The 115,343-nt window shown below is 52.5% G+C and carries 95 protein-coding genes, 2 tRNA genes, 3 pseudogenes and 2 CRISPR repeat arrays (2 of these 102 running past the window's edge); of the genes and pseudogenes, 27 read left to right on the forward strand and 73 right to left on the reverse strand.

Going from position 1 to position 115,343, the window contains the following annotated elements; translation table 11 throughout:
* Both SBG_RS13010 and SBG_RS13015 read right to left on the reverse strand, forming a co-directional pair.
* On the reverse strand, positions 1-63 hold the 5' portion of the coding sequence (locus SBG_RS13010; protein WP_000061108.1) for a DUF4440 domain-containing protein. The gene continues 318 nt to the left of window position 1, outside the view; 63 of the gene's 381 nt are visible here — the first part of the coding sequence; the start codon lies at positions 61-63; the stop codon falls past the left edge of the window.
* Entirely contained in the window at positions 60-1,268 is a 1,209-nt protein-coding gene (locus tag SBG_RS13015; protein ID WP_000222420.1) for an MFS transporter, read from the reverse strand. The genes SBG_RS13010 and SBG_RS13015 overlap by 4 nt, the downstream gene beginning before the upstream one ends.
* Positions 1,269-1,355: 87 nt before the next feature.
* On the opposite strand from SBG_RS13015, the gene SBG_RS13020 reads away from it, so the two are divergent.
* Positions 1,356-2,279: a LysR family transcriptional regulator gene (locus SBG_RS13020; RefSeq protein ID WP_000216336.1), complete on the forward strand. Its 924-nt coding sequence runs from the start codon at positions 1,356-1,358 to the stop codon at positions 2,277-2,279.
* A gap of 38 nt (positions 2,280-2,317) precedes the next feature.
* On the opposite strand, the gene SBG_RS13025 is transcribed toward SBG_RS13020, so the two are convergent.
* The 6 genes from SBG_RS13025 to ltnD are packed head-to-tail and all read right to left on the reverse strand — an operon-like array spanning position 2,318 to position 8,396.
* Positions 2,318-3,814 carry a GntP family permease gene (locus SBG_RS13025; RefSeq protein WP_000147252.1) on the reverse strand — a complete coding sequence of 499 codons (1,497 nt, stop codon included), beginning with the start codon at positions 3,812-3,814 and terminating at the stop codon, positions 2,318-2,320.
* The gene (gene denD, locus SBG_RS13030; RefSeq protein WP_001165718.1) at positions 3,811-4,761 is read right to left on the reverse strand and encodes a D-erythronate dehydrogenase; all 951 of its coding nucleotides are present in this window, start codon (positions 4,759-4,761) and stop codon (positions 3,811-3,813) included. Before denD ends, SBG_RS13025 begins: the two co-directional genes overlap by 4 nt.
* Positions 4,762-4,800: 39 nt before the next feature.
* The gene (locus SBG_RS13035; protein ID WP_001136895.1) at positions 4,801-5,577 is read right to left on the reverse strand and encodes an HPr family phosphocarrier protein; all 777 of its coding nucleotides are present in this window, start codon (positions 5,575-5,577) and stop codon (positions 4,801-4,803) included.
* 4 nt (positions 5,578-5,581) lie between these two features.
* A complete protein-coding gene (gene otnC / locus SBG_RS13040) occupies positions 5,582-6,220 on the reverse strand; it encodes a 3-oxo-tetronate 4-phosphate decarboxylase (RefSeq protein WP_001276359.1) in 639 nt (212 codons plus the stop codon).
* The gene (otnK, locus tag SBG_RS13045; RefSeq protein WP_000912501.1) at positions 6,217-7,479 is read right to left on the reverse strand and encodes a 3-oxo-tetronate kinase; all 1,263 of its coding nucleotides are present in this window, start codon (positions 7,477-7,479) and stop codon (positions 6,217-6,219) included. The genes otnC and otnK overlap by 4 nt, the downstream gene beginning before the upstream one ends.
* Positions 7,473-8,396, reverse strand: a complete 924-nt coding sequence (gene ltnD / locus SBG_RS13050; RefSeq protein ID WP_024135101.1) for an L-threonate dehydrogenase — start codon at positions 8,394-8,396, stop codon at positions 7,473-7,475. Before ltnD ends, otnK begins: the two co-directional genes overlap by 7 nt.
* A 192-nt stretch (positions 8,397-8,588) precedes the next feature.
* On the opposite strand from ltnD, the gene ygbI reads away from it, so the two are divergent.
* The gene (gene ygbI / locus SBG_RS13055) at positions 8,589-9,353 is read left to right on the forward strand and encodes a DNA-binding transcriptional repressor YgbI (protein ID WP_000613190.1); all 765 of its coding nucleotides are present in this window, start codon (positions 8,589-8,591) and stop codon (positions 9,351-9,353) included.
* A gap of 18 nt (positions 9,354-9,371) precedes the next feature.
* Here the strand turns inward: ygbI and SBG_RS13060 are convergent, their stop codons facing one another.
* On the reverse strand, positions 9,372-9,776 hold the full coding sequence (locus tag SBG_RS13060) for a MarR family winged helix-turn-helix transcriptional regulator (protein WP_000423340.1): 405 nt from the start codon (positions 9,774-9,776) through the stop codon (positions 9,372-9,374).
* A gap of 169 nt (positions 9,777-9,945) precedes the next feature.
* Here SBG_RS13060 and SBG_RS13065 point away from each other — a divergent pair.
* The 3 genes and pseudogenes from SBG_RS13065 to SBG_RS13075 all read left to right on the forward strand — a co-directional run bounded on the left by SBG_RS13065 (position 9,946) and on the right by SBG_RS13075 (position 12,212).
* Positions 9,946-10,538, forward strand: a pseudogene (locus tag SBG_RS13065) (non-oxidative hydroxyarylic acid decarboxylases subunit B).
* Entirely contained in the window at positions 10,538-11,965 is a 1,428-nt protein-coding gene (locus tag SBG_RS13070; protein WP_000863231.1) for a non-oxidative hydroxyarylic acid decarboxylases subunit C, read from the forward strand. The pseudogene SBG_RS13065 and the gene SBG_RS13070 overlap by 1 nt, the downstream one beginning before the upstream one ends.
* 10 nt (positions 11,966-11,975) lie before the next feature.
* Complete coding sequence (locus tag SBG_RS13075; RefSeq protein WP_000562972.1) at positions 11,976-12,212, forward strand: non-oxidative hydroxyarylic acid decarboxylases subunit D; 237 nt, start codon at positions 11,976-11,978, stop codon at positions 12,210-12,212.
* A 45-nt stretch (positions 12,213-12,257) separates the two neighbouring features.
* On the opposite strand, the gene rpoS is transcribed toward SBG_RS13075, so the two are convergent.
* From rpoS to cysD, 12 genes are all read right to left on the reverse strand, one after another.
* The gene (gene rpoS, locus SBG_RS13080; RefSeq protein WP_000081498.1) at positions 12,258-13,250 is read right to left on the reverse strand and encodes an RNA polymerase sigma factor RpoS; all 993 of its coding nucleotides are present in this window, start codon (positions 13,248-13,250) and stop codon (positions 12,258-12,260) included.
* Positions 13,251-13,312: 62 nt separating this feature from the next.
* Positions 13,313-14,446 carry a murein hydrolase activator NlpD gene (gene nlpD / locus SBG_RS13085; RefSeq protein WP_001272618.1) on the reverse strand — a complete coding sequence of 378 codons (1,134 nt, stop codon included), beginning with the start codon at positions 14,444-14,446 and terminating at the stop codon, positions 13,313-13,315.
* Between the two features lie 176 nt (positions 14,447-14,622).
* Positions 14,623-15,249: a protein-L-isoaspartate(D-aspartate) O-methyltransferase gene (locus SBG_RS13090; RefSeq protein WP_000253541.1), complete on the reverse strand. Its 627-nt coding sequence runs from the start codon at positions 15,247-15,249 to the stop codon at positions 14,623-14,625.
* The gene (gene surE, locus SBG_RS13095; RefSeq protein ID WP_001221542.1) at positions 15,243-16,004 is read right to left on the reverse strand and encodes a 5'/3'-nucleotidase SurE; all 762 of its coding nucleotides are present in this window, start codon (positions 16,002-16,004) and stop codon (positions 15,243-15,245) included. Before surE ends, SBG_RS13090 begins: the two co-directional genes overlap by 7 nt.
* The gene (gene truD, locus SBG_RS13100) at positions 15,985-17,034 is read right to left on the reverse strand and encodes a tRNA pseudouridine(13) synthase TruD (RefSeq protein ID WP_000134254.1); all 1,050 of its coding nucleotides are present in this window, start codon (positions 17,032-17,034) and stop codon (positions 15,985-15,987) included. The genes surE and truD overlap by 20 nt, the downstream gene beginning before the upstream one ends.
* Positions 17,031-17,510, reverse strand: a complete 480-nt coding sequence (gene ispF / locus SBG_RS13105) for a 2-C-methyl-D-erythritol 2,4-cyclodiphosphate synthase (protein ID WP_001219254.1) — start codon at positions 17,508-17,510, stop codon at positions 17,031-17,033. Before ispF ends, truD begins: the two co-directional genes overlap by 4 nt.
* Entirely contained in the window at positions 17,510-18,220 is a 711-nt protein-coding gene (ispD, locus tag SBG_RS13110) for a 2-C-methyl-D-erythritol 4-phosphate cytidylyltransferase (RefSeq protein WP_000741654.1), read from the reverse strand. Before ispD ends, ispF begins: the two co-directional genes overlap by 1 nt.
* An 18-nt stretch (positions 18,221-18,238) precedes the next feature.
* Positions 18,239-18,550: a cell division protein FtsB gene (gene ftsB / locus SBG_RS13115; protein WP_000517485.1), complete on the reverse strand. Its 312-nt coding sequence runs from the start codon at positions 18,548-18,550 to the stop codon at positions 18,239-18,241.
* A gap of 190 nt (positions 18,551-18,740) precedes the next feature.
* Positions 18,741-19,064 carry a DUF3561 family protein gene (locus tag SBG_RS13120; RefSeq protein WP_020845101.1) on the reverse strand — a complete coding sequence of 108 codons (324 nt, stop codon included), beginning with the start codon at positions 19,062-19,064 and terminating at the stop codon, positions 18,741-18,743.
* Between the two features lie 50 nt (positions 19,065-19,114).
* Positions 19,115-19,720, reverse strand: coding sequence for an adenylyl-sulfate kinase (gene cysC / locus SBG_RS13125; RefSeq protein WP_000046974.1), 606 nt, complete (start codon positions 19,718-19,720; stop codon positions 19,115-19,117).
* Entirely contained in the window at positions 19,707-21,146 is a 1,440-nt protein-coding gene (gene cysN, locus SBG_RS13130) for a sulfate adenylyltransferase subunit CysN (protein WP_001098366.1), read from the reverse strand. Before cysN ends, cysC begins: the two co-directional genes overlap by 14 nt.
* Before the next feature lie 9 nt (positions 21,147-21,155).
* A complete protein-coding gene (cysD, locus tag SBG_RS13135) occupies positions 21,156-22,064 on the reverse strand; it encodes a sulfate adenylyltransferase subunit CysD (RefSeq protein ID WP_000372380.1) in 909 nt (302 codons plus the stop codon).
* Between the two features lie 252 nt (positions 22,065-22,316).
* Between cysD and SBG_RS13140 the strand changes: the two genes are divergently transcribed.
* Entirely contained in the window at positions 22,317-23,369 is a 1,053-nt protein-coding gene (locus SBG_RS13140) for an aminopeptidase (protein ID WP_000490491.1), read from the forward strand.
* Between the two features lie 202 nt (positions 23,370-23,571).
* Positions 23,572-24,759: a CRISPR direct-repeat array (repeat unit 29 nt; unit sequence CGGTTTATCCCCGCTGGCGCGGGGAACAC).
* 96 nt (positions 24,760-24,855) lie between these two features.
* Here SBG_RS13140 and cas2e read toward each other — a convergent pair.
* The 8 genes from cas2e to SBG_RS13180 are packed head-to-tail and all read right to left on the reverse strand — an operon-like array spanning position 24,856 to position 33,321.
* Positions 24,856-25,149 carry a type I-E CRISPR-associated endoribonuclease Cas2e gene (gene cas2e, locus SBG_RS13145; protein ID WP_000062296.1) on the reverse strand — a complete coding sequence of 98 codons (294 nt, stop codon included), beginning with the start codon at positions 25,147-25,149 and terminating at the stop codon, positions 24,856-24,858.
* Positions 25,149-26,069, reverse strand: coding sequence for a type I-E CRISPR-associated endonuclease Cas1e (cas1e, locus tag SBG_RS13150; protein WP_000144829.1), 921 nt, complete (start codon positions 26,067-26,069; stop codon positions 25,149-25,151). Before cas1e ends, cas2e begins: the two co-directional genes overlap by 1 nt.
* On the reverse strand, positions 26,066-26,716 hold the full coding sequence (gene cas6e, locus SBG_RS13155; RefSeq protein ID WP_000281488.1) for a type I-E CRISPR-associated protein Cas6/Cse3/CasE: 651 nt from the start codon (positions 26,714-26,716) through the stop codon (positions 26,066-26,068). The genes cas1e and cas6e overlap by 4 nt, the downstream gene beginning before the upstream one ends.
* Positions 26,698-27,444 (reverse strand): type I-E CRISPR-associated protein Cas5/CasD, encoded by a 747-nt coding sequence (gene cas5e, locus SBG_RS13160; RefSeq protein ID WP_000085113.1) that lies wholly within the window; start codon positions 27,442-27,444, stop codon positions 26,698-26,700. The genes cas6e and cas5e overlap by 19 nt, the downstream gene beginning before the upstream one ends.
* A gap of 10 nt (positions 27,445-27,454) precedes the next feature.
* Positions 27,455-28,510: a type I-E CRISPR-associated protein Cas7/Cse4/CasC gene (gene cas7e / locus SBG_RS13165; protein WP_000206422.1), complete on the reverse strand. Its 1,056-nt coding sequence runs from the start codon at positions 28,508-28,510 to the stop codon at positions 27,455-27,457.
* Between the two features lie 13 nt (positions 28,511-28,523).
* A complete protein-coding gene (gene casB, locus SBG_RS13170) occupies positions 28,524-29,078 on the reverse strand; it encodes a type I-E CRISPR-associated protein Cse2/CasB (protein ID WP_001028359.1) in 555 nt (184 codons plus the stop codon).
* Positions 29,075-30,631: a type I-E CRISPR-associated protein Cse1/CasA gene (gene casA, locus SBG_RS13175; RefSeq protein WP_000834842.1), complete on the reverse strand. Its 1,557-nt coding sequence runs from the start codon at positions 30,629-30,631 to the stop codon at positions 29,075-29,077. Before casA ends, casB begins: the two co-directional genes overlap by 4 nt.
* An 11-nt stretch (positions 30,632-30,642) precedes the next feature.
* The gene (locus SBG_RS13180) at positions 30,643-33,321 is read right to left on the reverse strand and encodes a CRISPR-associated helicase/endonuclease Cas3 (RefSeq protein WP_015702988.1); all 2,679 of its coding nucleotides are present in this window, start codon (positions 33,319-33,321) and stop codon (positions 30,643-30,645) included.
* A gap of 421 nt (positions 33,322-33,742) precedes the next feature.
* Here SBG_RS13180 and sopD point away from each other — a divergent pair, with 421 nt between their 5' ends.
* Positions 33,743-34,696 (forward strand): SPI-1 type III secretion system effector SopD, encoded by a 954-nt coding sequence (gene sopD / locus SBG_RS13185; protein WP_001145525.1) that lies wholly within the window; start codon positions 33,743-33,745, stop codon positions 34,694-34,696.
* Positions 34,697-34,786: 90 nt separating this feature from the next.
* On the opposite strand, the gene cysH is transcribed toward sopD, so the two are convergent.
* The 3 genes from cysH to cysJ form a co-directional block, all read right to left on the reverse strand.
* On the reverse strand, positions 34,787-35,521 hold the full coding sequence (gene cysH, locus SBG_RS13190; RefSeq protein WP_001096609.1) for a phosphoadenosine phosphosulfate reductase: 735 nt from the start codon (positions 35,519-35,521) through the stop codon (positions 34,787-34,789).
* Between the two features lie 83 nt (positions 35,522-35,604).
* Positions 35,605-37,317, reverse strand: coding sequence for an assimilatory sulfite reductase (NADPH) hemoprotein subunit (gene cysI, locus SBG_RS13195; protein WP_001290677.1), 1,713 nt, complete (start codon positions 37,315-37,317; stop codon positions 35,605-35,607).
* Positions 37,317-39,116, reverse strand: coding sequence for an NADPH-dependent assimilatory sulfite reductase flavoprotein subunit (gene cysJ / locus SBG_RS13200; protein ID WP_000211332.1), 1,800 nt, complete (start codon positions 39,114-39,116; stop codon positions 37,317-37,319). The genes cysI and cysJ overlap by 1 nt, the downstream gene beginning before the upstream one ends.
* A gap of 306 nt (positions 39,117-39,422) precedes the next feature.
* On the opposite strand from cysJ, the gene queD reads away from it, so the two are divergent.
* On the forward strand, positions 39,423-39,785 hold the full coding sequence (gene queD, locus SBG_RS13205; protein ID WP_001143356.1) for a 6-carboxytetrahydropterin synthase QueD: 363 nt from the start codon (positions 39,423-39,425) through the stop codon (positions 39,783-39,785).
* An 80-nt stretch (positions 39,786-39,865) separates the two neighbouring features.
* On the opposite strand, the pseudogene SBG_RS13210 reads toward queD, so the two are convergent.
* From SBG_RS13210 to rlmD, 7 genes and pseudogenes are all read right to left on the reverse strand, one after another.
* Positions 39,866-40,649: pseudogene (locus SBG_RS13210) on the reverse strand (MBL fold metallo-hydrolase).
* Positions 40,650-40,740: 91 nt separating this feature from the next.
* Positions 40,741-41,806: a CRISPR direct-repeat array (repeat unit 29 nt; unit sequence CGGTTTATCCCCGCTGGCGCGGGGAACAC).
* Positions 41,807-42,096: 290 nt separating this feature from the next.
* On the reverse strand, positions 42,097-42,768 hold the full coding sequence (queE, locus tag SBG_RS13215; protein ID WP_001199954.1) for a 7-carboxy-7-deazaguanine synthase QueE: 672 nt from the start codon (positions 42,766-42,768) through the stop codon (positions 42,097-42,099).
* A gap of 504 nt (positions 42,769-43,272) precedes the next feature.
* Entirely contained in the window at positions 43,273-44,571 is a 1,299-nt protein-coding gene (gene eno, locus SBG_RS13225) for a phosphopyruvate hydratase (RefSeq protein WP_000036734.1), read from the reverse strand.
* 82 nt (positions 44,572-44,653) lie between these two features.
* A complete protein-coding gene (gene pyrG, locus SBG_RS13230) occupies positions 44,654-46,291 on the reverse strand; it encodes a glutamine hydrolyzing CTP synthase (protein ID WP_000210866.1) in 1,638 nt (545 codons plus the stop codon).
* 227 nt (positions 46,292-46,518) lie between these two features.
* Positions 46,519-47,310: a nucleoside triphosphate pyrophosphohydrolase gene (gene mazG, locus SBG_RS13235; RefSeq protein ID WP_024135103.1), complete on the reverse strand. Its 792-nt coding sequence runs from the start codon at positions 47,308-47,310 to the stop codon at positions 46,519-46,521.
* A 117-nt stretch (positions 47,311-47,427) separates the two neighbouring features.
* Entirely contained in the window at positions 47,428-49,662 is a 2,235-nt protein-coding gene (gene relA, locus SBG_RS13240; RefSeq protein ID WP_000226832.1) for a GTP diphosphokinase, read from the reverse strand.
* Between the two features lie 51 nt (positions 49,663-49,713).
* Positions 49,714-51,009 carry a 23S rRNA (uracil(1939)-C(5))-methyltransferase RlmD gene (rlmD, locus tag SBG_RS13245; protein ID WP_000046873.1) on the reverse strand — a complete coding sequence of 432 codons (1,296 nt, stop codon included), beginning with the start codon at positions 51,007-51,009 and terminating at the stop codon, positions 49,714-49,716.
* A gap of 57 nt (positions 51,010-51,066) precedes the next feature.
* On the opposite strand from rlmD, the pseudogene barA reads away from it, so the two are divergent.
* Positions 51,067-53,824 (forward strand): annotated as a pseudogene (barA, locus tag SBG_RS13250) (two-component sensor histidine kinase BarA).
* Positions 53,825-53,953: 129 nt separating this feature from the next.
* On the opposite strand, the gene SBG_RS13255 reads toward barA, so the two are convergent.
* The 8 genes from SBG_RS13255 to syd form a co-directional block, all read right to left on the reverse strand.
* Positions 53,954-55,096 (reverse strand): glycerate kinase, encoded by a 1,143-nt coding sequence (locus SBG_RS13255; protein WP_000706495.1) that lies wholly within the window; start codon positions 55,094-55,096, stop codon positions 53,954-53,956.
* Between the two features lie 78 nt (positions 55,097-55,174).
* Entirely contained in the window at positions 55,175-56,515 is a 1,341-nt protein-coding gene (gudD, locus tag SBG_RS13260; protein WP_001275831.1) for a glucarate dehydratase, read from the reverse strand.
* A gap of 20 nt (positions 56,516-56,535) precedes the next feature.
* Positions 56,536-57,876, reverse strand: a complete 1,341-nt coding sequence (locus tag SBG_RS13265) for an enolase C-terminal domain-like protein (RefSeq protein WP_024135104.1) — start codon at positions 57,874-57,876, stop codon at positions 56,536-56,538.
* 2 nt (positions 57,877-57,878) lie between these two features.
* Entirely contained in the window at positions 57,879-59,231 is a 1,353-nt protein-coding gene (gene gudP / locus SBG_RS13270; protein WP_000097020.1) for a galactarate/glucarate/glycerate transporter GudP, read from the reverse strand.
* A 482-nt stretch (positions 59,232-59,713) separates the two neighbouring features.
* The gene (locus SBG_RS13275) at positions 59,714-60,163 is read right to left on the reverse strand and encodes a flavodoxin (protein WP_000807734.1); all 450 of its coding nucleotides are present in this window, start codon (positions 60,161-60,163) and stop codon (positions 59,714-59,716) included.
* Positions 60,164-60,181: 18 nt separating this feature from the next.
* Positions 60,182-60,964 carry a tRNA pseudouridine(65) synthase TruC gene (gene truC, locus SBG_RS13280; RefSeq protein WP_000890020.1) on the reverse strand — a complete coding sequence of 261 codons (783 nt, stop codon included), beginning with the start codon at positions 60,962-60,964 and terminating at the stop codon, positions 60,182-60,184.
* Positions 60,964-61,293: a YqcC family protein gene (locus SBG_RS13285; protein ID WP_015702993.1), complete on the reverse strand. Its 330-nt coding sequence runs from the start codon at positions 61,291-61,293 to the stop codon at positions 60,964-60,966. The genes truC and SBG_RS13285 overlap by 1 nt, the downstream gene beginning before the upstream one ends.
* A 613-nt stretch (positions 61,294-61,906) precedes the next feature.
* Positions 61,907-62,452, reverse strand: a complete 546-nt coding sequence (syd, locus tag SBG_RS13295; RefSeq protein WP_000344034.1) for a SecY-interacting protein — start codon at positions 62,450-62,452, stop codon at positions 61,907-61,909.
* 68 nt (positions 62,453-62,520) lie between these two features.
* On the opposite strand from syd, the gene queF reads away from it, so the two are divergent.
* From queF to xni, 5 genes are all read left to right on the forward strand, one after another.
* Complete coding sequence (queF, locus tag SBG_RS13300; protein WP_000100476.1) at positions 62,521-63,369, forward strand: NADPH-dependent 7-cyano-7-deazaguanine reductase QueF; 849 nt, start codon at positions 62,521-62,523, stop codon at positions 63,367-63,369.
* Between the two features lie 113 nt (positions 63,370-63,482).
* The gene (gene ppnN, locus SBG_RS13305; protein ID WP_000628010.1) at positions 63,483-64,847 is read left to right on the forward strand and encodes a nucleotide 5'-monophosphate nucleosidase PpnN; all 1,365 of its coding nucleotides are present in this window, start codon (positions 63,483-63,485) and stop codon (positions 64,845-64,847) included.
* Between the two features lie 564 nt (positions 64,848-65,411).
* Positions 65,412-66,701 carry an HAAAP family serine/threonine permease SdaC gene (sdaC, locus tag SBG_RS13310; RefSeq protein WP_000450464.1) on the forward strand — a complete coding sequence of 430 codons (1,290 nt, stop codon included), beginning with the start codon at positions 65,412-65,414 and terminating at the stop codon, positions 66,699-66,701.
* A 58-nt stretch (positions 66,702-66,759) separates the two neighbouring features.
* On the forward strand, positions 66,760-68,127 hold the full coding sequence (sdaB, locus tag SBG_RS13315; RefSeq protein ID WP_000626390.1) for an L-serine ammonia-lyase II: 1,368 nt from the start codon (positions 66,760-66,762) through the stop codon (positions 68,125-68,127).
* A 171-nt stretch (positions 68,128-68,298) separates the two neighbouring features.
* Positions 68,299-69,054: a flap endonuclease Xni gene (gene xni / locus SBG_RS13320; RefSeq protein ID WP_000718852.1), complete on the forward strand. Its 756-nt coding sequence runs from the start codon at positions 68,299-68,301 to the stop codon at positions 69,052-69,054.
* A gap of 109 nt (positions 69,055-69,163) precedes the next feature.
* On the opposite strand, the gene rlmM is transcribed toward xni, so the two are convergent.
* The 4 genes from rlmM to SBG_RS13340 all read right to left on the reverse strand — a co-directional run bounded on the left by rlmM (position 69,164) and on the right by SBG_RS13340 (position 72,163).
* Positions 69,164-70,264 (reverse strand): 23S rRNA (cytidine(2498)-2'-O)-methyltransferase RlmM, encoded by a 1,101-nt coding sequence (rlmM, locus tag SBG_RS13325; RefSeq protein ID WP_001045540.1) that lies wholly within the window; start codon positions 70,262-70,264, stop codon positions 69,164-69,166.
* The gene (locus SBG_RS13330) at positions 70,257-70,652 is read right to left on the reverse strand and encodes a DUF423 domain-containing protein (protein ID WP_000203911.1); all 396 of its coding nucleotides are present in this window, start codon (positions 70,650-70,652) and stop codon (positions 70,257-70,259) included. The genes rlmM and SBG_RS13330 overlap by 8 nt, the downstream gene beginning before the upstream one ends.
* An 18-nt stretch (positions 70,653-70,670) precedes the next feature.
* Positions 70,671-71,588, reverse strand: a complete 918-nt coding sequence (gene gcvA, locus SBG_RS13335) for a glycine cleavage system transcriptional regulator GcvA (RefSeq protein WP_000044409.1) — start codon at positions 71,586-71,588, stop codon at positions 70,671-70,673.
* Between the two features lie 347 nt (positions 71,589-71,935).
* Entirely contained in the window at positions 71,936-72,163 is a 228-nt protein-coding gene (locus SBG_RS13340) for a YgdI/YgdR family lipoprotein (RefSeq protein WP_000750392.1), read from the reverse strand.
* A 192-nt stretch (positions 72,164-72,355) separates the two neighbouring features.
* Between SBG_RS13340 and csdA the strand changes: the two genes are divergently transcribed.
* From csdA to rarD, 3 genes are all read left to right on the forward strand, one after another.
* Positions 72,356-73,561 (forward strand): cysteine desulfurase CsdA, encoded by a 1,206-nt coding sequence (csdA, locus tag SBG_RS13345; RefSeq protein WP_000991070.1) that lies wholly within the window; start codon positions 72,356-72,358, stop codon positions 73,559-73,561.
* Positions 73,561-74,004 (forward strand): cysteine desulfurase sulfur acceptor subunit CsdE, encoded by a 444-nt coding sequence (gene csdE / locus SBG_RS13350; protein WP_000184349.1) that lies wholly within the window; start codon positions 73,561-73,563, stop codon positions 74,002-74,004. The genes csdA and csdE overlap by 1 nt, the downstream gene beginning before the upstream one ends.
* 367 nt (positions 74,005-74,371) lie before the next feature.
* The gene (rarD, locus tag SBG_RS13355; protein WP_162007804.1) at positions 74,372-75,259 is read left to right on the forward strand and encodes an EamA family transporter RarD; all 888 of its coding nucleotides are present in this window, start codon (positions 74,372-74,374) and stop codon (positions 75,257-75,259) included.
* A gap of 50 nt (positions 75,260-75,309) precedes the next feature.
* Here the strand turns inward: rarD and tcdA are convergent, their stop codons facing one another.
* Positions 75,310-76,116: a tRNA cyclic N6-threonylcarbamoyladenosine(37) synthase TcdA gene (gene tcdA / locus SBG_RS13360; protein WP_000117753.1), complete on the reverse strand. Its 807-nt coding sequence runs from the start codon at positions 76,114-76,116 to the stop codon at positions 75,310-75,312.
* Positions 76,117-76,226: 110 nt separating this feature from the next.
* Complete coding sequence (mltA, locus tag SBG_RS13365; RefSeq protein WP_000678624.1) at positions 76,227-77,324, reverse strand: murein transglycosylase A; 1,098 nt, start codon at positions 77,322-77,324, stop codon at positions 76,227-76,229.
* Between the two features lie 207 nt (positions 77,325-77,531).
* On the opposite strand from mltA, the gene SBG_RS13370 reads away from it, so the two are divergent.
* Positions 77,532-77,608, forward strand: a tRNA-Met gene (locus SBG_RS13370).
* Between the two features lie 29 nt (positions 77,609-77,637).
* Positions 77,638-77,714 (forward strand) — tRNA-Met (locus SBG_RS13375).
* Positions 77,715-77,825: 111 nt separating this feature from the next.
* Here SBG_RS13375 and amiC read toward each other — a convergent pair.
* Positions 77,826-79,079, reverse strand: coding sequence for an N-acetylmuramoyl-L-alanine amidase AmiC (gene amiC, locus SBG_RS13380; RefSeq protein ID WP_000011918.1), 1,254 nt, complete (start codon positions 79,077-79,079; stop codon positions 77,826-77,828).
* Between the two features lie 232 nt (positions 79,080-79,311).
* Here amiC and argA point away from each other — a divergent pair, with 232 nt between their 5' ends.
* The gene (gene argA / locus SBG_RS13385) at positions 79,312-80,643 is read left to right on the forward strand and encodes an amino-acid N-acetyltransferase (protein WP_000975199.1); all 1,332 of its coding nucleotides are present in this window, start codon (positions 79,312-79,314) and stop codon (positions 80,641-80,643) included.
* A gap of 102 nt (positions 80,644-80,745) precedes the next feature.
* On the opposite strand, the gene recD is transcribed toward argA, so the two are convergent.
* The 12 genes from recD to rppH form a co-directional block, all read right to left on the reverse strand.
* Positions 80,746-82,581 carry an exodeoxyribonuclease V subunit alpha gene (recD, locus tag SBG_RS13390; protein ID WP_000155156.1) on the reverse strand — a complete coding sequence of 612 codons (1,836 nt, stop codon included), beginning with the start codon at positions 82,579-82,581 and terminating at the stop codon, positions 80,746-80,748.
* Positions 82,578-86,123: an exodeoxyribonuclease V subunit beta gene (gene recB, locus SBG_RS13395; RefSeq protein ID WP_001000519.1), complete on the reverse strand. Its 3,546-nt coding sequence runs from the start codon at positions 86,121-86,123 to the stop codon at positions 82,578-82,580. Before recB ends, recD begins: the two co-directional genes overlap by 4 nt.
* Positions 86,116-89,004, reverse strand: a complete 2,889-nt coding sequence (gene ptrA, locus SBG_RS13400) for a pitrilysin (RefSeq protein WP_001138112.1) — start codon at positions 89,002-89,004, stop codon at positions 86,116-86,118. Before ptrA ends, recB begins: the two co-directional genes overlap by 8 nt.
* Before the next feature lie 172 nt (positions 89,005-89,176).
* Positions 89,177-92,548: an exodeoxyribonuclease V subunit gamma gene (recC, locus tag SBG_RS13405; protein WP_000946840.1), complete on the reverse strand. Its 3,372-nt coding sequence runs from the start codon at positions 92,546-92,548 to the stop codon at positions 89,177-89,179.
* Positions 92,549-92,563: 15 nt separating this feature from the next.
* On the reverse strand, positions 92,564-92,884 hold the full coding sequence (locus tag SBG_RS13410) for a prepilin-type N-terminal cleavage/methylation domain-containing protein (protein WP_000089545.1): 321 nt from the start codon (positions 92,882-92,884) through the stop codon (positions 92,564-92,566).
* The gene (locus SBG_RS13415) at positions 92,869-93,276 is read right to left on the reverse strand and encodes a DUF2509 family protein (RefSeq protein ID WP_001078541.1); all 408 of its coding nucleotides are present in this window, start codon (positions 93,274-93,276) and stop codon (positions 92,869-92,871) included. The genes SBG_RS13410 and SBG_RS13415 overlap by 16 nt, the downstream gene beginning before the upstream one ends.
* Positions 93,273-93,836, reverse strand: a complete 564-nt coding sequence (locus SBG_RS13420; RefSeq protein ID WP_000028965.1) for a prepilin peptidase-dependent protein — start codon at positions 93,834-93,836, stop codon at positions 93,273-93,275. The genes SBG_RS13415 and SBG_RS13420 overlap by 4 nt, the downstream gene beginning before the upstream one ends.
* Entirely contained in the window at positions 93,827-94,297 is a 471-nt protein-coding gene (locus SBG_RS13425) for a prepilin peptidase-dependent protein (protein ID WP_000743930.1), read from the reverse strand. Before SBG_RS13425 ends, SBG_RS13420 begins: the two co-directional genes overlap by 10 nt.
* Positions 94,298-94,481: 184 nt before the next feature.
* Positions 94,482-95,276, reverse strand: a complete 795-nt coding sequence (thyA, locus tag SBG_RS13430; protein ID WP_000816252.1) for a thymidylate synthase — start codon at positions 95,274-95,276, stop codon at positions 94,482-94,484.
* A 6-nt stretch (positions 95,277-95,282) separates the two neighbouring features.
* The gene (gene lgt / locus SBG_RS13435) at positions 95,283-96,158 is read right to left on the reverse strand and encodes a prolipoprotein diacylglyceryl transferase (RefSeq protein ID WP_000204642.1); all 876 of its coding nucleotides are present in this window, start codon (positions 96,156-96,158) and stop codon (positions 95,283-95,285) included.
* 192 nt (positions 96,159-96,350) lie between these two features.
* A complete protein-coding gene (ptsP, locus tag SBG_RS13440) occupies positions 96,351-98,597 on the reverse strand; it encodes a phosphoenolpyruvate--protein phosphotransferase (RefSeq protein WP_000957874.1) in 2,247 nt (748 codons plus the stop codon).
* A 12-nt stretch (positions 98,598-98,609) separates the two neighbouring features.
* The gene (gene rppH / locus SBG_RS13445) at positions 98,610-99,140 is read right to left on the reverse strand and encodes an RNA pyrophosphohydrolase (RefSeq protein WP_000564482.1); all 531 of its coding nucleotides are present in this window, start codon (positions 99,138-99,140) and stop codon (positions 98,610-98,612) included.
* A 682-nt stretch (positions 99,141-99,822) separates the two neighbouring features.
* Between rppH and mutH the strand changes: the two genes are divergently transcribed.
* From mutH to SBG_RS13470, 4 genes are all read left to right on the forward strand, one after another.
* The gene (mutH, locus tag SBG_RS13455; protein ID WP_001275299.1) at positions 99,823-100,518 is read left to right on the forward strand and encodes a DNA mismatch repair endonuclease MutH; all 696 of its coding nucleotides are present in this window, start codon (positions 99,823-99,825) and stop codon (positions 100,516-100,518) included.
* Positions 100,519-100,699: 181 nt separating this feature from the next.
* The gene (locus SBG_RS13460; protein WP_000895635.1) at positions 100,700-101,413 is read left to right on the forward strand and encodes a TerC family protein; all 714 of its coding nucleotides are present in this window, start codon (positions 100,700-100,702) and stop codon (positions 101,411-101,413) included.
* A 169-nt stretch (positions 101,414-101,582) separates the two neighbouring features.
* On the forward strand, positions 101,583-101,801 hold the full coding sequence (locus tag SBG_RS13465) for a YgdI/YgdR family lipoprotein (RefSeq protein WP_000758658.1): 219 nt from the start codon (positions 101,583-101,585) through the stop codon (positions 101,799-101,801).
* A 188-nt stretch (positions 101,802-101,989) separates the two neighbouring features.
* Complete coding sequence (locus SBG_RS13470; RefSeq protein WP_000558965.1) at positions 101,990-103,030, forward strand: NADP(H)-dependent aldo-keto reductase; 1,041 nt, start codon at positions 101,990-101,992, stop codon at positions 103,028-103,030.
* Positions 103,031-103,122: 92 nt separating this feature from the next.
* Here the strand turns inward: SBG_RS13470 and lplT are convergent, their stop codons facing one another.
* Together lplT and aas are read right to left on the reverse strand one after the other, a co-directional pair.
* Positions 103,123-104,319 (reverse strand): lysophospholipid transporter LplT, encoded by a 1,197-nt coding sequence (gene lplT, locus SBG_RS13475; protein WP_000004198.1) that lies wholly within the window; start codon positions 104,317-104,319, stop codon positions 103,123-103,125.
* Positions 104,312-106,471 carry a bifunctional acyl-ACP--phospholipid O-acyltransferase/long-chain-fatty-acid--ACP ligase gene (gene aas / locus SBG_RS13480; RefSeq protein ID WP_000896084.1) on the reverse strand — a complete coding sequence of 720 codons (2,160 nt, stop codon included), beginning with the start codon at positions 106,469-106,471 and terminating at the stop codon, positions 104,312-104,314. The genes lplT and aas overlap by 8 nt, the downstream gene beginning before the upstream one ends.
* 593 nt (positions 106,472-107,064) lie before the next feature.
* Between aas and galR the strand changes: the two genes are divergently transcribed.
* Both galR and SBG_RS13490 read left to right on the forward strand, forming a co-directional pair.
* Positions 107,065-108,093: an HTH-type transcriptional regulator GalR gene (galR, locus tag SBG_RS13485; protein WP_000201024.1), complete on the forward strand. Its 1,029-nt coding sequence runs from the start codon at positions 107,065-107,067 to the stop codon at positions 108,091-108,093.
* Positions 108,094-108,106: 13 nt separating this feature from the next.
* Positions 108,107-109,126: a LacI family DNA-binding transcriptional regulator gene (locus tag SBG_RS13490; RefSeq protein WP_000224527.1), complete on the forward strand. Its 1,020-nt coding sequence runs from the start codon at positions 108,107-108,109 to the stop codon at positions 109,124-109,126.
* A gap of 9 nt (positions 109,127-109,135) precedes the next feature.
* Here the strand turns inward: SBG_RS13490 and lysA are convergent, their stop codons facing one another.
* Entirely contained in the window at positions 109,136-110,398 is a 1,263-nt protein-coding gene (gene lysA / locus SBG_RS13495) for a diaminopimelate decarboxylase (RefSeq protein WP_001136176.1), read from the reverse strand.
* 119 nt (positions 110,399-110,517) lie between these two features.
* On the opposite strand from lysA, the gene SBG_RS13500 reads away from it, so the two are divergent.
* The gene (locus SBG_RS13500) at positions 110,518-111,453 is read left to right on the forward strand and encodes a LysR family transcriptional regulator (protein ID WP_000741805.1); all 936 of its coding nucleotides are present in this window, start codon (positions 110,518-110,520) and stop codon (positions 111,451-111,453) included.
* Here SBG_RS13500 and SBG_RS13505 read toward each other — a convergent pair.
* The 4 genes from SBG_RS13505 to kduI form a co-directional block, all read right to left on the reverse strand.
* Positions 111,425-112,132 (reverse strand): aspartate/glutamate racemase, encoded by a 708-nt coding sequence (locus SBG_RS13505; RefSeq protein WP_000848622.1) that lies wholly within the window; start codon positions 112,130-112,132, stop codon positions 111,425-111,427. The genes SBG_RS13500 and SBG_RS13505 overlap by 29 nt on opposite strands.
* A 110-nt stretch (positions 112,133-112,242) precedes the next feature.
* Positions 112,243-113,661, reverse strand: coding sequence for an arabinose-proton symporter AraE (gene araE, locus SBG_RS13510; protein WP_000254092.1), 1,419 nt, complete (start codon positions 113,659-113,661; stop codon positions 112,243-112,245).
* Between the two features lie 458 nt (positions 113,662-114,119).
* Positions 114,120-114,881, reverse strand: a complete 762-nt coding sequence (gene kduD, locus SBG_RS13515) for a 2-dehydro-3-deoxy-D-gluconate 5-dehydrogenase KduD (RefSeq protein WP_000602481.1) — start codon at positions 114,879-114,881, stop codon at positions 114,120-114,122.
* 56 nt (positions 114,882-114,937) lie between these two features.
* Positions 114,938-115,343 carry the 3' portion of a 5-dehydro-4-deoxy-D-glucuronate isomerase gene (gene kduI, locus SBG_RS13520; protein ID WP_000383261.1) on the reverse strand. The gene runs 431 nt beyond the window's last position, so the window shows 406 of its 837 coding nt (coding positions 432-837); its start codon lies beyond the right edge, outside the window — the gene reads right to left on this strand; its stop codon occupies positions 114,938-114,940.

The raw sequence follows: 115,343 nt of genomic DNA on the forward strand, positions 1-115,343 counted from the left end.
CTTGCTGAGCCAGTTCGCAATCGCCACATGGGTGCCAATAATTTCTTCTTTATAAAGACTCATGATCCTTCCTTTTTCAGATGCAAAAGCACATTTCTGTTGTTAAGACAGACCGCGTAAATCAGCGGCAACAAGGTGACACCAGCAGCGGCAACAAAGGTCCAGCGGTAAGCAGCCTCAGGCGACAAAGTGCGCTGAAGCCCATTTAACAGCAGTGTTAGCAGCGTCGCGCCAATAAAAAAACTGCACTGGCGATTAAGATTCCACAGCGCGCTGGCGTCCGGCATGTCCTGGCGAGCAATCGTCAGGAAGGCGCAACTCTGCGCAGTACTGCTGCATAAACTACCGCCCGCCCCCATCAGCGCGAATATCACTATCAATATAAGGTGGGATGCCGCAGGCGTAACGTTGGTTAAAAGCAGGATCCCGATAGCCTGAAGAAAACAGCCGACGATAATCAGCGGACGCGGCCCCAGATAATTGAAGTAACGCCCGGTAAACGTAATGGCGATAAATGACGCGATCGACCAGGGAAGCATCAGTGCCCCCGCTGCCGCGGGAGACAGTTGCGCAATACTCTGCAGATAAAACATCCCGACCACGCTAATACCAATGAACATCCCCGGTACACACAAATAAACGATCATGGCAAAACGCAGCAGGGTATCCGCCAGCAGCGGCAGATGAAGCAATCTTGTCGAGGCCATCGTCGTCGAATCGGCTTTAAGCCAAAGATAAGCAAGTAATAATGTGATCACGGCAACGGGCAACGTGGCGAAGAATACCCAACGCCAGCCGCACGTCTCTACCAGCAATCCGCCCACCGCAGGCGAACACGCCGGCGCCAGTAGCGCCACCATCATGACGGCCGATGACACCTTAGCGCGCTCATAAGGTTTAAACTGCTGCCAGGTTAACGCCTGCCCGACCGGGATCAATAATCCACCGCCTGCGCCCTGCACAATACGCCAGAAGACAAGCTCGTATAAGGAATCGGCAAAGCCTGCGGCAGCGGCGGCGATACTAAACAGGATGAGCGAAAGCATTATCAACCGGCGTGCGCCGAGATACCGTGAAAGCAACGCGCTAAATGGCACGATCAGCGTTAATCCCGCGATATAGCCATTACTCACCCATGCCAGCGCCGATATGGACGTATGTAGCTCAACGGACATCCCGGGAAAGGCCACGCTGGCGATAAACAGATTAATCAGATCAAGAAAAAAGCCGAGCAGGTAAACCACCGCCACCTTACTGCGATACGTCATTATTCATCCTCCGGTAGAGGCGCTAATGTAGCTGGCCGGAGAAAGTCAGATAAGTCCGCACTTCGACGATATACTGTCAAAATTATTTTGACAGTAAAGGGGCTTACCATGCTCAACCTGCAGCGTATATCGCTGTTTGTCGCCGTCGTGGAAAGTGGCAGCTTCACCGCCGCCGCCGCCGCATCAGGCCAAACCAAGGCGGTAGTAAGCGTTAATATTCGCCAGCTTGAAAATGAGCTTGGCGTAACGTTACTGCTACGCTCCACCCGACGATTGACGCTCACCGACGCTGGCGCTCTCTTTTATCAAAAGGGCGTGCAATTACTCAATGCGGCGAAAAATTTGCAGGATGAAGTGCGCGCCAGCCATCGCGGACTGGACGGCGAGCTACGCATTACTACTACGCCCGAGTTTGGCGAGCAGGTTGTGGTCCCGCTATTGGCGCAGTTTAGTCAGCGCCACCCCGAGCTACGTATTCGGCACCGGTCCTCATCGCATCATGCCGATTTAATTGCTGAACGCTTTGATGTGGCGATTCGGCTTGGCTCGCTGGCGGATTCCCGCTACCGCGCCACACTGATATCCCGTTTTACCATCTTGCCGGTCGCCTCGCCGCAGTGGATTGCCCACCACCCTATTTCGTCACCGGACGCGTTAGCCCGGGCGGAATGGATTATTCATGAGCGCTTACCCACGCCGCTACGCTGGCCATTAACGGATAATCATGGACAACCTTCACGCCTGGAGATAGGCAAAGCGGGCAGAATTTCGGCCGACAGCGCACGCGCTTTGATGGCTTTCGCACTCGCGGGTAGCGGCGTGGCGTTACTCCCCATCTGGTTAGTAAAAACAGCACTGGAGAAAGGAACGTTAGTCCACGTGTTACCCGACTACCATTTTCCCCGGCAAGGCATCTATGCCGTTTACCCGGACGCCCGCCATGTGTCGACAAAAGTACGCGTATTTATCGATTTTTTGCGTGCGCGGTGGGACGGTGGAGAAGATGGCTGATAATCGTTCTCGCCAGCCCGGGGGCTGGCGAGACTGTTTTAATCCTTCACCACCCGTTTCTCTTTAATCCCCTGCGCCTGCCAGCGAACCCACACCATAATGACCGCCAGCACAACAATCGGTAATAACGGGTCGAGCCAACTTCCACCAGAGCCGAACAGCAGGTTAAGCAGCGCGACGCCGGTACCGCCAATCGCCCAGGCGATAGTGGTAGGGACAGACCAGACCACCATCTGCTGTTTGACATCGGAAACGCCCATCATCCGGTTGACTACCCAGAACAGACTGTCGTTGAAATAGCCAAAGAATAGCGATCCCATGGTCGCAGCCTGCGCGGCGAGTAACATATTAATGCCGGGGATTTGTGCCAGGATCGGCGCGGAAATCGATGCGGCGGTGATCATCGCGACTGTGCCCGATCCCTGTACTAAGCGCACCAGCGTAGCGACGATAAACGGGATCAGGATCGGTGAGATCGGCAGGTTAGCGACCTGTTCAGCCAGATGCTGGCCAGCGCCGCTGTCGCGTAAAATAGCCCCCAGCGCACCGCCGGCTCCGGTAACCAACAGGATAATACCTGCGCTTTGCAACCCCTCTTCCAGACGTTCTGCGGTGGTATGCTTATCCATACGCGGCACCAGGGTGTAAACCGCTAACAGGACGCTGATGGCCAGTGCGATCACCGGACTACCGATGAAATTGATCCCTTGTACCACCGGATGCGTTGCCAGAGAGTCCCAGCCTTCGACCGTTGCGAGAGTGGAACAGATCGCTTTCAGGAAGATCAGTACGATCGGCACGACGATAGGCAGTAGCGACAGCGTCAGGCTCGGCAGATCCTTTTGCTCTTTTTCTTTGTTGTATTGCTCCAGCGCCGCGTTTACTTCGTCCGCATTAAGCGTGCGCGGCACAAAGTTGGGATAACGCTTATCCAGCCACTGGGCATAAAACACAATTCCAACAACGCAAGGCACCGCCAGCGCCATGCCGGTTAGCAGCATAGCGCCAATATCGACGTTAAAGATACCAGCCACGCCAAGCGGACCGGGCGTCGGCGGTACCGTATGATGAGTGACCACCAGTCCGCCGGCCAGCGCCACCCCCAGCGTCAGTAGCGAACGCTTACCGCTTTTCGCCAGCGCTTTAGCGACCGGATACAGAATCACAAACGCGGAATCGACGAAAATTGGGATACTGACGATGTAACCGGTGATCGCCAGCGCCCACTCTTCGCGACGTTTTCCCAGCCATTTGATAAAGCTCCAGGCGATCCGCTCCGCCGCGCCGGAGACTTCCAACAGGCGGCCCATCATGACGCCGAGCCCAATCACCAGCCCGATGCTGCCAAGCGTAGTGCCGAATCCGCTGGTGATTACCGAAAGGGTTTTATCAATGCCCATTCCGCCCATCAAACCGGCGATACAGGCCGCCGCCAGCATGGCGATCAGCGCGTGGACGCGGGTGCGTAACACCAGCCATACGAGGACAAATACGGCAACGATCAGGCCGATAATCGGGGTCGGTAAACCTGTCATGAGCTCGTCTCCATATCGTCTTGCCGAAAGCGTTCGATAATGTCATCAAAGGTATTATCAACGGTGAAACCCAGCGCCAGCGCACGTTGGTTATCGATACGTCCAGGCCAGGAGGCAACAATTCTCTCCACGCCTTCATCACGCTGATACGTTACCCGATCGCGCGCGGTCTGGCCGCCCGCCTTACGCAGCGCATCCAGCATCTCCCCCACGGTGACGCTGATCCCCGGCAGGTTAATGCCTTGCGCCTCGCCCGGTGTGGGTAAGGTTGCGGCAAGCAGCAGATTACGGATAACCGTCGCCGGGCTGGAAATCCACAAACGCAGATTCTCCGACACCGGGCATATCGTCGTCTCACCCTGTAAGGGTTCACGTATGATAGCGCTCACGAACGAGGAGGCGGCGCGATTGGGTTTGCCGGGGCGTACGCAGATGGTTGGCAGGCGCAGCGCCAGCCCGTCGACGTAGCCTTTGCGGGTATAGTCATTAACCAACAGTTCACAGGCAGCTTTTTGCGCGCCGTAGGACGAGCGCGGGGTAAGCGCGGTAGCGTCGGTAACGCAATCCGGCAGCGCACCGCCATAAACGGCCAGCGAGCTGGAGAAGACGAAACGAACGTTCTGCGTCTGCCGACGACAGGCCTCAAGCAGGTTGCGGGTCAGATCCAGATTAACCTGCCAGCCAAGATCGAAATCCTCTTCCGCGTGGCTGCTGACAATGGCGGCGAGGTGGTAAACAACGGAGGTTTTATCGGTAATCAGCGACTCAATGACGCCAGGCTGCGTTAAATCCGCTTCCAGGCAGCGCAGACGAGGCGAGTCTGATAACCGTGCAGGCATTTTCAAATCCACAAGAAGCAGTTCGTTAAACGCCAGCGATGAATTTAAAATGGCGTTCGCGAGTTTCTGGCCTAAAAAGCCGCCCCCGCCGGTAATAATAATCTGCATCCGGATGTCCTCTTTATTGTTGTGTAGGGTGTACCAGGATTAGCGCCAGGCGTTGAACCAGCCAAGCCCGTCCCGGGTGGTATTCCGTGGGTGATACTCACAGCCGATCCAGCCGCGATAACCGATGTCATCAAACAGGCGGAACAGCCACGGGTAGTTAATTTCGCCATCATCCGGTTCATGTCTATCGGGGAGAGAGGCGATTTGTACATGGGCATAGCGACCCGCGTACTCGCGGATCAGGTGCGTCAAATTGCCGTCCACTTTTTGTGCGTGGAAAGTATCAAGCTGAATAAAAATATTAGGCCGGTTAACCTCGCGGGCGATGTCCAGCGCCTGATACTGGCTGGAGAAGAGGTAGCCTGGTTTTATGCCGGGGCTGAGCGCTTCGATCAAAATACGTTTATCGTGCGCGGCAAAACGGTCGGCGGCGTAACGCAGGTTATTGATAAACGTGGCGCGAAAGTGGGCGGCGTCAGCACCGTCTGGCACCACGCCCGCCATGATGTGCACCTGCTCGCACTCCAGCGCAATCGCGTATTCCAGGGCCTGGTCGATATCGGCGCGCGCCTCCTGCTCGCGTCCTGGTAACGCAGCGCGCCCCCATTCGCCCGCCGCAATATCGCCCGCGGTGGTGTTAAACAGCGCCAGAGTCAAATGATGGTGCGACAGCCGGGCTTTAATTTCGCTGGCGGCAACGTCGTAGGGAAACAGAAATTCGACAGCCTGAAATCCGGCGTCAGCAGCGGCGGCAAAACGCTCGATAAACGGCACTTCGGTAAACATCATCGACAAATTGGCGGCAAAACGTGGCATCGGGTTATCTCCTTAACTGCGCAATTTCTTCGGCGGTTAAATAACGAATCGGGCGTTCGCCGAGGATAAAAATCAGCTTTGCCGTCTCTTCCAGCTCCTCGGTATTATTGGCGGCCTCCTGAAGATTCTCTCCGCATACCACCGGACCGTGGTTAGCCAGTAAAAATGCCTGATGATCGGCGGCTAAGGCGGCCAAATCTCGGGCGATACGTTCATCGCCCGGGCGATAGTAAGGAACCAACGGTATATTCCCCATACGCATCACCACGTAAGGTGTGAACGGGCGGATAACGTTGTGGGGATCCAGTCCTTCCAGACAGGAAAGCGCCGTTGACCAGCAGCTATGCAAATGCACTACGGCTTTGCAGCGTGGATTGTTGTGATACAGCGCAAGGTGAAAACGTACCTCTTTCGACGGTTTATCTCCGCTCAGCCATTCGCCCTGCTGGTTAACCTTTGACAGGCGCTGCGGATCGAGATTGCCGAGGCATGAGCCGGTGGGGGTCGCCAGAATGTTGCCATCCGGCAGTAACAGCGAGAGATTGCCTGCCGAGCCGGTGGCGTAGCCGCGCTGGAAAAACGAGGCGGCAATCGTCACCATCTCTTCACGCAGGGCCTGCTCTTCATGGATCGATGCGCTCATTGCGGGAACTCCTGTTGTGCGCGAGAGAAAAAGGCCTCATCGCCAAAATTGCCTGATTTGAGCGCCAGAGATATCGGCGCGTGGAGCGCATTCACCCACGGTACGCCGGGGGAAATCGATGGGCCAATATGAAAACCGCTAATCCCAAGACGTTGCGTCACCACGCCTGAGGTTTCACCTCCCGCCACGATAAATCGGCTGATGCCGCCCTCGGCTAATCGAGCGGTTAACAATGAAAAGAGCGCTTCTACTGCGTGGCTGGCTTCGGCTGCGCCATATTGCTGCTGGATAGCGGCCAGCGCCTGAGCTGGCGCGGTGGCGCTGACGAGCGGCGCAAGCTCGCTATCCTGATGGAATACCCACTGCACCAGCTCCCCGGCGTAGGCCTCGCGAGCGTCGGGTGACAGGCAGCGCGCCACGTCCACGTCATGTGTTGGCGCAAGCTGGCGATAATGTGCGACCTGGCGATTGGTCATTTGTGAGCACGAGCCCGAAAGGACGACGGTGCGTCCGGGCAGCGGGTAGGCTGCGGCGCAGGGGCGATGCGTGGCGCCGTCTGCCCACTGACGCGCCAGGCCGATCGCCAGACCGGAACCGCCGGTGACCAGCGGGGCATCACGCAAAACCTCGCCCTGGATTTCCAGATGTCGCTCATTGAGCGCGTCAAGTACCGCGTAACGATAGCCTTCCTGCTGCAGGCGAGAGAGCGCTGCACGGGTTGCTTCCACGCCGTCATCGAGCACCTGCGCCGGGATCACTCCACAGCGTCCCTGCGATTGTGCTTCCATCAGACGCGGTAGGTGACTGTCCATCATCGGGTTTATCGGGTGATGGCGCATACCCGACTCTGCCAGCAGTTGGTTCATTACAAACAGGTAGCCCTGATACACGGTGCGTCCGTTTACCGGCAACGCAGGAGAGATGACGGTAAACGAGGTATCCAGCGCCACCATTAACGCATCGGTGACCGGGCCGATATTGCCTTCGGCGGTGCTGTCAAAGGTGGAGCAATATTTAAAATAGAGTTGCTGGCAGCCCTGTTGTCGCAGCCACGCCAGCGCCGCCAGCGACTGTTTTATCGCCTCCTGCGGCGGGCAGGCGCGGGTTTTCAGGCTGATGACCACCGCATCGCAGCCTTCCGGTCGCTCGCCGGTTGGCACGTCATTCATCTGTACCGTGGGCATACCATTTTCGACCAGAAAGCTGGCGATATCAGTCGCGCCGGTAAAGTCATCGGCAATCACGCCAATTTTTAACATGATGGCTCCTCAGGCGTGACGCCGGGTAAAGTAATCCCCGAGAAAATTTTGATCACCGCGCTATCGTCCTCTTTGCCATAGCCGGCATTGCTGGCACTGGTAAACATCGTTAAGGCCGTAGAGGCCAGCGGCAAAGGAAAGCGCAGCGCTTTCGCGGTATCGGTTACCAGCGCTAAATCTTTGACGAAAATATCAACAGCGGAACGCGGGGTATAGTCGCCATCAACAACGTGCTGCATACGGTTCTCAAACATCCAGGAGTTGCCAGCGGCATGGGTGACGACGTCATACATTACGTCAAGCGGGATCCCGGCACGCGACGCCAGCGCCATCGCTTCGGCGGCGGCGGCAATATGCACGCCAGCCAGCAGTTGATGAATGATTTTGACCGTTGAGCCTGCGCCAGGCGTATCGCTGATGCGGTATACTTTGTCAGCAACAGCGTCCAGTACTGGCTGCAGGCGGGCAAATGCCGCTTCGCTTCCGGAGGCCATCACCGTCATCTCCCCCTGCGCCGCTTTCCCGGCACCGCCGGAAACCGGTGCATCCAGCATAAGGAGATCCAACGCTGCCAGCGCGGCGGCGATCTCCACGGCATCAGCGCTGGAAATCGTTGATGAGATCATTACCGCACTGCCGGGCTTCATTAACGACGCGATGCCCGTCTCGCCAAACAGCACTTGTTTGACCTGGGCGGCGTTGACCACCAGAATCACTACAGCGTCGAGGTTAGCGGCAAACTCCCTGGCGTTGGCTACCGCACCGCGCGCGCCGTCAGCGACCAGGCTGGCGCAGGCGTCTGAGTTAAGGTCGGCGCCCCAGGTGGCAAGCCCGGCTCGCAGACAAGAACGCGCAGCGCCCATGCCCATTGAGCCCAGCCCCACAATGCCGACATGAAAGTCCTGTCCCATTGTTATGCTCTCCATGTTAATTTTAGTGATATTATGTTTTGTATTGTGAATATAGGCGTTAATGTAAACAAATGCGGTGAGTTAATTCACAAAAAATAACAAAAGATGTTATTTTTTGTGAAGTGAATAGCAACAGAACACCATGCCTTAACACAGAAATCGCGTAAAATCGCGACAGGATAGATAAAGGAGCAGACGTTGATACCCACAGAGCGTCGACAAATTATTCTTGATATGGTGGCGGAGAAAGGCGTTGTCAGTATTGCCGAGCTGACAGACCGTATGCACGTATCGCACATGACCATTCGCCGTGATTTGCAGAAGCTGGAACAGCAAGGGGCCGTGGTGCAGGTTTCCGGCGGGGTGCAGTCTGCTACGCGCGTGGCGCATGAGCCTTCACACCAGCTCAAAACGGAACTGGCAACCCCACAAAAAGCGGCAATCGGTAAACTGGCGGCCAGTCTGGTTCAGCCAGAAAGCTGTATCTATCTTGATGCAGGCACCACCACACTGGCGATTGCGCAACATCTCGTCACAATGGATAAGCTGACGGTAGTGACCAATGATTTTGTCATCGCAGACTATCTGATGAATAACAGTGCTTGCACAATTATTCACACCGGCGGAGCGGTATGCCGGGAAAACCGCTCGTGTGTGGGGGAAGCGGCGGCAACGTTGTTACGCAGCTTAATGATTGATCAGGCTTTCATTTCCGCCTCGTCATGGAATGTGCGCGGTATATCGACGCCGGCAGAAGACAAAGTGACGGTGAAACGTGCCGTTGCCAGCGCCAGTCGACAAAAAATTCTGGTGTGCGACGCGACCAAATACGGCCAGGTCGCGACGTGGCTGGCGTTACCGTTGGCGGAATTCAACCAAATCGTCACCGATGACGGCTTGCCGGAAAGCGCAATTCGGGCGCTGGCCAAAGTGGATATCTCACTGCTGATGGCCAAAAAATAGCGAAGCGGCGCAAGCCGCTTACGTTATCATCTTGCGTACCAGTTGCGTAAACTGTTCGCGTTCTTCATCGCTCAATCGCCCCAAAAACTCATCGTCAACGCGATCCCCCAGTGGTATCGCGGCGGCGAGCAACGTTTGGCCCTGAACGGTGAGATAGACAAAACGCCGACGTTTATCCAGCGGATCGTTTTCTCGCTTTACCAGTCCACGATTTTCCATCCGGCTTAACATCTCCGCCAGCGTCGCTTTAGTGCTGACCGCCGCTTCGGTCAGATCGACCTGTTCAATACCTGGATGTTCAGCAATAACGCGCATCACCGCATATTGAGGTTTGGTGAGTTCCGGTAGTTCATGCTGCCAGCGTGCGGTATGTTGCTGAAAAAGTTGGCGTAACAGATGAAACGCGGTGTTTCGTAACTCCATGAGCACTCCGGATAAATTAACTTTTTCTATCATAACGACTTATGCACGGTTTTTTAATGACGAATGCTTTAGCTAAACGTGCGCAGGCGTCGGGAGGATCTTGCCGGAAAGGCCGTGTGGGCGTATTTTGATCAAAATGTTCGTATACGAACAATATTTGAGGTAAGAAATGAGATTGATTGTGGGGATGACCGGCGCGACTGGCGCGCCGCTTGGCGTCGAGCTACTCCAGGCATTGCGGGCGATACCTGATGTTGAAACGCATCTGGTGATGTCAAAGTGGGCGAAAACCACTATTGAACTGGAGACGCCCTACACGCCCGCTGAGGTAGCCGCCCTGGCGGATTATTGTCATAGCCCGGCCAATCAGGCGGCGACCATTTCCTCCGGCTCATTTCGTACCGACGGCATGATTATTATCCCCTGCAGTATGAAAACACTGGCGGGGGTTCGCGCCGGCTATGCCGAGGGGCTGGTGGGACGCGCTGCCGATGTCGTGTTGAAAGAGGGTCGCAAGCTGGTGCTGGTGCCGCGGGAAATGCCGCTCAGCACGATTCATCTGGAAAACATGCTTGCGCTTTCTCGTATGGGGGTGGCGATAGTGCCGCCCATGCCCGCGTTCTACAACCTGCCGCAAACCGTTGACGATATTATCCAGCATATCGTGGCGCGCGTTCTCGACCAGTTTGGTCTGGAGCATACGCGCGCGCGCCGCTGGCAAGGATGCGACAGGCAGCAAATTTTTCACAGGAGAATGGATAATGGCATTTGATGATTTGCGCAGCTTTTTACAGGCGCTGGACGACCAGGGGCAATTGCTGAAAATCAGCGAAGAAGTGAATGCGGAGCCGGATCTCGCCGCCGCTGCCAACGCAACGGGACGAATCGGCGACGGTGCGCCTGCGTTATGGTTTGACAATATTCGCGGCTTTACCGATGCCCGCGTGGCGATGAACACCATCGGTTCCTGGCAGAACCATGCCATCTCGTTAGGGCTACCGCCTAACACGCCGGTCAAAAAGCAAATCGATGAATTTATTCGCCGCTGGGACAATTTTCCGGTAGCGCCGGAACGCCGGGCGAATCCGGGCTGGGCGGAAAATACTGTCGACGGCGACGCGATCAATCTGTTTGATATCCTGCCGCTATTTCGCCTAAATGATGGCGATGGCGGATTCTATCTGGACAAAGCCTGCGTGGTGTCCCGCGATCCACTTGATCCCGATAACTTTGGCAAACAGAATGTCGGCATCTACCGCATGGAAGTCAAAGGCAAGCGTAAACTCGGTCTGCAACCAGTACCAATGCACGATATCGCGCTACACCTGCATAAAGCTGAAGAGCGAGGCGAAGATCTGCCGATTGCGATCACGCTCGGTAACGATCCGATCATTACCCTGATGGGGGCAACGCCGCTGAAATACGATCAGTCGGAGTACGAAATGGCGGGAGCGCTGCGTGAAAGCCCGTACCCGATCGCCACCGCGCCGCTGACCGGTTTTGATGTACCGTGGGGCTCGGAAGTAATCCTTGAAGGGGTGATCGAAAGCCGCAAACGCGAGATTGAAGGTCCGTTTGGCGAGTTCACCGGCCACTATTCCGGTGGGCGCAACATGACTGTGGTGCGTATCGATAAAGTTTCTTACCGCACGAAGCCGATTTTTGAATCGCTCTATCTGGGAATGCCGTGGACGGAAATCGACTACCTGATGGGCCCGGCGACCTGCGTACCGCTGTATCAGCAGCTGAAAGCGGAATTTCCGGAAGTGCAGGCGGTGAATGCCATGTACACCCACGGTCTGCTGGCCATTATTTCCACCAAAAAACGCTACGGCGGCTTTGCTCGCGCGGTGGGGCTACGGGCGATGACCACGCCGCACGGCCTGGGCTACGTGAAGATGGTGATTATGGTTGATGAAGACGTAGACCCGTTTAACCTGCCGCAGGTGATGTGGGCGCTGTCGTCGAAGGTTAACCCGGCAGGCGATTTAGTTCAGTTACCGAATATGTCGGTGCTCGAGTTGGATCCTGGCTCAAGCCCGGCAGGGATCACCGATAAGCTAATTATTGATGCTACGACGCCGGTTGCGCCGGATAACCGTGGGCACTACAGCCAGCCGGTTGTAGATTTACCGGAAACCAAAGCCTGGGCTGAAAAACTGACCGCCATGTTGGCCAACCGTAAGTAAGGAGTAACTGATGATTTGTCCACGTTGTGCCGATGAGCATATTGAAGTGATGGCGACTTCGCCGGTGAAAGGGATATGGACGGTACATCAATGTCAGCATTGTCTGTATACCTGGCGCGATACCGAACCGCTACGCCGCATCAGCCGCGAACACTATCCGCAAGCGTTTCGTATGACGCAAAAAGATATTGATAACGCGCCGATGGTACCTGGTATCCCGCCGCTGCTGGCGGAAGATAAACGCTAAGAAAAAGGCCAGTCGACAGACTGGCCTTTTTTTGACGAAAGGTACTTATTCGCGGAACAGCGCTTCGATATTCAGCCCCTGCGTCTGCAGTATTTCGCGCAGACGGCGCAGGCCTTCAACCTGAATCTGACGAACACGTTCGCGTGTAAGACCGATTTCACGGCCCACATCTTCCAGTGTCGCAGCTTCATAACCCAGCAGACCGAAACGGCGCGCCAGCACCTCACGCTGTTTGGCGTTCAGTTCGAACAGCCATTTGACGATGCTCTGTTTCATATCGTCATCTTGCGTGGTGTCTTCCGGACCGTTCTCTTTTTCATCGGCCAGGATGTCCAGCAACGCTTTTTCGGAATCACCGCCCAGCGGGGTGTCTACCGAAGTAATACGCTCATTAAGACGAAGCATACGGCTGACGTCATCAACGGGTTTATCCAGTTGCTCTGCAATTTCTTCCGCGCTCGGTTCGTGGTCCAGTTTATGCGACAACTCACGCGCGGTGCGCAGGTATACGTTCAGCTCTTTAACAATGTGAATCGGCAGGCGAATCGTACGGGTTTGGTTCATAATCGCCCGTTCGATTGTCTGGCGAATCCACCAGGTTGCGTATGTTGAGAAGCGGAACCCGCGCTCCGGGTCAAACTTCTCGACTGCACGGATAAGTCCCAGATTACCCTCTTCAATCAGGTCCAGCAACGCCAGTCCACGATTGCCATAACGGCGGGCAATTTTTACCACCAGACGCAGGTTACTCTCAATCATGCGACGGCGAGAAGCGACATCTCCACGCAGTGCGCGACGCGCAAAATAGACTTCTTCTTCGGCTGTTAACAGTGGTGAATACCCAATCTCACCAAGGTAAAGCTGAGTCGCGTCCAACACACGCTGTGTGGCCCCTTGCGATAACAGCTCTTCTTCAGCCAGGTCGTTATCACTGGGTTCCTCTTCACTCAAGGCTTTTTCATCAAAAGCCTCTACTCCGTTCTCATCAAATTCCGCGTCTTCATTTAAATCATGAACTTTCAGCGTATTCTGACTCATAAGGTGGCTCCTACCCGTGATCCCTTGACGGAACTAGCAAGTCAAAGCCTGGTTCCGCCGCTTTATCGCTGCGGTAAATAACGCAGCGGGTTTACGGATTTCCCCTTGTAACGAATTTCAAAATGCAAGCGTGTAGAGCTGGTGCCGGTGCTACCCATAGTAGCGATTTTTTGCCCCGCCTTAACTTCCTGTTGTTCCCGGACCAGCATCGTATCATTATGGGCGTAGGCGCTCAGGTAATCATCGTTATGTTTGATGATAATAAGATTACCGTAACCACGCAGTGCGTTACCGGCATACACCACGCGCCCATCTGCGGTCGCGACGATAGCCTGTCCCTTACTGCCTGCGATGTCGATCCCTTTATTGCCCCCTTCGGAAGCGCCAAAGTTTTCGATCACTTTGCCATCCGTCGGCCAGCGCCATGTAGAAATTGGCGCACTGGTTGACGTACTGCTGGCATTTGGTTCGGTCGTGCTTACCGTAGATGCCGTTACAGGCGCTGTGACAACTGTCCCAGCAGGCTTGTTGTTCGGCAACATTTTGTTAGCACTTTGTTCACCTGAGCTCTCAGAATACGTAATTGTTGGTTGAGACGCAACTGCAACGGTGGAATTTTGTGCAGGTTTGGTCACAACGCCTTGCTGAGCGGCATCCGCCTGGGTGATCGCATTTCCACCGGTAATTGGCGTACCGGATGCGTTGCCAACTTGCAGAGTTTGCCCCACATTCAGGCTATACGGGGCCGGAATGCTGTTTCGCTGGGCCAGATCGCGGAAATCGTTCCCGGTGATCCAGGCGATATAAAAAAGCGTATCGCCCTTTTTCACGGTGTACGTACTGCCCCCGGTATAGCTCCCTTTCGGAATATTCCCATACTGGCGATTGTACACAATTCGCCCGTTTTCCATGTGAACGGGCTGTTCCGCGACAGGCTGGGGTTGCGCAGGTTGCGTAACAGGGCGCTGAACAGGTTGAATTTGCGGCGCTTGTTGCGGTGTCTGCTGCGTCGTCGTTCCCATTTTTGGCGGCGGTGTGATCAACATTCCGGAATTCGTATTTGATGATGAACCACCGTCAACGGATGAAACCGGCGCCGGAGGGTTTGACGAACTGGAACAACCTGCCAGCCATAGTGAAACCAGTGATAGTGCCGCAATGCGACTAACGGTGAATTTAGGGCTTCCCGCGCTCATTTATCCCCCAGGAAAGAATTTGGTTAATAACCAGTGACGTAAAAACCGTGCAACGCATTAATTGAACACTGGAAAATGTGTTCACGATACGCTTAACCCACCGGGAATAACCAGGAAAACTCCGGGTATTCACTATCGGCGACATCAGGCGTAAGTGTGGATGTTTGCAGGGCAAACTAGGCCAGCTCCCCCTTGATTAGCGGGACGAAGCGAACGGCCTCCACGGTATCAATAATAAATTCGCCGCCCCGGCGACGCACGCGTTTCAAAAACTGCTGCTCATCGCCCACGGGCAGAACAAGAATGCCGCCTTCATCTAACTGCGCCATGAGCGCGGCAGGAATCTCCGGCGGCGCGGCCGTCACGATAATGGCATCAAACGGCGCACGCGCCTGCCAGCCTTGCCAGCCATCGCCGTGACGGGTAGAAACATTATGTAAATCGAGTTGTTTCAGGCGGCGACGCGCCTGCCATTGCAGCCCTTTAATCCGTTCAACTGAACAAACATGATGCACCAGATGCGCCAGAATCGCCGTCTGGTAGCCGGAACCAGTGCCAATTTCCAGCACCCGGGATTGCGGCGTCAGTTCAAGCAGTTCCGTCATTCGCGCTACCATATAGGGCTGCGAAATCGTCTGCCCCTGACCTATCGGCAAAGCGATATTTTCCCAGGCTTTATGTTCAAACGCTTCATCAATAAATTTCTCGCGCGGCACCGCGGCAAGCGCGTCCAGCACCAGCTCATCTCTGATGCCCTGCGCACGTAATTGTTCAAGAAGAGCCTGTACACGTCCACTTACCATTGCGTGCCAACTCCCACGCTGTCTAACCAGTCTGCAACCACATCATGCGCACTGTGCGCGGTTAAATCTACATGCAACGGCGTAACGGAGACATAGCCTTCATCCACCGCCGCGAAATCGGTATCCGGTCCGGCGTCGTATTTATCGCCCGGCGGACCAATCCAGTACAGAGTATTACCGCGCGGATCTTCCTGCGGGATCACTTTATCCGCCGGATGCCGGCTACCGCAACGGGTCACGCGAATGCCTTTAATCTGCGCCAGCGGCAGATCCGGGACATTCACGTTGAGAATGCGCCCGGTACGCAACGGCTCCCGGCTTAATCCTCGCAAAAGCGCACAAGTCACGACCGCCGCCGTATCATAATGCTGATAGCCATTAAGGGAGACCGCTAACGCCGGAAAGCCCAGATGACGGCCTTCCATCGCCGCGGCCACCGTGCCGGAATAGATCACATCATCGCCCAGATTGGGACCCGCGTTAATACCGGAAACGACAATATCCGGACGCGGACGCATTAAGGCATTAACGCCCAGATAGACACAATCGGTCGGCGTCCCCATCTGTACCGCGATATCGCCATTATCAAAGGTAAAAGTACGAAGCGAAGATTCCAGTGTCAGGGAATTAGACGCGCCGCTGCGGTTACGATCCGGGGCTACGACCTGTACATCAGCAAACTCACGCAGCGCTTTCGCCAGCGTTTGTATACCGGGCGCGTGAACCCCGTCATCGTTACTCAGCAATATGCGCATAATCACCCACTGTGTTGATCAATTCCCTTACTACGCTGGTGGCAAAGCTGCCTGCGGGCAACCAGAAACGTAACTCAACGGTAACGTCATCCCACCAGTTCCAGCTCAATTGTTGCGGATAAAGCAGCATCGCTCTGCGCGACGCCTCAACTTTTTCGCGCAACAGCAGCGATTGCAGCACAGTTTCCTGAGCAATAGCGTCCTGCTCAAACGCCAGCGCCTCCCGCTGTGTTCCCCACTCTCCACTGCCAGGTAGCGACGCCGTAATCATCAGCGCTTTTTCGTCTACCCGGCGCTGCAATTCAGGCAGCTCTTCAGATGTCGCGACAAACCAACTTCCACGCCCGGCTAATTGTAGCGCATCGCCGTCAACAACTTGATTAAAGTCTGGTTTTGTCAGCCGCTGGTGAACAATTTGATTAAACAACGCGCTACGCGCCGCCGACAACCAAAAACTGCGTTTATTGCGATCGCGCACCGGCGCGTCACTTTGCGCCCAGCGCAGCGCACCCTGCAGGTTGTTACCGCCAATGCCGAAACGCTGCGCACCAAAATAATTCGGCACGCCGCCGTCGCGAATTGCCTGCAATCGTGTTTCGACATCGCGGCGATCGCTTATTTCGCGCAACACCAGCGTAAAGGCGTTGCCTTTCAGTGCGCCTAAACGCAGCTTACGCTTGTGACGCGCGTATTCCAGCACTTTGCAACCTTCCAGTTGAAACGCGCTAAAATCGGGCATCTCTTTACCCGGCACGCGCGCGCACAGCCACTGCTCGGTAACCGCGTGTTTATCTTTTTGCCCGGCGAAACTGATTTCGCGAGCATGTATTTTCAGAAACTTTGCCAGCGCGTCTGCGACAAAACGGGTATTGCAGCCGTTTTTCAAAATACGCACCAGAATATGCTCGCCTTCACCATCCGGCGTGAAGCCCAGATCTTCAACCACCACAAAATCTTCCGGATTGGCTTTTAGCAATCCGCTACCTTGTGGTTTTCCGTGCAGCCAGGTGAGATTATCAAACTCTGTCATTTCGCTGCCTTCATCAGCAGCGCGACCGCTTCACAGGCAATTCCTTCGCCGCGCCCGGTAAAGCCGAGTTTTTCCGTCGTCGTCGCCTTCACGTTAACATCATCCATATGGCAGCCGAGATCTTCTGCGATAAATACACGCATTTGTGGGATATGCGGCAGCATTTTCGGCGCCTGCGCAATAATGGTGACATCCACATTACCGAGGGTATATCCCTTTGCCTGAATACGGCGCCAGGCTTCGCGCAGCAGTTCGCGACTATCGGCTCCCTTAAAGGCCGGATCGGTATCCGGAAAGAGTTTACCGATATCGCCGAGCGCCGCGGCACCCAGCAGCGCATCGGTCAACGCATGTAGCGCCACGTCGCCGTCTGAATGCGCCAGTAACCCTTTTTCATACGGGATGCGTACCCCGCCAATAATAACGGGACCTTCTCCGCCAAAAGCGTGTACGTCAAAACCGTGTCCAATTCGCATTATGCTTTCTCCTGGTGGATGGTTCGGGTCAGATAAAATTCCGCCAGAGCCAGATCTTCCGGACGGGTGACCTTGATGTTATCCGCGCGGCCTTCAATCAATGCGGGGTGAAAACCGCAATATTCCAGCGCTGATGCCTCATCGGTAATGGTCGCGCCTTCATTCAGCGCTCGGGTCAGACAGTCGTGCAAAAGCTCGCGAGGGAAAAACTGCGGCGTGAGCGCATGCCATAAGTCGCCGCGCTCTACGGTATGGGCAATGACGCTTTTCCCTGGTTCTCCGCGTTTCATGGTGTCGCGTACCGGGCTTGCGAGAATGCCGCCGACCCGGTTGTTTGCGCTGATAGCCAGCAGCCGCGACAAATCATCCTGATGTAAACAGGGTCTTGCGGCGTCATGCACCAACACCCACTGCGCCTCTGCGACGGCCTGTAAACCGGCCAGAACGGAATCAGCACGCTCATTGCCGCCATCCACTACCGTGATTTGCGGATGATTCGCCAGTGGAAGTTGAGCAAACCGAGTATCGCCGGGACTGATGGCGATCACAACGCGTGTCACCCGGGGATGCGCCAACAGCGCATGAACCGAGTGCTCCAGAATGGTTTTATTACCGATTGAGAGATACTGTTTAGGACATTCTGTTTGCATTCGGCGGCCAAAGCCGGCAGCCGGCACCACGGCGCAAACGTCCAATAAAGTGGCTGCCATGTCAAATCCCTGGGTGGTTTATCGATTATTTTGCCCCGCCGTTTGTGCGCGTTTAGAGGCGTCGGGCACCAGACGATAGAAGGTTTCGCCGGGTTTGGTCATACTAAGTTCGTTACGCGCGCGCTCTTCAATCGCCTCCTGCCCGCCATTGAGATCGTCAATTTCGGCAAAAAGTTGATCGTTACGCGCTTTAAGTTTGGCGTTTGTCGCCTGCTGCGCGACCACATCATCGTTGACGCGGCTATAGTCATGTATGCCGTTCTTACCGAACCACAGCGAATACTGTAGCCAGACCAGTAAAGTCAGCAACAGCAGCGTTAGTTTACCCATCCTGCCCCCTGAAAAGCGGCATCATCATCCCATAACGTCCTCTGTGACGCCACATTGAGGCCGGGATTGCCGCGACAACGGCGGCAAATGTACCACATTTGCCCGGTGTAACGTATACCCGAGTAAGGAGAACATAATCTCATTGTTGGTTACGGTTTGAATTATGCGCGGAGACGCGGCGATAACCGCCCTACCCTAATAGCCATATAAATAACACGCCGAACAACGCGCCTACTGCCACCAGAGTAAACATCATACTAAAAAGTAATTTGCCTTTTACCAGTAGATGTAACGCAATACCGATAATCACCGATACCGGCATTAAGGCAAGGAAAAAGGGCCAGGTATAGAGGAAGAAAAATAGCGTGTTAGGGCCATAAAGCAGAAAGGGGATCCCCAACGCCAGTAGCCATGACACAAAGCCGACCACCGCCCCCGGTAATGAACTGGTAGCGTCGTCGTCGACGATGAAAGCGTCTGACCTTGTGAAAGTAATGTTATGGCTATTACGCATATCAAATCCTGTAACCTGGACCATACCGGGCATACAAGCCCGGTGATGTCTTAGGATCTGATAATATCGCGCTGTCTCAGCAGATCTAATAATTGGGAAACCAAATTTGTTACTAATTGTTCACCATTCAGGTGGATCTGTGGCGATTCAGGCGCTTCGTAAATGGCATCGATGCCGGTAAAGTGACGCAATTCGCCTGCTCTCGCTTTCTTATACAGCCCTTTAGGATCGCGCTGTTCACAGATCGCCAGCGGCGTATCGACATAAATTTCGATAAAACGATCGTTGCCGACGCGTTCCTGCACCAGCTGCCGCTCGGCGCGGTGGGGAGAAATAAACGCCGTCAGTACAATCAGCCCGGCATCCGCCATCAGACTGGCCACTTCTCCCACCCGCCGGACATTCTCTTTACGATCGGCATCGCTAAAGCCTAAATCACGACACAAGCCGTGGCGCACATTGTCGCCATCCAACAGGTAGGTACTGACGCCACGTTGATGTAACGCTTCTTCCAGCGCGCCGGCAACGGTCGATTTTCCCGAACCGGATAGCCCGGTAAACCACAGCACCACGCCACGGTGGCCGTGAAGCTTTTCACGGGCAGCCACAGTAACCGGATGGGAGTGCCAGACGACGTTCTCATCATGCTGCGCCATGCTTATCTCCCGACAAATCGCGGGCATCCCAGTGCGGGAAATAGCGGCGTACCAGCGCATTCAGCTCCAGCTCAAACGCGCTATACTTCTCTGGCGGCGTAACGTTGCCCTCGACGGCTTCCCGCACCATGCCTGCGCCCACGGTGACGTTAGAGAGTCGGTCGATAAAAATGAGCCCCCCCGTCACCGGGTTCTGCTGATAAACGTCCAGCGCGAGCGGTTCATCGAATGTCATCTCTACCAGACCAATCCCATTCAACGGCAGGCTCTCAACATCCCGTTGGGTTAGATGATTGATATCGATTTGATAGCGGATATTATCGATACGCGCGCGGGTCTTCTTGCCGGCGAGTTTAACGTCGTAACTTTGGCCTGGCGTCAACGGCTGTTCCGCCATCCACACCACGTCAATCGCCGCGCGCTGCACAGGAGTTAGTGTCTCGGTTGCCGCCAACAGCAGATCGCCACGGCTGATATCAATTTCGTTGTTAAGTACCAGGGTGATGGCTTCGCCCGCATACGCGTCGTCTTTATCGCCGTCAAAGGTGACGATACGCGCCACGCTAGACACCACGCCGGACGGCAGCACTTTGATGCGTTGCCCTACCCTGACGCAGCCGGACGCCAGCGTACCGGCATACCCCCGAAAGTCGAGGTTCGGACGATTGACATATTGCACCGGAAAACGCATCGGCTGGCGGTCTGCCACACGCTGTATGTCCACCGTTTCCAGGACTTCCAGTAGCGTCGGACCGCTGTACCAGCGCATAGCCGCACTTTGTACGGCGATATTATCCCCTTCCAGCGCAGAAAGCGGTACAAAGCGAATGTCCAGATTGCCCGGCAGCTGTTCTGCAAAGGTAAGATAGTCTTCGCGAATCCGCGCAAAGGCCTCTTCGCGGTAGTCTACGAGATCCATTTTGTTGATTGCCACCACCAGGTGTTTAATTCCCAGTAGCGTGGAGATAAAACTGTGGCGACGCGTCTGATCCAGCACGCCCTTACGCGCGTCTATCAGCAGGATCGCCAGATCGCAGGTGGACGCCCCCGTCGCCATATTACGGGTATATTGTTCATGCCCTGGCGTGTCGGCAATAATAAATTTTCGTTTTTCAGTGGAGAAATAGCGGTACGCCACATCAATAGTAATGCCCTGCTCACGCTCAGCCTGCAGACCGTCGACCAGCAACGCCAGATCGAGTTTTTCGCCTTGTGTGCCATGGCGTTTACTATCATTATGCAGCGAAGAGAGCTGATCTTCGTAAATTTGCCGGGTATCATGCAATAAACGGCCTATCAACGTACTTTTACCATCATCAACGCTGCCGCAGGTTAAAAAGCGCAGCAGGCTTTTATGCTGCTGAGCAATCATCCAGGCTTCGACGCCGCCTTCATCGGCGATTTGTTGTGCAAGTGTAGTGTTCATGGCGGCTCCTTAGAAATATCCCTGACGTTTTTTGAGCTCCATAGAGCCCGCCTGATCGCGGTCAATCACCCGACCCTGGCGCTCGCTGGTCGTTGACACCAGCATCTCTTCAATAATCTCCGGCAGCGTTTGCGCGTGGGATTCTACCGCGCCGGTGAGCGGCCAGCAGCCGAGCGTACGAAAGCGCACCATTCTTTTTTGGATAACCTCGCCAGGCTGAAGATCGATACGGTCGTCATCCACCATTATTAACATGCCGTCACGTTCCAGAACCGGACGTTCAGCAGCCAGATACAGCGGCACGATGTCAATGTTTTCCAGCCAGATGTATTGCCAGATATCCTGTTCCGTCCAGTTAGAGAGAGGAAAGACGCGTATGCTTTCGCCTTTGTTAATCAGACCGTTATAGTTGCGCCACAGTTCAGGACGCTGGTTTTTCGGGTCCCAGCGATGGAAGCGATCACGAAAGGAGTAGATGCGCTCTTTCGCGCGGGATTTTTCCTCATCGCGCCGGGCGCCGCCAAACGCGGCGTCAAAACCGTATTTATTCAGCGCCTGCTTTAACCCTTCGGTTTTCATAATGTCGGTATGTTTAGCACTACCATGAACGAACGGGTTGATGCCCATCGCGACCCCTTCCGGATTTTTATGTACCAGTAGCTCGCAGCCATAAGCCTTCGCGGTACGGTCGCGAAAAGCGTACATCTCACGAAATTTCCAGCCGGTATCAACGTGCAGTAACGGGAAAGGCAACGACCCCGGATAAAACGCCTTGCGTGCCAGATGCAGCATAACGCTGGAATCCTTACCTATAGAGTACAGCATGACCGGATTGGCGAATTCCGCCGCTACTTCACGGATAATGTGGATGCTTTCCGCCTCCAGTTGCCGCAGGTGAGTAAGTCGTTTTTGATCCATAACCGTTCCTTTGCAATACCGCTTTTTCGCTAAACATTTCGATTAAACGACTATAGGGAGCGCAGGGGAGCGAATGAAATGACGAATTGGAATGAGTAGTTCCTCAAAGGAATAACGAGGCCAAAAAAGCCAATATCAAAAAGTGCTTAACCTATCTACTTTTCGGGTATTTAGGAGCAAATGAAATTGTGTTAGTACAATCGCGGTTTCATACTAACCGGGTAAAATTTTGTGCTGTATTAAGGACTCATTATGTTTTCCGCAACGCGCCGCTTTACCGCTATTCTGGCGCTCGGCGTAAGCGCTGTTCTCCCGGCTCTGGCGGCATCCCCCAAACCCGGTGAAATGGCGAACATTCAGGCACGACATATCGCCACCTTTTTTCCCGGAAGAATGACCGGTTCACCCGCCGAGATGCTATCTGCCGACTATTTACGCCAACAATTTTCCCAAATGGGCTATCAAAGCGATATTCGAACATTTAATAGCCGATTTATTTATACCACGAAGGATAATCGTAAAAACTGGCACAACGTGACGGGCAGTACGGTTATCGCCGCGCATGAAGGGAACGTGCCGCAACAGATCATTATTATGGCGCATCTGGACACCTACGCTCCGCAGAGCGACGCTGATGTCGATGCCAATCTGGGCGGTTTAACGTTACAAGGAATAGATGACGATGCCGTGGGATTAGGCGTTATGCTGGAACTGGCGGCGCGTCTGAAAGATATACCGACGCATTATGGAATTCGTTTTATCGCGACCAGCGGAGAAGAAGAGGGAAAACTGGGCGCGGAAAACGTACTCCAAAGAATGAGTGCCACCGAGAAGAAAAATACGCTACTGGTGATTAATCTCGATAATCTGGTTGTTGGCGACAAGCTCTATTTTAATAGCGGGAAAAACACACCGGAAGCGGTGCGTACGCTGACCCGGGATCGGGCATTAGCCATCGCGCGTCAACATGGTATCGCCGCCAGCACGAATCCGGGACTCAATCCGGCGTATCCTAAAGGAACTGGCTGCTGTAATGATGCGGAAGTTTTCGATGACGCCGGGATTTCTGTGCTTTCCGTTGAAGCGACGAACTGGAGTCTGGGTAAAAAAGATGGATACCAGCAAAGAGCGAAAAATGCCTCTTTTCCGGATGGCAATAGCTGGCACAATGTACGGCTGGATAATCAACAGCATATCGATAAAGCCTTACCTGGGCGAATTGAGCGCCGTAGCCGCGACGTGGTGCGGATAATGCTGCCACTGGTAAAAGAGTTGGCAAAGGCGGCGCCCATCCAACCCAAATAGTCATACTGGCGCGGGACGTATCTGCGCCCCGCAGTATATAAAGAGATATTTCAGCAATACGGACGGCAGCCATGATTATGGTCCATCGTGTTGTCTTATTGACAGATAGTCAATTTCACCACTCCACGTGTCAGAACATCCAGTAAAAGCCCCGCTGGCGCGGGGAACACGCTGGTATTGGTACTATGGTGGGAGGTCATTGCGGTTTATCCCCGCTGGCGCGGGGAACACTCTGATAATTCAGGGAAATTCGTCATTCTGACCGGTTTATCCCCTCTGGCGCGGGGAACACCTACCCTAAATCTTTGCCAATCTCTCCATACGCGGTTTATCCCCGCTGGCGCGGGGAACACTGATATCCATTGACACCCCTCCGTATTGAATTCGGTTTATCCCCGCTGGCGCGGGGAACACTGGATAATCGTCCAGGCCTCAGACGGGTAGTGCGGTTTATCCCCGCTGGCGCGGGGAACACGGCGCGAATTGATTTAAACGGCAACTGGATTCCGGTTTATCCCCGCTGGCGCGGGGAACACTTGGCTGGAATGGGGGCCGATGGCAACCTGTACGGTTTATCCCCGCTGCCGCGGGGAACACCTAGAATGCACCCCGTATTTTACACAGCGTAACGGTTTATCCCCGCTGGCGCGGGGAACACAACCCCTTGTGTCGGCAAAACCCGGTTATGTCCGGTTTATCCCCGCTGGCGCGGGGAACACTCCTTGCTACCAACAATTGTAGCTGCAACTCCCGGTTTATCCCCGCTGGCGCGGGGAACACCGTATTACCGTGAATCGCTATTTTGTTTGCCGCGGTTTATCCCCGCTGGCGCGGGGAACACGTTCATTTGCGCCATCCCACCATTGAGAAACGCGGTTTATCCCCGCTGGCGCGGGGAACACATTAATTCCGTTAGTATATCGCTGAATATATCCGGTTTATCCCCGCTGGCGCGGGGAACACTTAACAAGTTGTTAGCGTAAGATGACTATATGCGGTTTATCCCCGCTGGCGCGGGGAACACTCTATGCCAGCTAATGACGGAAACAGGAATTACGGTTTATCCCCGCTGGCGCGGGGAACACTAATTTCTCCCGCACTTAATAAATCTATTATTCGGTTTATCCCCGCTGGCGCGGGGAACACTTTTTGATTTTTATAACGTTGGAGTCGCCCAACGGTTTATCCCCGCTGGCGCGGGGAACACCTAAAACTGTGGGTCTAGCACCTCCATCCCCCCGGTTTATCCCCGCTGGCGCGGGGAACACTGTACCACATTTGCCCGGTGTAACGTATACCCGGGTTTATCCCCGCTGGCGCGGGGAACACCCGTGTTCCTGGCTCGCGGTGGTCTGATGTCTCGGTTTATCCCCGCTGGCGCGGGGAACACTCTAAATCTATGTAATTGTTCTAAAAACGTTTTTTGGCTTAATAACAACCTACCAACGCTAAAGCAACAATTCCTTATTATTAAAGAGCCTTCAACTTATTGATTTTGAATAGGAAGAAAGGAAACCAGCCTGAGCCCATCTACATCTACCGGAATACGGCGGTTTTCCCCCCAGGTCTGAAATTCAAAACCAGACTCCGTATTTGTTGCCCAGGCCATTACTACGTTTCCCTCTCCACCCAATTGTGTTATCTGTTGCCAGATCATCTCCCGAATGCGTTTTGAGGTATCGCCAACATAAACGCCCGCACGAATCTCCAGTAACCATATGGCAAGCCGCCCTCGCAGACGCGGCGGTACGTTTTCAGTTGCCACCACCATCATGCTCATTAACTATGCCCCCGATGCCCACTGTCACCCAGAGATTCCGGCTCCGGTATCGCGGGCGGCAGCATATCCGGCGCGGGTTGAGGCGGTTCAATTTCTCCGGCGGCCAGCACGTTCTCGATCAGCGGGATGAGCCTCCCGGTTAGCTTTGTACTTCGGAAAATATCCCGACAGGCCAATCGCACTTCTTTGTCTGGCTCCGCCGGATGACGAGCAGCAATCTCAAATGCCTTTGGCACGACAGATTCAAATTTAATGATGTCGGCAATGTCATAAACAAAAGACAGCGGTTTCCCACTATGAATAAAACCAATTGCAGGCGCATAACCCGCCGCCAGCACCGCTGCCTCGGAAATACCGTAGAGACACGATGTTGCTGCACTGATACACCGATTTACTACATCACCTTTTTCCCAGTCTTTAGGATCATAGTTACGACCATTCCACTTAACGCCATACTGCTTTGCCAGCAAAGCATAAGTTGCCCGCACACGGCTACCTTCAATACCACGTAATTGCTCAATGGAACGACGGGCTGGCGGTGGTTCACGAAAACGCAGTTCATACATTTTGCGCACCACCTTCAGGCGTAAATCATCATCCAGCGCCAGTTTTGCCTGATAGAGCAATTTATCCGCTCTCGCTCCGCCTGGCTGCCCGGAAGAATAAACCCGTACGCCAGCTTCGCCTACCCATACCAACAGTGTGCCGACTGTTGATGCCAGATGTACTGCAGCATGTGAAACTCGCGTTCCCGGTTCAAGCATAATGCAGGCGACCGACCCCACTGGAATATGCGTACGAATCCCGGTTTTATCGATCAATACAAATGCCCCGTCCAGTACGTCAATCTGCCCGTACTGGAGGAAAATCATTGAGGTACGATCTTTTAACGGGATCGGGTTGAGCGGTACAAACGTCACGCGTCGTCTCCGGGTTTGATCATCATCATTCCGCAACCAAACGCCCGGCTTTTACCGTATCCCTGAGCCAGACGTTGCAGAAACAGCACTGGGTCGGTAATTACCAGCACGCCGGTATAGTCCACGCTGCTAAACTGAATCATCTGCCGGGATTTTTCGCGGCGTAACTGCTGCTGCCGATAAGCCTCAACGCTCGCCTGGCGCAGGGAGAATCCATTCTGTTCGCCCTGACGCGCCAACCACGCCAGCGCTGCCTGCTGCTGATAAGGCCAGATATCCTGGCTATCGCCCTGCATTTTACGCTGACGTTTCGCCTCCATCAGCAAATCGTGACGCTTACCGTTTTTGCAAACCGTCGGATTGGCGCGCAAGTTAAACCGCAGCGTCTGCCCCGCGCTCAGCGTTGGCACAAACGGGCGAGTCTGCACGTCAAAAATCGCGCTGGCGGCAGGCTGTTCCTGCGAGAGGACAAAAAAGCGAAACGCGCCCTGTAACTCTTCGCGGCGATAAAGAAACTGCCGTTCCTTGCCGCCGGGAAATAGCTCCCATAACCACTGGTGCATCACGTACTCGCCGCGCTCCACCAGATGCAAGAGCTGTGCAGGCGAAAGCTCGCTGGTGTGCAGCGTTATTCTTGAGAGATACACGCGTCCTCCTTGCGGAGCCACGGCCCCTGATTCACGCTACGTTCACCGAACAGCCATTGCTGGCGGCTCAACGGCATATCGCGACGACGTAAAATTTTGTTCGCCGTTAAGCCATCGTGTTCACCTTCCCACCAGCATTCATTCTGTAATCTGGGGAGAGTCAGTTTCAGCGCATTGAATTGATCCTGATACCGACGATATGCTTCACGCAGGACATCCGCCGCGCGTCCTTCCAGCAGTTGCGGCGCAAGCGGCAACGCCAGAGGGTGACTTTTGCGCCCCAGATACAGCGGGAATACAGGATGTTGTAACGACGTCTGAAGTTGCGCCAACGTGTAAGGCGCGTCCGGCGTCGCGCTGACAGCGATCATCCACCAGGCGTCGGTGTAGTAGTCGCGTCGGGAAATCAGCGCGCTCAGTAACTCAGGATCCTGTAACTCTTCGCGACGGCTGAAGTAACGTGCCTTACGTACCTCTTTCGGCATCTGCACCGTGTGATAATCCCGCGCCCAGCGCGGGTTGCCGCTGGCGCACAGCAAAAATTGGTAATGACGATTGAAAGCGTTTAGCCGTTCCTCTTCATCACGCCGAATGCCGAGCGCTGCCGCAAGGAGGCCCAACAAAGCTGAGCGCGAGGGCAACTCATGACTATGACGCACTTCGCCGGGAGCATCCACGCCCCAGGAAGCCATTGGCCCATGAAGCTGAAAAACCAGATATTGGCTCATAAGCCGCCCCTTACGCGCAGATGAAATCAAGCACGTCTTTCATGCTTCCCTGCTGATTCATAACATCGAAACTGGCTATATCAGTCTGCTGGTCATAAACCTGGTTCATATTTTTATGCAGCGATGTAATGCGCTGTACGGCAACATTCAACTGATCGGTGCCGTTAATGGGTTCATAAAATGCGGCTGCCAGGGAGCGCGGTTGCTCAGTCCCCTTCTCCGCCAGCGCCCAGGAAGCATAGGCACGGCTGGCAAAGCTGTTCTGTTTGCCAGTCGGAGAGACCTTCAGCGCTGCTTCGGTAAAGGCGCGTAGCGTTTTATTCGCCAGTTCCTCATTACCGTTAAGGTTTTTCACCAGCAGATCTTTGTCGATGCAGATATAGGTGTAAAACAGCGCGGAACCAAAGCCGGTTTCGCCCAGGTGCCCAGCACCAGCATCTTCGGATGCAGCACGCAGATCGTCAACAGCGGTAAAAAAATCATCTTCAACAATAGTTTCGCTGACGCCGAACGCGTGCGCGACCTGGCAGGCGGCTTCAACATTGAAGTCTGGTTTATTGGCCAGCATACGACCAAACATCGCAATATCGACGGCCATACGATCGTGGCGCAATAAGGCCAACTCTTCTTCTTTCGGCGCGCGTTTTTCTTCTGCCAGGCGATGTGCCAGCGCCTTTACCGCCTCGAACTCAGCCGGACTGATATGCACCAGTTGCTCGGTTTCAGCATTCGTTAACGGATCTTTTGCTTTCTTATCGGCCTTTACTTTACCGAAACAGCTGGCGATTTTTTCCACATACTCAACCGCTTTTTTGGCATCAATACCGCTTTCCATCAGGATTTGCGCCGCCTCGCGCGCAATGCGCCCGCTGCGAATACCGATATTCCCGGCTAACGCCTGCTCAAACAGTTCCGAGGTGCGCCAGGCACGTTTCAGGCTCTGTGACGAAATACGCAAACGCGTTGCACCGCCAAGCACTACCGTTTTTGGCGCACCGGTGTCGTCACGGTTAAGATTGGCAGCAGGATAGGCGGTTAATAAATGGAGTTGAATAAACGTTGTCATTTGAGAGTCCCTGTTAAACTTTTTCGTTATCGGCGTCGCCGGCCTGGTAGTATTCCAGCGCCCAGCGGATACGGATAAATTCGGTTGGCCGCTGCTGGCGGCGATGGTGGTTCAGCAAATCATCATGTTCCTGACACCAACGGAAAATATCCTCCGCCAGCGAAATCAGGTTGACCGCGCCATTTAACAATTTCACGGCGCGTCGCAGTTGACGTAATAGCTCGTCGGACGTTTTAACTGTCGACAGGCGGGTAAAACGCCGCTCTGACATCACTGGGTTATTGCCCGTCATTTGTCCAAGTTGTGCGGCAAACGTCTGGCGTTCATCAATGGTTTTCACATTCGCCGCCACTGCCGCCGTCAGCGCCAGCGCGGTAAAACGCCACTCCTGCCCTTCGATTTTCCATAACGTATGGGTCTGCATCAGTAGGGAGCGGAACCCTTCTGATAAACAAACGTCATTCACCGTCACGCTGCGTCGCAGACTGGCACGCGCGCCGCGCTTTTCCTGTAATTCTTCATGCCACTGTCGCAGCGTGGCTTTATGATCGTCCTTCACTATATTCATTCAGCAGCCTCCTGCTTTTTTGCCCTGGCGGCTTTTGCGCTTTGTTTTTCCGCCGATGTCGTAAAATACTTTTTCCGCGCCGTCATAATGCGTTTCAGATCGTTACTCTCGTAGGGATTGGTAAAGACGCGGTCATCAAAGTAGCGCCGGGTAAATAACCAGAGTTCCCGTCGCCATTTAGTCAGAAGTTCATCTGGCTCCCCGCCATTTTCAAGATCGCGAATCAGGTTGAGAAAATCCCCCTGTGTCAGGTTCCAGAAATCGATATCGATAAAACTGAAATCACCCCGCGCATCCTTTGCATTGGCAAACCACGCTTCTTTTAGCGCACTGCGCAACAGACTGAGAAGGCGGGCGGCGGTTTGTGTCGCTTTACGTAAATCTGGCATCAGACCTTCCGTCATTAGTAACGGAAAGTGATGTTCATACCAGCAGCGAATTTTCATGTTGTCGAAATCCGCGCCAAACCCCCATAGCCCCGCTTTGACGCCCTTGAGACGACGCGCGTTGAATACTTTAACAACCTGCGCTGGGTATTCTTTATTCGCTTCAGTTTGGTTTTCCTGACTTAACCCCAGCCAGTCGCGCCAGATAAGCCCGCCAGGCTGAGGTTTGACCGAAAAGAATCCACTCCCCTCTTTCACCGGCAAACGGTAGGGCGTCAGTGGATGCCGCCAGCCATCATAATTAACGCCATAGTTCTTAACCGTCATAACGCTAAGCAGATCATCACTATTAGTGCCGCAGATGTCGCAGGCGCCTGACTGTGTGGTCGTAAAATCAAGGCGGATACGACGCGGCATTCCCCAGTACGCCTGAAGCTTATTAACATGCTCTGGCGTCGTAATCGCGCTTGCCTGTTCACTGGTTCGCGTTGCGGCAAGCCACGGGAAAACTGAGGCGTCACAGGCCGCAGGCAACGGCAGATCGGCAGCATCCTGCGGCATGACGTTCAGCCACAGTTTTCTCCACAATGGCGTTTGCCGCTCGCCCTGATACATCTGCAATTCAATCAACGTGGTCATCGGCCCGCCGCCGCGCAAACCGGTGCGATAACCTTTACCACCGGATGGGGCATTAAGCTGCAACGAGAATAGCGCCAGCGCGGCGCAATGCGGACAAAACCGCTCCGTTACGCCACGTTTAACAAAATGGTCTTTATTAAATTTAGTGGTTTGCGCACCGGGGGTTTCCGGCAGTAGCGAAGCAATCGACACCTTTTCGCCAGTTAATGGCTCAAAATCCTGCATAAAAGATGGCGTTTCCGCACCAAACTGAAAGGCATGCTCTAACGGCGCTAGTGCTTCACGCAGCATTGGTTCTGTTAGCCCATCCTCCCAAATATCCTCCCAGCGAGCGCTATTCTTCGGCGCAATACTGCATTGCAGTACACCCAGCAGAAACTGCCAGGCCGCGCCCTGTAAATCAGCTCGCGTTGCGGCGATGTCCACCACGTTTTCATCCGCCAGATCGACGGGAGCCATCTTGCCCATCGAGCCGTCTTTGAAACGAACGGGAAGCCAGCAACTTGTTAGTAGCGAAAAACTTTTCATATAGACTCTTATTACGCCTCCATCTTCCCGGTCAGCCCTTCTGTCGCTGAGTAACCGCATGCAGCTGAGTCCGATACCACAATCACAATGGCAAAATCCTTATTTTGATGTTGTTCAACGCACCACCGGTGAAACGATTCGCCTTCTAAACGTTCAAACTCACCATTATGCTTTTCCCACCAACTCTTGCGCACTCGTAGAGCGCTCATCTCCCACGGATGTTCACCTGGCGCATAAGGAATCAGCACATCGTCCACCACTTTCGCCAGCCACAGCGTAATGGACTCTTCCGCCAGCCGCGTTGACATTTTCTCCGGCAGAAAGTCGCTAATTTCGGCACAATACCCCGGTGCAAAGTTAAGCAACATCTGGCCGGCAAATGCCCGGTCGCAATAAAATTTGCCTTCCTGCAATTGTTCGGTTTTTGCAAATCCAGCCGGCATGTCAACATCATCGCCGTAAACCGACTCAATTAACAATCGGGCAGATTGCGGCATCCGAATGGCCCCCTGTTCACGTAATATGCGCTGTGTCAGCCACATCCGCCCATGATCGGGATAGACGTAGGCACTGTTGCGCATGGCGCTGGATAACCAGTTTTCTCGCGGCGCATCATCCCATTCCGGAGCGAGAATGCGCAGCACTGGCACCTCTCGCTCATCCAGCCCGTTCGTTTTCACCAGCCCGCTACGATCACGGAGATGGCGCTGCAACCGACCAGCCCGCTGAATCAATAAATCTACCGGCGCTAAATCAGAGATCATTTCATCGCAATCGATATCCAGACTTTGTTCGATGACCTGAGTGGCGATAATGACTTTACCTGCGCGTTGCGCCCCGCTCTGTTTACCAAAGAGGTCCAGCGTCTGCATTTCAATCCGCTGACGATCATGAAAAGCAAAGCGACTATGGAAGAGTAAAAGGTTTTCCGCAGCGATGGTTTTACTCAACAGAAGTTGGCGATAGATACGAATCGCATCATCAACGGAGTTACGTATCCAGGCGATACAGCTTCCTTTTTTCACCGCCTCCCCGATATACTCAAGACACGACGCTTCGCTGTGCAGCCAGCCAATATTTACGCTACGCTCGACCTCTTTGCGTGTGTCAATATGCTGCGAAATGAGCTCATTTTGTGTTACTTGAGTCAGCCATGGGTAATCATCATGCCCCAGCAGCGGCGCTTGCACGCTGCGCTTCACGCCACGGGAAAACGCCGCCACCAGCTTATCTCGCTGCTGCTGAGATAGCGTTGCGGATAACAGAATCGTGGCGTTGCCATTACTGGCCTGACATTCAATGAGTCCCTCCAGTATCCGGGACATCCAGGCATCACAGGCATGGATCTCATCCGCCAGTAAAATCTTATTGCTGAGCCCCAGTAACCGTAGGTTGTTATGTTTAAATGGCATTACCGCCATCATCGCCTGATCCAAAGTGCCCACGCCAACCTCCGCCAACAGCGCTTTTTTATTGCTGTCGGTAAACCAGGCGGCACAGCCCTGGCTATAAGGCGACGCGTCATCAGGCTCTTCCGTACCGGAAAGACTGGCCGACCATATAGACTGGTTAAAACGATCCATTAAATGACGTGCGCTATGTGCCAGCACCAGGCTGGGACGAGAATCCGGCTGATACAGCGCCAGCCAGCTATTTGCCATGCGTTCAAACATCGCGTTGGCTGTCGCCATTGTCGGCAGCCCAAAATAGAGCCCTTGCGCTTTACCTGCCGCCATCAGCCGATGGGCCAGGATAAGCGCCGCCTCTGTTTTTCCGGCCCCGGTGACATCTTCCAGAATAAAGAGCTGGGCACCATCCACGTGAATATCCAGCGTTAGCGCTTTTTGTTGTAGCGGCGTGGGATGCTGAATAAAAGGAAAAAGCGTTTCTATACCCGTAAAGGCAGATACATTCGCCGCAGTGGGAAAAAGCGTAATGGCCTTCCGCGCTTTAATGAGCGCCTGTTGCCAGTACATCTCGACCGGCATTTTTTCCGCCATCCGCGGAAAATAATGGCTGGCAGATCCTGTCCAGTCCGCCAATACCACCGTAGCGGAAATAAACCAGGAAAGTTGTTGAAATTGGGCAATACCTTCATCTTCATCCCAGGCTTCAGGAAGGGTAATTAAGGGGAAAAGCGCTTTTATTTTAAGAAGGAACTCTCTTGCCGCATCTTTATCCTGCTGACGAAAATGATCCACTTCCGGAATTGCATCTGGAGGGCGTCCATGATGACCTGTTGTGACAGGCATCCAAAGCGTCATAACACGTTTACTTTTACGTACTGAAAGCGAAGAAGGAGGGAATAACTCGGGGCATTCACTTAACCAGGTGTTCCATAACCAGTACCCCAGCGTGGTATGTGGGATTTTCTCATAGTGTCCTGGAGGCTCATTAAAAATATTTAAATCCTCGTGCCGGTAAAGCTGCTGAAAGGAATGCGCAAATTTTCCAATATCATGCCAACATAAAATCCAGGCAAAAAATTGCGCTGCCTGTTCGTTATCCTGAAGCCCTAATTTTTTCAGATAGTGGTCAATAAAATAAATATTATTTTTCACCATCCAGTAACCCACAGCCGCGACGTCTAATGAATGCCAACAAAGCAAATGATAGTCATCGCCGCCGCTGGCCTCTCCCTGCCTGGACTTTCCCCAATAGTGATATATCAACAGGTTTATCCCCAGCATCATAATAAAAAAATACCCTATGCCTTTTTAAGGTGTTTTTATTTGATACACCTCACGAAAATTGCACTTATTCAAATGATATGTATCGCCTTACCTTTATATATATTAGTGAGGAATTCACCTTGTAAATGTTTGTTATAAAGCTCATGAGATTTATTTTAAGAAATAATCAGAAACCTCTTTTAATGGACTGTTCCCTGCCTAAATTAAACTTTAAAAAAATGTCCCTTCCAGACGAAAGATATACCTTTTGTCTGATTTAGTGTCGTCTCAAAGGATTGGCAACAGTAAATTTGCTGTAATTTATCTTGCCGACCCGATGCTCTCATACCATCAATGCTGACTGATTTAATAAAAGTAGAGCGAAGAGCCGGTGTCATTAACGTCGATGTTAAATAATATCAATTTGAAGGAACAGATTATGCCAGTCACCTTACACTTCGGTAATCAGCAAAATTATATGCTTAATGAAACCCGGCTTGCTCAGCTGTTAAGCGCAGATAAAGAAAAAGCAACACATAGAGGATATTGGAATAAATTACAAGACCACTTTACATCAGAAAAACAGGATCATGCCCTGGAAGTGTTACACGGCATGCTTTACGGACACGCTCGTAATGAACCTGGAGAGATGGAGATTAACGTCGAGGGTATGAGTAAAATCTACGCGTTTAAGCATTTACAACGCTTAGCCTGCCCTGCTGACCAGGACCTGTTCAGGATCCAGATGGATGCCTCTCAGACGCAATTGTTATTTATGATCGGCGACACAGTGATTAGTCAAAGCAGTATTCAGGATACCCTTAACCTCTCAGAGAATGCAGTAGTAAAATCTATGGATAGAGCGGAAAGAGAGCTATTTTTAAAAATATGCGAGATGATAGGCTCGACGATAACGTGGCACGCAGATTTACTTCAGGGGTCGGCATCCACGCTAAGAAAAGAAGTGGCAGGCAATGCCCAAATTAAAGAGGCAGTTTATAAAATGATGCGTCCTGATGAGGCTCCCGATCACCGGTTAGTAGAATGGCGGGGTTCACTCACTGAAAAAGAAGAATCGATACTAGCCTGTATTAATGCAGACTCCTTTGATATTATTACTCAGTTTTGCAAATTAGGTTATCGGGAAGTGCAAAGTGAGGTTTCTTTTTTCATGATACATCCATGCATCACTTATTTATTACATAGCTATTCACCGATCACAGAATTTAAAGAAACAAACACAGCCTTTTTAAATAACTTCAATCAAGATTATGATAACTATCACTCAAACAAAAGGGATATTGACCCTATTCTTGAAGAGATATATCTGACACATGAACATTCTTTGCATATTGGTAAAAATAACTGTAGTCGCAATATATTAATGTTATAATGAGAGATAGTAAAGTAAACGATATTAAATCCGGCAAATATAATTGCCTGCCGGATTTTTTATAATATCTATGATATAACCTAAGGACGATCAGCCTTCATGCAGCCCGCATTCACGTTTCAGCCCAAAGAAACGCGTCTCTTCTTCCGCCATGCCAGGTTCCCATTTACGAGTGGTGTGGGTGTCGCCTACTGACAGATACCCCTGATCCCACAGCGGATGGTACTTGAGTCCGTGCTTTTGCAGATACTGGAAGACCGTACGATTATCCCAGTCGATAATCGGCAGCACCTTAAAGACGCCGCGCTGAATCGCCAGCACCGGCAGTGTGGCGCGACTGCCGGACTGTTCGCGACGCAGGCCCGCAAACCAGGTTTGCGCGCTTAATTCGTGCAACGCCCGGTTCAGTGGCTCGACTTTGTTGATGTCGTTATATTTCTCAATGCCTTCAATGCCTTGTTCCCACAGCTTACCGTAGCGTGCTTCCTGCCATGCCGCGCTCTCTTTGGCACGGTAAACCTTAAGGTTCAAATTGAGTTTTTCCGTTAACTCATCGATAAACTGATAGGTTTCAGCAAACAAATAGCCCGTATCTGTCAGAATCACCGGAATGCCGGGATACACCTGATTCACCAGATGGAGGCTCACCGCAGCCTGAATGCCAAAACTTGAAGAGAGTACGTATTCGCCAGGCAGATTTTCCAGCGCCCAGACGATACGCTCTTCCGCACTCAGAGTTTCCAGTGCGGCATTGGTTTCTGCCAGCGCCAGCACGCGATCCACTTTTGGCCGTTCATTCAGGGCGCTTAGAGAGAGTTTGGCCATAGATTCCTCACTGTTTGTCTTGCCTGATGGCGCTACGCTTATCAGGCCTACGTTTATGCCAGGCCGCATGACTCCATCCGGTGTTATTCCCAGAAATCCCGCGCGGGATCAAGCACCGGGCGAACGATGCCCGCACGCACCGTAAAGTCGCCGAAGCCTTCACCCGCTTCACGCTCTTTCGCCCAGCGCCCGATCAGTTCATCCAGCGAGGCCAGAATGTCCGACTCGGTAATGTTCTCTTTATACATTCGCGGGATACGTGTCCCGATACGGTTGCCTCCCAGATGCAGGTTATAACGGCCCGGCGCTTTCCCCACCAGCCCCACTTCCGCCAGCATGGCGCGGCCACAGCCGTTCGGGCAGCCCGTTACACGTAGAACAATGTGCTCATCGCTCACGCCGTGACTCGCCATGATTGCCTCCACCTTATCAATGAACGTTGGCAGGAAGCGTTCGGCCTCTGCCATCGCCAGCGGGCAGGTCGGGAACGATACGCAAGCCATGGCGTTTTCACGCTGCGCGGTAACGGCGTTCATTAACCCATGATCGCGCGCCAGTTTCTCGATCTTCGTTTTCTCGCTCTCCGGCACTCCGGCAATAATCAGGTTTTGATTGGCTGTGATGCGGAATTCGCCCTGGTGAATCTTCGCAATCTCCAGTAGGCCGGTTTTCAGCGGGCGCCCCGGATAATCCAGAATACGGCCATTTTCGATAAACAGTGTCAGATGCCAGTTATTGTCGATGCCTTTTACCCAGCCGATGCGATCGCCGCGTCCGGTAAATTCATAAGGGCGAATAGGTTCAAATTTAATTCCGGCGCGACGTTCAACCTCTTCTTTGAAAGTGTCAATCCCCACGCGCTCGAGAGTATATTTGGTTTTGGCATTTTTTCTGTCGGTACGGTTACCCCAGTCACGCTGGGTGGTCACCACCGCTTCCGCCACTGCCAGGGTGTGCTCCAGCGGCAGATAACCGAACTCGCTGGCAGTGCGGGCATACGTTTTTTTATTGCCGTGTTCGATAGACAGACCGCCGCCCACCAGCAGGTTGAAGCCCACCAGCCTGCCGTTTTCCGCAACCGCCACGAAGTTCATGTCGTTAGCGTGCAGATCGATATCGTTCTGCGGCGGGATCACCACCGTGGTTTTAAATTTACGCGGCAGATAGGTCTGACCAAGAATAGGCTCTTCATCGGTCGTGGCGACCTTTTCCTGATCCAGCCAGATTTCTGCATAGGCGCGAGTGCGCGGCAAAAGATGCTCAGAAATTTTCTTCGCCCACTCGTAGGCTTCAGCGTGCAACTGCGACTCATACGGGTTCGAGGTGCATAGCACGTTACGGTTCATATCGTTGGCGGTTGCCAGCGCGTCCAACCCGACTGAGTGCAGCATTTGATGCACCGGCTTGACGTTCTTTTTCAGAATACCATGGAACTGGAAGGTCTGGCGGTTGGTCAGACGGATACTGCCGTAAATCGTGTTCTCAGCGGCAAACTTATCGATCGCTTTCCATTGTGTGGTCGAGATCACCCCACCCGGCAGGCGGCAGCGCAGCAGCATCGCATGACGCGGTTCCAGCTTCTGCTCTGTACGTTCAGCGCGAATATCGCGATCATCCTGCTGATACATGCCATGAAAGCGAATCAACAAGAAGTTGTCGCCTTTAAAGCCACCGGTCAGACCATCGTTTAAGTCTTCCGCAATGGTGCCGCGCAGATAGTTGCTTTCACGCTTCATGCGTTCAGCATCAGACAGCTTACCTTCGACCACCAGTGGGCCTGGATGTTTTTCGCTCATTAGTAGACATCTCGCTGATAACGGCGCTCAACGCGCAGCTCACTTAAATATTCGTCTGCCGATTCGAGGTCCATACCGCCGAATTCAGCTATCACTTCCAACAACACCTGCTCGACATCTTTCGCCATGCGATTCGCGTCGCCACAGACATAAATATGCGCGCCGTCGTTAATCCAGCGCCACAGTTCCGCGCCCTGTTCACGCAGTTTGTCCTGTACGTAGATTTTTTCTTTTTGATCGCGGGACCAGGCCAGATCGATACGGCTCAGTACCCCCTCTTTGACATAGCGCTGCCACTCCACCTGGTAGAGAAAATCTTCGGTAAAGTGCGGGTTGCCAAAGAATAGCCAGTTCTTACCCGGCGCGTCATCGGCCGCACGCTGCTGCATAAAAGCGCGAAACGGCGCGATACCAGTGCCAGGGCCAATCATAATCACTGGCGTCTGCGGCTCCTCAGGCAAACGGAAGTTATCGTTATGTTCGATGAACACCCGTACTTCTCCGTCCTCTTCAACGCGATCGGCCAGAAAGCTGGAAGCGCCGCCGGCACGTGCACGTCCTTCGATGTCATAACGGACAACCCCTACGGTAATATGGGCCTCATTCCCGACTTCCGCCTGCGATGATGCAATAGAGTACAGACGCGGCGTCAGGGGGCGTAGCAGGCCGACTAACGCGTCAGCCTCCAGCTGCGCCGGGGAGAAGCGCAGCATATCAACAATTGGCGTAGCGGCAGCGTAGCGCTGTAGCTGTGTTTTATCGCCAACTAACGGCATCAGCGTCTCACTGCGTGTTAGCGTGGCATAGGTTTCAACGATATTGGCAGTGTTGACCGTCAGCTCGAAATGCCACTGTAGCGCCTCTGACAGGGGCAGCCGTTTATCGTTAACGGTGACAGGCTCATCTCCTTTCAGCCATAGCAGTTCCACTATCTCGTTGACCAGCGCGGGATCGTTCTGGTACCACACGCCCAGCGCATCGCCAGGCTGATAACACAGGCCGGAATCACCGAGATCGATTTCGATATGGCGCACATCTTTTTCTGAATTACGCCCGGTGATTTTTTGATTCACCGCCAGCGAAGCGCTGAGCGGCGCTTCTTTAGTGTAAGGGCTGGTGTGGATCTCATTTACCGCGCCGCTGGTCACTGACTGCGCCGGTGTCATAACCGGCGTACGGGATCTTAAGACCTCAACCATGCGTGCGCGCCATTGCGCGGCGGCAGACTGGTATTCTACGTCGGCGTCCACCCGATCCAGCAACCGTTTACCACCGAGTTCCGCCAGTTTGCTGTCAAAATCTTTACCGGCCTGACAGAAAAATTCATAGGACGTATCGCCCAGGCTAAAAACAGCGAAAGCGGTATTTTTAAGCGCTGGCGCTTTTTTGGAAAACAGGAACTTATGTAACGCAACGGCCTCTTCCGGCGGCTCGCCTTCGCCCTGCGTGGAGGTCACGACCACCAGCAGTTTTTCACTGGCAATTTGTTTGTATTTGTAGTCGCCGGCATTCACCAGGGTCACGTTAAGGTTGACCGCCAGGAGATCATCACGCAGAGCTTCCGCTACGCGCCGCGCATTACCGGTTTGCGAAGCGGAGATCAGCGTAACCCCGGGTATTTCAGCCACAGGGGCTGGCAGGGTGGTAATAGTGTCTGGACGCGGATTAAGAACCCCCCAAAAATAGCCAGAGACCCAGGCAAGCTGCTCGGGAGTAAGATCGGTTGTGGCAGCCTGAAGGCGCGCCAGTTGCTCCGCATTCAGCGGAAGCAAGCCAGTAAGTGGAGCCTGTGTCGTCATGCGTGGTTATGTTCCAGTAAGCAAAGCGGATTTAAGCGATAAAACCCAAATTAAGGATAAGGTTAACGGCGGGAGTAATAACAATTAAAGAAGGGTTGGAAATAACAAATAACCAAATGAACTAACCTGTTTTGGCTATCATTGTTAACAGTAAAAGTAATTTAGTAACCATATGATAAATATAAACTTTTCAAACTTACTCTGAATTAACTGCCTGTTACATGATGTAGAGCCGTTTTAGTTAGTGATAAAAAGAGGGCTTTCCGGTACCCTACGGCGGTTTTTTTTATTGCCTGAGAGTTCATCATGCCCACCACGCTGTATAAAGATTTCACCTTTGAAGCCGCTCATCGACTGCCTCACGTGCCTGAAGGGCATAAGTGTGGTCGCCTGCACGGGCACTCGTTTATGGTGCGTCTCGAAATTACCGGTGAAGTCGATCCGCATACCGGTTGGATCATGGATTTCGCGGATCTGAAAGCGGCGTTTAAACCCACTTATGATCGCCTTGATCACTACTATCTGAACGATATTCCAGGACTGGAGAATCCCACCAGCGAAGTTCTGGCAAAATGGATTTGGGACCAGGTTAAACCTGTTGTGCCGCTACTGAGCGCGGTCCAGGTAAAAGAGACCTGTACAGCCGGTTGCGTCTACCGCGGCGCGTAAGGTTCATTACTGATACGGGCTGGAGAAGGGAGCCATTTCAGCCCATCCACACGACGAATCCATCAACCTTCGCGCTTTATTTAGAAGTGCAGCACATCGCCAGTTGCAGGCGCAATCATTTCTGGCAACCACAAGCGCCCCCAAGTGCCGGTACAATGGCAACCGCATAGTTTTTCTGGTTTTTGTTCGTTTAAAAACCGCCTGACTCGCCACAAGATGAATGGTGATGCACAGCGTAGATGAAATCCGCCGACAAGCGCATAAAGCCGATTTATGCCAGTGCCGAACAATATTTGCGATACCCCGATGTCCGCAACCCGTAATGATAACTAAACCTTTCTCCGACTTGTAAATGAGTACCCCCTCATCTGAAATATAATCCGGCTCTGCATCGCGACCACCAAAAACGCCGTAGGCTTCAGGCATGGCAACAGGTATCTCCCCTGACCAGATAAATTTGTCGCTAATTGGCATGGGGTCGCGCGTGTACACCATTCGGTAACGTGAATAGTCCCCTTCTCGCGATAATTTTTTTATTTTGCGGGTCATACCAGGAAGCGTTATTGCCGCATAACGTTCACGCGCCATTTCTGGATGACAGATGATTCGGCTATTATCAGGAAGCCACGGTACGCCGCCGCAGTGATCATAATGTCCATGTGAAAGCACCACCGCAGATATATCAGACAGGTCGATCCTCATTGTCGACGCATTTTGTAGAAAACTGTCGTCAGGTCCGGTATCGAATAATATCGAAGTAGATTCATCCTGAACTAATAAGCTTAATCCTGGCCTGGCCTTCAAAGCGTTATCCACACCAGCGGCTTTATGATTTTCGAGCAATACCTTAATCGTTAACGCCATCACCCTCTCCTTTATCCCCCACAAAACACGGTTCTTTTTACTTTACTGTTTGGTACGAACGATTACTGGTACGCAGATTATGGTTATGGAACGATTTATCCCCGCTGGCGCGGGGAACACGAGGGCACCCAACCGCAGTATTTTTCATCTGCCGGTTTATCCCCGCTGGCGCGGGGAACACGTCAGAGCCGTTACCAAAGGATGATCCGGAAGCGGTTTATCCCCGCTGGCGCGGGGAACACCCAGCAGGAAACAGCGGATGCGTAACTGTTTCCGGTTTATCCCCGCTGGCGCGGGGAACACTGATCGATGACTTGCGAAAATTTGGCGTACATCGGTTTATCCCCGCTGGCGCGGGGAACACAAAAGGCGTTCCTGACATTTCATGTGATATTCCGGTTTATCCCCGCTGGCGCGGGGAACACTTTATAGCGTAGCCCTGATAAAACAAAAAAAACGGTTTATCCCCGCTGGCGCGGGGAACACCCGAAGCAACAAATGCAACGTTTAATTATTGGCGGTTTATCCCCGCTGGCGCGGGGAACACAATCAAGTTTTACACGCTGGCCGAGGGCGAACCGGTTTATCCCCGCTGGCGCGGGGAACACAACTACGTAAATTGGCGTGCTGCGCGTGGGTACGGTTTATCCCCGCTGGCGCGGGGAACACGCGGCAACCATGATATTTATAATGAACTCGCTCGGTTTATCCCCGCTGGCGCGGGGAACACAAAAGTTATCGTATGCGCCGAATTTTATGACTCGGTTTATCCCCGCTGGCGCGGGGAACACTACAAATAGAAGATTAGGATTTTCAGGAATAACGGTTTATCCCCGCTGGCGCGGGGAACACACCAGCCCAGAAATCAGCACGTCCTGAATTGTCGGTTTATCCCCGCTGGCGCGGGGAACACTTAATTAAAGTCTCTTCATTATACTGATTAGACGGTTTATCCCCGCTGGCGCGGGGAACACGGATCAACCTGACGCAACGCACGGTTAATGGCCGGTTTATCCCCGCTGGCGCGGGGAACACGCTGTTTTAGCATTTTATTAGCGGTATCCGCCCGGTTTATCCCCGCTGGCGCGGGGAACACATTTTCAGTACCTCCAGATGGGTCGGTTGCCGCGGTTTATCCCCGCTGGCGCGGGGAACACACTAAATATACCTAATTGTTTATTCAGTGTTTTTTATCAACGCCACATCCTACCAACATAATTGCAACAAATTTAAATTCTTAAAGAACATCTAATCAGCTGATTTTGATACAAAAAAATTCAGTGAACGATTTTTTCTTTAAACTCACCAGAATAGTGTGATCCATGTCTCGCTATGGAAAATTATTCAGCTACTTTATACATTCCTCGAATTTTTTGGAGAAATAGCGAACGCAAGATGATAGGTAAATTACACACGACGACAGGCCATCCGTAGAACGGACAGCATATCAGGCGATATTTAAATACTTATGCGTTTGCATAGACAGCCGCCAGTTACGCGCAATGCACGTATCAATACACAGACGCGTCGCGTCTTCTTTTTGGCTGATAGGCTGCAAAGCAATCACTCTCGGTTTATCGTCGCTCAACGTGGCTAACAACTCATCCAGCGCCTCAATATCACGTACTCGTCCAACCGGATGCTTGATTTCATTCGCACGCTCTAGCGCCTGGTAAAGTACGCCATATCCTCCCCGCATATTCACTTTTGGTGAAACCGTTACCCAGGTATTAGGGGTGCAACGCACTTCATGCGTCCCGCTGGTTTCAATCTGACAGCTGAAGCCATTTTTTTCCAGCAGACTGGTCAGCGGCATCAGGTCATGGATACAAGGCTCGCCACCTGTAATCACCACATGACGCGCGGTGTAACCCTGGCGACTTATTACCGCCAGCAGGTCTTCGCTGCTTGCTGCGCCCCATTTATCACTCTCTTTAGTCTTTGCCAGGATGCTATACAGGGAAACCTCCCGATCCTCAAGCTTATCCCAGGTGTGTTTGGTATCGCACCAGGCACAGCCAACCGGACATCCCTGTAAACGAATAAAAATAGCGGGGACGCCGGTAAAGTAACCCTCGCCTTGTAGGGTCTGGAACATTTCGTTAATCGGGTACTGCATAGCGTTCTCTGTTAAGGGGATAATTGCTAATTATCGCAGATTTCGGACTGCGGGTCATGTGCAGTGGCGGTTTAAGATAAGATTATCCGTTCGCCATAAACCACCTTCATACTTAGTTTCTCTACCACTTACCCAATAGTTTAATCTGTAACGTAATACTCCAAACCAGATTGATAAAGAAAGGGTTAAAGAAAACTGTAATTAAGGCTACGGTGAGGCAATAAAGTATACATATTATAAATAGCTCACCCCCTCCTGTCATTGCAGGAAAAAACATCGAGAAGAATAATGCTCCCCCATGCATACTATTTCCAGTCCTTTATCCATTCAATATTTCTATTTTTATTTATGATAAACATAAATATATATAATACCCTATAAAATGGCCCCTTACGAAATAATAACAAAGTGTCAAAAATCAAATCAGTTATAAAATAAAGATAAAATGACAGGCATAAAAAAACCCGCCGCAGCGGGTTTTTACGTTAAGAGTTAAGAACAGGATTATGCCTGGCCCTTGATCTCTTTACGACCATTGTACGGTGCTTTTTCGCCCAGCGCTTCTTCGATACGAATCAGCTGGTTGTATTTAGCAACGCGGTCAGAACGGCTCATAGAACCTGTTTTAATCTGGCCTGCAGCGGTACCAACAGCCAGGTCAGCGATGGTCGCATCTTCAGTTTCACCAGAACGGTGAGAGATGACAGCAGTGTAGCCAGCATCTTTCGCCATCTTGATTGCAGCCAGAGTTTCGGTCAGAGAACCGATCTGGTTGAATTTGATCAGGATGGAGTTAGCGATGCCTTTCTCGATGCCTTCTTTCAGGATCTTGGTGTTAGTTACGAACAGGTCGTCACCAACCAACTGGATTTTGTCGCCCAGTACTTTGGTCTGGTATGCAAAACCGTCCCAGTCAGACTCGTCCAGACCATCTTCGATGGAAACGATCGGGTACTGTTTGGTCAGTTCTTCCAGGAAGTGGGTGAACTCTTCGGAGGTGAACGCTTTGTTGCCTTCGCCAGCCAGAACGTATTTACCGTCTTTGTAGAATTCAGACGCTGCACAGTCCATCGCCAGAGTGATGTCTTTACCCAGCTCGTAACCAGCCGCTTTAACCGCTTCAGCGATAACAGCCAGCGCTTCAGCGTTGGAACCCAGGTTCGGCGCGTAGCCGCCTTCGTCACCCACAGCGGTGTTCATGCCTTTGCCTTTCAGCACTTTCGCCAGGTGATGGAAAACCTCAGAACCCATGCGGATAGCTTCTTTAACCGTTTTCGCGCCAACCGGCTGGATCATGAATTCCTGGATGTCGACGTTGTTGTCAGCATGCTCGCCGCCGTTGATGATGTTCATCATCGGAACCGGCATGGAGTATTTGCCCGGCGTGCCGTTCAGTTCAGCAATGTGCTCGTACAGCGGCATACCTTTAGCGGCAGCAGCAGCTTTGGCGTTAGCCAGAGAGACAGCCAGAATAGCGTTTGCACCGAAGTTAGATTTGTTTTCAGTACCGTCCAGGTCGATCATGATTTTGTCGATGCCAGCCTGGTCTTTAGCGTCTTTGCCAAGAATAGCCTGAGCGATCGGGCCGTTAACCGCGCCAACAGCTTTGGTTACGCCTTTACCCAGGAAACGGGATTTGTCGCCATCGCGCAGTTCCAGCGCTTCGCGGGAACCAGTAGAAGCACCTGACGGAGCCGCCGCCATACCTACGAAACCACCTTCCAGGTGTACTTCAGCTTCAACAGTCGGGTTACCACGGGAGTCGATGATTTCACGACCGATGACTTTAACGATTTTGGACATTAGGTTTTCCTCAAGTCACTAGTTAAACTAAAACTTCAGACAAACGGTGCACCGCTGAGGGTGCACCGCCGTTCTAACTTTTTTACTTCGCCTGACGTTTCTGATGCTCGCTGGCGGCTTTAACAAAGCCAGCAAACAACGGATGTCCATCACGCGGTGTGGAAGTAAATTCCGGATGGAACTGACAGGCCACGAACCACGGATGATTCGGTACCTCAATGATCTCGACTAACTGATCATCACCGGAACGGCCTGCAACACGCAGACCCGCTGCTTCAATTTGTTTCAACAGCATGTTGTTAACTTCGTAGCGATGACGATGACGTTCAACAATTGTCGGCGCGCCGTACAGCTGACGTACCAGGCTGTCATCAGTCAGTTGGCACTGCTGCGCGCCCAGACGCATGGTGCCGCCCAGATCGCTCTTCTCACTACGGACTTCAACATTGCCGTCTTCATCACGCCACTCGGTAATTAACGCGACAACCGGGTACTTACAGTCTGGCACAAATTCCGTTGAGTTGGCGTTGTCCATGCCAGCCACGTTACGAGCGAACTCAATCAACGCGACCTGCATTCCCAGGCAAATGCCCAGGTAAGGAATATTGTTTTCACGCGCATAGCGCGCAGTAGCGATCTTACCCTCAACGCCACGGTAACCGAAGCCGCCAGGAATCAGGATAGCGTCCAAATCTTTCAGAATTTCGACGCCGCGCGTTTCAACATCTTGCGAATCGATCAATTTGATGTTGACGGTAACACGGTTTTTCAGACCACCGTGCTTCAGCGCTTCGATCACCGACTTATAGGCGTCCGGCAACTCAATGTACTTGCCGACCATGCCGATAGTCACCTCGCCTGCCGGATTCGCTTCTTCGTAAATGACCTGCTCCCATTCAGACAGGTTTGCTTCCGGACAGTTCAAGCTGAATCGTTTACAAATATAATCGTCAAGCCCCTGAGATTTCAACAGGCCTGGAATTTTATAAATGGAATCGACATCTTTCATTGAAATAACGGCTTTTTCCGGCACATTACAGAACAATGCAATTTTTGCACGCTCGTTGGCAGGAACCGCGCGGTCGGAACGACAAATCAGAATATCGGGCTGAATACCGATAGACAGCAGCTCTTTCACGGAGTGCTGAGTCGGTTTAGTTTTCACTTCGCCCGCTGCCGCCAGGTAAGGCACCAGCGTCAGGTGCATAAACAGCGCGTGTTCACGACCGATATCCACCGCCAATTGACGAATCGCCTCAAGAAACGGCAGAGATTCGATATCACCAACGGTACCGCCAATTTCCACCAGTACCACATCGTGGCCTTCACCACCTTCCAGCACGCGCTCTTTAATCGCGTTAGTGATATGAGGGATGACCTGTACAGTAGCGCCCAGATAGTCGCCACGGCGTTCTTTACGCAGAACGTCGGAGTAGATACGGCCAGTGGTGAAGTTGTTGCGGCGAGACATCTTGGTACGGATGAAACGCTCGTAGTGCCCCAGGTCCAGGTCGGTTTCGGCGCCGTCTTCAGTAACGAACACTTCCCCGTGTTGGATTGGGCTCATAGTACCTGGATCGACGTTGATATAGGGATCCAGTTTCATGATGGTCACGTTGAGACCACGGGCTTCAAGAATGGCTGCGAGGGAGGCTGCGGCAATGCCTTTACCCAGAGAGGATACGACCCCGCCGGTCACAAAAATATAGTTCGTTGTCATGCTGAACCTGAGAAGTTAGGTTTAAAAGACGATGGAATAACCAGGACGGGAAAGCAGTATACCCGAACATGACGTATGCCACAAACTTTCATTATTCCTCCTCTTCGTCAGGCTCACATTCACATAAGGAGTGAGAAAATAGCCCGTTTGAGGTAAATGTTTTTGACGTAAATCAAGCGCTTGTTATTTAAAAAATCACACGAATCGCTCTTGACCGCCTAAAACCTTTAGAGATCAATTTCCTGGCGTTTTACCTCCTGCCAAACTTCTTCCATGGTTTCCAGATCCACTCCGGTCATTTGCAGGCCTCTGGCGGCGACAATACGTTCAACCTCACGAAAACGGCGCTCGAATTTATCGTTTGCTTTTTGCAATGCAATCTCCGCTTTCGTACCTAAATGACGCGCCATATTAACCGTAGCAAAGAGCAAATCGCCCATTTCTTCTTCCAGTTTAGCCTGATCGATAACCGCTTGCCGCGCTTCGAACATGACTTCATCGATCTCTTCATAGACTTTATCAACGACCGGCCCCAGAGTTGTCCAGTCAAAGCCAACATTTGAGCACCGTTTCTGAATTTTCTGTGCGCGCATTAAAGCAGGCAGGCTGCGGGGAATATCGTCCAGGGCGGAATGTTGCGCTTTTTGCGCGCGTTCTTCTGTTTTGATTTGTTCCCAGCGGGTTAATACCTCTTCGCTGCTATCAGCAGAAATCTTTCCAAAAACATGGGGATGGCGGCGTTCCAGTTTATCGCTGATGGCAGCGCAGATAGCATTAAAATCGAAGCGGCCCTCTTCCTGCGCCATCTGTGCATAAAACACTACCTGAAACAACAGGTCGCCTAATTCGCCGCGCAAATCGTCAAAGTCCTCACGCGCAATCGCATCCAACACTTCATAGGTTTCTTCAAGCGTATAGGGCGCGATACTGGCAAAGGTCTGCTCTTTATCCCAGGGACAGCCGTTTTCCGGGTCGCGCAGGCGCTGCATGATATTAAGCAGGCGGTCAATTTGATTCATGGATAGGTCCTGAAACGTTAAAACAGAAGGCCGGATAAGGCAGTTCGCCGCCATCCGGCAACATGGCAATGCCTGATTAAGACGCTAATACGGCATATCAGGCTTACAAGGCAACAGTTAATTCCCGTGCAAGCGGCGGGCGTCAATGACATCCGGCACCTGATTGAGCTTGCCGAGCACGCGGCCCAGTACTTGCAGATTGTAGATCTCGATTGTCATATCGATGGTGGCGATCTGCTGTTTAATGTCGCTACGGCTGGCGACACCCAGTACGTTGACTTTTTCATTGGCCAGAATAGTGGTGATATCACGCAGCAAACCGCTGCGATCGTTGGCCGTTACACGTACCACCAGCGAATAGCCTGCCGAGTAACTCTCGCCCCATACCGCATCTACAATCCGTTCCGGCGCATGAGAGCGCAGCTCCGCCAGTTGTTCGCAATCGGCCCGGTGCACAGAAATACCCCGCCCCTGAGTGATAAAACCAACAATTTCATCACCAGGTATCGGCTGGCAGCAACGGGCGATGTGGTGCATCAGATTACCCACACCTTCCACCACCACACGACCGTCGTCTTTACGGCGATTTTGCGGCGCGTACGTTTTTTGCTGAAGCTGTTTCAGCGCCGCAGCGTCCTGCTCTTCCGCGCTCGGTTTATTGAACTGCGACTGCAGAAAATTCACCATCTGATTAAGACGGATATCGCCGCCGCCTATCGCCGCCAGCAACTCTTCCAGTTCATTAAAGTTGTAGCGCGGCAGCAGATGTTTTTCGGCCTCTTTCAGGCTAATCCCTAAATGCGCCAGCTCATCGTCGAGGATTTGCCGTCCGGCCAAAATGTTTTTGTCGCGATCCTGCTTGCGGAACCAGGCATGAATTTTTGAGCGCCCACGGCTGGTCGTGATATAACCCAGGTTGGGGTTCAGCCAGTCGCGACTGGGATTGGGCTGCTTCTGAGTGATGATTTCAACCTGATCGCCCATCTGCAACTGATAGGTGAACGGCACTATACGCCCGCCAATTTTAGCGCCGATGCAACGGTGCCCTACATCACTGTGGATGTGATAAGCAAAATCGAGAGGCGTGGATCCGGCGGGCAAATCCACCACGTCACCTTTTGGCGTAAAGACATAGACCCGATCATCAAACACCTGGCTACGCACTTCATCCAGCATTTCGCCGGAATCCGCCATCTCTTCCTGCCAGGCGATCAGCTTACGCAACCACGCAATCCTGTCTTCATGGCCGGAACGCACGCCGCCGGACGTGGCGCCTTCTTTGTACTTCCAGTGCGCGGCCACGCCAAGCTCGGCGTCTTCGTGCATCTGTTTAGTACGAATCTGGATCTCAACGGTTTTACCGCCCGGTCCCAGTACCACGGTATGGATAGACTGGTAGCCGTTCGGCTTCGGGTTAGCGACGTAGTCATCAAACTCATCGGGCAGGTGGCGATAGTGCGTATGTACTATTCCCAGAGCGGCATAGCAATCCTGAAGGCGCTCGGCGACGATACGCACAGCGCGCACGTCAAACAGTTCATCAAACGCCAGATGCTTTTTCTGCATTTTGCGCCAGATGCTGTAAATATGTTTGGGTCGTCCGTAAACTTCCGCCAGAACGCCTTCGTTTTTCATTTCGGCGCGCAGATGACCGACAAACTCTTCAATGTAATGCTCGCGGTCGATACGCCGTTCATGCAGCAGTTTAGCGATGCGCTTATATTCTGCCGGGTGCAGGTAACGGAAGCAGTAGTCTTCCAGTTCCCACTTCAGTTGCCCAATGCCCAGACGGTTAGCGAGCGGCGCGTAAATATTGGTACATTCTTTCGCCGCCAGTACGCGTTCATCTTCCGGCGCATCTTTCACTTCACGCAAATGCGCGATTCGCTCGGCCAGTTTGATCACCACGCAGCGAAAATCATCCACCATCGCCAACAGCATTCGGCGGACATTATCCACCTGCTCCGAAGAAACGGAGTCGTTATGGGTGGCGTTTAACTGGCGGATCGCCGCCATATCGCGCACGCCATGAATCAGGGTAACGATAGACTTTCCGACGCTTTCGCGCAGCACATCTTCGCTGACCACGTTGGCGTCGGCCAGAGGGAACAGTAGCGCCGCCCGCAGCGTGTCGATATCCATACTCAGCGTGGAGAGAATTTCTACCATCTCCACGCCACGCCACAGCAACAGATCCGCATCCGGATGTCCTTGTGTCTGTTGCAGGCAATACGCCCAGGTTTCGGCTAAGCGCTCACACGACTGCTGGCTGGAAATTCCCAGGCTTGCGATCCATTTTTTCGGATCAAATTCACCAGCTTTATTAATATGTGCACTTCTTACCGCAACCATCGTCCTCTCCTTAAGGGACCAGGCCTACCGAAATCAGTAAGCCGGTAATCATTACATGCGCTCGAACAGAACCATTGACTCCAGATGTCCTGTATGCGGGAACATGTCGAGCATCGCTAAACGCGTAACCTCGTATCCCGCATTTACCAGCACTTCGCTATCGCGCGCCAGCGTCGCTGGATTACAGGATACATAAACAATGCGAATAGGTTTTAATTTTATAATATGTCGCATCACTCCGGCAGCCCCTGCACGCGCAGGATCGAGTAAGACTTTGTCAAAGCCATTTTTCGCCCACGGCTGCTTCGTCACATCTTCTTCAAGGTTTTCATGAAAAAATGTCACATTATGTAATTCATTGCGGATGGCGTTTTCCCGTGCTTTTTCTACCAGCGCCGGAACCCCCTCAACCCCCACAACGCTTGCCGCACAAGTCGCCAGCGGCAGCGTAAAATTCCCCATCCCGCAAAACAGGTCCAGAACACGGTCAGCGGCACGCACATCAAGCCATTCCAGCGCGCGGGCAACCATCTGCTGGTTTACCGCTTCATTAACCTGAATAAAGTCGCGCGGACTAAACGCTAAACGTAAACCGTGGGAATCATACCAGGGCGCTTCACCGATTACCGTTTCCAGTATCTCGCTAAACGGCGCCAGAAACAGAGACAATCCCTCAGAATGCGAAAAGCGTTCCAGTTTTTCTTTATCCGACGCGCTTAAGGGTGCGGTATGGCGCAGAATCATCAGCGTACCGTTGCCCGCCTGTACCAGCTCAACATGCCCAAGGTGTCTGGTCCCCTGTAAACTCGCCAGGCACGCCCTGACTCGGGGTAACAATGCTTCAAGCTGGGGCACCAGAACAGGGCACTGTTCTACATTGACAATATCGCTGGAACCCGCCTGGCGAAATCCCATCTGCAGTGATTTATCCGGCGGACAGTTCAGGCTTAATCGCGCCCGTCGCCGATAGCCCCAGGGTTCGCCAGCGATAATGTCATTCACCTCATGTTTCATCAAACGCGCCAACGCCGCACTTTTGCTACGTTGTTGCAAAGCAACGCTGACATGCTGTTGCTGGCAACCGCCGCAGACACCAAAATGTGGACAACGCGGCAGCTCGCGTTCCGGGCTATCATTCAAACGGCTCGAAACCCGCGCACGGGCGAATTGCTTTTTATCTTCTGTGATAATGACGTCTGCGCTTTCCTCGGGCAATAAACCAGGAATAAACAGAGCCTTTCCATTATGACGGGCAACCCCCTGACCAAATGGATCCAGGTCATTGACTGTAACGGTTATGATCTGACGCGTCGTCACGCGTCGTTTTGCAGAGTAGAATTGCGCCATCGACCAGCTTTTTCTCAATTTAACAGTGTGACCCTAATTGTCCCATAACGGAACTCCATGACCAACTACAGCCTGCGCGCACGCATGATGATTCTGATCCTGGCCCCAACTGTCCTGATTGGTTTGCTGCTCAGCATCTTTTTTGTGGTGCACCGCTATAACGATCTGCAGCGTCAACTGGAAGATGCCGGCGCCAGTATTATTGAGCCGCTCGCCGTTTCCAGCGAATATGGCATGAACCTGCAAAACCGGGAGTCTATCGGCCAACTTATCAGCGTCCTGCACCGTAGACATTCTGATATTGTGCGGGCGATTTCCGTCTATGATGATCATAACCGCCTGTTTGTGACCTCCAATTTCCACCTGGATCCTTCACAGATGCAACTCCCCGCCGGAGCGCCGTTTCCACGTCGCCTGAGCGTCGATCGCCACGGCGACATTATGATCCTGCGCACGCCTATCATTTCGGAGAGCTATTCGCCGGATGAGTCTGCCATTGCGGACGCGAAAAGTACCCATAATATGCTGGGATATGTGGCGCTTGAACTGGATCTCAAGTCGGTCAGGCTCCAGCAATATAAAGAGATCTTTATCTCCAGCGTGATGATGTTTTTTTGTATCGGTATTGCGCTGATCTTTGGCTGGAGACTGATGCGCGACGTCACCGGACCTATCCGTAATATGGTGAACACCGTGGACCGTATTCGCCGCGGGCAACTGGATAGCCGTGTGGAAGGGTTTATGCTCGGCGAGCTGGATATGCTGAAAAACGGTATTAATTCTATGGCGATGTCGCTTGCCGCCTATCATGAAGAGATGCAGCATAATATCGATCAGGCCACCTCGGATCTGCGTGAAACCCTTGAACAGATGGAGATTCAAAACGTTGAACTGGATCTGGCGAAAAAGCGCGCCCAGGAAGCGGCGCGTATTAAGTCGGAGTTCCTGGCGAACATGTCGCACGAACTGCGAACACCGCTTAATGGCGTCATTGGGTTTACCCGCCTGACATTAAAAACTGAGCTTAATCCCACCCAGCGAGATCATCTGAATACTATTGAGCGTTCCGCGAACAATCTGCTGGCGATCATTAACGATGTGCTTGATTTCTCCAAGCTGGAAGCCGGTAAGCTGATTCTGGAAAGTATCCCTTTCCCGCTGCGCAATACGCTGGACGAAGTGGTTACGCCTACTGGCTCACTCGTCGCATGATAAAGGGCTGGAACTGACGCTAAATATTAAAAATGACGTCCCGGATAATGTGATTGGCGACCCGTTGCGTCTGCAACAGGTCATTACCAATTTGGTGGGTAATGCCATCAAATTCACCGAGAGCGGTAATATTGATATTCTGGTAGAAAAGCGGGCGCTCAGTAATACTAAAGTACAGATTGAAGTACAGATCCGTGATACGGGGATCGGCATACCGGAGCGCGACCAGTCACGGCTGTTTCAGGCCTTTCGCCAGGCGGATGCCAGTATTTCTCGCCGTCACGGCGGCACCGGACTTGGGCTGGTGATTACACAAAAATTAGTCAATGAAATGGGCGGGGATATCTCTTTCCACAGCCAGCCTAATCGTGGCTCGACTTTCTGGTTCCATATTAATCTCGATCTTAACCCGAATGTCATTATTGACGGGCCGTCAACAGAATGTCTGGCCGGTAAACGGCTGGCTTATATAGAACCCAACGCCACCGCAGCGCAATGTACTCTGGATCTGCTGAACGATACGCCGGTGGAAGTGGTTTACAGCCCTGCCTTCTCTGCTCTACCGTTAGCACACTACGATATTATGATTTTGAGCGTTCCGGTGACCTTCCGTGAGCCGCTCACCATGCAGCATGAACGGCTGGCAAAAGCGGCGTCGATGACAGACTTCCTGCTACTGGCGCTGCCTTGCCATGCGCAGATTAACGCAGAAAAATTGAAACAGGGAGGCGCGGCAGCCTGCCTGTTAAAACCGTTGACGTCAACACGGCTGTTACCAGCGCTGACGGAGTATTGCCAGTTAAAACATCATGCTGAACCACTGCTAATGGACACCAGTAAAATCGCCATGACGGTGATGGCGGTCGATGATAATCCCGCCAATCTGAAGCTTATCGGCGCATTGCTGGAGGATAAAGTCCAGCATGTTGAGCTATGTGATAGCGGGCATCAGGCGGTAGATCGGGCAAAGCAAATGCAATTTGATCTGATTTTAATGGATATTCAAATGCCGGATATGGACGGCATACGCGCCTGTGAGTTAATTCACCAGCTTCCTCATCAGCAGCAAACCCCCGTTATCGCCGTTACGGCACATGCGATGGCGGGGCAAAAAGAGAAGTTGCTCAGTGCGGGAATGAACGACTATCTGGCTAAACCGATAGAAGAAGAGAAGCTGCATAATCTTTTGCTGCGCTATAAACCTGGCACAAACGTGACGACCCGGCTGATGGCGCCAGAACCGGCTGAATTTATCTTCAATCCCAACGCGACGCTCGACTGGCAACTGGCCCTACGCCAGGCCGCCGGTAAGCCCGATCTGGCACGGGATATGTTGCAAATGTTGATTGATTTCTTGCCGGAAGTGCGTAACAAAATTGAAGAGCAGCTGGTGGGAGAAAATCCTGACGGTCTGGTAGACCTGATCCATAAGCTGCACGGTAGCTGCGGCTATAGCGGCGTTCCGCGGATGAAAAATCTTTGCCAGCTTATTGAGCAACAGCTTCGCAACGACGTGCGTGAAGAGGAGCTGGAACCCGAGTTTCTGGAACTACTGGACGAAATGGATAACGTCGCGCGTGAAGCAAAAAAAATATTGGGGTGAAATTTATCGCTTATCCGGCCTGCAAACTTCCGCTTTGCGGGCCGGATAAGGCGACGCCGCCATCAGGCGGTAATGTGCCGGATGGCGGCGTCACCTTATCCGGCTTACGAATCGTATATAACGTCGGCGTTAGCGTAAATGCTGTCCTGTCTTCAGGGTTGCAGCCACGTTTCGCGCCGTCATCCGCACATTTTCAGCGGCATTCTCCAGCGCATCCTCCAGTGTACAGATGGTATAAATCACACTGAAAACGGCATCAAGTCCATATCCATGCACCACGCCAACGTCTGCCGTCAGGCTACCTGCAATGCCAATTACCGGTTTGTTATGCCGTTTGGCGATGCCTGCCACGCCAATAGGTACTTTGCCGTGAAGGGTCTGGCTGTCAATGCGTCCCTCTCCGGTGATGACTAAATCAGCATCCGCAAGACGTTCTTCCAGATGAAGCGCATCGGTCACGATTTCAATGCCGCGCCGTAGCTGCGCACCACAAAACGCATATAACGCTGCTCCCATTCCGCCAGCCGCGCCGCCGCCAACCAGACCCAGTACATCGACATGCAGATCGCGGGCGATCAAATGCGCGTAGCGAATCAAAGCATTATCCAGGCGCTCAATCATCTCCGGCGTTGCCCCTTTTTGCGGGCCAAAAATCGCAGAAGCGCCCTCTTTGCCGGTGAGAGGGTTTGTAACATCACAGGCAACGTCTATACGGCACGCTGACAGACGCTTATCCAGCCCACTGATATCAATGCTGGCGAGCGCTTCCAGCCCAATGCCGCCTTGCGCAATATCGTTACCGTGCACATCCCGTAACCTGGCTCCCAGCGCCTGCATCATCCCTGCGCCGCCATCGTTGGTGGCACTGCCGCCAATGCCGATAATGATATGCTCAACACCCGCGTCCAGCGCATGACGAATTAGCTCGCCGGTTCCCCATGAGGTGGTGTTCAGCGGATCGCGCTGCGCGAGCGGCACCTGTTCCAGCCCACTGGCGGCCGCCATTTCGATGAATGCGCAACGCGCATCGCCGGAAAGCCCGTAAAACGCGTTAACGCGATGTCCCAACGGCCCGGTGACATCAACATGCACAATTCGACCCGCCGTCGCTTCGACCATTGCTTCGACAGTGCCTTCCCCGCCATCCGCCATCGGCAGTTTTAGATAATCTGCGTCAGGCCAGATCTCGCGAAATCCTTGTTCAATGGCGGTCGCTACCTCAAGAGCACTCAAACTTTCCTTATACGAGTCTGGTGCGATCACTATTTTCATAAGTCGTCCTTACGCATGTTGATCCTGTTAAGCATACACCCAGAAAAGTACCGGCTCCTTTACGGAACCGGCTCTGACTTAACGCACCATGCAAGGGCGCTTATTATCAAACGTCCAGCCAGGGATTAAGTACTGCATTCCCATCGCGTCGTCGCGCGCACCTAAGCCATGTTTCTGATAGAGTTCATGCGCTTTCATTACCTGATCCATATCAATTTCAACCCCCAGACCCGGTTTCGCCGGAACCTGTACCATACCGCCCTTAATTTCAAACGGTTCTTTGGTCAGACGCTGGTTGCCTTCCTGCCAGATCCAGTGGGTATCAATCGCCGTGATCTTACCCGGCGCCGCCGCTGCAACGTGGGTAAACATCGCCAGAGAAATATCAAAGTGGTTGTTAGAGTGAGAACCCCAGGTCAGGCCAAACTCATGGCACATCTGCGCCACGCGTACAGAACCCTGCATAGTCCAGAAGTGTGGGTCTGCCAACGGGATGTCCACCGATTGCAGCGACAGCGTATGGCCCATCTGACGCCAGTCGGTAGCAATCATATTGGTTGCTGTTGGCAAGCCGGTCGCGCGACGGAATTCCGCCATGACTTCACGGCCAGAGAACCCCTGTTCTGCGCCACACGGATCTTCCGCATAAGCCAGCGTTCCTTTTAGATATTTGCCGATTTGGATCGCCTCATTCAACGACCACGCCCCATTCGGATCCAGCGTTACACGAGCATTCGGGAAGCGCTTCGCCAGCGCCACGATGGATTCCGCCTCTTCTTCGCCCGCCAGCACGCCGCCTTTCAGTTTAAAGTCGTTAAAGCCATATTTTTCATAGGCCGCTTCCGCCAGACGCACTACCGTTTCCGGCGTCATCGCCTCTTCATGGCGCAGACGATACCAGTCACATTTTTCCTCCGTCTGGCTCTGATATGGCAGCGGCGTGGCTTTACGATTACCGACAAAGAACAGATAACCCAGCATTTCAACTTCGCTGCGCTGCTGGCCGTCGCCTAACAGCGAGGCGACATTGACACCCAGATGCTGCCCCAGCAGGTCAAGCATTGCCGCTTCAATCCCGGTTACCACGTGGATAGTGGTGCGAAGATCAAACGTTTGTAAACCGCGCCCGCCCGCATCGCGATCAGCAAACTGGTTACGTACGGCAGTAAGAACGTTTTTATATTCCCCCAGGGTTTTCCCCACGACCAGTGGGATCGCCTCTTCCAGCGTTTTGCGAATTTTCTCACCGCCCGGAATTTCGCCGACCCCGGTATGACCGGCGTTATCTTTAATAATGACAATGTTTCGCGTGAAGAAGGGGGCATGCGCGCCGCTCAGATTCATCAGCATACTGTCATGGCCTGCAACCGGGATAACCTGCATTGAAGTAACCACAGGCGTCGTAAATTGTGCGCTCATAATCAAGTCCTTATTCAGAATTAGTGACGGCCAAAAACAGGACGTTTGCGATCAAACGTCCAGCCGGGGATCAGATACTGCATTGGGCCTGCGTCATTACGCGCGCCGCCAGGCAGCTTTTTATAAGCGTCATGCGCTTTTTGCACCTGTTCCCAGTCCAGTTCCACGCCCAGTCCTGGCGCATCCGGCACCGCAATAGCGCCATTTTTAATTTCCAGCGGATTTTTGGTCAGGCGGCAGTCGCCCTCCTGCCAGATCCAGTGCGTATCAATAGCGGTGGGTTTACCTGGCGCCGCTGCGCCAACATGCGTAAACATCGCCAGTGAAATATCGAAATGGTTGTTTGAATGGCATCCCCAGGTCAGTCCCCAGTCATCGCACAACTGCGCCACGCGAACCGCGCCGGAAAGGGTCCAGAAATGCGGGTCGGCAAGAGGAATGTCTACCGCGTTGAGCATCACCGCGTGACCCATTTCACGCCAGTTGGTGGCTATCATATTGGTTGCTACCGGCAACCCGGTAGCGCGGCGGAACTCCGCCATGACTTCACGGCCAGAGAAGCCCGGCTCCGCGCCGCACGGATCTTCCGCATAAGCCAACACATCATTCAGCCCCTTGCACAACGCAATGGCTTCATCCAGTCGCCAGGCACCGTTCGGATCAACGGTAATACGCGCCTCCGGAAAGCGCTTTTTTAGCGCACGGACGGTGGCTATCTCTTGTTCGCCCGGCAGCACACCCCCCTTGAGTTTAAAATCTTTAAAACCGTAGCGATCCTGCGACGCTTCGGCCAGGCGCACGACCGCATCGCTGCTCAACGCTTCCTGATGACGCAGGCGATACCAGTCGTGATGACCCGGCGTGTTGTCCAGATACGGTAGATCGGTTTTGGCGCGATCGCCGATGTAGAAGAGATAGCCCAACACTGTCACGGCATCGCGCTGCTTACCCGGCCCTAATAGCTCGCAAACCGGCACGTTAAGCGTCTGTCCCAGCAGATCAAGTAGCGCCGCTTCCAGCGCCGCTACCGCGTTGACCCGCAGCTCAAATGTCCAGGCACCTTTACCAAACGTATCAAAATCAGCGGCCTGGTTGCCTTTATGCACCCGCTGCACCACATGATTCAGTCGGGCCACTTCCTGGCCCAGCACCATGGGGATGGCATCCATTAGCGTTTGGTAAATGACGTCGCCGCCCGGTGCTTCGCCTACGCCGGTATGCCCGGCGTTATCTGTCAGAACGACAATATTACGGGTGAACCAGGCGTTATGCGCGCCACCAATGTTGAGTAACATACTGTCATGCCCTGCAATCGGAATGACCTTCATATCGGTAATAATCGGGCTGGATTGCGTATTCATCATCATTGTCCCTTTAGTGGTTTCAGTTCAATGCGTTTAATGTCGCCCACCAGCACCAGGTAGCTCAGTACCGCAACCAGCGCATGTATGCCAACGTAGATCAGCGCTCCGTTGAAGGAACCCGTCGTGCCAACGATGTAGCCAATCGCAATCGGCGTTACGATGCCGGAAATATTGCCGAACATATTGAACAGCCCGCCGGACAGGCCGCTAATTTCACGCGGCGCGGTATCCGCCATTACTGCCCAGCCCAGCGCACCGATACCTTTGCCAAAGAAGGCCAACGCCATAAAGCCAATGATCATCCATTCTACGTTGACGTAGTTACAGCCCAGCATCACCATCGAAAGCAGCATCCCCAACACGATCGGCGTTTTACGCGCAACGTTCAGCGAACCAGTACGACGCATCAGCCAGTCAGAAATAATGCCCCCCAATACCCCACCGATAAAACCGCAGACAGCAGGAACCGAAGCGACAAACCCCGCTTTCAGAATCGACATGCCGCGCGCCTGTACCAAATAAACCGGGAACCAGGTGATAAAGAAATACGTCAGGGCGTTAATACAGTATTGACCAATATAGATCCCCACCATCATGCGAGAGCCAATCAATTGCTTGATTTGTCCCCATTTTTCACTAAAGGGCACCTTTTGAGCGCTGCTCTTCTGATCCATGTTGATCAATGCGCCGCCTGCGGCAATATACTCAAGTTCTTTTTTGTTCACGCCCGGATGGTTATTCGGATCGTGGATGACCTTCAACCAGATCAGGCTGATGATGATCCCAAGCCCCCCCATAAAGAAGAAGACATGAGACCAGCCTACTTCATGGGTTAACCACCCCATGATGGGAGCAAAGATAACCGTGGCAAAATATTGGGCAGAATTAAAGATTGAGACTGCTGTCCCCCTCTCCTGTGCCGGAAACCAGGCTGCGACGATGCGGCTGTTGCCCGGGAAGGAAGGCGATTCCGCCAGACCGACCAGAAAGCGAAGCGTAAAAAGGGCGACAATAATACCGAAACCGCTAAAGATATCGACGAAACCCTGTAACAGGGTAAAGACTGACCAGATAAAAATGGACCAGAAATAAACACGCTTTGAACCAAAGCGGTCAAGCAACCAGCCACCCGGAATCTGCCCGATAACATAGGCCCATGAAAATGCAGAGAAAACGTAGCCCATCCCTACCGGATCAAGCCCGATATCTTTGGCCATCTCTGAGCCGGCAATGGATAACGTGGCGCGGTCGCCATAATTGAAGGACGTGACGATAAACAGCATCACCACTATCCAGTAGCGGGCGTTCGTGCGTTTCTCCACACTGCTCGCCGCGTGACTTAATGAACTCATTGTTGCACTCCTGAAATTTCGCGTTAGCTACGCTCACTCTGAACTGCACAACCGGTAGGGAATCAGAGATGACGTTTCCTTGTTGCAGCTTTTTATTAGGTCGTTTGCTTTGCCTGCTGCATTCTTTTATTCACTGGCAGGAGAAGTATAAAAAGCGAGCCACGCACACTCACCGTGCAACACCACAGTATTTTGGCGATGAATTACGCCCGTTTATGGCAAAAGCCCAGGACAGTGGAAGCCACTTCACGGAAATGAAATCAGAAGGCGTCAGGTGCCGACGCAGGAGGGATAAAAAGAGAAGAATGTGAAACAGGTCGCTTGATTACATGAAAACGCCCGTAAAAAACCGCTTATTTTACGGGCAGATGCACAAAGCTAACACGATTCAGTTTCTTTAAACTATGTACAGGTTGTTACTTTGCTTACTGGCAACGCAATCAAATGCAAAGGTACCCTCCCGGTAGGGGGAGGGATTTACCTCAGGCAAGTAACGTTGCCCAGTTTTCTACCCAGGGGTTGGATTGGCTCTCTGGCTCCGGATGTTCGCTGGCATCAATCAATAGCATTTCTCCCACTCGTTGCGCGCTTTGCTCCTGCAACAAGGCATCAAACTGCTTGCCGCCATTACAGAAATTGGGGTAACTGCTATCGCCTAATGCAATCACGCCGTAACGCAGGTTTGGTTGAAAGCCTAACGTATCTTTAATACCGTGAAAAAGCGGCACTATACTGTCCGGCAGCGCCCCCTGCCCGGTTGTCGAGGTGACAACCAACACAACCTTGTCCTGATAATGCAGCCAGTCGGACAGTTCAGGATCTTCGAACACGGTCGCACTATGACCCTGTCTGGCCAGGATCGCTTCCGCCTCTTCCGCCACCAACAGTGAGTTGCCATACATCGTACCGACAAAAATACCAATTTCCGCCATTATGCCTGTCTCCCTGAATTATGCCTGATGAGACTCATCCTGCCGGGACGCCGTCGTAAACTCAACCCTTTCATTGCCAGGGAGAAGTCCCCGCCAGCCAAACTGGGTAAGCGCCTGCATCCAGGTTTCATCCAGCCCGGCCTGAATAATCAATGGTTGCCCGGTGAAGGGATGCACCAGCTCAAGCCGACTGGCATGAAGCATCAGGCGACGACAGTCAAAATGTTCTGCCGCGTTGCGGTTCTGCCGCAAGTCGCCATGTTTACTGTCGCCGATGATAGGATGACGCAGATGCGCCAAATGGCGACGGAGTTGGTGTTTGCGTCCTGTTTTCGGCTCCAGCTCAACCAGGCCATAACGCGTGGTAGGATAACGCCCGGTCGGTACCGCCATTTCAACCGTCGCCAGCCCGCGATAGTGCGTTACGGCCGGCTGGGGAGCTTTATCCTCGCGCGCAAACTTATCAGCGATTTTATCCCGTTCTTCCACCAGCGGATAATCCAGCACCGCGTCATCCATCAGCCAGCCGCGGACAATGGCATGGTAGCGTTTATGGATGCGGTGCTGTTCGAACTGTTGCGCCAGGCGGCGTCCTGCGTCGCTGGAAAGCCCCATCAACAGTACGCCCGAAGTGGGCCTGTCGAGACGGTGAGCGGTAAAAACATGCTGGCCGATTTGGTCGCGTACCGTTTGCATGACCACCACTTTTTCGTCGCGATCCAGCCAACTGCGGTGAACGAGCCAGCCTGCGGGTTTATTAACGGCAACCAACCACGGGTCCTGATAAAGAATCTCCAGCATCAGGATTTATCACAAGCAAATAACGCATCCAGATCCTGCAACACCGCCAGGATCGCTTCCCGCTGCGGATGATCCGCCGTCAGAGCCATTTCATAATAAGGGGCGACGGCAAAAGCCTCAGGTAGCGGTTGTGCATTATCAAGCAAAGTATGCATACGCGGGATCAGCACCCATTGCAGCCATTCCAGCGGTTCCATTGTATCCATACAAAACGGCTGCGTGCTGGTAAACAGATGGGCCTGCGGTGCATCCAGCCGCCAGTGGCGATGCTCGCGCAGCAGCGTTTCAAGCGCATGTAACTGCTGGCGCACACGGTCATGGGTCGTCATATTAAAAACCTCAATGATGAAAATCTGGCGCGAAGGATAACAAAAAAAAGGGAGCACTGTGTAAACAGTGCTCCCGGTTCGTTTCGCAGCATTCCAGCTACTTTTCATGCTCCCTGCTCATCCGTGACAACTTTTCCTGTGACCTTGCGGCCTGCTCATCCTGAACGTTTGCATCCTGCACACATCGCCCTGATGTGATAGCTTCATCCTGAAGCGTCCCTGGTCATCCAGACCCGCCGAACATCCTGACCGGCTCTCGTTCTCCGTCCTGGAGGTGTCCTTTAACACATCCTGCGCTTTCCACTTTGCTTCATCCTGAAGCCTTTCCTTGTAACACCTTCCCGGTGTGTCCTGCAGAAGCGCCATCATCCTGACGTTCGCTTCGTTGTGCGACTCCTTGTCGACGAAGATAGAATCGCCTGTTTCACCTTGTCTTACAAGACGCTTACAGACGATACCTTAAGTAAATTTTCATATGAAAGTAAGCGCCAAACTTTTAATAGATTGATTTATATAGGCTTATGTAAGGAAGGCGGGGCTAAGTATTCTCTGATATCCTGGCGATCTCCTACAGACCTTGTAAGAGATCTCTCACACCTGCCAGGGCAAACGATTACAGAAGAGGATTAAGTTGCGTAAGAAATTCCGCAAGCGTTGCGGCAAGGACGGTACGATTGCGGGTACCCAGCGTTTCTTTAATCACTTCACCAGACAGGTTACAGACCGAGATAACCTCGAGCTCATTTTCCTGCGTCGCAATAAAAAGCGTGGGAGAAAGCTTAAGCCGCTTTTGCGTAACCAGGTGACCAATCAGATTTTCCTGCACACGCCGAAAGTCATCCTGACTCCAGGTTTGCAGTAGCGTAAGCTTTTCATTCGCAAACTGCGCAGGCATATCGCCAGCGAACTGCGTGGTGTAAAACGCGTGGAGCGCAGGTTGTATCACAATATCAAAGGCACGTTCAACCGCGTTTACCGTTTCCTCGCCCTCAAAAGGCTGCGGTTGCCAATAAACGGCATCGCGGGTTGAAGAAATAATGCATGGAGAAGGTATGCCATACAATTCTTCGCTTAACGGCCAGCTACCGTGTTTTTCTTGCCACGCATCGCAGTAACGCGTCGTAAAGGCTTTCAGCGCCTGCACTGTCAGTTCGTCCACCAGTTTCTCTCTTCATAAAAGCCAGGATACACTTGGCGTATAGTGTATCTGGTTTATGACGGTGAAACATGTCTTCTTATGAAAACCATCAGGCGCTTGATGGCCTGACTCTCGGAAAATCAACGAATTACCGGGATAATTACGACGCCAGCCTGCTGCAGGGCGTGCCACGCAGTTTGAATCGCGACCCGCTCGGATTAAAAGCGGACAGTCTGCCGTTCCACGGTGCAGACATATGGACATTATATGAACTTTCCTGGCTTAACAGCCATGGGCTGCCTCAGGTCGCCGTTGGCCATGTCGAACTGGATTACACCAGCGTTAATTTAATTGAATCCAAAAGCTTTAAACTGTATCTGAACAGCCTTAACCAGACGCGCTTTGACACCTGGGAGACAGTGCGCCAGACGCTGGAGCGCGATCTGCGCGCCTGCGCGCAGGGCAACGTTAGCGTGAAGTTATACCGTCTTGATGAACTGGAAGGACAACCTGTCGCCCATTTCCAGGGCACCTGTATTGACAATCAGGATATCAGTATCGACAGCTACCAGTTTACTACTGACTATCTGCAACATGCGGCCAACGGCGAGGGGCGGGTAGAAGAGACGCTGGTCAGCCATCTGTTAAAATCCAACTGTCTGATCACCCACCAACCGGACTGGGGCTCGATACAAATTCAGTACCGCGGACGCAAAATCGACAGGGAAAAACTGCTGCGCTATCTGGTCTCCTTCCGTCATCATAATGAATTTCACGAGCAGTGCGTGGAACGCATTTTCAATGATATTCTGCGCTTCTGCCAGCCAGAAACCCTCAGCGTTTACGCGCGTTATACCCGCCGCGGCGGACTGGATATTAACCCGTGGCGCAGCAATACCGATTTTGTGCCCGCCACAGGCAGGCTGGCGCGTCAGTAATCTTTTTTGTCAATTTTGCGTACCGGATTGCGTATGTAAGGTTGTGAAAGGTCATAAGCCAGGGCTATTGTAATCAACAGGGAATGGCGTGTTGCGTCCCATAAGGAGTTTACTTGATTACACATATTAGCCCGCTTGGCTCAATGGATATGTTGTCGCAACTGGAAGTGGACATGCTGAAACGCACGGCCAGTAGCGACCTGTATCAACTGTTTCGTAACTGTTCACTTGCCGTACTTAACTCCGGCAGCCTGACCGACAACAGTAAAGAGCTGCTGTCTCGCTTTGAAAGTTTTGATATCAACGTACTGCGCCGCGAGCGCGGCGTGAAGCTGGAATTAATTAACCCACCTGAAGACGCCTTCGTTGACGGGCGGATCATCCGTGCGCTACAGGCTAACCTGTTCGCAGTGTTGCGGGACATTCTTTTTGTGAATGGGCAGATCCATAATGCCGGACGATTCCAGCATCTGGATCTGGAAAGCTCAGTACATATTACCAATCTGGTGTTTTCCATTTTGCGCAACGCCCGCGCATTGCACGTCGGCGAAGCGCCAAACATGGTGGTATGCTGGGGCGGTCACTCCATTAACGAAAATGAGTACCTTTACGCCCGTCGCGTCGGTACGCAATTGGGGTTGCGCGAGCTGAACATCTGCACAGGCTGCGGCCCGGGCGCGATGGAAGCGCCCATGAAGGGTGCGGCGGTTGGCCACGCACAGCAACGTTATAAAGACAGCCGTTTTATCGGCATGACTGAGCCTTCCATTATTGCGGCTGAGCCACCGAACCCGCTGGTGAACGAACTGATTATCATGCCGGATATCGAAAAACGCCTGGAAGCGTTCGTTCGTATCGCACACGGTATTATTATCTTCCCCGGCGGCGTAGGGACAGCGGAAGAACTGCTCTATTTGCTCGGCATTCTGATGAATCCGGCCAATAAGAATCAGGTGCTGCCGCTGATCCTGACCGGACCAAAAGAGAGCGCCGACTACTTCCGCGTGCTGGATGAGTTTATTACGCATACGCTGGGCGAAGCGGCCCGCCGTCACTACCGTATCATCATTGACGATGCGGCAGAGGTAGCGCGCCTGATGAAGAAAGCAATGCCGCTGGTGAAAGAGAATCGTCGCGATACTGGCGACGCCTATAGCTTTAACTGGTCGATTCGTATTTCACCGGATCTTCAGGTGCCGTTTGTACCGTCGCATGAAAACATGGCAAACCTGAAACTGTACCCGGATCAGCCGGTTGAGATTCTGGCGGCCGACCTGCGCCGCGCCTTCTCCGGTATCGTTGCGGGTAACGTGAAGGAAGTCGGGATACGCGCCATTGAAAAGTTTGGCCCGTATAAAATCCACGGCGATCGCGAGATGATGCGTCGCATGGACGATCTGCTACAGGGATTCGTCGCACAGCATCGTATGAAGTTACCGGGTTCCGCTTACATCCCCTGTTACGAGATCTGCGCTTAACGCTTATGCCCGGTTGCCGCCAGCAGCCGGGTGCTTCACAGATTCCTTTCATCCTGGTACGGCGCTCGTGGCAGCTATCTATTTTTTATGTTTGGCATCAGAGGCATAGCCAGCATCATTTTATTAATACCATTTATGGTTTACCATAAAAACATCACCAGGCAAACGTTTACATCGCTCCGTAGACCACAATTTATCGGGCTATACTCTTATTCATCATCATAATCCCCTAAAAACCTTGATTTTTATAGCGTAACCTCCGTATCTTGCGCCCCGATCTTTCCGGCCTTATATCGTTAATGGTAGCCTTCGCGCCCGGAAATTCGTTATGACGTTTTTTTAATAGATTAATGGTCCAAATTTATCCACATAAAAAGCCGATTATTGCATTTGAGATCGCGATCACTGATACATTCACCACTTAAATGTATCTTTCCGCCCGAAAATTATTACGGCGAAAAATTATATAAAAAGCGTCCCTAAGCAGATTTCATTTTACGATCAGGTCTTTTTTCATTGGATTAGACCAGCAACCTGATTTTTTGCATCCTCCAGGAGAAACAGATGGAAACCACTCAGACCAGCACTATTGCTTCGATTGACTCGCGAAGCGCATGGCGCAAGACGGACACCATGTGGATGCTGGGCCTATACGGCACGGCTATCGGCGCGGGCGTACTGTTCCTGCCAATCAACGCAGGCGTCGGCGGAATGATTCCGCTCATTATTATGGCGATTCTTGCTTTCCCGATGACCTTTTTCGCACACCGTGGTTTGACCCGCTTCGTGCTGTCCGGTAAAAATCCGGGCGAAGACATCACTGAAGTCGTTGAGGAACACTTCGGTATCGGCGCAGGTAAGCTGATTACTCTGCTCTACTTCTTCGCTATTTATCCCATTCTGCTGGTATACAGTGTCGCCATCACTAATACCGTGGAAAGCTTCCTGACTCACCAGTTAGCGATCAATCCACCGCCGCGTGCGATTCTGTCCCTGATTCTGATTGTCGGCATGATGACCATCGTGCGTTTCGGCGAGCAGATGATTGTGAAAGCGATGAGTATTCTGGTATTTCCGTTCGTCGCCGCTCTGATGCTGCTGGCTTTGTACCTGATCCCTCAGTGGAATGGCGCAGCGCTGGAAACTCTGTCTTTTGATTCGGCGGCTTCTACCGGTAACGGGCTGTGGATGACCCTGTGGCTGGCGATTCCGGTAATGGTGTTTTCCTTCAACCACTCGCCGATCATTTCTTCTTTCGCCGTTGCGAAACGTGAAGAATACGGTCAAGGCGCCGAGAAAAAATGTTCTAAAATTCTGGCCTTCGCCCACATCATGATGGTGCTGACTGTGATGTTCTTCGTCTTCAGTTGCGTCCTGAGCCTGACACCGGCAGATCTGGCGGCGGCCAAAGAGCAGAACATCTCTATTCTGTCTTACCTGGCGAACCACTTTAATGCGCCGATCATCGCCTGGATGGCACCGATTATTGCGATGATCGCAATTACCAAATCCTTCCTCGGTCACTACCTGGGCGCGCGTGAAGGCTTTAACGGAATGGTGATTAAATCGCTGCGTGGTAAAGGTAAATCCATCGAAATCAATAAACTGAACAAAATTACCGCGTTGTTCATGCTGGTTACCACGTGGATTGTGGCGACGCTGAACCCCAGCATTCTGGGGATGATTGAGACCCTGGGCGGTCCGATTATCGCGATGATCCTGTTCCTGATGCCGATGTATGCTATTCAGAAAGTACCGGCGATGCGTAAGTACAGCGGTCATATCAGCAACGTTTTCGTTGTGGTGATGGGTCTGATTGCTATCTCCGCTATCTTCTACTCCCTGTTCAGCTAAGTTCTTTAGCGCCGCTTATCGCGGCGCTTCTCTATGATACAACCGCAATGGATGCCCTATGATTAGCGTATTCGATATTTTCAAAATCGGCATTGGTCCTTCCAGCTCACATACCGTCGGACCAATGAAAGCCGGCAAGCAGTTCACGGATGATCTGATTGCCCGCCATATTCTCACCGATGTCACCCGCGTCGTGGTAGATGTCTATGGTTCTCTGTCACTGACAGGTAAAGGCCATCATACCGATATCGCCATTATTATGGGCCTGGCGGGGAATCTGCCGGACACCGTCGATATCGACGCCATTCCTTCCTTTATCCAGGATGTAAACACCCATGGGCGTTTACTGCTGGCCAATGGACAGCATGAAGTCGAATTTCCGGTCGATAAATGCATGAATTTCCATACCGACAATCTGTCTCTGCATGAGAACGGAATGCGCATTACGGCGCTGGCGGGCGATAAGGTTCTTTACAGCCAAACCTACTACTCCATTGGCGGCGGCTTTATCGTCGATGAAGAACACTTTGGTTTGCCAAATAGCGAACCCGTTAACGTACCGTATCCTTACAAAACCGCTGCGGATTTACAGCGCCACTGTCAGGAAACGGGCCTGTCGCTCTCCGGTCTGATGATGCAAAATGAACTGGCGTTGCACAGCAAAGAGGAGCTGGAGCAGCACTTCGCCAAAGTCTGGGAGGTGATGCGTAGCGGTATTGAACGCGGCATCACTACGGAGGGCGTATTACCGGGTAAACTGCGCGTTCCGCGTCGCGCGGCAGCACTGCGTCGAATGCTGGTCAGCCAGGATAAGACCACTACCGATCCGATGGCGGTCGTTGACTGGATCAATATGTTCGCGCTGGCGGTGAATGAAGAGAATGCCGCAGGCGGACGCGTGGTCACTGCGCCAACTAACGGCGCATGCGGTATTGTTCCGGCGGTGCTGGCGTACTACGACAAGTTTATCCGCGAAGTAAATGCTAACTCACTGGCGCGCTACATGCTGGTGGCGAGCGCGATTGGCTCTCTGTACAAGATGAATGCCTCTATTTCTGGCGCCGAAGTGGGTTGTCAGGGAGAGGTCGGCGTCGCCTGTTCAATGGCGGCGGCGGGTCTGGCCGAACTACTGGGCGGCAGCCCGGCACAGGTATGCATCGCCGCAGAAATCGCCATGGAGCATAACCTCGGCCTGACCTGCGATCCGGTTGCCGGCCAGGTACAGGTCCCTTGTATTGAGCGTAACGCCATTGCCTCGGTCAAAGCGGTCAACGCTGCGCGTATGGCGCTGCGCCGTACCAGCGAGCCGCGAGTGTGCCTCGATAAAGTGATTGAGACTATGTACGAAACGGGTAAAGATATGAATGCCAAGTATCGTGAAACCTCACGCGGCGGTCTGGCGATGAAGATTGTTACCTGCGATTAATCGCTTCTCATTGCCCGGTAGCGCCAACGCTTACCGGGCCTACAGTACGGTTGTCATTCGTAGACCAGATAAGCATCAACGCGGCGCCATCCGGCAAAACGTTGATACCTGACATTAGCCTCGCTTCTTCGCCAGTGTTACCCTACAGTCAGGTTTGTAAGGGAGAACACCGTGGCAGCTCATTTGCTTATTGTCGACGCGTTAAATTTGATTCGCCGTATTCACGCCGTTCAGGGGTCGCCCTGCGTGGAAGCCTGCCAATACGCGCTTGAACAATTGATTATCCACTGTCAGCCAACCCATGCCGTAGCGGTATTTGATGACGACGCGCGCAGCAGCGGCTGGCGCCATCAGCGTTTGCCGGACTACAAAGCAGGACGCCCACCGATGCCTGACGATCTGCATAATGAAATGCCTGTCCTGCGCGCCGGATTTGAGCAACGCGGCGTGCGCTGTTGGGCATCAGACGGTAATGAAGCAGATGATCTGGCGGCGACGCTGGCGGTAAAAGTCACCGAAGCCGGGCACCAGGCTACCATCGTCTCAACTGATAAAGGTTACTGCCAGCTGCTTTCTCCGACGCTTCGCATTCGAGACTATTTCCAGAAACGATGGCTGGACGCGCCGTTTATTGAAAAAGAGTTTGGCGTTCTTCCCCGGCAGTTACCGGATTACTGGGGCCTGGCAGGGATCAGTAGTTCGAAAATTCCTGGCGTCGCCGGTATTGGTCCCAAAAGCGCGACCCAGTTATTGGTTCAGTTTCAGAACCTGGAGGGAATTTACGCCCGTCTGGATGAAGTGCCAGAAAAGTGGCGTAAGAAACTTGAAACCCATAAAGAGATGGCATATCTCTGCCGTGATATCGCACGCCTGCAAACCGATTTACATATTGACGGGAACTTTCAGCAACTGCGGCTCGTGCGGTAGTTTTGTTGCCAGAGGGCGGTGCGAACGCCTTATTGGGCCGACAGAACGGCACGACGTGTAGGCCGGATAAGCATCGCGCCATCCGGCACTGATTAAGGCCCAATACGTTTTAACGCTCGTCGCGACGGCCACCAACGGCCGCCCACAAGCGACGCACGTGTACCGTTACCTCTTCACGATCGTGATACAGCTGGCGCGCCTGAATTTGCGCATTCACGCCATGCTCATCCAGCTGCGCCTGGAGATACGCCAGATTATGCGACACCTCTTCATAGCGTTTTTTCATCGGCAATTTAAGGTTAAAAATCGTCTCCCGACACCAGCCGTTTACCAGCCACTGCGCCATTAACGCGGTGACTTTAGCCGGCTTCTCCACCATATCGCAGACCATCCACGAAATATTATTCCGGTTCGGACGGTACCTGAAGCCATCCTCACGCAACCAGGTCACCTGCCCGGTGTCCATCAGGCTTTGCGCCATCGGGCCGTTATCAACGGAGTAGACCCACATGTTGCGTTTCACTAACTGGTAAGTCCAGCCACCGGGACAAGCGCCCAAATCCACCGCATACATGCCGTTCGCCAGACGTTCATCCCACTCATCTGCCGGGATAAAAACATGGAACGCCTCTTCCAGTTTCAGCGTTGAACGGCTCGGTGCATCGGACGGAAATTTCAAGCGGGGAATGCCCATATAAAACGGTGAATTGTTATGCGCGAACGAATAACCGGTATAGCAGCATCCAGGCGCGATAAAAAAGACGTGGACTACCGGGCGCTTAGGCGTTTCATAGCTCGTTAATATCCCCGCCTCACGTAGCGCCGCGCGCAGCGGCACTGTGAATTTGCGGCAGAACTTCATGAGTTCTTTGCTTTCATTGGTGTCAGCGACTTCAACCCGCAGATCGCCCCCCTTTTCCACTACGCCCTGCAACAAACCGACGATCGGCGTAATCCTGTCTTCCGGCGGCAAATGTTGAAGCAGTTCGCCAACCACAAACCACTGGCGAGCGAAAATCAACGAACTGAATGGCAGTTCAGAAATCAGCTTTTCGCCATCTTCCGGCTGGTAACATTCATAAATAACGTAGCCCGCATTTTCTTTTACACGCGCAAAACCAAATATCTCCCGTCGCCCCGCTTTGTCGGTAATTTCTGCGGCACACTCTTTTTCAAACCCCGGACGGCAGAGCAAGACAACTTTATTCATGACTGGCGCCCTTACGTTTCATTCGAATAGCGCCAATCAGCAATAGCACCCAGCCCACCAGGAAACTGACGCCGCCGACAGGCGTGATATACGCCCACAGGCGCAAATGCGACAGCGCAAGGCAGTACAGGCTGCCGCTAAACAGCACGGTACCCAACGCCAGAAAAACGCTGCTCCAGTAAAACCAGATGCTGATACGTCGCTGCATCGCCACCGCCAGACCAAATATCGCCAGCGTATGGAACGCCTGATATTGCAAGCCGGTCTGAATCCAGCCCATTTCAACCACGCCAAGGCTTTTACTCAAAACATGCGCCCCAAACGCACCCAGAGCAACGTAAATAAAACCGCTGATAGCGGCGACAATCAGCATAAAACGGCTGGTCATGGTCATACCCTAAGTTAATTATTGTTCGTAACGAAAACGGAATTTTTCTTGCTCCGTCGCCGCCTTCGCCAAAATCCACTGACGGAAGGCGGCTATTTTACCCAGTTCTGCCTGACTGTCATGACAAACCAGATAAAAAGCATTCTTACTCACCAGCACATCGTTAAATGGACACACCAGCCGTCCGGCTTCAATTTCAGACTGCGCCATCACATTATTCGCCAGCGCGATCCCCTGGCCGTGAATAGCCGCCTGTAGCACCATCGCGCTATGGCTAAATATCGGTCCTTGCTGAACATTAATATGGTTGAGTCCCAACTGACGCGTATAGGCCTGCCAGTCACGCCGGGACGCATCATGCAATAGCGTATGCTTTGCCAGGTCTTCCGGCGTCTTTAACGGTTTCTCGCCTGTGAGTAATAAAGGAGAACAGACGGGCAGTAAATATTCTGCGTATAATTTTTCGACGCGCAAGCCCGGCCAGTTTCCACGACCATAAAAAATCGCGACATCGACATCGTCAGCCAGTTTATCCTCCTGACGGTCAACGGCTTGTATCCTGACATCAATTCCCGGATAAGCTGAGTTAAAGCTAGAGAGTCTGGGCACCAGCCACTGAATCGCAAAACTGGGCGGTAAACTCACCGTTAGCGCCCCTTTGGCGCTACGCGCCTGGAGCTTACGCGTCGCTTCAGTAAGCTGGGAAAATATCTCTTTAATGTCGAGGAAATAGCTCTGGCCTTCTTCCGTTAACAACAGCGAACGATTGCGGCGACGAAACAGTTTTAGCCCCAAAAAATCCTCAAGTGACTTGATCTGGTGGCTTACTGCGGCCTGCGTCACAAAAAGTTCTTCCGCTGCGCGCGTAAAACTCAAATGGCGTGCGGCAGCATCGAAAACGCGCAGCGCATTTAAAGGAGGTAATCGTTTTGACATGGCCTCAGGACTTTAATGTCGAATGAATTTAACAATTAGGCAACACCATGTAACCTATTAGTTTTTTTAATCTGAGACATTATAAATTGTCCGTTGAGGTTCTACCAGCAAATACCTATAGTGGCGGCACTTCCTGAGCCGGAACGAAAAGTTTTGTCGGAATGCGTGTTCTGATGGGCTTTTGGCTTACGGTTGTGATGTTGTGTTGTTGTGTTTGCAATTGGTCTGCGATTCAGACCACGGTAGCGAAGCTACCCTTTTTCACTTCCTGTACATTTACCCTGTCTGTCCATAGTGATTAATGTAGCACCGCCATATTGCGGTGCTTTTTTTTGCATAACAAACGGTTAGTCTTCCAGAGCCACCATCTCTTTCACATCAGTACGATTGATCTGCTGTTTGTTGCCATTAGCGTCTTTATACGAAATCATACCGGTATCATTATCGGTCTGGGGTTTACCGTCGGTCACAATGCTACGTCCGTCATTGGTGTGCATCACGTAATTAGGACCGGAACAGGCGCTCAGGGCAAAAGTCAGCATACATGCAGAGATAATTGCGGCAGTCTTTTTCATCTTCTTCTCCTTAAAGCTGTTTGTGCTATTTAAAGCGGACTCCGTAACAGGCTTAAACATTCGCCTAACATTATTCAGCATAACCTCCTTTACATAATTCGCCAGGATATACAGACGATTCCGATGGTTAGGACAAACCTTGTATCAGCCACGCTTTTACGCCACGATCGGTTAACTAAACCGAGGAATAACATGAACGCTTTTAATCCTACACAGTTTCGCGCGCAGTTCCCCGCGTTAACCGATGCGGGTGCTTATCTCGATAGCGCCGCCACGGCATTAAAACCGCAGGCGGTGATTGACGCCACGCACCAGTTTTATAGTTTGAGCGCCGGTAACGTTCATCGCAGCCAGTTTGCACAGGCGCAGCGCCTGACAGCGCAATATGAAGCCGCCAGAGAAAAAGCAGCGCGACTGTTAAACGCGCCCGATGAAAAAAGTATCGTCTGGACACGCGGCACCACCGAAGCGATCAACATGGTGGCGCAATGTTACGCCCGTCCTCGTCTGTGCCCCGGCGATGAAATTATCGTTAGTGTCGCCGAGCATCACGCCAACCTTGTGCCCTGGCTGATGGTGGCGCAACAAACCGGCGCGCAGGTCATAAAACTGCCGCTTAATGACCTGCGTCTTCCTGATGTTGAGCGTCTGCCGGAACTGATCACGTCGCGCAGTCGGATTCTGGCGCTGGGGCAGATGTCGAACGTAACGGGCGGTTGTCCGGATATCGCTCGCGCTATCAGCGTCGCTCATACGGCGGGAATGGTGGTGATGGTGGATGGCGCACAGGGCGCAGTACACTTTCCGGCGGATGTTCAGCAGTTAGATATTGATTTTTATGCTTTCTCCGGCCACAAACTGTATGGCCCGACCGGTATCGGCGTATTATACGGTAAGCCCGAGCTCCTTGAGGCCATGTCGCCCTGGCTTGGCGGCGGCAAGATGATCCGTGACGTCAGCTTTGATGGTTTCACCACCCAAAGCGCCCCCTGGAAGCTGGAAGCGGGAACACCTAACGTCGCCGGCGTCATTGGCCTGAGCGCCGCGCTGGAGTGGTTGTCCGACGTCGATATTGAACAGGCTGAAAACTGGAGCCGGGGCCTGGCGACACTGGCAGAAGTTGCATTGGCGAAACGGCCAGGCTTTCGTTCGTTTCGCTGCCAGGACTCCAGCCTGCTGGCTTTCGAGTTTGTCGACATACACCACAGTGATATGGTCACGCTGCTGGCGGAATCCGGTATCGCGCTCCGGGCCGGGCAACATTGTGCTCAGCCATTACTGGCGGAACTTGGCGTAACGGGTATTTTACGCGCCTCCTTTGCGCCGTATAATAGTCAAAATGATGTCGATGCGTTGGTTAATGCCGTTGACCGTGCGCTGGAACTGCTGGTGGATTAATGACAAACCCTGTTTATGCCGGGCATCCGTTCGGCACAACGATAACGGAAGAGACGTTACGCGCTATTTTTCTCCCGCTGACACAGTGGGAAGATAAGTATCGTCAGCTGATTCTGTTAGGAAAACAACTTCCCGCGCTGTCGGACGAACTCAAAGCGCAGGCGAAAGAGATAGCCGGCTGCGAGAACCGCGTCTGGCTGGGCTTTACCCGGTCAGCCAACGGAACAATGCACTTTTTCGGCGATAGCGAGGGGCGCATTGTTCGTGGTCTGTTGGCCGTATTGCTCACCGCGGTGGACGGGAAAAGCGCCAGCGAATTGCAGGCGCGCTCACCGCTGGTGTTGTTTGATGAGCTGGGCTTACGCACCCAACTTAGCGCTTCGCGCAGTCAGGGGCTAAACGCGCTGAACGAAGCGATCGTTGCCGCGGCGCGTGAGCACTGAAATAACGTTATCATATCGAAATATTCTGTTGCCTGGCAGCGCGTCCGACGCTGTCAAAGGATATCCATCTTGTTTCACATTATAGGTGTATTGGTAGCAATACAGATTATTTAGCATATATCCAGATAAAATAATCCAGTCACTTTATTACTTGCCTGTGCCAGATTTCCCTGATAACGCTTCTTTTGATATTTATCAGCTATCAGCATGAAATAACAGTGTTAGACTTCATGTTAAAACGGCGTGAAATCTTACAGTAAATAAAACCAGCCGATTTAGCGTATCAGGAGGATCAGAAAACTCATACGCATCGGGTGGTGTTATAACAGGATAGAGATAAGTGGAAAAATATCTGCGTAACGGCCCCATATTTGTTGTGCTGGCATTTATATTATGGGGGTTAACACCTTTATATTACCAGTATTTATCAGGAGGTAATCTTGCACAAATATTGATATACCGGGTTTTCTGGTCGATTCCATTATTACTGATAGTACGATTATTATTTCGTCACCGAACGCGGTTTAATGAGGTCTGGAAAGATAAAAAATCCTTTTTCTTCTGCATGATCGCCGGACTCTTGATGATCGTCTCATGGTCATCCTTTATTTATGCGCTCACCCATCATTTGGTACTTGATGCCAGTCTCGGCTATTTTATAAATCCGCTATTTGTTATTGCACTGGGATGCATTTTTCTTAAAGAAAAACTATCCTTATTTCAAGCCATCGCGGTTTTTTCCGGCATCTGCGGACTGACCTTTCAAATTATCATGCTACGGCATTTTCCGGCACTGGCGCTAACCATGGGACTCTCGTTTGCGCTATACGGCCTGGCGCGAAAGTTTATACATTATGACGTCATGACATCGATAACGATAGAAACGTTGTGGGCGTTGCCTGTCTCACTATTGATTTTTATTTTTAGTGATTCCGGACCGATGATATCTTCCGATACGCCCTTCTTTTTATATATTATGACGGCACCGGTGACAATTATTCCGCTGGTATTATTTGCCATCGCACTAAATCACACTTCGCTGATTGTGACCGGGCTTGCTCAATATATAGAGCCGTCTTTACAGTTTTTACTTGCCATCATGATCTTTGGCGAACACATTAATTATGCGGAATTATTGTGCTTTTCTGCGGTATGGTTCGGATTATTTCTCTGCATATCTGAAAATTTATATTCTCATTATCTCCGGTCCCGACTAAAACCCGTGTTCAGCAGGGTACAGCGATTCTTCCACTAATAAAGAGGGGGCCGGTAAAACGTATCTGCGTAGCGCTCCGCCCCGTCCTTTTACCCCTGACGCGCCGCTTTGGCCATGAGCTTCTTCAGCACGTGAGAAACGGCGACAAAACCAAAGGTTGCTGTCACCATCGTCGCGGCACCGAAGCCGGAGGCGCAATCCATCCGTTTTGGCCCTTCTGCGGTGGCTTTCATCGCGCATACAGAGCCGTCCGATTGCGGATAGACCAGCGCTTCGGTTGAAAAAACGCAGTCTACGCCCAGCTTACCTTTGCTGTTCTTAACAACGCCAAAATCGTGCTTCAATCGTTCACGTAGTTTTGCCGCCAATGGGTCCTGAATCGTTTTTGCTAAATCAGCAACCTGAATTTGCGTCGGATCGATCTGCCCGCCTGCACCGCCTGTGGTCACTAAGGGAATTTTATACCGGCGACAGTATGCTATCAGCGCGGCTTTCGGACGAACACTATCAATAGCGTCAATAACATAGGTAAAACCCGCGCTCAAAGTGTCCGCAACATTCTCCGGCGTAATAAAATCATCAATGACCGTTACCCGGCATTCCGGATTGATTTGTCGAATCCGTTCGGCCATCACCTCCGCTTTCGCCAGCCCGACATTATCACGCAGCGCATGAATCTGCCGGTTCGTATTCGTCACGCAGACATCGTCCATATCAATCAGCGTAATAGCGCCGATACCTGTACGCGCCAGCGCTTCTGCCGCCCATGAACCAACCCCCCCGATTCCCACAACGCAGATATGCGCATCGGCAAACCATTGCAACGCTTTTTCACCGTACAGACGCGCGGTGCCGCCAAATCGTTGGCGCCAGGCGTCACTTATCACCACAGACATATGACCTCAGAATTAAAAAAGGTGAGGTTATTCCTCACCCCTGCTCACTATTTTTCAGGCCCGATAACGCTCATGTTAGCGGGCACTCCGGCTATAGCAGAATACCACACTCAGCCGCTAAACACGTTACCGGCGCCCGGCGCGGTTTTTAACACCCAGACGCGGCCATAGTGATTATACCATCCCGCGCGATGTCCAGCGTCCGGGCCAATTCCCTGGTAAATATCAAAGTGTTGGCCTTTAATCGCCCCGCCAACATCCAGTGCGACCATCAAACGTAGCTCATATTGGCCATTAAATTTACCGTTATTATCCAGCAATGGCACCTCTGCCAGCAAAGTGGTGCCAGACGGAATAATACTGCGGTCAGAAGCGACGGAAGCACGGCCAATCAGTGGAACAGCGCTGGCACCCTTCACTGGCGCAAAAGATTGCGGTTTAAAGAACACGAATGACGGATTTTGTTCCAGCAATTCACGGACCTCCGCCTCGCTGTGCTTTTCACCCCACTCGCGTATAGCCTGCATCGACATATCTTCTTTTTTTACTTCCCCGCGATCGATGAGTACTTTACCAATACTGCGGTAAGGCCAGCCGTTCTTGCCAGCGTAGCTAAAGAAATTCAGTGGGCTCCCGTCGCCAAAATCGATATAGCCGCTGCCCTGGACATCCATAATAAAGTTATCCATCAACGAATTGCTGTAAGCCAGGATGTACTTATCGCTTAGCGCGCCCGCGTAAATTTGGGCGCGGGACGGTAAACGTCCACGCTTTGGCGGCATACGGTAGATAGGATATTGAAACGCCCCCTGTCGCGTATGGCGGGCCTGAACCACAGGCGTATAGTAGCCCGTGAACTGGACGTTACCGTAGTTATCGGTTCCTTCCATCTGCCAGGCATCAATGCCGAACTGGCGCATAGTGCGCGTATCGCCTCCGGAACGTAACCAGTTCTGAACGGCGTTGTAGACGTTGCTTTGATTGGTATATAAACGCGGCGATGCGGTACGGATCTGGTCGACCTGCTCGGCAAAGTCACCGGCATTAATCGGCGCGCCCACCGCGTCCGGCTGGTTTACCAGGGAGAAGGGCTGGGTAAATTTCCCGTCCTTATATTGCTGACCGCGATCGGTCGGTTTTGATGAACAGGCAGCCAGCATTGCCAGCATGACGCCTGTCGCCACATATTTTGCCCAACGTCCTTTCATGATGTCTCGTCTTTTGCATAATCGTAAGTGCCCGGTGAAGATAACAAACCGTTCGGGGTAATGAAATGCGATCGCAATCTCATTATGTAAATTCGTTTAAAAACCGTGCTATCTGCGGCGTATTTACGCAATTCATCAGAAATTAGCGATTTATATGAAAAAAGGGTTGCAACAAAAGCTCAGCGGAGTATAGTGCGCATCCACGGACGCGGGGTGGAGCAGCCTGGTAGCTCGTCGGGCTCATAACCCGAAGGTCGTCGGTTCAAATCCGGCCCCCGCAACCAATTACAATGAAAATGAAAGTTTAGACGGACGCGGGGTGGAGCAGCCTGGTAGCTCGTCGGGCTCATAACCCGAAGGTCGTCGGTTCAAATCCGGCCCCCGCAACCAACTTAATGAACACCCTTACGGGTGTTTTTTTGTTTCTGCCATCCAGCACTACATCGACAGTACGGGCAGCATCCTGCTTACCCGCGTAATACACTCGCCGTCATCCCATGTTTAACTTCTTCTCGCCAGGGTCGCCCCATCGGCAAAATACGCTTTAATACCCGCCAGAATTGACTCTGCGACTTCCTGCTGGAACGTAGCGGTCTTCAGCTTGCGTTCTTCTTCGATATTACTGATAAATGCCGTCTCAACCAGAATAGAGGGAATATCAGGCGCTTTTAACACTGCGAACCCTGCCTGCTCTACCTTATTTTTATGCAGGTCATTAATTTTCCCCAGTTGCTTCAAAACGGCTTTACCAAATTTCAGACTATCGGCGATGGTTAGCGATTGCACCATATCGAACATGGTATGATCGACATAACGATCGCCGCTTTTGCTCACACCGCCAATCAAGTCAGAGGCGTTCTGCGTTTGCGCCAGGTATTTCGCCGCAGTACTGGTGGCGCCCTTGGTCGATAGCGCGAATACGGATGAACCGCTGGGCTGCCGGCTGGTGAAGGCATCCGCATGAATTGAAACAAACAGGTCTGCACGTTGTTTCTGTGCTTTCGCGACGCGAACCTTGAGTGGAATGAAGATATCCTCATTGCGCGTCATATAGACCTTCATGTTCCCTTCTTTTTCAATCAGCGCGCGTAGACGGCGGGCAATTTGCAGCACTACGTCTTTTTCACGTGTTTTGTATTTACCTATCGCGCCCGGATCTTCGCCGCCATGTCCCGGATCAAGCATGATAACAATGGGGCGATCGCGTCCTGCTTTACCGGGTTGCGGCCCGCTTTGTGAAGGCGGCACCTGCTTATCCAGATCGCCCTTATTATAATCTTCCAGCAGCGCCAGCAACGGATCCTGCATATCCTGCGCATTGGCAGGATAAAGATCCATCACCAGACGTTCTTTAAAACCTGCCACCGGTGCCAGGGCAAATAGCTGCGGCTTCACGTTTTGCTTTAGCTCGAAAACCATACGCACCGTCTTAGGATCAAACTGCCCTACCCTTGCGGATTTGATATAGGGATCATCGCTGCGAATCTGCGCGCCTATGCCTTTAAGCACTGAATTCAGATTCACATCCTCAATATCCACAACCACGCGGTCCGGGTTACTTAAGGCAAACTGTTTATATTTCAGCAGACGATTTGACTCTACCGTGACGCGGGTATAACTGGATGCAGGCCAGATACGCACCGCAACGACCTGGCTTACGGCTGCCAGCCCGACCTGGCTTACGCTCAATAGCCACATGGCGCCCGCGCCTTGTAGTAAACGGCGACGGCTGATTGCTGAATTGGCTCCCGACATGCTTCTCCTGAGCAAAAACTAAATAGAGGTCATACAATGTTCATCCAAATTGACCAGAAACTTTAACGAATGACGCATAATCTGTCATCAATAAAAGGGTAAACATTCTTTTTATATTCACGGCATTACTAAGGAAAGCGATCGGGCCGCATAAAATTTACGCTTGCACACAGCGCCAAAACAGAATAAAAATACACTTATTACGAATAATAATTCAAGTACAGGGCATACCATGATGAAGGAACGTAGAACCGAACTGGTAGAAGGTTTTCGCCATTCAGTTCCCTATATTAATACCCATCGTGGAAAAACCTTTGTCATAATGCTTGGCGGCGAAGCCATTGAGCACGACAATTTTTCCAGTATTGTCAACGATATCGGGCTATTGCATAGCCTCGGTATTCGCCTTGTCGTGGTCTATGGCGCGCGACCGCAAATCGACGCCAATCTGGCCGCGCATCATCATGCACCGATTTACCACAAAAACACGCGGGTGACAGATGCCAAAGCACTGGAACTGGTAAAACAGGCCGCTGGTTTACTGCAGCTTGATATTACCGCGCGCCTGTCGATGAGTCTGAACAATACGCCGTTACAGGGCGCGCATATTAACGTCGTCAGTGGCAACTTCATCATTGCACAACCGTTGGGCATTGATGACGGTGTAGATTACTGCCATAGCGGCCGTATCCGTCGAATTGATGAAGATGCCATTAACCGCCAGTTAGATAACGGCGCGATTGTTCTGATGGGCCCCGTCGCTGTGTCAGTGACTGGCGAAAGTTTTAATCTGACTTCAGAAGAGATTGCCACTCAACTTGCCGTTAAACTGAAAGCGGAAAAAATGATCGGTTTCTGCTCTTCTCAGGGTGTGACCAATAGCGAGGGGGGCGTAATTTCTGAACTCTTTCCGAATGAGGCGCAGTCGCGGGTTGAAGCACTGGAAGCGCAGGGAGATTACAACTCCGGGACCGTACGTTTTTTGCGCGGCGCGGTAAAAGCCTGTCGTAGCGGCGTACGCCGTTGCCATCTGATTAGCTATCAGGAAGATGGCGCACTATTGCAGGAATTGTTCTCACGTGACGGTATCGGCACGCAGATCGTCATGGAGAGCGCCGAACAGATCCGTCGCGCCACGATCAACGATATTGGCGGTATTCTGGAGCTTATCCGACCGCTGGAACAACAGGGCATTCTGGTGCGTCGCTCCCGCGAACAACTGGAGATGGAAATTGATAAATTTACTATTATTCAACGCGATAATATGACTATCGCCTGCGCGGCGCTGTATCCTTTTACGCAAGAGAAGATAGGTGAAATGGCCTGTGTAGCGGTACATCCTGATTATCGCAGTTCAGCGCGAGGAGAAGTGCTTCTTGAGCGGATTGCCGCCCAGGCACGGCAAATGGGCCTGAGCAAATTGTTTGTGCTGACGACACGCAGTATCCACTGGTTCCAGGAGCGTGGTTTCACACCTGTCGATATTGAGTTACTGCCTGAGAGCAAGAAAAAAATGTATAACTATCAGCGACGTTCAAAGGTACTGATGGCAGATTTAGGATAGCAGGCGGTGTCTGATGGCGCTACGTTTATCCGATCTACAATCGAAAACGTAGTTTGTCGGCCGGATAAGACGCCATGCGTCGCTATCCGGCAAGAATTCGTCTTATTCGATGCGACTGACTTCGTCGAATAAGGCCGATAATCCGCTGCGCCGTTCCGTGCGCGTCACAATCGCGCCTGCCAGTACCCTTTCCTCAGCGTACAGTGATAACCGTCGCCGCGCGCGCGTAACGGCGGTATACACTAATTCTCGCGTAACTACCGGTGAACGCTGGCTGGGTAGAATCAGCGCGGCGTGCTCAAATTCCGACCCCTGTGATTTATGTACCGTCATCGCCCAGGTGGTTTCGTGCTCCGGCAAGCGGCTGGGCTGAACGGACTTGATCGTGCCGTCCGGCATCGCAAACCAAACGCGCAGCCCCTGTCCGCGATCGAGCGCAATGCCAATATCGCCGTTAAATAACCCCAACGCGCTATCATTGCGCGCAATCATCACTGGCCGCCCCTCATACCAGCGGGAATGAGGATGCCGTTGAATTTTACGCTGCTGGACCATTGCCTGCTCAATACGGTCATTCAACCCACTTACACCAAACGGGCCTTCGCGCAACGCGCAAAGCAGTTGATAATCACTGAATGCCTGAAGGAGCGCCTCTGGCGCCGCTTTCTCATGCAGCAACCGCAAGTAGCGACCATACCCCGCCAGCGCTTCATCCAGCATCCCTGCATAATCGTCGCTACTTTGCAATGTGCGCTTTTCAATATCGCTAAACCCCTGCTGAAAAATAGCCTGGATTGCCGATCTGTCACCGCAGTTAATGGCCGCAGCCAATTTCCCGATACCGGAATCGCTGCCAAAACGGTAGCTCTTTTGCAGTAAACAGAGGCTATCGCGCAAAGACGCGGCTTGTGTCCCGGTACCGGCCGGAATTGTACTTCCCGTCAGGCGGCTCAATTGCCGGGCACGCTCCGCCGTGAAACCAGCATTAACATAGGCGCAAATATCGCCCAATACTGCGCCCGCCTCAACGGATGCCAACTGATCGCGATCGCCAAGGAAAATAACCCGACCATGTGGCGGCAGCGCGTCAATCAAACGCGACATCATCGGTAAATCAATCATTGACGCTTCATCGACCACCAGCACATCCAGATGCAATGGATTACCCGCGTGGTGTCGTAATCGCTGGCTGCCGGGCTGTGCGCCTAATAGGCGGTGCAGCGTACTGGCGTCCTCCGGTATCCGTTTTTTCTGCGCATCGGTCAGCGGAAGCTGGCGCAACGCCGCGCCAAGCGACTCCGTCAGGCGTGCGGCCGCCTTTCCCGTCGGCGCCGCCAGCCGGATACGGCAACGTTCGCCATCCGCCATTTGAATTAATGCCGCCAGCAGCTTCGCGACGGTCGTGGTTTTACCGGTGCCAGGGCCGCCGGAAATCACAGAAATACGGCGAGTGAGTGCCACGGCGGCGGCCACTTTTTGCCAGTTTACCTCATCCGTCGGCGGGAAAAGTATATCCAGAATACGAGCAAGTTGCGCTTCGTCAACCTCGACGTCCTGGTTAACCTCGTTAAAAAAGCGCGCGACCGTACGCTCATTGCACCACATGCGATTCAAATAGAGACGATCCCCGCACAGAATTAACGGCGCGGGGCTATCGCCACCGCTAACCGCCGCAGACGCCAGCAAACGTTTTTTCCAGTCGATTGGCGTATCCGTTTCGCTTATCCACGAAACCAGTAAAGGATGCGCCTCCCCCGTTAACGTCAGACGCGACAGCGGCAGACAGACGTGGCCGTCTCCTGCATCACGGCTTAGCAACGCTGCCGCCAGCGTCACGGCGGGATCATCATAACCGGCGACGGTCAAAGCAAACTGGGCATCAATGGGCCGTAATAATTTTTGTCTGACGGCTTCCAGTAACCGCTCCTGGATTGTCATTGCGCCTCCTCACTCATTTCACCTGCAAACATCTCATCCAGTTGATTAATCAACGCTACCGCTGGGCGAGTGGTAAAAATGCCCTGCTGCGGACGCTCGCTATCCACCCCGCGCAAGAAAAGATAGATAACACCGCCAAAATGGCGCTCATAGTCGTAATTTGCCATACGATGACGCAGATAACGGTGCAGGGCCAGCGTATAGAGCTGATACTGCAAATCATAGCGATGCGCCTGCATCGCTGCGGCCATCGCCGTTTGGGTATAAGCGGCGCTATCCTCACCCAGCCAGTTAGATTTATAGTCGAGCAGGTAATAACGTCCTTCATAACGAAACACCAGGTCGATAAAGCCTTTTAACATGCCGCGAACCTGGGTGAAATCCAGCGGAGGACAGCCAGCTGAAAGCGCGTCGTACCGACGAATCAACGCATCCAACTCTCTGGCGGTCAGCGGCTGGACGATCGGCAGATAAAACTCCATTTCTACCTGCTTTTCGCGCGCGGTAAGCAGACTCAGTCTGACGCCCGTCTCGTTAAGGGGCACGTGTAACACTGTGTCCAGCCATTGCGTAAGCACGGGTTCCCATTGCGTCTCAAAGCCGTTCAGTTCAAGTTTTTCCTGCACCCATTGAGGGTCTATGGGCTGCGTAAAATCAAGCTCTTCAAACAGACTGTGCAAAAATGTTCCCGGCGAAGCCCCGCGAGGAAAGTGATGCGGCGTCATGGCTGGAGCTTCCGTCACCTCGCCGACGCCTGCGGCGTCAATATCGAGGCGAGGAATAAGGTCTTGTGCCACGCTATGTCCCCGTTGTTGCAAACCAGAATAACTGGTGACGCGCCAGCTATCATACGGCAGACGTTGTAGCGTTCTGGCACTAAGTTCCGTGAGTGATGCCGCGGCAGTTTGCCAGCGCTCATTGTCTGTATTGCCTGGCGTTCGACACACAATATCTTCATCACATAGCGCCTCAATACAAGTGCGGAGGCCTGCGGCATCCAGTGGTTCACCTTTTTGCAGAAGTCGACCTAACGCGCTTTTGTGGACATCTGTCTCGCCTTTTTTATCACTACGACGCCGTACCAACGGTGCGACGCCGAGGCTACAGTGCCACACTGCACGGGTCAGGGCGACATACAGTAAGCGCAGATCTTCTGCCAGGCGTTCGGCTTCTGCCAATTCTATGCTTTCTTCAGCGTGACTGAGATCCAGTACGGCTTCGTAAGAGTGCCTGTCGTGATAAAAGGCCTGATCCTGCACACGAAAATGCGTGATAAAAGGTAGCCAGACCAGCGGATATTCCAGACCTTTCGATTTATGAATGGTAACGATTTGCACCAGATGCTTGTCGCTTTCCAGGCGCAGCTGCTGGCTTGAAGCATTGCTATCGGGTTCAAGAATATGTTGCGCCAGCCAGCGCACCAGTGCATGTTCGCTTTCCAGTTGCGAACCGGCTTCCTGCAACAGTTCACTGATATGCAGAATATCCGTCAACCGACGCTCGCCTCCCGCCGTCGCCAGCAGATTTTCAGCAATATTGCGCGCCGACATTAGCGCGCGCAGCATAGGCATCACACCGCGTTTATGCCAGATCTGCCGGTAGCCATCAAACTCTTCGACGACGGCATCCCATGCATTTTCATCATTATTAAGCGTTTCAATATCCAGAGCGGTTAGCCCCATCATCGATGTCGCCAGAGCGCTACGCAGCGTATTCTCGCGTTCAGGCGCCATCACTGCCTGTAATACCCATAGCATTTCCTGAGCTTCAAGCGTTTCGAACACACTGTCGCGGTTAGAAAGATAGACGGAGGGGATAGCCAGTAATGTCAGCGCATCCCGTATCAGAGCGGCTTCCCGTCTGCTGCGCACCAGTACGCTGATATCCGAGGCGCGAACAGGCTGCGATGAATCGCCCTTCATCAGCAGCGCGTCGCCCGTTTGTCCGGCGCGCAACCAGTCGCGAATCTGCGTGGCGCATACCTGCGCCATATAGCTTTGGTAGTCGCCCGAACCACAGCTTTCCCCCTCCATCAGCCACAGGGTCATTGCAGGCTGAAGAGCGCCATCCACCTTAAATTGCAGCGACTGGTTTCCTGGCGCAAACTTTACCGGATTGAAGGGAATGTCGCGAAACATAAAGGCGTCGTCCATTTGACTGAACAGCTTGTTAACGCTATTCACCATTCCCGGCGCGGAGCGCCAGTTCGTGTCGAGCGTATAGTGCGCGCTCACTTCGCTACGGGCCTTCATGTAGGTAAAGATATCCGCGCCGCGAAACGCGTAAATCGCTTGTTTAGGATCGCCGATAAGTAATAGTGCCGTATCGGGCTGATGGTGCCAGACGCGGCGAAAAATACGATATTGTTGTGGATCGGTATCCTGAAATTCGTCGATCATCGCCACCGGGAAACGGGCACGAATCGCCGCTGCCAGCGCTTCGCCGCTTTCACTACGCAGCGCCGCATCTAAACGGCTGAGCATATCGTCAAATCCCAACTCGCCGCGCCGCCGTTTTTCCTGAGCCACCGTTTCCCGGATTTCCGAGAGCGCTCTGGTAAGGACCAGATCTTTGATCGATAGTGGTTCGCCCAGCAGGTTATCAATCGCGACAAACAAGGGGTGCCGGGGCGTCACGCCACCCGCTTTGGTACGCTCAGCTAAAAAACGCTGTGAAAATTTTCCCAACGCTTCAGGTAATTGATAGTTTTTTGTCTCTTCTTGCGACCACGTGGTAATTTTTTCGATCCATTTAGCCTGATTACCACGGTTGAATTTTCTGCGATCGATCCCGGATGATTCGAGCAGTGCTTCCAGCTCACTAACTGCCTCACGCCACTGTTGCTTTACCTGGTTGATGCGCGCCAGGATCTGCTCATGACGCGATGCCAGCGTCTCCTCCTGCGATGGCGGCGCTTTAATAACCGGTGCTTCGCCCTGCAGATAGCGATCAATCTCTTTTAATAGCGCGTTCGGCCCTTTCCACGCGTCAAAAACCACCTGCGCAATGTCACGTGGCAACGGATAACAATGACGACGCCAGAAATCAGCGCAGGCCTGATAGCGCAACAGAGATTCGTCTTCAATAAGCTGTTGCTCAAACAACATGCCGGATTCAAAGGCGTTCAGGCTGAGCATACGTTGGCAAAAGCCGTGGATGGTAAAGACCGCCGCTTCGTCCATTTGTCGTTCAGCCAGTAATAACCATTGTGCGGCCTGCTTTTTGTCGTTAATTTCCGCCAGCAAACTGGCGTACAGCGGATTATCCGTACTCTCCCGCAGGCAAGCGATACGCAGCTCATGGATATTGCTGCGGATTCGCCCACGTAGCTCTTCGGTAGCAGCCTCCGTAAAAGTGACCACCAACAGCTCTTCAACGGTTAGCGGACGGGGAAATGCAGCCGCTCCGCCAAGACCAAGCAGTAGACGCAAATATAGCGCAGCGATAGTAAACGTTTTGCCTGTGCCTGCTGACGCTTCAATCAGACGCTCGCCCGTAAGGGGTAAGCGTAGAGGATCAAGGGCCTCGGCGACATCATTCATTCTTTTCGCTCATGAGAGGTAAAGTTTGTTGCAATGCGCTGACGTCATCCCACACTTTCCAGCCTGTCGGATGCACGTATTCTGCTTTCCCGTTTTGGCTACCGGAAATCTGTGACAATATTGCCATGCCCTGCGGCTCCACCACCGCCTGATGGAAAAAGTCAGCAAGTTTTTGCGGCGTCAGCAGTTTAATCTGGGCTATGATTTTATCACGCGAGTCGAAGCGCATATTACCCCGATCGAAATCTTTGCTTAACCGGGATGCTTCTTCACCCAGTGTCTGCGGCGCCTGGCGCATTTGCGTAATGATCGCCTGCTGAATTTGTTTGAATTCTTCTGCCTTCATCGCTCGCAGCTTCGCCTCGGCGTCAGGGAAAAATGCCTGATAACGTTGCCACAGATAAGAAGGCTGTTTGTCGTTGCTCTGTAGCAGGAAGCCCATTCCCCATTGGCGACCTACGCTCATTGGAAAAGCAAAGACGGCGTATCCCAGTTGCTCTTCGGTTCGTAGCTGATTGTAAAACCACGGTTGCACAATCTGACCTGCCATCGCGCTATAGGCCGCGCTGGCGTATTCATCGTAACCGACCGGGACAAAGACCGCTGCCAGCGCGGAGTCGGTGCTACTGCCCGCTTTTTCAAATATCACCGACTGTTTTTTCTCAACCAGCACTTCTTTATTGCGACACCACGCCGCTCCGTTCGTCGCAAGTTGTTTTTGAACATCCTGCGCCAGCGAAATTGCCTGGGCCTCACTCATATTACCAATAACCAAAAACTCCGGGCGTGCGCCTGTTTTTAAGGTATTACGGTAGGCCAGCACCTCTTTCAATGTAATGGACGGCAGCAAAGCACGACGCTCATTACGGGAAAAATAAGGCACTTGCGAAATCATTTGCACCGGCATAATCGCCTGTTCGTAGGCTTTTCCCTTCTCCGCAGAATCCATCATCTGCGTATACCATGACTTCGCCTGCGCCAGCTGTTCTTCGGTAGCGTCGTAGCTGAAATACCCCTCCAGCAACGCCTGGAAAAGTTGCGGCAAACGCTGGGTATAACCATCCGCATTGACCATGAGTCCATTGTTGGCGTTGGTAGAAAAGCTAATACCGCCTACTGCCGCCTGGTTGCTGAGCTGATCGAGCGCCATTCCCGCCAGATAATCATTGAGAGCAAACAGCACCTGATTTCGGGCGCTGTCCATGGCCTGCGGGTTACGTAATACCATGCTCACGTCAGCTTTTGGCTCGCTGGCGAAATAACGGCTTGGCGCATAAACCACGCGTAAATTCGGTTTATCGACAATCAGCTCTGGCCGCTCGTAAGTTTTATAATTCTTAATAAGCGTAAAATCATTGGGAATATAAGGGTTTAATTCCGGCAAAGACAACGCAATGCCCTGCGCTTTTTGTCGCCAGTTTTTCAACGTCTGTTCGCTAATTTTATCGACCTGGTAAGGCGCATCGACAAAATAGGCCATCTTATTATGCGGTTCCTGGGGACTGATATACCAGATACGTGCATTCTGCGGCGTCATCATCGCCAGACGGTTTTCGATAGCGGCAGGATCGTAACGATCGGCGATATTTACCGCATCCAACGTATGCGCTACCGGGACGCGAATCATGGTGTCCGCCAGCCATTCGACATAATCCATATCGCGGGTAATAGAGGGGTAACGGAAGTCAAGATCCAGCACATGCGCCAGTTCATCAAAATAACGTTTATCTATCCCTTTCTCACGTAACATATTGAGATAGCTAAAGATAGCTGCGACCACTTCATCACGATGGGCCAGGCCTTTATCGGTCAGTGTTGCCGAAATGGCAAACACACCGCTATTGCCATTAACAATCGGATCGGAATTCGCGCTAATGCCTTCAACCAGCCCCTGTTTTTGCAACCAGTCAGAGAGCGTCCCCGGGCTACGATTGCCAATCAGGTAAGAGATCAGTTCATCAGTCTTGCTACGAAACTGCGCGCTATTATTATCAATCCGAAACTCTACGCGCAGTACTTTACGCGGTAACGCCGGCACATAATGAATAATAATGCCCTTTTGCGCATCGGTAACAACGGGGATAGTGATTTCTGGCTTTTTAATCTGCCTGTTCGGCACACGCCCATAGGTTTCTGCAGCTATACGCGCCAGTTCTGGCAAGGGTTTATTACTGTAAATCACCGCTTTCATTAGATTGGCTGAATAGTATTTTTTATGAAAAGCGATCAGTGCCTGTTGCACCGGATTTCCCGGTTTGTCGCTTAGCGTCTCCAGATTGCCGCCGGAAAAGCGCGAGCCTGGATGCGCCGGGTTGATGGTTTCGGCACTTATCTGCGCCATGCGCATACCGTCGCGGGTACGCGCCATCGTCAGTTCGGCATTCACCGCATTTCGTTCGCGTTCGGCGTACTTTTTCTCCAGCAACGGCGCGGCAATGGCATCGGCCAGGCGATCCACGGCGCCTGGAAGCGCGTCGTTTTCCACCTCCAGGTAGAAGGCCGTTCGATAAGGCGCAGTGCTGGCGTTATGGCTACCGCCATGTCTTTTAAGGTATTCGGCAAGGTTATCAGCCTGCGGATATTTTTTGGACCCCATCAGGCACATATGCTCAAGGTAATGTGCAAGCCCCTGATGCGCATCAGGATCTTCAAGGGATCCCACAGGCACCACTAAAGCGGAAAGCGACTTTACTGCCTGCGGATCGGATACCAGCAATACCACCATGCCATTATCAAGACGTACCGCCTGATACTGCCGGGTATCTTTCTCGCTTTTACGAATAGTTTCTTTCAGCGGCTGCCAACCGATATCCGCCTGAACTACGGGTCCCCAGAGGGCGACTAACAACAATAATGTTTTAAACCAGATGCTGCGGGGCATTCACGAACCTCATCATTAACTTTTTCCCGTCCCTGTTTAAGGGTAAACAAAGCGTCGACCTGAGCAAAACGGGATATTGTGCTGAACCAGGCAGCATCTTTTTATCAGTAATCAGCCCGTGGCGAAGAGCGCATCATAGACGAAGCCTTTTTGTTGCGCAATTTTCATACTATCAACGCGACTGATTAAAACGAAACAGCGGTAACAGGTAATGCCGGGACTGCGTAATGATAGCCTGCAACGTTTCCGATTCCAGCTGACGCCAAAGACGTTGATACCAGATATCTTCGCCTTCACCGCTTACTATCATGTTGCCTTCGTAAGCCTGAAGAAACTTTGTTCTGGCCTTCTGTAGGGTGTCTTCATCCTCTAACATGACATCATTTTCAGCGTCATAACAGGCTTTTATCCATGCGCCGCCGCTTTCCGGCAGAACCAGAAGCGGAGAAGACATGCCCTCCCGGTAGCCGTCAATCATCTGCGCCAGGTAAACCATTGCCTGCGCTTTATCCAGGGGCGGAAATCGCCACTCTCCCTCCTTGCGCAAAAACAGACGGCTTTCACCGCGACCGCCACAGGCACAATAGACAAGGTGTTCCAGCCAAAGTTGCACGCCTTGCGCAACGCTGAGTAAAGAGGGACGCCAGCGCAATAACCCATCATCCTGAACCTGAGGTAGCCAGCCAGTTAGCTGAACGCCATTGCAAAGCAACTCAACTTCCAGACTTTGGCTCGGCTTACGACAGGCGATGACCCGGCTGGCCAGTTGCTGCATCTCCTGACATTGCGCATCCCAAAATATTTCACCAAAAGCACCGTAGGGGAGTTCTCCTGCCGCCCGGAAGCGGCGGAACAGACGTCCGGCGTCTTCTTCTTCAACCAATGTATTGAGCAATTGCTGGTTGAGTTGATATCGCGTCAATCCTTCTAATTCAAACGGTTCCGCATCAGGAATCTCGTTCTCTTCCGAGCGGAAATTAACCTGAAGCCGCATCTGGAAAAACGCGCGTACCGGGTGAGCCCAAAATCGCTGAAGGTTGTCCAGCGTCAGCGTTTCCGGCATCGTAAAAGGAAGCGGCTGTATAAAGTCGCTATGGGCTTTTCCCGACTGACTCGCCGCAGGCAGCCACTCTCTGGCGTAGCTTTGCTGTTCGCCAGGTTGGTAATTTTGCGCATCAAAAGGCATACGGGTGTGCAGACACGTAATATGCGCTTTAACACGTGCGTCACTCTCATCGCAGGTCAACATTTCGTCGCCCGGTAAATAGTGGCTTTGCCCGATGTAATCCACCAACTCCTGCACCAGTACGGAGGGAAAACGTTCGCTATTGTCCTGAATAGAGCGCCCAATGTAGCTGATATAAAGCGTCTGCTGCGCCGACATTAACGCTTCCAGAAACAGATAGCGGTCATCATCGCGACGGCTACGGTCCCCGCGCATCGGCTTCTGGCTCATCAGGTCAAAACCCAACGGCGCAAGCTGGCGCGGGTATACACCGTCGTTCATTCCCAGCAGGCAAACAACTCTGAACGGAATGGAGCGCATCGGCATAAGCGTACAAATGTTGATAGGGCCTGCCAGGAAACGCTGACTAATACGCTCCTGATCCAGACGCTGCGCCAGTTCGTCCCGCAGCAGCGAAATCGGGACCGCGTCGCCATATTCCGCCGCGACGCCTTCGGCGATAATGGCCTGCCACTGCTGTTCAATCAATGTCATTGCCGCTTCCGTGTCCGCATCGGGCAGGAAGAAATCATTAAGCATATCGCGACAAACGGGCAGCCACTCTTCCAACGGCCTTTCCTGTGCCAGACCGCGCCGCCAGATATTAAGCTGCATCAGCAGCGAAGCCAGATGGCCGACCAGTTCAGCAATCAGACCGCTGGATTCGTCATAAGGCAGGACAGACTGCCACTCGCCCTGGGCGCTTTCCATGGCATACCCCAATAGCATACGCGTCAGGCCAAATTGCCATGTATGCTGCCCCGTGGCAGGAAGCTCCAGCTCGCGTACATTGTCATCGTCAATTCCCCAGCGAATGCCTGACTCATTGACCCACAAGCGCAAATAACGTAGTCCTTCTTCGTTGATCATAAAACGGGCAGCCAATACCGGCACGTCTAACAATGCTAAAACATCTTCGGAAACAAAGCGGCTGTCCGGCAACGAAAGCAGACTGATAAACGCCTGTAACACCGGATGTGACTGACGCGCCCGCCGGTCGGAAATGGCATAAGGCAGATATCGCTCCGTCGGCGCGCTACCAAATACCGCCTGGATAAAGGGGCTATAGCTGTCAATATCAGCTACCATTACGATAATGTCGCGCGGCGTCAGCGTCGGGTCGGCCTCCAGCATCGCCAGCAGGCGATCGTGCAATATTTCCACTTCGCGTTGCGGGCTGTGACAAACGTGAAAAGAGAGACTGCTATCCCGGGGATCAAGCAGACGTTTATTATCGCTGCGCGAATACTCTTCAAGACTGACTCCCGCCACCGCATGGCTTTCCAGTTCAAGAATATCTGCCTGAATCCGATGCAAAAGATTATCTGGCGTAATATCGACAAACGCATCCAGCTCCTGGCTGTTTTCCAGTTCAGATAGCAGGTAGATATAGTCTCGCCCCAGCTTTCCCCATGAAGCCAGTAGCGGATTACCGATATCCTGCTCGCCGTCACTGTTAAATAAGGCTTCCGGATTCTGGTTTTCACGGAACAAAGGTAAATGGCGGTCTTCAAAACTGTGACGGCGCTGGCGAGCCATCAATTTTGCCAGCCAGGCAGGATCTTTTATATCGCCCCAGTAATAGCGGCACGGGTTAGTAAAAAGTAAATGAATTTCAATATGTTTACCCAGTGCCTGTAAGGCTCTGAGATACACTGGCGGCAACGCGGAAATACCGCAAATAAAAACGCGGGACGGCAACCCCGGTGGGCAGGTTGCCGCGCTTTCCAGTTCCTGAATAAAGCGTTGATATAGATTAGCGCGATGCCAGCGCGGCTGCCCCAGCGCGGCGGTATATTCCACCAGAGCTTTCCACAGCGGTGCCTGCCAGCTTTGTGCTTCTCCCAGGCCTTCCACGATTTTTCCCGCTTCCCATTGCGTAAGCCAGTCTGGCCGGTAAACCAGATACTGATCGAACAGGTCGGCAGCGCGTGCAGAAAGCTGAAAGAGTTTGCGTTTATCGGTATCGTCGGTCAGATAATGACGCAACATCACAAACTCATCCTGCGCCAGCAACTGCGGCAAAAGGGTCATCAATTTCCAGCTCATGCTTTGCTTGCTAAAAGCGCTCTCTTTGGGTATTTCCGGCAGCACGCGGACAAACATTTCCCAGATAAAACTCGCCGGTAGCGGAAAAGCAATATTCGCTGCAATACCAAATTTTTGAGAAAGGGTCATCTGCAGCCACTGTGCCATACCGGTGCTTTGGACCAGAATCATCTCCGGTTCAAAGGGATCATCCAGCCGCTCGCGTTCGACGATGAACTCCATCAACGCTTCCAGCACATCCAGGCGATTGGAGTGGTAGACCCTTAACATAAATACTCCTGACGACTAACGATTTGGACAATGCAAGCGCGTCATCTGCCCTTGCCTGCCAGAGGGTGAAACCATCGTGACGCTGATGCTGACACATCCCGATTGCGTTGTCTGCATTCGGCTGGCCTTCCAACCGTCGGCAGGCGAAAATGAATACAGCGCCGTTTGTTGCCACGCCTGCCGCCAGATGTGAAGATACTGGTGTCGTAGTGTAAAACTGTTCATTAATACCCGCTGATAACCTGACAACGCGGTGATGATTATTACCATCAGAACCATCGCCACCAGAACTTCGGGTAGGCTAAACCCGCGCTGTAAATTCAGGGGACGCGACATAACGCCACCTCTTTTAACGGACAAAAATCACTCCAGCCGTGGGAAGAAAAAACAATTTCCCCCTGAATCACATCGCCCAGACGCCATAACGACATACCGTCATCTTGCGCTATCATCATCACTTTATCCCCCGGCAACACCCGCAAACAGACTCGCGTCGCCGAAGAGGAAGAATGCCGGCATTCCATTTCAACTAAGCCCGACCATCGTTGCCCTCGCCCCCATTCCAGTGCCGACTGTACGCGCGCCTGGCGTTGTAAAGCCAGGCTCTGCATCGCTACGCGGGAGGCATAGCTGGCCTGCTGCTGATTCACACCCTGCAATAGCAGACTGCCCAGAATCAGTATTAAAAGCGCCAGCATTAGCGAAGAGGCACCACGCTCCCGATTCACAAATTAAATCCCGTTACGCTGTATTGCGCGTCAATAACAGTCTGAGGTTCAGCTTTGCTGGCACCGCGCAGATGTAGCATAAGAAGGGGAGAGAATCCGGCTATATTCCGGCGCTCAACGGTAAACGCCGTTATAACCACCGTATTGGGATCGGTCATTTTCTCCCATCCTTTACCCTGGCACGCCGTTGCTCCGCGTAATGTTTCCAGAACGTTATCTTTCACACGAAATCCGGTCCGCTCGGCCTCTTTCGCCGGTATGGTATCCCAGACACCGTTATTATTCTCGTCCCACTGAACGAGGATACATTGTCCTTGTTCAGCAATATGTAACCCTTCACCCATACAGTGACCATGACAGTAACCTGCTCGTTGTAGATACTTCGCTACGGTGTAGGTCCGCTGCCAGATCTCATCTTCCAGCGATAACGTTCGCGTGTTGTGCCAGATCTCACGCTGTAACGCCGGTAAAAATCGTGCAGATCCAAGCAGTAAAATGGAACCTATCGCCATCGCCAGCAATACCTCCAGTAGAGAGAAACCACGCATGGTTATTGACATGCGTCTACCTCATTACGTTCACATAGCCTGATTCGCCCCCAGGAAGAGACCACCAGACGCCACTCTCCAGCGGCGTTTTTTAGTACGATGTGTCCTGCCCATGCCGTATTGCGCAGTCCAAAGAAGGCTAACGACGGCGTGATATCGGCGAGGGCAACATCACGCCAGCCAGGCGTAAAAACAAACGGGGAGGAAGATGCACACGAGGTGTACGCAGCGACTGAGCTAATAAAGCACCATGTGTTCCCTTCTTTGAGGACACTAATCCTATGATCCCGATTACGCCAGTTAGCGTCCTCACGTAGTTGCAGCAGGTAGTCCCGCACCTGACACGCGGTTTGCCACAGGCGCTGTTGCTGTTGCCAGCATTGCCAACCGTAGAGTCCTGTGGCGCTGAGAATGATAATGAGAGACATAGCGACCACCGTTTCAATGAGCGTATAACCGTGTTGTTTTTTCATGTCGGCAGTATGCCGGGCGAGAAAAAAATAACGAGCGACTAATGCTGATTATTCGGCGCGTTACGGAAAAGAATTACGGTCTTGCAGCACGTTGCAAAATTTCAGGAAGCCGCGCCGAAGATTTATGCGAAAGGTGAAAAAAACCGACGCGCAATGACGTCGGTTATGACAGGATTATCAGCACTTAGATAGCGACAGGCGCTTTGATGCCTGGATGGGGATCGTAGCCTTCAATGTCAAAATCATCGAACCGATAGTCAAAAAGCGAATCGGGTTTACGTTTAATGACCAGCTTCGGCAGAGCGCGCGGCTCACGGCTTAACTGCAGATGCGTCTGCTCCATATGGTTGCTGTACAGATGCGTATCGCCACCGGTCCAGACAAAATCGCCAACCTCCAGATTGCACTGCTGCGCCATCATATGCACCAGTAACGCATAGCTGGCGATATTAAACGGTAGGCCGAGGAATACATCACAGGAACGCTGATAAAGCTGGCAGGAGAGTTTTCCATCTGCGACATAAAACTGGAAAAAGGCGTGACACGGCGCCAGAGCCATCTTATCCAGCTCGCCAACGTTCCACGCAGAAACAATAATTCGGCGTGAGTCCGGGTCGTTTTTAAGCTGGTTTAAGACTGCGGCGATCTGATCGATATGACGCCCATCCGGCGTTGGCCAGGCACGCCACTGTTTGCCATAAACCGGGCCTAAATCACCGTTTTCATCGGCCCATTCGTCCCAGATAGTGACCTTGTTTTCATGCAGATAGGCGACGTTGGTATCGCCCTGCAAAAACCATAGCAATTCGTGAATAATGGAACGTAAATGGCAGCGTTTCGTCGTCACCAGAGGAAAACCTTCCTGCAGGTTAAAACGCATCTGATGGCCGAAAATGGAAAGCGTGCCGGTTCCGGTACGGTCGTTTTTCTGTGTGCCTTCATCCAGCACTTTTTGCATCAGTTCTAAATACTGTTTCATGGTTCCTCAGGAAACGTGTTGCTGTGGGCGGCGGCGATATGCCCAAACCATCATGATCGCGCCAGCGATAATCATCGGAATAGAGAGAATCTGTCCCATGCTGATGTACTGTACCCATGCGCCGGTAAATTGCGCGTCCGGCTGGCGGAAGAACTCCACGATGATACGAAACGCGCCATAGCCAATCAGGAATAACCCGGAGACAGAGCCCATCGGACGCGGCTTGCGTATAAAGAGATTGAGGATGATAAACAGTACTACGCCTTCTAACGCCAGTTCATACAACTGGGAGGGATGACGCGGCAATACGCCATAGGTGTCAAAAATAGGCTGCCATTGCGGATGTGACGGTAGCAACGCAATATCTTCCGCGCGTGAGCCAGGAAAGAGCATGGCAAACGGAAAGTTCGGATCGACGCGTCCCCATAATTCACCGTTGATAAAGTTGCCCAGACGCCCGGCCCCCAGGCCGAACGGAATGAGTGGCGCAATAAAATCAGAAACCTGGAAGAACGAGCGCTTCGTGCGTTTGGCGAAGATGATCATCACCAGTATCACGCCGATAAGCCCGCCGTGGAAGGACATGCCGCCGTCCCAGACCCGGAATAAATAGAGCGGATTATCCAGAAATAGCGGAAAGTTATAAAACAGGACATAGCCAATACGTCCTCCGAGGAAAACGCCCAGGAAACCTGCATAGAGTAAATTTTCAACTTCGTTTTTAGTCCAACCGCTTCCCGGACGGTTAGCGCGACGCACCGCCAGCCACATCGCGAAAACGAACCCCACCAGATACATCAAGCCGTACCAATGAAGCGCAACGGGCCCTATTGAGAAAATGACCGGATCAAAGTCCGGAAAATGCAGATAGCTACTGGTCATCTGTCACCACAATTTCTTGTTATTTCGCTGAAGAGATAGCGATTGCTAAGCGCGCCTGCGCGTTGCAGACGCTCCAAAGGTGCGAATAATAGCACAAGGGTTAAAAGCGAGATGCCGATTACCGTTAAAAGATATGTATACGCGTTATCTGTAACGTGAAGTCTCCAGAGGAGATTTTTCCCGCTCCGACAATCACAACCCTCCGCGAATCAACCCTCCCATGCCGCGGCGTTCCATAAAAGCCGCCACCTGATGACGCACCTCGGTCGCCATTTGCGCCTCAAGGCTGCGACGGGCAAGAATTTGCGCATCTTCAAAATCGATATGCCGCAGCAGATATTTCACGCGCGCGACCGAACGGCCATTCATCGAAAGATGGCGGTACCCCAGACCAATAAGGATCGCCACGCACATCGGATCGCCTGCCATCTCGCCGCACAGACGAAGATCGATGCCATCTTTTTCGGCCTCTTGCGCAATCATGTACAGCGCGCGCAGCATACCCGGATGCAGGCTATCATAAATACTGGCCACGCGGGTATTGTTGCGATCCACCGCCAGAATATACTGCGTTAAGTCGTTAGTACCGACGGAGATAAAGTCTATCCGGTTAGCCAGGTGCGGCAGCATAAATACCATTGACGGTACTTCCAGCATAATGCCGATGCGCGGTTTCGGGATTGCATAGCCGATCATCTCTTCGACTTCACGACCGGCACGTTCAATCAGGCGGCGCGCCTCATCGACTTCATCGATGCTGGTAACCATCGGCAATAAAATACTGAGATTCCCGGTTGCCGCATTGGCACGCAGCATCGCGCGAACCTGGATCAAAAAGATCTCCGGCTGATCCAATGTAATACGGATCCCGCGCCAGCCCAGACAGGGATTCTCCTCACTGATTGGCATGTAGGGCAGTTGCTTATCCGCCCCGACATCCAGCGTTCGCAAGGTCACTGGTTTATCGTTAAACAGTTGCAGCATCCCTTGATACTGCGCCACCTGCTCTTCTTCCGAAGGAAACCCACTTTGCAACATGAAGGGGATTTCCGTACGGTACAGGCCGATACCATCGATCCGAGCGCCTAACTTTTCCTCATGCTCGGGGCTGAGCCCGGCATTTAACATCACCTTAACGCGCTCGCCGCTTTTCAGTTGGGCGGGAAGATTGACATCATCTTCTGCCAGGCGAGTAAGCTCAATTTCTTCACTGATGAGGCGCTGATATTCCTGAATGAGCACCGGTTCAGGATCGACCAGCAATTCACCGCGATAACCGTCCACTACCAGAGTACGCCGGTGCAATACCGAAGGCTGGATATCTGCGCCCATGACGGTGGGAATACCGAGCGCACGCACCATAATCGCCGCATGGGAGTTTGCTGCGCCGTCGCGTACCACAACGCCAGCCAATCTGTCCTGCGGCAGTTCCGCCAGAGTGGTCGCCGACAGTTCATCCGCCACCAGAATAAAACGTTCCGGCCAGGCGTTTGGCCCCTGCACCGAATCATCCAGATGGAATAACAGCCGCTGACCCAGAGCGCGCAAGTCTCCCGCACGTTCTTTGAGGTAGTTATCGGTTAGCGCCGCAAATTGTTCGGCAAATTTTTCGATGATTTTTTTAACCGCCCACTCCGCGACTGCGCCCTTATCAACTTCAGCGAAGAGTTCGCGGCGTAGCCTGGCGTCTGAAAGCAGGTGTGAGTAGAGGTCGAAAATGGCCGCCGTCTCTTTTTGCGCACCGGCGGCAAAGCGTTTGCTGTACCTTCGGAATTCGTTCGCCGCCTCTTCCAGCGCACCGGTCAACCGCTCGCGTTCAAGAGAGGTATCCAGCGTAGAGGCTTCATACACCTGTTCCATCAGCGGCATAGTCGCGTCTTGCCAGCCCGGCGCGATAGCGACGCCCGGCGCGGCAGGCAGCGCGCGGATACGCGTTTGTCGGTATTGCCCGAACAGCGCTGTGACCTGCGACTGTGACAAGATAGCCGCCATCTGTGTGGCAAGCGTAACGAGGAAAGACTCTTCGCTTTCATCGTACTGGCGCAATTCGCGCTGCTGCACGACCAGCACGCCCAAAAGTTGGCGACGTTGAATGATCGGCACACCGAGAAAGGCGCGAAAACGCTCCTCTTTCACCGATGGAATGTATTTAAAACTGGGGTGCTTTTGCGCATCGGCAAGGTTAATGGGTTCCGCCAGTCTGCCAACCAGACCGACGATCCCTTCATCAAACGCAAGCGCAACGGTTCGACCACGCGGTTTTTTTAACCCCCGCGTCGCCATCAAGTAGTAACAGCGTCGATCATGGTCGGCCAGGTAAACCGAACATACCTCCGTATCCATCGCAAGACAGATATCCGTGACCAGAATATTCAGCGCCTCGTTCAGACGCGGCGCACTGGCCACTTTTTCGACTATTTCGCGCAGGCGAGTGAGCATAATTTGCGTGGCTTAACCTCTTTTACGTCGATAAGCAGGCGCGCTTTGTAGCTTAGGCGTATTATCCTGAAGCGCCATTACAACACTTGCAAACTCTTTCATTACCCTGCGGTAGACATCGCGTTTAAATGACACCACTTGTCGAACCGGATACCAGTAACTTACCCAGCGCCAGCCATCAAACTCTGGCGTACTGCTGGTTTGCATATTGATTTCGGCGTCGGCGCTCATTAACTGCAAAAGAAACCATTTTTGTTTCTGGCCGATACATACCGGTTTTGTATCCCAACGCACCAAACGTTTTGGTAACTTGTAACGCAACCAGTTGCGAGTAGAAGCAAGGATTCGCACATCTTTACGGCTTAACCCAACTTCTTCAAACAGTTCCCGGTACATCGCCTGTTCTGCTGACTCTCCTGGATTTATCCCGCCTTGCGGGAACTGCCAGGAGTGCTGACCAAATCGCCGGGCCCACATCACCTGCCCCTGACGATTACAAATTACGATACCTACATTTGGGCGGTAGCCATCGTCATCAATCACCGGACTACCTCAACATAAACCTTATATATGAGCGATTGTTTCATACTCCAGTGAGGCGGTAAACCACTCTGTAACGGAGACACAGCCTAATAACAATTGAATAACTCACAGTAAATAGCCGAGTTATAAACAGCTGATAGCGCCCCAACCCCATTTTATTCACCTTTTCTGTGGATATAGTTGTGAAGAAGTACGGAATTACTGCGGGAAAACCCAGAACAGTCTGAATTCATTGCGCTGATAGCCTTGAAAATAGTGCCTTACATTCATTAGGTTATAGACTAATCTGATCTCTCCTCACCTTAAATCGTGACCGACGTCACACCTAAGATCCTTATGCTGATGAAAGATCAACCAGCGTCGGTTTTATCCACAGATTGTGCCAATAACTTACACACTATTTGTCTGAATTTTCGATTTTCATCGCACGTCAAGGCTGTAAATGGAAACAGTAGTGAGTGTTTTACACAGTTATCCCAACTTTCTGTGGATAACATAGTGTAAGATCCTGTTTATTGTCAGTGACCAGAATTGGAAAACCGGTTTCGCCGTTGCGCAACACGAAGGAATTAAACAAAAAAATCTCTTAAAATCAATCTATTGAATATTCATCACAGAAAAAGATAAACTCTGTCCACACGGTATAAAATCACTGTTCATTTTTTAGTCAAAGGTAATGGTAATGTCCGCTCTTCGTCCGCTATTGACTCCGCCTGATTCGGAAGCCTTGCTGCTGGCCCAGGCCCGGCAGCTCTCCGGCTATACTCTGGGCGAACTGGCAGCGCTGGCGGGCATTCCAACGCCTAAAGATTTAAAGCGAGACAAAGGATGGATCGGCGTCCTGTTGGAGATCTGGCTTGGCGCCAGCGCCGGAAGCAAACCAGAGCAGGATTTCGCCGCTTTAGGCGTAGAGTTGAAAACAATCCCGGTGGATAATCAGGGCCGCCCGCTGGAAACCACTTTTGTTTGTGTGGCGCCATTAACCGGTAATACCGGCGTAACCTGGGAGACCAGCCACGTACGGCATAAATTGAAACGCGTATTATGGGTCCCGGTTGAAGGCGAGCGCAGCATACCGTTAGCCAGACGCCGCGTAGGCTCGCCACTGCTCTGGAGCCCCAATGAAGAAGAAGACAGGCAACTGCGCCTCGACTGGGAAGAGCTGATGGACATGATCGTGCTGGGTCAGGTGGAACGCATCACCGCCCGTCACGGTGAAGTTTTACAATTGCGGCCCAAAGCTGCCAATGCCAGAGCCCTCACTGAGGCTATCGGCGCGCACGGAGAGCCTATTTTGACCCTACCGCGTGGATTTTATCTGAAAAAAAATTTCACACAGGCGCTGCTGACACGCCACTTTTTACTGCAAAATGCATAACGTCCGCTACGCCCAAATGCTTCCCCGCTATGGTTACGCGTCGGTTCGACGCCCATAAAGCGTAAGCGCATTGCCGTCACTATTTTACACTCCCCGCAGTTGCGCAACTTCACCCCGGGCTTTCGCCCGCCGCACGACGGGCCTATAATTACCGCTTCTTTTTTTGGCAGGACTTTGTTCGATGTTATTTGCATGGATAACCGATCCTAATGCCTGGCTGGCGCTCGGTACGCTGACGCTGCTGGAGATTGTACTTGGGATCGACAACATTATTTTTCTTTCTCTGGTAGTCGCAAAACTTCCTACGGCGCAACGGAACCACGCGCGGCGACTTGGACTGGCGGCGGCAATGGTGATGCGTCTGGCGTTGCTGGCGTCAATCGCCTGGGTCACTCGCCTGACTAACCCGTTATTTGAACTTTTCGGCGAGGCGATTTCCGCTCGTGATCTCATCCTGTTACTGGGCGGATTGTTTTTAATCTGGAAAGCCAGCAAGGAGATTCATGAGTCCATCGAAGGCGAAGAGGAAGGCTTAAAAACACGTGTCTCTTCTTTTCTGGGCGCGATAGTACAGATTATGCTGCTGGATATTATTTTCAGTCTGGATTCGGTTATCACTGCGGTTGGCCTCTCCGATCATCTGTTTATTATGATGGCGGCGGTTGTTATTGCCGTGGGCGTCATGATGTTTGCGGCCCGCCCCATCGGCGAGTTTGTCGATCGCCATCCGTCGGTAAAAATGCTGGCGCTCTCCTTCCTGATTCTGGTTGGCTTTACCCTGATACTGGAAAGTTTCGATGTCCACGTTCCAAAAGGGTATATCTATTTCGCCATGTTCTTCTCTATCGCGGTAGAGAGCCTGAATCTGCTGCGTAATAAAAAGAACCCACTGTAACCCTGTCTCGCTCCCTGACCGGGGAGCGAATACTCGCTTTATTTCTCCTCTTCTCACAGTTTAAGATTTTACTGCTTCCGACATGCGAAGCTGCGCGTTATTACTAGACTATTATCAGACATATGATTAACAGACTATTATCAGATGCAGGCGACGTGAGGATAAACGGATGAAAAAATGGGCAGTCATAATTTCTGCAGTCGGGTTAGCTTTTGCAGTATCCGGATGCAGTAGCGATTATGTGATGGCGACAAAAGATGGTCGTATGATCCTGACCGATGGGAAACCGCAAGTTGATGACGATACCGGCCTGGTCAGCTACACCGATTCACAAGGAAACGAGATGCAAATCAACCGTGACGAAGTGTCCCAAATTATCGAGCGTTAAGCGTTAGCCTATGAGCAGGGCCCGCATTCTACTGACCTTCAGGCTGCGTCCCGTTACGACACGTGGCAACCACGTCCACAACATTACGCCGCGCAGCCTGCGATTTTACTTTCCCTTTTCTCTTCCCTCTGCCATTTTTATTGTCCTTTGTCGGGATTTTCTGACATCAGAATAAAAAGGAAACGGCTATGCATTATCACCGTATACCCCACAGCTCGCTCGAAGTAAGTACGCTAGGGCTGGGCACAATGACATTTGGTGAACAAAACAGCGAAGCCGACGCTCACGCACAGCTCGACTATGCCGTCGCAAATGGCATTAACCTTATCGACGCCGCTGAGATGTATCCGGTGCCGCCACGCCCGGAAACGCAGGGACTGACAGAATCCTATATCGGCCACTGGCTCGCCAAACGCGGCAACCGTGAGAAACTGATTATTGCCAGCAAAGTCAGCGGACCGGCGCGTAATAATGATTCAGGTATCCGTCCTCATCAGGCGCTGGATCGGAAAAATATCCGCGAAGCGCTACACGACAGTTTATCCCGTTTACAAACTGACTATCTGGATTTGTATCAGGTACATTGGCCGCAGCGGCCTACCAACTGCTTCGGCAAGCTCGGCTATAGCTGGACGGACTCCGCGCCAGTGTTAAGTCTGCTGGAAACGCTGGACGCGCTGAGCGAATTTCAGCGAGCGGGAAAAATTCGTTACATTGGCGTCTCCAATGAGACGGCTTTTGGTGTCATGCGCTATCTGCATCTGGCGGAGAAACATGATTTACCACGCATTGTCACTATCCAGAACCCCTATAGCCTGTTAAACCGTAGCTACGAAGTCGGGCTGGCGGAAGTCAGTCAGTATGAAGGCGTTGAATTACTTGCCTATTCCTGCCTGGCTTTTGGCACACTGACCGGTAAATATCTGAACGGCGCCAAACCCGCAGGCGCGCGGAATACTTTATTCAGCCGCTTCACTCGTTATAGCGGCGCGCAGGCGCAAAAAGCGGTTGCCTCCTACGTCGATATCGCCAAACGTCACAACATTGATCCGGCGCAGATGGCGCTGGCATTTGTTCGTCGCCAACCGTTTGTCGCCAGTACATTATTGGGTGCAACGACGATGGAGCAGCTCAAGACAAATGTCGAAAGTCTGCAACTGACGTTAAGCGAAGAGGTCCTGACGGAGATTGAGGCGGTCCATCAGGTTTATACTTACCCTGCGCCGTGATGGTCAGTACCCGGTGGCGCTACGCTTCCGGGCTTACAGAAACAATGTAAGCCGGATAACGCGCACTCGCCACCCGGCACATTCATTCAGCATTACGCCTGACGACGTTGCCAGATCCAGAGCACCGCAATCGCCAGCGCAAACAATACGCCAAAACCAATGCCTATCGCTACTGGCGGTACGCCAACCAGTACCGTCAGCGAGTAAAGCCCCAACATCAATAGCATGGCGCTATTCTCGCCCAGATTCTGTACCGCTATCGCATTCCCGGCACCGACGCTCTTCTTACCGCGTTCCTGGAGTAACGCGTTGAGCGGCACCACAAAAAAGCCGCCTGACATACCTATTAACAGCAACAATGCATAAGCAGGCAGCAGTGCGTGTTGTAATGAGAAGACCGCCACCACTACGCCAATTAAAATCCCGGCGGGCATACAGCGTGATACGGTATCCAGCGTCACCAGTTTTGCCGCTGCACCCGCGCCAACCACTATCCCCACGGCCACCATCGCATTCAGATAGGTCGGCGTAGCGTTATCCGTGATACCCAGCGCCACCGGCACCCATAGCACCAGCAGAAAACGTAGCGTCACGCCTGCGCCCCAAAATAACCCGGTACCCACCAGTGAAAAACGCGTTTCGCCATTCCGCCAGAGAACAACGCAGGCGCAGAAAAAACTGCGGGTCATCGCCGCCAAATGCCAGGATTGCCCTGGACGCGCCGCTACAAGCTTAGGGATAAACAGGTTCGCCGCCACGGCACCGGCATAGGCTAATGCACAGGCAACCAGAGCGGCAATGACGTGCCAGTCGGCCAATACGCCGCCCGCGACGGAACCGAGCAAAATCGCCGCGATGGTAGACGCTTCCATCAGACCATTGGCTTTAACCAGTTTATCGCCTGTCGTCAGTTCGCCCAGAATGCCGTATTTCGCTGGAGAATAAGCCGCCGCGCCAATGCCAACCAACGTATAGCCGACAAAAGGATTCACGCCGAGGCAGATACCTGCCGCCCCCGCCAGTTTAAGACCATTGGCGATCATCATCACCCGACCTTTGGCAAAGCTGTCCGCTATCTGGCCGACAAAAGGCGCAAAAAGAATGTAAGCGCCCACAAACACCATCTGCAAAACAGGCTGGCTCCAGTCGGGGTAAAACTGAGCTTTCAGCAGAGCCAGCGTCGCAAACAGTAGCGCATTATCGCCAAAAGCCGAGAGAAACTGCGCGACAATTACCGACAGCATCCCTTTCGACCAGATGGAAGTATTAGTGTGTGCTGACTCACTCATGATGTTCTTCCGGCGCGTCTACCCAGCTTTTCAGCGTCACAAAATCGGGTTTCCCGCTACCAAGTAAGGGAAGCTGTTTCAGGTAGCGGATATCACGCGGAACGGCAAGTTCCGGAATGCCGTGTTCGCGAGCATAGTGCTGTAACTTTTCTCGGGTGAGTTCGCTGTCAGTGGTAAACAACACCAGCGCTTCGCCTTTACTGGTGTCACTTTTAATGGCTGTAGCATGCATTTTGTCCGCCGAGACGCCAAGCGCCAGTTGCTCTACCATTTCCAGCGAAACCATTTCGCCAGCGATTTTCGCAAAGCGTTTCGCGCGCCCCTGAATTTGAACAAAGCCGCTTTCATCGAAGCGTACAATGTCGCCCGTATCGTACCAACCGGGCTCGGTCTCGCCCTGGGCATTTTCGGCCGATGGAACCTCCAGCACTCCCGGTTTTTCCACGCGCAGGTAACCATTCATAATATTCGGCCCTTTGAGCTGTAACCGGCCACCGTTTTCGATACCTGGCACCGCCAACAGGCGGGCGTCCATTCCAGGCAGAATACGCCCCACTGTGCCGGGTTTAGCCGCCATCGGCACGTTAATCGATACCACTGGCGCGCATTCCGTTACCCCGTAGCCCTCAAGAATGCGCAAGCCGAACTTATCCTGCCACAACTGTTTGGTGCTCTCCTGAAGTTTTTCCGCACCAGCCACCACATAGCGCAGACGATAAAAATCATAGGGATTGGCAAAGCGCGCATAGTTGCCGAGGAAGGTCGATGTGCCAAACAGTACGGTACAGTTACGGTCATAGACCAGTTCCGGCACAACGCGATAGTGCAACGGACTTGGATAAAGAAAAACTTCTGCGCCAGTCAGTAGCGGCGTAAACAGACCGACCGTCAAACCAAACGAATGAAAGAGCGGTAGCGCCGACATAAAACGGTCATTGGCGGTGAAATCCGCGATCGTTTTTATCTGCTCTACGTTCGCGAGAATGCTTTTATGGCTATGTACCACCCCTTTAGGGTGTCCTTCTGAGCCGGAGGTAAAGAGAATAATCGCCGCGTCTTCCGGCTGTTGTTTGACCTGTGCCAGGTGCGGCGCCAGCAGGTGAGCAAAAATCCACAGCTTGTCGGCGAGAGTCACATCCGCTTTTAAATCTTCAAGATAGACCCAGCGAACCTGCGTCAACTGTTCCGGCAAGTGCCACAACTTTCCTTTATCGAGAAACTGGCGGGAGGTAAAAATCGTTTTAATTTCCGCAGCGGTAATCGCGCTGGCCAGCCCTTTTACACCTGCCGTGTAGTTCATCATCGCCGGAATGCGACGACGAGAGACCGCGCCGAAAATGACCGCTGCGCTGATAGCTGCATTCGGCAGCATTAAACCGATTTTTTCGCCTTCTGCGCTGTACTTTTCCAGAATACGTCCGACAAAAAGGGTTTTAGTCAGCAAGTTACGGTACGTATCCGGCGTAAAGTTAATGTCTTCAACACAGTTTTTACCGGCGCCATAACGATATTGCGCCGCCAGCAGCGATTCATATAACGTCTCGCGCGGGCGTACCGCCATACGCGCTTCCATCATTATCTGATGTAGCATTTCACCCGCTATCTTGCGCCTGTCACGCGCGCGCGGCGCTTCCGGCATCGGTATCTGCGTCGGCGGTAAAATATGAAGCTGAATACGGGGGAATAAACGCCGTTTGACCAGACCTTTCAGGCGACTGAAATGGGTAAGCTCCGCGCCATCAATACGGAGCGGAATAACGGTTGCGCCGGATTTTGCCGCGACAAAACCTGCGCCGTCATAGATCTTCATCAGCGATCCGCTAACGGAAATACGCCCCTCCGGGAAAATAACTACTGGCCGCCCCTGCTCTACCAGCCGAACCAGGTGTTTGATGGACATCGGTTTGGTCGGGTCAAGCGGAACAAAATCGATCAGCGGCGTTAACCAGCGCATATACCATTGTTGGCTGATGGACGTATAGACCGCAAAGACAGGACGTACCGGCAAGAACAACGCCAGCAACATACCATCAATAAAGGAAACGTGATTGGGAGTGATTAAGATCCGGTTCCCGTGTAGCGCCCGGACATCGCCAGTAACGCGTACACGATAAAGCACGCGAAACAGGTTACGAAAAAATCCAAACAACATTTCAACTCCCTTTGTCCGACAATTCGCTAAAACATGAATTGTGGCAGATTACACCAGATGTGTAACAGGAGCGATAATAAAATAGGTACGAAAAAAAACCTGCGCATCCGCGCAGGTTGGTGCAAGAGACAGGTACGAAGAGCGTACCGAATAATCTCACCAATCAATACCTCTGGGATCTTGATTGTGGTCTTCGCTCGTCTGCATCGCCAGTTCAAAAACGCAAAGGAATAAACAGAAATGCAACGAGTTGTGTAAATTCCCCGTTACTGTTACAGGTTCAGACAAAACAAAAAAAAACCTGCGCATCTCTACGCAGGTTGGTGTAATTCGTGTGCTCAACGACTACGTTGATTCCACCTATCAATACCTCTGGGATCGCTACTTTATCAACCAGCCCCATTTACCTGCCAGCAGACAATCGCAACAGCGCTTCGCAAACTGTAACGAAAGATTTGTATTGTCACTTTACAGACGTATTCCGCCCCATACTGGTCACATTTGCCCCACACTGTGGGGCAAGAGTCTTGAACAGATGTTCATTTTCCGTAAAACTGGCGTAATGTAAGCGTTTACCCACTATAGGTATTATCATGGCGACCATAAAAGATGTAGCCCGACTGGCCGGTGTTTCTGTCGCCACCGTTTCTCGCGTCATTAACGACTCGCCGAAAGCCAGCGAAGCGTCCCGGCTGGCGGTGACCAGCGCGATGGAATCCCTGAGCTATCACCCTAACGCCAACGCGCGCGCGCTGGCCCAGCAGGCGACAGAAACCCTCGGTCTGGTGGTCGGCGACGTTTCCGATCCTTTTTTCGGCGCAATGGTAAAAGCCGTTGAACAGGTGGCCTACCACACTGGCAATTTTTTACTGATTGGCAACGGATATCACAACGAACAAAAAGAACGCCAGGCGATTGAACAACTGATCCGTCATCGTTGTGCGGCGTTAGTGGTTCACGCCAAAATGATCCCGGATGCGGATCTGGCCTCATTAATGAAACAAATCCCCGGTATGGTGCTCATTAACCGTATTTTACCAGAGTTTGAACACCGCTGTGTTGCGCTGGATGACCGCTACGGAGCGTGGCTGGCAACCCGGCATCTGATCCAGCAAGGCCATACGCGTATTGGGTATATCTGCTCCAATCACACGATTTCCGATGCCGAAGATCGTCTGAAAGGCTATTACGATGCGCTGGCGGAAAGCCATATTCCGGCTAACGATCGACTGGTAACATTCGGTGAACCAGATGAAAGTGGCGGCGAGCAGGCGATGACTGAGTTATTAGGCCGTGGCAGAAATTTTACCGCGGTGGCCTGCTATAACGACTCGATGGCGGCTGGCGCGATGGGGGTATTAAATGATAACGGCGTCGGGGTGCCGGGCGAAGTGTCGCTCATCGGTTTTGATGACGTGCTGGTCTCGCGCTACGTGCGTCCCCGGTTGACCACCATTCGGTATCCTATCGTCACCATGGCGACACAGGCGGCGGAACTGGCGCTGGCGCTGGCGGGGAAATGCCCGACGCCGGAAATTACCCATGTATTTAGCCCCACTCTGGTACGCCGACATTCGGTATCCCCCCTGACGGATACCGGGCATCTATCGACAACCGATTAATCAGGGTAGCGTTATGGCGACAATGCTGGATGTTTCCCGTTATGCGGGCGTATCAAAGGCGACTGTCTCGCGAGTGTTGAATGGAACAGGACAGGTAAAAGAAAGTACGCGCCAGAAGGTATTTACGGCGATGCAGGCGTTGGACTACCGCCCCAGTTTCCTGGCTCGCTCGCTGGCGAATCGTACCAGCAACAGTATCGGTCTGGTGGTCTCTACATTTGACGGTTTCTATTTTGGCAGTTTGTTACGTCAGGCGTCACGCCAGGCAGAGTCTCATAACAAACAGTTGATTGTCACAGATGGCCACGATACGCCGGAACGGGAGCAGGAAGCCGTACAAATGCTGGCAGACAGACAGTGCGACGCCATTATTCTTTATACCCGCTATATGAATGAGCAATCGATTTTGTCGCTGATTGACGCCACGGAAATGCCGCTGGTGATTATTAATCGCAACGTCAGCCTGGCGCGCGATCGCGCTATTTTCTTTGAACAGGAAGAGGCGGCATTCCAGGCAGTGGATTATCTGATTTCGCAGGGACATCGCGATATCGCCTGTATTACGGTTCCTGTTCATATGCCCACCGGCCAATCACGGGTAATGGGGTACCGTAAAGCGCTAGAAAAACATGGTATTCCATGGCAACCGGCAAAAGTAAAATACGGTGATTACACGCTGGCACGCGGTTATGACGCCTGTCGGGAGCTGCTGGAGGAGGGCGTCGCGTTTAGCGCGCTATTTGCCTGTAATGATGACACGGCACTGGGCGCAGCAAAAGCGCTACGCCATGCCGGACTTCGTATCCCACAAGAGGTGTCATTATTTGGCTTTGACGACACGCCGGGCGCAACCTGGCTTGAACCCGGGCTTTCAACCGTCTATTTACCGATTGAGGCCATGATCGCCACCGCGATAGATCAGGCTGTCCACCTGGCGAACAATGAGCCGGTCGCCCCCATCCCCCCCTTTACCGGCACGCTGATTCTGCGCGAGTCCGTCGCCGCTGGCCCGTTCTTCCAGCGCCCGGCCTGAGGGCGTTCTTCAAAGCATCTCCAGCGCTAACAGCTCTTCAATGGTCTGGCGACGGCGAATCAGTCGCGCCTGACCGTGATCAAATAACACTTCCGGCAGTAGCGGACGACTGTTGTAATTTGATGACATCGATGCGCCGTAAGCGCCGGTATCGTGTAATACAAGATAATCGCCGGGAACGACCACAGGTAACTCGCGCGTTTCGACCATCCCGCCCTCCTGCTGCGTAAAAACATCGCCTGATTCGCATAATGGCCCGGCCACCACCGTCTCTACCCACGGACCGTGTTCAAATGAGCGACCCTCCGCCGCCAGCGCCGAAATATGGTGATAGCTCCCATACATCGCCGGGCGCATCAGATCGTTAAAACCGGCATCCACCAGCACAAAATGGCGGCGTCCCATCTGTTTTACACTACGTACCTGGGTCACCAGCACGCCCGATTGCGCCACCAGAAAACGCCCAGGTTCGATCTCAAGTTTGACAGCATGTCCCAGATGACAGGCGATTTGCTCACGCGCCGCATTCCACAGACCATAATAATGGCGCGTATCAACGGGCTCGTCTCCGTCGCGATAAGGAATCGAGAGTCCCCCCCCTGCCGAAATCGCCTCCAGATCCTGACCGCACTCCAGCACCTGACGTACCATCGCGCCGCAAACCTGTTCCAGATGGCCATAATCGACGCCGGAACCGATATGCATATGGAGGCCGACAAGTTTTAGCCGATACTGCTGTATTATCGCCAGCGCCGCCGGAAGATCGGTGTGCCAGATGCCATGCTTGCTATTTTCGCCGCCGGTATTGGTTTTCTGGCTGTGACCATGACCAAAACCTGGATTCACTCGCAGCCAGACACGATGCCCCGGCGAAACCTGACCAAGCTGCGCCAACATATCCACCGAGCCAGCATTAACCGGAATAGACAGTTCGCTCACGCGCGCCAGCGTAGCGTCGTCAATCACATCGGCGGTAAAAACGATATCATCAGGACAAGCTTGCGGATCGTAGCCGGCCGCCAGCGCACGTTCGATCTCTCCCAATGAAACGGAATCCACTTTCACGCCCTGTGCGCGCATTAAGCGCAGGATATGAATGTTCGAACAGGCTTTTTGCGCAAAACGCACAACGTCAAACTGCTGTAGCGCGGCTATCTGACGACGAATAATTTGCGCGTCATAGACCCAGACCGGGCAACCAAATTCAGCAAGCAATTTGCGCAAATTTTCAGCGTTAAGATCGGTTTCAGCGTAATGATACGGCTGTGGCATAACAAACTCCGGAATAAGGCTTTTTAATGATTACGCCATACCTTCAATGGAATAAAAAATATCGTTTTATCGCCAGTCTATGCAAAAATGATATGGAATAAACTGTCCAGAGGAAACACATGGCCGCCGTTAATTTACGTCACATTGAAATCTTTCACGCTGTCATGACTGCCGGAAATCTCACCGAAGCGGCGCGGCTGCTGCATACTTCGCAACCTACCGTCAGTCGCGAACTGGCGCGGTTTGAAAAAGTGCTGGGATTAACGCTATTTGAGCGTACACGCGGGCGCTTACATCCGACGGTGCAAGGGTTACGCCTGTTCGAAGAGGTACAACGCTCCTGGTATGGGTTGGATCGCATCGTCAGCACGGCGGAAAGCCTGCGTGAGTTTCGCCAGGGCGAACTTTCCATCGCCTGTCTGCCGGTATTTTCACAATCCTTTTTGCCGCCGCTGATATCGCCTTTTCTGGCGCGCTATCCGGATGTCAGCCTGAATATTGTCCCGCAGGAGTCGCCGTTGCTGGAAGAATGGCTCTCCGCCCAGCGCCACGATCTGGGGCTAACGGAGACACTTCATGCCCCGGCAGGGACAACCCGAACCGAACTGCTGACGCTAAATGAAGTGTGTGTGTTGCCGTCCAACCATCCGCTTGTCGCCAGGACCGTACTTACGCCAGACGATTTTCAGGGGGAAAACTTTATCAGCCTCTCCCGCCAGGACAGCTATCGACAACTGCTGGATACGTTATTTACCGAGCATCAGGTGAAGCGCCGAATGGTGGTTGAAACGCATAGCGCAGCATCCGTTTGCGCGATGGTGCGCGCCGGTGTGGGCGTCTCTGTTGTTAACCCGCTGACCGCTCTGGACTATGCCACCAGCGGTATAACCGTCAGGCGCTTCAGCATCGACGTGCCCTTTACCGTTAGTTTGATTCGCCCGCTACACCGTCCCGCATCCGCACTGGTAGACGCCTTTAGTAAGCATTTACAAACGCATCTTTCGCGCCTGGTTGAACCGCTGGAGGCTATTCTGGAACCGATGATGAAAGCATAAATGTTACGGCGTCTGCGGCATGAATCGCCGTGGTATCGAAAACCGGTAACGCACTTTGCGCCTGAGGCACCAGTAAGCCTATTTCAGTACAACCGAAAATCACACCTTGCGCGCCTTGCGCCGCCAGTTGTTCGATAACGCGTAGATAATAACAACGCGACGCGTCAGTGAATTGCCCCTGACAAAGCTCGTCAAAAATCACCTGATTAATTCGCACCCGATCATCCGCCTCCGGCACCACGGTCTCAATCGCAAATTGCTGTTCCAGCCGCCCGCGATAGAAATCCTGTTCCATCGTATAGCGGGTCCCTAACAACGCCACGCGACGTAATCCCTGCCGGGCAATGGCACGCCCGGTGGCATCCGCGATGTGTAAGAAGGGCAGCGAACAACGAGATTCAATAAGGTGCGCGATTTTATGCATGGTATTGGTACATAACACAATACCCTCTGCGCCCGCTTGCTGTAACCCCTGCACGGCTTGCGCCAGGATCTCGCCGGCGTTATCCCATTCACCGCGGCGTTGGCACTCTTCAATATCGTGAAAATCAACGCTATGTAACAGTAAGCTCGCCGAGTGGAGGCCACCCAGTTGCTGTTTAATACCTTCATTAATTAACCGGTAATAGGGAATAGTCGATTCCCAACTCATCCCGCCCAACAGTCCGATCGTTTTCACTGCGTTCTCCTTTTTTAAAGCGTTATGGCAGTGAAACAAACTTACGCCTCCATTTCCATCCCGTTTTTACCGTGCCGGATAGCAGGCGTTATCCGGCAATAGAAAGGAAATTAAACGCCTATATTTTTTAGTTTCTCACCCGCCATCAGCTTGCGTTCGATGTGCTCCAGGGTAACGTTTTTCGTTTCCGGGATCAGCCAGAAAGTGATACCGATAAAAGCGATATTTAGCGCAGTATAGAGCCAGAACGTCCCCGCCGCGCCGATGCTGTCCAACAGCGTCAGGAATGTCGCGCCGATGATCATGTTTGATACCCAGTTTGTCGTGGTTGAACAGGTAATCCCAAAGTCACGGCATTTCAGCGGCTGGATTTCCGAGCACAGGATCCACACAACCGGCGCGGCGCTCATCGCATAACCAGCGATACACATCATCGTCATCCCAACGGAAAGCCAGGAAAGACCGCTTGATGCCGTACCATTATCAAACTGCATCAGGCAGTAACCCAGTACTAACGTCCCTAACGCCATTACGCTGAAACCGATTTTTAACGCCGGTTTACGTCCGGCTTTATCTACTGTAAAAACAGCGATAAACGTCGCGAACATAAAGGTGAGCCCGACCACCAGGGTGGCAATCATTTGCTGTTCAGTCGTGGTGAAGCCAGCCATTTTAAAAATGCGCGGCGCATAGTACATAATAATGTTCATCCCGGTGAACTGTTGCATTGCCTGTAACAGCATACCGAGGAACACGGCGCGGCGAACATTGCGATTAGCTTTAAATAATGACCAGCCGCCCTGCCTGAGCTTGAGGCTTTCCCGAATCTCGTTCAGTTCATCACGGGCTTTTTCTGAGGTATCGCGCAGCATACGCAGCACCTCTTCCGCTTCGATATGGCGGCCTTTTTGCGCGAGCCAGCGCGGGCTATTAGGCAGGAATACCACCAGGATAATAAGCAACACCGCAGGCAATGCCAGCACGCCCAGCATTGCGCGCCAGTTGCCGCTGTAACTGAATGCTGTATCGGATAAAAAAGCCAGCACAATGCCCAGCGTAACCATCAATTGATACATACTGATCATCTTACCGCGCACATTTTCACTTGCCATTTCAGAGAGATAAAGTGGCGCAGTATAGGACGCAATCCCTACCGCTATGCCCAGTATCACACGAGCGCCAATCAACACCTCCACGCTGGAAGCAAACGCCGACCCCAACGAGCCTACGACAAACAAAATCGCGCCGGCCATCAGGCTGTATTTACGCCCAAGTCGAAATGAGAGCCAACCGTTAAATAATGCGCCAATCGCCGCGCCAAGCATCATGCTGCTGACGACCCATTCCTGCAACCGACTGGTCAGTACGAAATGGTCGGTAATAAAAGGTAGCGCCCCGGCGATAACGCCGATATCCAGACCAAATAACAGTCCCGCAACCGCCGCAGAAACCGAAACGAACATATTCATACGTCGCGTATCACGAAGCGAACGCGGCGTTAAAACAGAGCCATGATTAAGAGAGACCATATTTACCTGCCACCACAGAGTAAGACATAGCCTGAAGTTAAGGGATCCTTTCCCTCACGTGTCAGGCTGGAAACGGCATAAATATGGATTAAATGGCTACCCTATAATGATATGTGATGGATATTACACTTTTAAAAATTAACGCTATTCTCCCGATTTTTTCTAACCTACTTATATTTCAAGGTATTGGAATATTCATTAGAACTATTATTTAGCAAGATATGGATTAATTTATAACAACAATATGGACTATGCTAATAAGATCATAAATAAACCCTGCCGAAGGCAGGGTGAAATGCCTGATAAAGCCGAATTCATTTACCGGGTGCGGCCCGCCACATCGCCCACGGCGAAGGTTGGATAAGCGACGCGCCATCGCGCATTGCAAAAATTGCCATTACCAATTGATTTTATTCAGCTTTTATCAGTTGTCTGGAAACGCATCTGGCGTTATCAGATTAACGCGCCAGCCAGCCACCATCCACTGCTACGGTATAACCATTAATATAATCCGCGGCACTGGACGCCAGAAAAACCACCGGCCCCATTAAATCGCCAGGCAGCCCCCAACGTCCAGCCGGAATACGGTCAAGGATCTCAGCGCTACGCTGTTCATCGGCACGCAACTGCTGGGTATTATTGGTTGCCATATAACCCGGCGCGATAGCATTTACATTGATTTTGTGTTTCGCCCATTCGTTTGCCATCAGGCGTGTGATCCCCATTACACCGCTTTTCGACGCAGTGTAAGAGGGAACGCGAATACCGCCCTGAAAGGAGAGCATTGACGCGATATTAATAATTTTGCCGCCGTTGCCCTGCGCAATAAAATGTTTTGCCGCCGCCTGAGACATAAAGAATACGCTCTTGATATTCAGGTTCATGACGTCATCCCAGTCTTTTTCCGTGAAATCAATCGCCTCTTCACGACGGATCAGGCCCGCGTTATTCACCAGAATATCAATATGACCGCATTCCGCTACCGCGCGTTCCAGTAGCGCCGGAATACCATCGATTTGACGCAGATCGGCTGTCAGGCTTAAAAAGCGACGCCCCAAAGCAGTGATGCGGGCAATGGTTTCTGTCGGCTCAACGATGTTAATACCGACGATGTCACAGCCTGCTTCCGCCAGCCCTAAAGCCATCCCCTGACCCAGGCCAGTATCGCAGCCTGTCACAACCGCCACTTTACCTTCAAGAGAAAATGCATTCAAAATCATTATTCATCCTTACTTTTGTCATGCCCGTCACGGACAGGCGTTATCACCGGCCACGACTAGCGCAGATCTTTTACCGCAACGTGATCCATGTCATCAAAGACCTGATTTTCCCCCACCATGCCCCAGATAAACGTATAGGCTTTGGTGCCGACGCCGGAATGTATTGACCAGCTTGGGGAAATAACCGCCTGTTCGTTATGCATAACAATATGGCGAGTTTCCTGGGGCTGCCCCATCATATGAAAAACGCAGCTGTCCTCTTCCATATTGAAATAGAGGTAAACTTCCATACGACGCTCATGGGTATGGCATGGCATAGTGTTCCACAGGTTACCGGGCGCCAGTTCGGTGAGTCCCATACTGAGCTGACAGGTTTCCAGTACATCCGGAACGAAATATTTATTGATGGTTCGACGATTACTGGTGAGATTATCGCCTAAGGTAACGGGCGCAGTGTCGGCA

The sequence above is a fragment of the Salmonella bongori NCTC 12419 genome, assembly GCF_000252995.1.
GTDB classification, from domain to species: Bacteria; Pseudomonadota; Gammaproteobacteria; order Enterobacterales; family Enterobacteriaceae; genus Salmonella; species Salmonella bongori.

What these genes read in the sequence shown, in the direction of transcription:
- SBG_RS13015 (WP_000222420.1), bottom strand. Translation starts at nt 1,268, where the DNA reads ATGACGTATCGCAGTAAGGTGGCGGTGGTTTACCTGCTCGGCTTTTTT.
- SBG_RS13025 (WP_000147252.1), bottom strand. Translation starts at nt 3,814, where the DNA reads ATGACAGGTTTACCGACCCCGATTATCGGCCTGATCGTTGCCGTATTT.
- denD (WP_001165718.1), bottom strand. Translation starts at nt 4,761, where the DNA reads ATGCAGATTATTATTACCGGCGGGGGCGGCTTTTTAGGCCAGAAACTC.
- SBG_RS13035 (WP_001136895.1), bottom strand. Translation starts at nt 5,577, where the DNA reads ATGCCACGTTTTGCCGCCAATTTGTCGATGATGTTTACCGAAGTGCCG.
- otnC (WP_001276359.1), bottom strand. Translation starts at nt 6,220, where the DNA reads ATGAGCGCATCGATCCATGAAGAGCAGGCCCTGCGTGAAGAGATGGTG.
- otnK (WP_000912501.1), bottom strand. Translation starts at nt 7,479, where the DNA reads ATGTTAAAAATTGGCGTGATTGCCGATGACTTTACCGGCGCGACTGAT.
- SBG_RS13060 (WP_000423340.1), bottom strand. Translation starts at nt 9,776, where the DNA reads ATGGAGTTACGAAACACCGCGTTTCATCTGTTACGCCAACTTTTTCAG.
- SBG_RS13070 (WP_000863231.1), top strand. Translation starts at nt 10,538, where the DNA reads ATGGCATTTGATGATTTGCGCAGCTTTTTACAGGCGCTGGACGACCAG.
- SBG_RS13075 (WP_000562972.1), top strand. Translation starts at nt 11,976, where the DNA reads ATGATTTGTCCACGTTGTGCCGATGAGCATATTGAAGTGATGGCGACT.
- rpoS (WP_000081498.1), bottom strand. Translation starts at nt 13,250, where the DNA reads ATGAGTCAGAATACGCTGAAAGTTCATGATTTAAATGAAGACGCGGAA.
- nlpD (WP_001272618.1), bottom strand. Translation starts at nt 14,446, where the DNA reads ATGAGCGCGGGAAGCCCTAAATTCACCGTTAGTCGCATTGCGGCACTA.
- SBG_RS13090 (WP_000253541.1), bottom strand. Translation starts at nt 15,249, where the DNA reads ATGGTAAGTGGACGTGTACAGGCTCTTCTTGAACAATTACGTGCGCAG.
- surE (WP_001221542.1), bottom strand. Translation starts at nt 16,004, where the DNA reads ATGCGCATATTGCTGAGTAACGATGACGGGGTTCACGCGCCCGGTATA.
- truD (WP_000134254.1), bottom strand. Translation starts at nt 17,034, where the DNA reads ATGACAGAGTTTGATAATCTCACCTGGCTGCACGGAAAACCACAAGGT.
- ispF (WP_001219254.1), bottom strand. Translation starts at nt 17,510, where the DNA reads ATGCGAATTGGACACGGTTTTGACGTACACGCTTTTGGCGGAGAAGGT.
- ispD (WP_000741654.1), bottom strand. Translation starts at nt 18,220, where the DNA reads ATGGCAGCCACTTTATTGGACGTTTGCGCCGTGGTGCCGGCTGCCGGC.
- ftsB (WP_000517485.1), bottom strand. Translation starts at nt 18,550, where the DNA reads ATGGGTAAACTAACGCTGCTGTTGCTGACTTTACTGGTCTGGCTACAG.
- SBG_RS13120 (WP_020845101.1), bottom strand. Translation starts at nt 19,064, where the DNA reads ATGCGTAATAGCCATAACATTACTTTCACAAGGTCAGACGCTTTCATC.
- cysC (WP_000046974.1), bottom strand. Translation starts at nt 19,720, where the DNA reads ATGGCGCAGCATGATGAGAACGTCGTCTGGCACTCCCATCCGGTTACT.
- cysN (WP_001098366.1), bottom strand. Translation starts at nt 21,146, where the DNA reads ATGAACACTACACTTGCACAACAAATCGCCGATGAAGGCGGCGTCGAA.
- cysD (WP_000372380.1), bottom strand. Translation starts at nt 22,064, where the DNA reads ATGGATCAAAAACGACTTACTCACCTGCGGCAACTGGAGGCGGAAAGC.
- SBG_RS13140 (WP_000490491.1), top strand. Translation starts at nt 22,317, where the DNA reads ATGTTTTCCGCAACGCGCCGCTTTACCGCTATTCTGGCGCTCGGCGTA.
- cas2e (WP_000062296.1), bottom strand. Translation starts at nt 25,149, where the DNA reads ATGAGCATGATGGTGGTGGCAACTGAAAACGTACCGCCGCGTCTGCGA.
- cas5e (WP_000085113.1), bottom strand. Translation starts at nt 27,444, where the DNA reads ATGAGCCAATATCTGGTTTTTCAGCTTCATGGGCCAATGGCTTCCTGG.
- cas7e (WP_000206422.1), bottom strand. Translation starts at nt 28,510, where the DNA reads ATGACAACGTTTATTCAACTCCATTTATTAACCGCCTATCCTGCTGCC.
- casB (WP_001028359.1), bottom strand. Translation starts at nt 29,078, where the DNA reads ATGAATATAGTGAAGGACGATCATAAAGCCACGCTGCGACAGTGGCAT.
- casA (WP_000834842.1), bottom strand. Translation starts at nt 30,631, where the DNA reads ATGAAAAGTTTTTCGCTACTAACAAGTTGCTGGCTTCCCGTTCGTTTC.
- SBG_RS13180 (WP_015702988.1), bottom strand. Translation starts at nt 33,321, where the DNA reads ATGCTGGGGATAAACCTGTTGATATATCACTATTGGGGAAAGTCCAGG.
- sopD (WP_001145525.1), top strand. Translation starts at nt 33,743, where the DNA reads ATGCCAGTCACCTTACACTTCGGTAATCAGCAAAATTATATGCTTAAT.
- cysH (WP_001096609.1), bottom strand. Translation starts at nt 35,521, where the DNA reads ATGGCCAAACTCTCTCTAAGCGCCCTGAATGAACGGCCAAAAGTGGAT.
- cysI (WP_001290677.1), bottom strand. Translation starts at nt 37,317, where the DNA reads ATGAGCGAAAAACATCCAGGCCCACTGGTGGTCGAAGGTAAGCTGTCT.
- cysJ (WP_000211332.1), bottom strand. Translation starts at nt 39,116, where the DNA reads ATGACGACACAGGCTCCACTTACTGGCTTGCTTCCGCTGAATGCGGAG.
- queD (WP_001143356.1), top strand. Translation starts at nt 39,423, where the DNA reads ATGCCCACCACGCTGTATAAAGATTTCACCTTTGAAGCCGCTCATCGA.
- queE (WP_001199954.1), bottom strand. Translation starts at nt 42,768, where the DNA reads ATGCAGTACCCGATTAACGAAATGTTCCAGACCCTACAAGGCGAGGGT.
- eno (WP_000036734.1), bottom strand. Translation starts at nt 44,571, where the DNA reads ATGTCCAAAATCGTTAAAGTCATCGGTCGTGAAATCATCGACTCCCGT.
- pyrG (WP_000210866.1), bottom strand. Translation starts at nt 46,291, where the DNA reads ATGACAACGAACTATATTTTTGTGACCGGCGGGGTCGTATCCTCTCTG.
- mazG (WP_024135103.1), bottom strand. Translation starts at nt 47,310, where the DNA reads ATGAATCAAATTGACCGCCTGCTTAATATCATGCAGCGCCTGCGCGAC.
- relA (WP_000226832.1), bottom strand. Translation starts at nt 49,662, where the DNA reads ATGGTTGCGGTAAGAAGTGCACATATTAATAAAGCTGGTGAATTTGAT.
- rlmD (WP_000046873.1), bottom strand. Translation starts at nt 51,009, where the DNA reads ATGGCGCAATTCTACTCTGCAAAACGACGCGTGACGACGCGTCAGATC.
- SBG_RS13255 (WP_000706495.1), bottom strand. Translation starts at nt 55,096, where the DNA reads ATGAAAATAGTGATCGCACCAGACTCGTATAAGGAAAGTTTGAGTGCT.
- gudD (WP_001275831.1), bottom strand. Translation starts at nt 56,515, where the DNA reads ATGAGCGCACAATTTACGACGCCTGTGGTTACTTCAATGCAGGTTATC.
- SBG_RS13265 (WP_024135104.1), bottom strand. Translation starts at nt 57,876, where the DNA reads ATGAATACGCAATCCAGCCCGATTATTACCGATATGAAGGTCATTCCG.
- gudP (WP_000097020.1), bottom strand. Translation starts at nt 59,231, where the DNA reads ATGAGTTCATTAAGTCACGCGGCGAGCAGTGTGGAGAAACGCACGAAC.
- SBG_RS13275 (WP_000807734.1), bottom strand. Translation starts at nt 60,163, where the DNA reads ATGGCGGAAATTGGTATTTTTGTCGGTACGATGTATGGCAACTCACTG.
- truC (WP_000890020.1), bottom strand. Translation starts at nt 60,964, where the DNA reads ATGCTGGAGATTCTTTATCAGGACCCGTGGTTGGTTGCCGTTAATAAA.
- SBG_RS13285 (WP_015702993.1), bottom strand. Translation starts at nt 61,293, where the DNA reads ATGACGACCCATGACCGTGTGCGCCAGCAGTTACATGCGCTTGAAACG.
- queF (WP_000100476.1), top strand. Translation starts at nt 62,521, where the DNA reads ATGTCTTCTTATGAAAACCATCAGGCGCTTGATGGCCTGACTCTCGGA.
- sdaC (WP_000450464.1), top strand. Translation starts at nt 65,412, where the DNA reads ATGGAAACCACTCAGACCAGCACTATTGCTTCGATTGACTCGCGAAGC.
- sdaB (WP_000626390.1), top strand. Translation starts at nt 66,760, where the DNA reads ATGATTAGCGTATTCGATATTTTCAAAATCGGCATTGGTCCTTCCAGC.
- rlmM (WP_001045540.1), bottom strand. Translation starts at nt 70,264, where the DNA reads ATGAATAAAGTTGTCTTGCTCTGCCGTCCGGGGTTTGAAAAAGAGTGT.
- SBG_RS13330 (WP_000203911.1), bottom strand. Translation starts at nt 70,652, where the DNA reads ATGACCAGCCGTTTTATGCTGATTGTCGCCGCTATCAGCGGTTTTATT.
- gcvA (WP_000044409.1), bottom strand. Translation starts at nt 71,588, where the DNA reads ATGTCAAAACGATTACCTCCTTTAAATGCGCTGCGCGTTTTCGATGCT.
- SBG_RS13340 (WP_000750392.1), bottom strand. Translation starts at nt 72,163, where the DNA reads ATGAAAAAGACTGCCGCAATTATCTCTGCATGTATGCTGACTTTTGCC.
- csdA (WP_000991070.1), top strand. Translation starts at nt 72,356, where the DNA reads ATGAACGCTTTTAATCCTACACAGTTTCGCGCGCAGTTCCCCGCGTTA.
- csdE (WP_000184349.1), top strand. Translation starts at nt 73,561, where the DNA reads ATGACAAACCCTGTTTATGCCGGGCATCCGTTCGGCACAACGATAACG.
- tcdA (WP_000117753.1), bottom strand. Translation starts at nt 76,116, where the DNA reads ATGTCTGTGGTGATAAGTGACGCCTGGCGCCAACGATTTGGCGGCACC.
- mltA (WP_000678624.1), bottom strand. Translation starts at nt 77,324, where the DNA reads ATGAAAGGACGTTGGGCAAAATATGTGGCGACAGGCGTCATGCTGGCA.
- amiC (WP_000011918.1), bottom strand. Translation starts at nt 79,079, where the DNA reads ATGTCGGGAGCCAATTCAGCAATCAGCCGTCGCCGTTTACTACAAGGC.
- argA (WP_000975199.1), top strand. Translation starts at nt 79,312, where the DNA reads ATGATGAAGGAACGTAGAACCGAACTGGTAGAAGGTTTTCGCCATTCA.
- recD (WP_000155156.1), bottom strand. Translation starts at nt 82,581, where the DNA reads ATGACAATCCAGGAGCGGTTACTGGAAGCCGTCAGACAAAAATTATTA.
- recB (WP_001000519.1), bottom strand. Translation starts at nt 86,123, where the DNA reads ATGAATGATGTCGCCGAGGCCCTTGATCCTCTACGCTTACCCCTTACG.
- ptrA (WP_001138112.1), bottom strand. Translation starts at nt 89,004, where the DNA reads ATGCCCCGCAGCATCTGGTTTAAAACATTATTGTTGTTAGTCGCCCTC.
- recC (WP_000946840.1), bottom strand. Translation starts at nt 92,548, where the DNA reads ATGTTAAGGGTCTACCACTCCAATCGCCTGGATGTGCTGGAAGCGTTG.
- SBG_RS13410 (WP_000089545.1), bottom strand. Translation starts at nt 92,884, where the DNA reads ATGTCGCGTCCCCTGAATTTACAGCGCGGGTTTAGCCTACCCGAAGTT.
- SBG_RS13420 (WP_000028965.1), bottom strand. Translation starts at nt 93,836, where the DNA reads ATGTCAATAACCATGCGTGGTTTCTCTCTACTGGAGGTATTGCTGGCG.
- SBG_RS13425 (WP_000743930.1), bottom strand. Translation starts at nt 94,297, where the DNA reads ATGAAAAAACAACACGGTTATACGCTCATTGAAACGGTGGTCGCTATG.
- thyA (WP_000816252.1), bottom strand. Translation starts at nt 95,276, where the DNA reads ATGAAACAGTATTTAGAACTGATGCAAAAAGTGCTGGATGAAGGCACA.
- lgt (WP_000204642.1), bottom strand. Translation starts at nt 96,158, where the DNA reads ATGACCAGTAGCTATCTGCATTTTCCGGACTTTGATCCGGTCATTTTC.
- ptsP (WP_000957874.1), bottom strand. Translation starts at nt 98,597, where the DNA reads ATGCTCACTCGCCTGCGCGAAATAGTCGAAAAAGTGGCCAGTGCGCCG.
- mutH (WP_001275299.1), top strand. Translation starts at nt 99,823, where the DNA reads ATGTCCGCTCTTCGTCCGCTATTGACTCCGCCTGATTCGGAAGCCTTG.
- SBG_RS13460 (WP_000895635.1), top strand. Translation starts at nt 100,700, where the DNA reads ATGTTATTTGCATGGATAACCGATCCTAATGCCTGGCTGGCGCTCGGT.
- SBG_RS13465 (WP_000758658.1), top strand. Translation starts at nt 101,583, where the DNA reads ATGAAAAAATGGGCAGTCATAATTTCTGCAGTCGGGTTAGCTTTTGCA.
- SBG_RS13470 (WP_000558965.1), top strand. Translation starts at nt 101,990, where the DNA reads ATGCATTATCACCGTATACCCCACAGCTCGCTCGAAGTAAGTACGCTA.
- lplT (WP_000004198.1), bottom strand. Translation starts at nt 104,319, where the DNA reads ATGAGTGAGTCAGCACACACTAATACTTCCATCTGGTCGAAAGGGATG.
- aas (WP_000896084.1), bottom strand. Translation starts at nt 106,471, where the DNA reads ATGTTGTTTGGATTTTTTCGTAACCTGTTTCGCGTGCTTTATCGTGTA.
- galR (WP_000201024.1), top strand. Translation starts at nt 107,065, where the DNA reads ATGGCGACCATAAAAGATGTAGCCCGACTGGCCGGTGTTTCTGTCGCC.
- SBG_RS13490 (WP_000224527.1), top strand. Translation starts at nt 108,107, where the DNA reads ATGGCGACAATGCTGGATGTTTCCCGTTATGCGGGCGTATCAAAGGCG.
- lysA (WP_001136176.1), bottom strand. Translation starts at nt 110,398, where the DNA reads ATGCCACAGCCGTATCATTACGCTGAAACCGATCTTAACGCTGAAAAT.
- SBG_RS13500 (WP_000741805.1), top strand. Translation starts at nt 110,518, where the DNA reads ATGGCCGCCGTTAATTTACGTCACATTGAAATCTTTCACGCTGTCATG.
- araE (WP_000254092.1), bottom strand. Translation starts at nt 113,661, where the DNA reads ATGGTCTCTCTTAATCATGGCTCTGTTTTAACGCCGCGTTCGCTTCGT.
- kduD (WP_000602481.1), bottom strand. Translation starts at nt 114,881, where the DNA reads ATGATTTTGAATGCATTTTCTCTTGAAGGTAAAGTGGCGGTTGTGACA.